The organism is Sporosarcina sp. Y1004 (assembly GCF_057669665.1).
Genome location: NZ_JBYHFQ010000010.1, coordinates 1 through 105,433 on the forward strand (window position 1 = coordinate 1; position 105,433 = coordinate 105,433).

The following is a 105,433-nucleotide window of genomic DNA, read 5'->3' on the forward strand; positions in this document are numbered from 1 at the left end:
ACTCACCCGTCCGCCGCTAAAGTTAGAGAGCAAGCTCTCTAACTTCCGCTCGACTTGCATGTATTAGGCATGCCGCCAGCGTTCGTCCTGAGCCAGGATCAAACTCTCCATAAGAACTACTTCTATAAAGAAGTAGTTTTCCATAAAGAAATCGAATAGCTCATTTCTTGCTGACTTAAGGAGGAATTAATTCCTCCTCTGAATCCGAAGATTCTTGTGTGTGTTTCTTTTCGTTCGACCGAAATCGACTTACTTCGAAACGTTTTGCTCAAGTGCGTTCACACTCTCGCGATATCTCATTGATGTTTTGCTGTTCAGTTTTCAAGGTTCATTTGGTTCGGAATCATTTACGATCCTCTTTTATAAGTTCGTTACTGTTCTTACAGCAACTTTCTTAGTATAGCATTCGCTATTTAGGAAGTCAACAACTATTTCATTTTAACTTTCAAGCGATATTCACAAATTTGTTTCTAATAAGTAATATGGAGCGGGTGAAGGGAATCGAACCCTCATCATCAGCTTGGAAGGCTGAGGTTTTACCACTAAACTACACCCGCGTATATAATATTGGCGCATCCGACATAAGCTGGATGATAACCATTTCCCTTTTGATAAAACGAACTATTCATGAGGTAGAGAACTTTTAACTACGAAAGTGATTTGGTGCGGTAAAGAGGACTTGAACCTCCACGGGGTTAACCCCCACTAGGCCCTCAACCTAGCGCGTCTGCCATTCCGCCACTACCGCGTTGTTTTAGCGACAAACCTTATTATATAGCATACAATTCATTTGTCAACATTTTTTTAAAATGGTGAGCCATGCAGGATTCGAACCTGCGACCCTCTGATTAAAAGTCAGATGCTCTACCAACTGAGCTAATGGCTCTTTATTATATAGAAGAGATATTCTTCTTGCGCTTCACGCAGGTAAAACATTGGCTGGGGTAGCTGGATTCGAACCAACGAGTAACGGAGTCAAAGTCCGTTGCCTTACCGCTTGGCTATACCCCAATGATACCTAATTCAGCAATATAGTTTCACACTGTACAAAACTTATTCATTTCGTCACTTCGTATTCAACCTTATGGATGATTCTTTTCGATACTTCGAATCGAAGTTCTTATGGATAACTCTTTTCAATACTTCGTATTGAATCTTATGGTTGATTCTTTTCGATACTTCGTATCGAAAAAATCTTGGTGACCCCTACGGGATTCGAACCCGTGATACCGCCGTGAAAGGGCGGTGTCTTAACCGCTTGACCAAGGGGCCATGTTGAATGCTTATATCTTCATGGAGGAAGAATCGTTCTCCATAATGTCTCGGTGTCTTTCCCAACCGACTTTTCCTATTATAAAGAGAGTCATCCATTTCGTCAACACTTATTTATAGATTTGTTTTATGAAATATCAAAAACACGATCAGACCGCAGTTTGCGATGACTGATCGTGTTCTTTTTATACTAAACAGGTTGTATTTCTTCAATTCGCCCTGCACATTTTCCGCATCTGTATTTGGTAACATCCATTCTCCTTTTACGGTTGTAGAGTAACTTACAAGATACACACTTATAGACACGGAGCGAAACTACCTTACGATTCCGTTCAGTAAGTGGTCGGCAAAACCTCGGGGATGATGTGCTTTTCAGCAAATTCCTGAAGTCCACATCACGGTGCCGATAACCTCTTCCTTCTATATGAAGGTGGTAGTGACAAAGCTCATGTTTAATTACACCCACCAGTTCATCTATTCCGTGCTTAACTAGAACTAATGGGTTAATTTCTATGGAATGGTCTGAAAGCATATAACGACCACCTGTTGTTCTTAGCCTTTTGTTAAACCGGGCACTATGAATAAACGGCTTGCCGAACGCTTCATCCGAGACTTTCTCTATATATCTCTGCAGTTCTTCATCCGTCATAGTTACCACCTCCAGTTCCACTATCATTTAGTTGACGGTGGCAACATCGTCAATGAAATACGTCCTTTCCCTTTATCGACGCCTTCTACCCAGACAGTGACGATGTCACCAGAGGCCACAACGTCAAGAGGATGTTTTACAAAGCCTTTTTTTAATTTGGATATATGAACAAGACCGTCTTCCTTAACACCTATATCAACAAAAGCACCAAAATCAACTACATTACGGACTGTTCCTTGCATTTCAAGACCTTCGTAAAGATCCTTCATATCGAGGACATCTGCTTTTAAAAGCGGTTGCGGATAATCATCACGTGGATCCCGATTCGGTCTTTGAAGTGTTTCAATAATGTCTTTGAGCGTCACTTCTCCAACATTCAACTTAATCGCTAGGGCTTTACTATCGAGAGCCGACAGCGCATCAGAGGTTTCTTGCTTTCCTAGCAACTTCTTACTTGCTCCTGATTCTTCTAATATTTGTTCGGCTAACTGGTAACTCTCAGGGTGAATACCAGTCGAATCAAACGGATCCTTTGCATCAGGCACTCGCAGGAAACCAATCGCCTGTTCATAAGTCTTCGCGCCAAGGCGTGGTACTTTCTTTAATTGATTGCGTTTCGTAAAGAGACCATTTTCTTCACGTGACTTCACAATATTTTCTGCAACCGTTTTGGATAATCCCGCGACATATTGAAGCAGCGACGAGGAAGCAGTGTTGACATCGACCCCTACCCGGTTCACTGCCGTTTCGACGACAAATGATAATGATTCGGATAGGCGTTTTTTTGCAACGTCATGCTGGTATTGCCCGACACCAACAGAACCCGGATCAATTTTCACTAGTTCCGATAACGGATCCTGTAAGCGTCTCGCTATAGATACCGCACTCCGTTGTTCAACTTGAAGTTCAGGGAATTCGTCCCGTGCTTGAGGTGAAGCTGAATATACACTTGCGCCTGCTTCATTTACAATTACATACGAAACACCCGCTTGTGCCTCTTTTATACAATCTACTATGAACAGTTCAGACTCACGTGAGGCTGTTCCATTTCCGATTGCAATAATAGTAATCGGATACTTTTTTAATAAATCCAAAATCGTCCGTTTCGATTTTTCTTTTTCCATTTGTGGCTGATGTGGATAAATTACTGATATTTCAAGCAATTTACCTGATTCATCGACAACCGCAAGTTTACATCCTGTACGGAAAGCCGGGTCAAGGCCCAGTACAACTTTCCCTTTCAACGGGGGTTGCAAAAGTAGACTTTTTAGGTTTTCTGAAAATACATGAATTGCCTGTTCTTCAGCCTTTTCTGTCAGTGCTGCCCTGATTTCTCGTTCAATTGAAGGCGCTATCAAACGCTTAAACGCATCCTCTGTCGCTTCTTTTACGTATGGTGCAGATGGCGAATGCGGTTTGCGAATTAGCTCACGTTCAAGTCCCCCGGAAATTCTATCGACTGGGAAAGAAATCCCAACGCGTAGCACATCCTCTTTTTCACCGCGGTTTAAAGCCAAAACGCGATGAGGTACAATTTTCTTCAAAGGTTCTTCATATTCATAGTAATTTTCAAAAACATTTCGCTTGTCCTCTGCACCTTTACGTATCGCCGAGACAATCATCCCATCTGACCATGCTAATTTCCGTATGTTTTCGCGTATTCCGGCGTCGTCAGCAAATTGTTCAGCCATAATATCTCGAGCACCAGCAAGCGCATCTTCAACGCTATTGATACCGCTTTCTTCATTGACAAAAGGATTGGCTAGCTGTTCTGGTGATTCTCCTGAAAACTCCATTAGACTTTTCGCTAATGGCTCAAGGCCGCTCTCAATTGCAATCATCGCACGAGTACGTCTTTTTATTTTGTAAGGTCTGTAAAGATCTTCAATTCGCTGTAAGACAGTTGCACCTTCAATCGATTTTCTTAATTCCTCGTCCAACTTACCTTGTTCATCGATCAGGCGAATAACTTCTTCTTTTCGTTGTTCAAGCCCTTTAACATAATTGTAAGCATCCTCAACCGCTTTAATCTGTACTTCATCCAGCGAACCGGTTTCTTCTTTCCGGTACCTTGCAATGAAGGGGACAGTGTTTCCTTGGTCAAGTAATGCGATAACCTTTTCAGTTTGATGTATACTGACGGCCGCTTTACCAGCTGTAGCCTCAACAATATGCCTCATCAATAAATTCACCCTTTCTTTACTTTCTTAATTTTACCAGAACTGCATCATGAGTGCCTAATTAAAGAAAAGCACGCACAAAAAAACCTACTTCCGTTTTATAGAAGTAGGCTGCCCGCTATAAATGTGGCGTCGTCGCCGTGTTCAATCGATTGGAGCACGTTTTGGTATAATTCATAAGGTCCAGAACTTTCCTTTAATGTTGCTTTCGGACTTCTCAGTATGACACCGTCCGAATGGAGAAAGAATAAATCACCTTTGGAATAGTCATATTGTTGTGTCTTTAACTTTTGTGGTCTACCCGATAAATAACCCATTACAGGCAAAGGATAAATCATCTTATCACAATCATGCAGCATATAAAAACGTACATTTCCTACACAGCTATACTGAATCGTTTTTTGTTTATAATCCACTTTGACAATAGCTACAGCTGCTCCACGTTTTTGCACCATGTGCTCATTGCAACGGCTAAGTAATTCATCAATTGACTCGTGATGATACTCTTTCAATACTTTAGGTATGATTTGAGATGATTGACGCGCAATTGGTCCATTACCAAGTCCATCAGCAATTGCACAGATGAAATAACCTTCCTCTTCATGGATGAAATACGTGTCCCCACATTCTCGATTCCCAAACTTCGCCTCTTGGTAAACATATGCTTCGACATGATCCGTTAAGATTGAATCCACTACGATACACCGCCAGCCGCCAATATTGCTTCCTGCAACTTTTTAATCGCTTTTCGTTGTAATCTTGAAACATGCATTTGAGAGATTCCGAGTAGCTCTCCCGCTTCTTTTTGGCTTAGTTGGTCAATATATGTATACTGAATAATTTGCTTTTCACGTTCAGACAACACATTTAGAGCATTAGCAACAACCATGCGTTGATCTGTTTTCTCAAAACCATCATCATTTTCCCCGATAATATCAAATAGAGTAACCGTGCCACCTTCAGAATCTGCTTCTAGGGTATGGTCCATAGAGAGAGCTTGATAACTTCTTCCCATTTCCATTGCTTCAAGAACCAGTTCTTCATGCACATCTAGGTAATCCGCAATTTCACTGACCAGGGGCGAACGTTGCATTTCTATTGTTAACGTCTCAACTGCTGCTTTAATTTTCGGTCCGAGTTCTTTTATACGTCTCGGGACATGTATTGCCCATGTTTTATCACGTAAGAAACGTTTAATCTCACCGATAATTGTCGGCACTGCGAATGCTTCGAAACTTCTGCCAAATTCAGGATTATAGCGGCGTATCGCTCCGAGAAGACCTAGCATACCTACTTGTGCTATATCTTCATGAAAAGGCTTGCCATTCGAATACTTTCGGGCTAACGATTGAACGAGCCGTTCATAGTGTACTACTAACTTCGTCTGTGCTTCATCGTCATTCGTCTCCTGGTATTGTTTTATCCATTGAAGGACTTCCACCTTCGTTCCAGTTTCACGAGGAGAAGGTTCTTCCACAATAGGTTCGACGGTGGACTTTTCCTTCCCTTCAGACTCATGAGGTGATTGTTCGTTCGACATCCTCATCGCCCCGCTCTCCACCTAGGTATTTGGTCATAAAGACCGTTACACCCTCTTCATGATGTACTTTCACATCATCCATAAGTGTTTCCATAAGGTAAAGGCCCAATCCTCCTTCCCGAAGAAACTGTACCTCCTCCTGTTCATTGTATGGTCCTACTCTTTTTTTCGTATCTTCGAAATTAAAACTTTTGCCATGATCCGCTACCATAATTTCTAATTTATCCGCAAAAAGGGCACAGCCAACCACCACTTCGCCTTCATCGTCTTCATTATATGCATGTTGGACAGCATTTGTAATCGCTTCACTCGACGCTATTTTTAAGTCTTCGATTTCATCATATGTAAAACCAAGTCGACTAGCGAGACCTGAAATCGCGAGACGTGCTACACCAACATATTGAGCTTTTGCGGGAACTCGAATTTCAATGTAATCATACGGTCGCATCTACGTCCCCACTTTCTTCCATTTCAATATCCATAACTTCTCCCAAGCCAGTTATATCAAAAAGTTTTTTCAATCGTGTGTTAACGCCAACAATTTTCACGTGTCCTCCATTGGCCTTGACAGCTTTATAAAAACCAACAAAAACACCCAATCCTGTACTATCCATATAATTAACTTCAGACAAATCCAATTCCGCTTGCATATCAGTTATTTTTTCAACAGTTGCAAGACGTTCTCTTAACATTGGTGCTGTGAAGGCGTCAATCTCCCCCACAATTTTGAAACGCTGAACACTATTCTCTTCTAACAACTCAACTTGCAAATCCATATTTCCACCCCAAATTTCTCTGTTTTTATGATAACGCATACTATAAATTAGGGTACCCTTTATTGCAAAACTTAAACCTTTTCAATCTCTTTCTTAAAAATGACGAGAGTAAAATCATCACGTAAATGAAAGTCTTGAAGATAGGCCAGTTTTTGGTATACCGTATCGGCTATTTTTTGCGCGGATTCATCTTTCACTTCCAGCATAATATTTTTAATCACTTCATCATCAATGAAACCTGTTTCGGTTCGGACCTCAGTCACACCATCCGTCATCATCGCGATAAAGTCGCCCTCTTCCAAGATAACGGAATGCTCTTCATAAACAACATTCGGATGAACACCAAGCAGTAGTCCTTTTGCGTTTAGCTCTGTAAATGTACCAGTGGATGCTCTATACATAATGGCGGGTTCGTGTCCCGCAGATCCGTATGAGAAACTTGAATCTCTCGCATCGTACTTTCCATAAAACATGGAAATAAACATCGAATCATCGACACTTTTTTCAACGATTCTATTTACGATATCAAGTACATGGCGCGGACTTGTGTTTTCGTTTTGCAAACTGTCCATTCCGAATTTAATCATTGACATACAAAGTGCTGCCGGAATTCCTTTACCTATAACATCAGCCACAGCTACGCTTGCTTCAAAACTAGTATCATTGAGAAAATAAATATAATCGCCACTCATTTGTTTTGCGGATTCTGTTACAAGCCCGATATCAAGTTCTTTGAAGTCTGGTTTTCTGGTTTTCAGCAACGTATCTTGCACTCTAACCGCTAGGTTCATTTCCATTTGGAGTTCTTCCTGCTTTCGAATAAGGCTCTGATGTTCTTGTAGAGCAAGCCCATAGTGAATCATCATTTCTATCAGAAAGTCAAACGAATGCTTTATCTCATCCGACATAGTAGGAAGGACTTCTGTCAGTGCCGTTTTATGAATACTAATCACTTCTTCAGGCGAAATTTCTTTCTCGATGAATTGCCTGCTAAACTGCTGTCCTATATAAAGTTCCTCTTCATTTTGTCCATCTAAGTATTTCTGCAATATTTGTTTGTACTGCTTTGAAACTTCCTTAGGCATCCATCATCATCTCCTCAGCGAAGCCATTTTGTGGCGGTGATTATCGTACCCACTCCCAGCTCCGTTTCCACTTTGAATTCATCCATGAGCCTTTTCACACCTGGCATTCCTGCACCAAGTCCTCCAGAAGTTGAAAAACCATCTTCCATCACTTTACGCATATCCGGAATCCCCGGACCGTCATCAGATGCAATAATTGTAATCCCGTAAATGTCATTCTCAGAAAGTCTTTTAATTTCAATTTTCCCTTTTCCAGCATATAAATAGATATTACGCGCCAATTCGCTTATAGCCGTTGTAATTCTCGCCTGATCGACCGTTCCAAAACCAGACTTCTTCGCTTCATTCCGGCCCAGCTGTCGGGCGGCAACAATGTCCCACTCCGTGTATATGTCTACAGAAGACCAGTACTCCATGGTTAGGCCTCCAATTCTTTACGAAGTTTATCCAATCCATTTTCGAGATCGAGTGCCGTCATAACGTTTTCCAGACGGATGCCTAGTTCTATAAGCGTAATCGCTACTGCCGGTTGGATTCCTGTAATCACAACTTTAGCCCCCATCAACCCTGACATGCTGATGACATCACCCAAGACTTTTGCAATAAAAGAATCTATAAAGTCAATAGGTGTCAAATCGATAACAACACCTCTAGCCGTCGTTTCATGCATTTTTTTCAAAAGGTCTTCTTGGAACTGAAGTGCAGTATGATCGTCAAGCTCCCACTGAACAGAGACAATTAAAGTATCACCCAGTTTTAAAATTGGTATTCGCATATTCATGAATTATCAACCTCCACGATCGTTCGGTTTGTAAGTCCAAGAGCCTTCTGCATCCCACGTTGTAATGTACTAGTCGTCGTAAAGTCATTGAGATTTATGCCAAGTGTAACGATGGTTTGAGCGATTTCCGGACGAATTCCTACTAGCATACATTTCGCTCCGACAAGTCGCACTGCATCAGCTGCTTGAATGATGTGATGGGCTACCATCGTATCTACAACGGGGACGCCAGTAATATCCAGAAGAACGACTTCAGCTCGTTGTTTCACTACACCTTCAAGTAGATTTTCCATGATTAGTTTGGCACGTTCTGTATCGATTGTTCCAACAAGCGGCATGACAGAAATTTTGTTGAAAACCGGTATCAAGGATGCAGATAGTTCCTGCAATGCGATTTTTTGCAAACTGACTGTCCGTTCCCATTCTGCCGAATAGGCTTCAATGATACTTTCACGGAGAGGCATAATCCAGTTATCGAAGATAGTTATATAAGCTCTGAGATTACTAGCATCAATAATCCTTTTTTCTTCCAATAGTTTAAATACGACCTGTGAGAAATTATCAATTGCTTTATTAACAAATTTGATGGACCATCCAAACCGAACGACCTTTTCTGTAAATTCGTTCAACTTTTCTGAATGAATAACATTCGCTTCATAAATATTCGATGTCATTAATGCAGCAAATTCACCACTCGTCTTCTCTACAAGCTTGGTAGGCATGAAATGGAAGAACTTCTCTCCCTTTTCATCCTTCATAAGTTCTTTCCATCTTTCAATTATCTCTATGATATTTTGATCAATGCTTTTTACCATTTTAATATTCATAAGTGTTTCGATAAGCCTCCTTTTGAATTGAAAACCATTGTATCCTCATTGTATCGAAAAAGAGGACGCAATACACTTTTTTTGTCGACAGACATGCTGTTAATATGAATTAATCGAAAAAGACACCACGGAAATATCTCCATGATGTCCCTTATATGTATGCTCAGAATTTGATTAGACCGAAACTTACTTCTAGCGCTTCATCGACCTGTTCCATCAAAAATTCATCTAGATGTGTAATCTTATCGGTAAGCCTCGACTTGTCGATCGTGCGGACTTGTTCGAGCAGAATAACCGAATCCCGCTCGAAACCATATCGCACCGCATCGATTTCAACATGTGTAGGCAATTTCGCTTTTTGAATTTGCGCAGTGATTGCCGCAATAATGACTGTCGGGCTAAACCGGTTACCTATGTCATTCTGTATGACAAGAACCGGTCTCGTACCTCCCTGTTCAGAACCGACGACAGGCGACAGATCTGCAAAAAAGACGTCTCCACGTTTTATTGCCAACTTTTCATCCTCCGCTTACGAGACGTTCCACCGTATGCTGGGCTTCAAATTCCACATGCAAGCATTCCGTGGCGATTTTAAGGTTGATTTGCGACATTTCGAGATAACCGTTCATCATCTCTTCTCTGATTGTATCCGATTCATAGTCGGTTACATATCGCTTTGTCGAAATATAAACTGAATCTCCACGGTCCAGCTCTTGATGGACGACCGTATGTTCATTTTCGTTCAGCATCCGTTTCGGAATTTTAACAATAACTTCTTTTATGTTTTTATTTGCACACAACTTCAGCACCTCCGACAAAACCGTTCCTAATCTCAATACTAGTCCATCTTACCATTGAATACCGACAATGAGAAGACATAGAAGGAACTTTATTGACAGGATTCTGCAAAAGTGCTAGTTTATTTTGTCGAAAGTACGGATATTATACATACTGCCCATCTTTTCCTGTATATATTCTCGGTACTCGTTTGGCGATGGTTACTGCAATTTCGTACGGAATCGTTCCAAGTCGTTCCGCCCACTCTTCCATCGTAATTTCTTCTTCCCCTTGACGACCAATCAGCACTACTTTTTCCCCAATTGGTAATTCTCGTGAAAGTTTTACCATGCATTGGTCCATACAGATCGTTCCAACAATCGGCATTCGCTCACCATCAATAAGAACTTCCTGTCCACGTAGTCCACGCTTTAAACCGTCTGCATAGCCGATAGGAATTGTGCCAATCCATTCGTTTTTAGAAGTTTCATATGTCCCGCCGTAACTGATTCGATTGCCAGCCTCCAACAACTTTACATAGGCAAGTTCACTTTCAAGTTGGAATGCTTTTTTGAGTTGAAACGGCAATTTCCCTCCTACGTATTCTGAAGGTGCAATTCCGTATAGTCCGATTCCGAAACGGACTGCGTCAAGAGCATATTCAGGATAGAGAAGGGTTGCCGCGCTGTTTGATGCGTGAATGAGCCGAGGTTTTTTCGGCAATGTATTAACAAGCTGCATGAATGTCGCAAACTGCTCTTGTGTGTGGTCTGGATCTTGTTCATCTGCACAAGCAAAATGAGTAAAGATGCCATCCATAAGCACAAATTCAGATTTATCGACGATATCAACAAGGGATTGGAGCTCACCTGCATCTCTCAATCCTATTCTTCCCATTCCGCTATCAACTTTTACATGAATTTTCAACGGTTCCACAAATGTTGCACTACCCCCTATTGCCGCTTGTAACCATTCAGCACTAGATACTGTAATTACAATTCCTAGCTTAGCTGCTTTTTCAGCAAACGCAAGCGGAGACGGCCCCATGACGAGGATGTCCCCGCTAATACCCGCCACTCGGAGTCGTACCGCCTCGTCCGGTGTTGCAACCGAAACCATTTGTGCACCTGCTTCAAAAGCCGCTTTTGCAACTTCCACTTCCCCGTGGCCGTATCCGTCCGCTTTCACAACCGCAATTATTGCAGTCTTGCTTCCCAAAAAGTTCTTTAAATTTCTGACGTTATCCCGAATAGCTTCAAGATTGACGAGCGCTTGCGTCGGACGATAGTGAATAGAGTTTTCCAAGGCAATCCCTCTTTTATATTGTAATACCCTCTATTATCGATCCTCTGCACATTCTACGTCAACTAAAGTTATTTTTCACTATCCGCCATCATCGATCCGGCTACTTCAATCATTTCTTCTGGCGTTAATGTTTCGGATGCGATAAAGAATGAAACTCCTTCACTTTCCCAACGAATCGATTTGTCTGCTAAAGCTGCAACTGTGAATCCAAGATCTACAGGATCACCTTCAATAGATACTGGCATTTTCGTGTCTGGTCGAACTGCTGGCTCTTGAATAATGATGAATTCTTTATCTCCACCATAGGTCATGAATGAACGTATACCACTTTCTGTTTCCACACTTTTTTCATCGACAAGATTGCCTTCCGCCCAAGTGACTGATGGATAGTACGTGGCGAGTCCTGTCTTTTCATCTTCTGTAGGCTCAGTCTCTTTACCAGTATTCGTGTCATCCATATCTACTGCATAATCTGCAGCTTTCCGTTCTACACCAAGAGTAATCTTTTTAAATGAAATGCGTATTTTCTCTACCTTATTTTCATCCAGTACGGAAACATACGTTGGTAGTAATGTCTTTTTGTCAATATGAATTTGTTGAGTCGGCAAAACCTTCTTATGATTGTTTCTTGTGGCAGTTTCAAAGACATACGTTTTGTCTTTTTCCGTCATCGTTGCATTTTTATCCGCTTTAATATCATCTGACAGAGCGCCAATCAAGTATGCCTGGCTATTTTGCGCTGGCCAATCACTTTGAAACTTATACGTCTTACCAAGCGATGGCGTAACAACATAAACGCCTTCTTTATTGCGCACAATCATCTGAGAGTCCTTGCTTCCAGCCTGTGTTACGTTAACACGATAAAAGGCAGGTTTTGTATGCCAGACAGCAACATCGTATAAACGCGGTTCTGCTCCAGTCTTAATCTCCATCGTTGCTTGCAAATCATACCCTTTCGTATCATTCCACTTCCCACTGAGCTTCTTCATGACATCCTCTTTTGACGGCGCCCCACATGCCGCGAGGATTACCATGACCGCAACTAACAAAAAAACAAATATCCGGCTACGCATACAGTTCATCCTTTCTCATTTCAATCGGGTAGGTCATCTTATGAGGAAGGACGAACAATTATGCAAGAAGGATTACTTGAGCTGCAGCAACAGTTCGTGTGTGAGTGATGGATATTAAGCCATTTACTGCGATTCCTTTAAAAAATAAATTCGGTTTCCCACTTTGTTCAGGCAATATACTAATGTCCGTGAAATTGCACTGCGTACCAATTCCTGTCCCCTTCGCTTTAGCAAATGCTTCTTTTCCTGCAAATCGTCCCGCTAAGAATTCCGTCCTGCGGTGGCTTGTGTGTTTTTCGTAAATGACTAACTCTTCCTTCGTTAAAATGCGCATACGGAACTTCGATGATCTATTATCTAACACGGAAATTCTTTCCAACTCAACAATATCAAGCCCAATTCCTTCAATCAATCGAACTCCTCCTTTCCAACCTGACAAGAAAATATGTATAATGAAATTATAGACTGAGGTGAATAGATGTTTAGCCGTACAGAAAGCTTTTCGCAATATATCCGCCTATATCCGGTGGTGACGTTTTTCCTTGCTGTCAATATCCTAATTTACGTAGTGACAATTCTACCATTCATCGGGGATCCTGTTTTTGAAGCGGGCGTGGGCGTCAACTACCTTATCTCCGACGGGGAATGGTGGAGACTTGTTACTCCGATGTTCCTTCACGGTGGTATTATGCACTTGCTGTTCAATATGTTCTCTCTCTTCATCTTCGGACCCGAACTTGAGAAGATCGCAGGCAAAGCACGTTTCTTAACAATTTATCTGCTCTCGGGCATGTTCGCAAACATAGCAACATTTTTCCTGCAGCCCCCCGAATATGCAAGCGTAGGAGCCAGTGGAGCGATTTTCGGGATTCTAGGAGCGTTTGGTGCACTTGTTTATTACACAAAGCGCATCCTTCCACAATTAAGACAGATCATCCTGCCGATTATCGTAGTCAGTATAGTAATGACTTTCATCCAATCCAACATTAACACAACTGCACATATAGCAGGCTTAGCAGTCGGTTTTTTAATTGGCCTTAGTTACTTCCACCCAAAACGTATTGGTAGTTGGAATAAGAGAAAGAGAACAAGATAAGAGAGCAGATTACTTCTGCTCTCTTTTCTCATACCATAACAGGATTTTCTCCGCTTCAGACTCATCCATATGATGCACTTGTGCACTAAAAATACTCATACCAGATTTTACGTTTGCAACTAAAGTTGCCACTCCCTTGCGCTTATGAAAGTAGTTTTGTTTCATTTCCATTGATTGAATTCTTTTTCTCACCAAGTAAGCGGTTTGTAAACTGAAGTTCCTAAATCGCATTGTTAGCTGATTATCCGTTATTTCAAAAGCAGCTGAACGGTGCTGCCATAATCCAAAGAGAATAATAACTGGAACGATGAGAAGTGATAGTAGGCCATACGGATAGAAAAAGTATATAACTGTCCCAATCGTAGGAATCATCCAAATGAAATCAATCCGATAGAAAAACCGTTTTCCACGCGCTGGCAATTTCTTCTTCGGCTCTTCTAGTACAAGGTCCGGGAAGATTTCTTTTAAAGGCCCATAGATATCCGTTTTTTTCACAAGAGGAAACAAATTGATTTTTGCCCCTTCTGCTCCTCCTCCACCCGCACTATCTATAGCAACCGATGCATAACCAAATATTTGGCGAAACGGATTTTCAATGATACGTACACTTTGAACTCTTTTTAGTGGCACAGTCATACGTTTCTTCTCAAGAAGGCCCCTCGTAATTATTATGTCCTCCGATTCAAGCGTTACGGCAAAACCGAAATACGCCAGGAATGTCATAGCGACAGATATCCCCCAAACTAAAACAAAACCTAGTAGCACTGCTATCCCAACAATGAGCAGACCGAATTTGATGAAGCCTGAAATCTCTTCAAACATCCAGTCATAAGGAATCATTTCTCCAAACTGCGATAAAAACACGCCTACACCTGAAAATATGATTCCTATCCCGCCAGATGTTGTCGCGAGAATAAGCAGATCTTTTGGTTTCATCACAAAAACTGATTTTGACTGTGATTGTTCCACCGCTTCTACATCCACCAAATCCCCTTCACCTAAGGATGAGATTGTTTTCCTACCTGCTTTCGCTTTTGCAATTTCAGCTTCAATGCGATTTGCCGCTTCCTTTGTAACAGCAGTAAGTTCAACTTCCGCCGTTTTAGGAGAAGAGCTGCCCGCCGTTTCCACTTTCACTTTAACTAGCTTGAAAGGTCGATGCAGAATGCCTTCGTTGTAATCAAGGCTTTGAATACGATCGAAAGGTATGTATCGTTTCTTTTTTACAAATAGACCATATTCAATACGAAGCTCATTGTCTTCAAACCAATATTCGAAACGCTTCCACTTAATAATGCCCGCGACGAAAAATGAGATCATAAGTACACCAAAGATAATGAAAGATAAATAATCTAGATACCACTTTCCCGAACCAACATTATTCAATCCATTTGCGAAAACAATGATAATAATAGGTAGAATTGCTTCTTTCGCTGTTTTTAACACTTCTATAATAGCTGTTATCCAATGCAATTTATAACGTGTTTCAGACATCGTCTTCCGCCACCCTCGCAAGCACGGATATTCTGCTACGTAGCTCATCCGCTTCTTCCATGACAAGAGCTGGAATGGTGTGATTTGTAGCAGCTGTTGAAATCGTAATTTCCGCTAAGTTATATTTCCGAAGGATTGGACCTTGCGCTGTGTCTACATGTTGCACGCGGACCATTGGAATCAATGTCCGTTTAACGATGAAGATACCACGTTGCAACTCGATTTCCGATTCCCGCACTTCATAACGCCAACGCATCCATCGCACTTTCGGAAATAAGTAGATAAATAAATAAGCAAATAGAACAATCACAATGGCTGCAATTGCATAAATCCACCATGGCCCTTCAAATATGTAAGCCAATACCCCTGCGCCAATACCCAATAGCAATAGAATTCCCGTTTGCATAATGCCATATAATCTCCATACCTTCAATCCTTTTTCCGAAATTCGGTTCACTGGTTGTGCCCTCACATCAAACACCTCTTTCCTTCTACTTATTCTATACGATTGGAAACCTTAAATGTTTCATTTCATTGAGTAATTCAATAATTGAGCAATAAAAAAACCGAGTATGCGCTAATTGCGCTACCCGGTTTTTGTAACAGTTACGTATTAACGATCTGATTTCGTGTTGCGTGAACGACTGCTGTCTCTTCTAGCTCCGTCACGACTTCCACTAGGTGCGTTACCGCCACTTCCACCGCTACGACGAGCTCCGCCGCCACCGTATCCACGACCGCCACCACTAGTTGAACGACCACCGCTCCGATTTCCTTTGTAGCCGCCGCCACCGCCACGAGAATTCCCGCGTGAAGGTAATGGACGCTCTTCAGAAATTGATACAGGTGTATCATTCGGTTCGCGTGTTAATGAACGAAGTGCTGCTGCAACTAGATCTTTAGCTTCGAATTTCTCAAGTAAATCAGCCGCAAGATGCGTATAATCACTCAATTCGTTTTTAGTAACAATTTCAGTAAGTTGTTCCACAGCCACACGTTGCTGACCAAGAATTGCTTCGTCAGAAGATGGTGGATTCAATGGAGTCATTTGTTTTTTAGTTGTTTCTTCTACAATTCGAAGGTAACCCATTTCACGTGGTGTTACAAATGTAATTGCCACTCCACTTTTACCTGCGCGTCCTGTACGACCGATACGGTGAACATAGCTTTCAGGATCTTGTGGAATATCGAAGTTATAAACGTGTGTTACGCCTGAAATATCAAGTCCACGCGCCGCAACGTCAGTTGCAACTAGAATATCAACTTTACCTTCTTTGAATTGCTTAAGGACTGACATCCGTTTTGCTTGAGTCAAGTCGCCATGAATTCCTTCAGCAATGTATCCACGGATACTAAGTGCTTGTGATAGTTCGTCAACGCGACGTTTTGTACGACCAAAGATGATTGCAAGTTCAGGTTGTTGAACGTTAAGCAAACGAGATAGAATATCGAATTTTTCACGTTCCTGTGATTTCACGAAGAACTGTTCGATATTTTCAACTGTCATTTCTTTAGACTTGATTTTAACCATTTCCGGGTTTTTCATGAACGTTTCTGCAATTTTGCGGATTGGTCCAGGCATAGTAGCCGAGAATAAAAGTGTTTGACGCTCAGATGGCACGCTAGCAAGAATCGTGTTGATATCTTCGATGAAGCCCATGTTCAACATTTCGTCCGCTTCGTCAAGTACAAGTGTTTGTACACCGTCAAGTTTCAAAGTTTTACGTTTAATATGGTCAAGAATACGTCCTGGCGTACCAACAATGATTTGTGGATTATTACGCAATGCGCGGATTTGACGTCCGATTTCTTGTCCACCGTAAACGGAAAGAATTCGTACACGTTTGTCAGCACCAATTCTTGCGATCTCTTCAGAAACCTGAATAGCTAATTCGCGAGTTGGAGCAATTACAAGTGCTTGTACTGCTGAGTTTTTAGTATCTACTTTTTCAATGATCGGAATACCGAATGCAGCTGTTTTACCAGTACCAGTTTGTGCTTGACCGATAACGTCGCGGCCTTCCATACCAAAACGGACAGTACCTTCTTGGATTGGAGTCGCTTCTTCAAACCCCATTTTAGATAGTGCGCGTTGTGTTGATTCACTGATGTTTAATTCTGAAAAATTAGTCAAACTTATCAATCTCCTTTGTTTTTTCATTTGACAATTGGTTACATTTGCAAATGAAGGCACGGCAAATTCGAGCCTGTTAAAAGGGAACGTTTCCGATATTTTGCATTCTCTAATGTATAAGTAGAGGTTATGGTTGAAAAGGAAAGCCCGGTCTTTGCCGAGCGGTTCGATCAACGGACAAATCATCCGATTTATATGAGCAAACCGTTAAATTCAAAAAAAAGTACTCTTCACTTACTGAAGAGTGCTACGTAAATGTATCCAATGTTCATCACATTGTACCACGGGTAAGCGTCATTCGCAATCAAAGTGCTTAATATAGTAATAATCAGTTTCCTCCGAGCCCCTAGGCGCTGAAGCCAGACACGAAAAGCGTAAGCGGCCGTTTTAAGGAACACAGCCTAAGTTCCCCACTTTCTGTGGCAATAAAGAGGGATGAAATTCAATACCTCCCCGCTGGAAGACTTGAAGTGAATGCCACTTCTTGCCATTCATTCCCAAACCGAAGCGCACCAAGTATCTGGCCGCCAAAACTAGCCATCATCACGCATAAACCGAAGCACTTCATTGAACCAATTGTCACAGTCATCGCTGTAACAGATATGATGCTTCCCGAGAGGTGATTTTATGTATTCCTTTTTTTTGGAGCCCAGTTTTTTTAGCAAATGCTCGGCAGTTCCAGCGGGAACAATCCCGTCTCTGCCACCTTGAACGATACAAACAGGTATTTTTATCAAATGGTAATAGGGCTTAACAATTTTCACCACTCGCAAAAATTCGAATGTCGCCCGCAGTGGCGTATGTGCCAATTTATAATCATAAATATGATAAAACGTATTCGGCGGAAATCTTTTTGTAATCGGTTTCGCTAACATGATTCCCAAATCTTTTATTAAGATACGCGGACTTATATACTTTGCAGCCGCACTTAACAAGACAAGTTTGTCAATTTTATAGCGAAGTGCCAAATACATGGCGATAAGTCCACCCATAGAAAAGCCGACCACAATCACACGGTCGACTTCTTTTTGCAGCTTTTTAAATGCTATTTCTGCTTCCATCAACCAGGAATCAGCAGATGAATTTCTGAGATTCAGCATAATTCCGTGGCCTGGAAGTGTCGGCACAGACATTTCCCAGTCCGTTTTCCTTTTTAGAAAACGTACAAACGGCCGAACTTCAAAAGGACCGCCTGTGAATCCATGAATGAATAACACACCTGTCTTTAATTTCTGATTCATTTGCTATTCAGCCCTTTAAGAATATGCTCTAGAGCCATTCCTCTTGAACCTTTTAATAACACGATTGAATTTTCACCTGTCTGTTTCTCGAGTATATCTACGAGTGGAACATAATCCTTTTCTGACCATACTAGAAGTGTTTCGCTATCTCGTTTTTTCAAGACGTCGTACAACCACTCCATCCGTGGACCATAGAGCAGGATACCCTCTAAATCCATAGCCATCATTTCATCGGCAAGATTCTCATGATATTCCCTTTCATTGTCACCAAGTTCCAACATGTCGGCTAGTACAACCCACTTTTCTTTCCGTAATCCTGTTTCTTTCATGAATGCCAAGGCCGCGCGCATAGAAGACGGCGCTGCATTATAAGCATCATTGATGAACAGTGCACCACTTTCCATCAGCACTGGTTGCATACGCATATCTGTCAAAGTCGCTTGAATTAAAGCAGCACGGATATCATTGACACTGATAGCCATTGCATCGGCGATTAGAATTGCTGCAAGTGCATTTTTCACTTGATGGGCGCCATAAACAGGAATAGTGAATTCCCCTTCGAGTAAGCCCGTTACTGTGAAACGGCTTCCCGTATCTCCTGATTCAATGTTTTCAAGCGCCAACGCTGCGTTCTTGCCATAACCAAATGATACGCTCTCTACAACAGTCTGTAGTTCAACTAGTTCTCTCAGAAGCGGTTCATCTCCATCGTAAAAGAACTTTCCACCTTCTTGTAAGCCGTCAATAATTTCAAATTTCGCTTTGGCGATTCCTGCACGCGAACCAAGATCCTGCATATGCGCTTCCCCGATATTCGTAATTACAGCAAAGTGTGGTTTTGCAAGTTTCGATAAAAAGGATATTTCCCCAAACCCGCTCATGCCCATTTCAAGAACCGCGATTTCCGTATCTACTTCAAGCGATAATATCGTCAGTGGTAATCCAAGTTCATTATTATAGTTACCTTCTGTTTTTCGAACGTTGAAATAAGGCGCTAGAACACTTGCAATTAAGTCCTTTGTTGACGTTTTCCCGTTTGAGCCTGTAATACCAATAACTTTACATTGAAGCATCCCACGGTAGATACGTGCCATTTCCTGGAGTGCTCTCTCTGGATCATCGACAAAAATTAGTGCTATGTCTTCTGGTGGATTCGGCTCGTCTTTCATCCATAACGCCGCTACTGCACCTTGTTTAATTGCCTGTTGTACATAGTTGTGGCCATTCACATGTTCTCCGCGGAAAGGGATAAATAGATCTCCCTTGCTAGCAGTCCGTGAATCGATGGACACACCACTCACTACCTTGTCGCCCATATTTTGTCCTGACTCTTGTATCCATTCAGCGATTTCGGTTAACATCCGTTTCACTTCTAATCACACTCAATCCATCGTATATTGTAATTTTTGTTTTTCAGTGTGCCTTTCAAGCGCAAGTTCAATAAGCTTATCGATTAATTCCGGATATGTGACACCTGTTTTCTGCCACAAAAGCGGGAACATACTCGTCGGCGTGAAACCTGGCATCGTATTGACTTCATTGATCAATACTTCGTTGTCTGCCGTGACAAAGAAGTCAGCGCGTACAAGCCCCGAACAGTCGAGCACTTTAAATGCACGAATCGCCATGTCTTCCATTGTCTTTATTACGTCCTCGGTTACTTCTGCAGGTATGGCAAGTGTTGTATTACCATCTGTATATTTCGCTTCATAATCGTAAAATGCAGCGACAGGTTTGATTTCTCCGGATACCGAACATTGCGGTTCATCGTTACCCATGACACTCATTTCAATTTCACGTGCTGTTGCAGCTTGTTCAACGATAACTTTACGATCAAATTTCAAAGCAAGGTCCACCGCTGTTATTAAACTCTCCCGATCCGTTGCCATGCTGATACCGACACTAGAACCCAGATTTGCAGGTTTTACAAACATTGGCCAGCCGAGCTCCGCTTCCATTCTATCTACTAGTTGTTGTTGTTCTTTCACCCATCCAGTACGGATAAAATGCACATAAGCCACTTGCTTCAATCCCGCTTGTGCGAATAATTGTTTCATAACAACTTTATCCATTCCTGCGGACGATGCAAGGACACCGTTACCTACGTAAGGAACGTTCATCACTTCAAAAAGCCCTTGAACCGTTCCATCTTCACCGTTCGTTCCATGAAGAAGTGGGAAGATGACATCTGGCGCACCCGTTCCACCGTTAAGGAAGTCATGGATACTATCCGGTTTACTGCCGTCATCCCCTTTTAGCCGTAGCTCTTCAATCGACCCTACAGGACTTTCCAGTGATTCACCTTTTCTCCATTCGCCGTCGTACGTAATATAAATCGGTACCACTTCGTACTTTCCAAAATCAACTGCCTGCGTCACTGCACGGGCAGTTGACAAAGACACCTCGTGTTCAGCCGACTTCCCTCCATAAACCAAACCTAACTTCTTCTTCATGGTTTCCCCTCGCATTCTAGTAGTTTTCGTTATTTTAGTTTACCACGAACGGCTCCCTGTCATAATTAATATATGTAAGTTATTCAGCTAAACGACTTAAGTCCTGCAACACCTATGATGATAAAGGACAAAAATAGGAACTTTAATGCGCTTCGCTTTTCCCGAAAGAAAACCATGCCCATCAATACACTCCCCGCCGCACCAATACCTGCCCAAACTGCGTACCCTGTTCCAACCGGCAATTCTTTCAAGGCAACTGATAATAAAAAGAAACTGACGGCAGCTGATAAAACTGTAAGGATACTATACTTCTTATTGCGAAATCCTTCCGATAATTTCATCGTAATCACGAACGCAACTTCGAAGAGTCCCGCTATAATGAGGATGAACCAAGACATTATTGCGTCTCCTCCTGACCATCTGCCAATTTGAGACCAACGATACCAACAAGCAGAAGCACTAGAAAAAATAATTTTCCGACGCCTGCTCCTTCATTAAATACAATAATCCCTACGATTGCTGTTCCGATTGCCCCTATTCCTGTGAAAATAGCATATGCAGTTCCAATCGGAATTGTTTCCAACGCTTTTGCAAAGAGAAAAAAGCTAACTACTATGAAGATTAGTGTAACTACCGAAGGCAAAAGGACGGTGAACCCACGTGCCTCTTTTAAACCAATCGCCCAAACAACTTCGGTCATACCCGCAATCAGTAAATAAATCCACGCCATATTTATGATCCCTTTCTATGCGAAGGGCTGAATAACCCTTAAATTTCCCACAAGTCTAACATGCATGCCTTAACTGGGGCAACTTCGCGGACACAAATGCGTCCAATATGAGGATATGCATCTGTACTCATATTACGTTATACTAAAGGTGCTATTATTTTATAGAAGTTTAGGTGAATAGATTTAACATTATTAAACAGTCCAATAAACTCTTTTTAATGAGGATTGAATGACTATCATACTAACCTGCCTCTATTTTCGTTTTATTTTTCTTCAAGAATGCAACTCCATTTTAGTGAAACCAAGGTGACTATAGATGAAAATGAACAACAAACCCGCAGATCGTTTTGACTGGACTCTCGCATTTATCCTTTTGCTATTTTTCCTCGTCAGCCTATTCGCGATAGCTTCAGCACAAACAACAGGCCAATATAAGGACATGAACTCTATGCCCATTAGCTTCGTAGCTTCACAAATTCAATGGTACGTTATCGGTTGTATCATTATTGCAATCACTATGTTTTTGGAACCAGACCAATATAAAAAAGCTGCCTGGATTATTTATGGGGGCGGTGTATTTTTATTAGCTATGCTCTTTATCCTTCCTGATGGCATGAAATTGGTCGAACCAAGGAATGGAGCCAAAAGTTGGTTCCACATTCCTGGAGTCGGGAGTATTCAGCCCGCTGAGTTCATGAAAACATTCTTCATCATTGGGATGGCACACATGATTACAAAACATCATGAAAAATTTATGAACAAGACTTTAAAAACTGATTTTTATTTACTAGGTAAAATAATTGCCGTATTAATCTTACCTTTGCTTTTCATCATGATGCAGACTGATCTTGGAACAGGACTTGTCTTTATCGCAATAACAGCAGTGTTCGTCATCGTTTCCGGCATTTCATGGCGAATTATTTTACCTGTTTTTGCAGGGACTGCAACAATAGGTGCAACATTGCTTTGGATGGCTCTTTACGCTCAGGACTTCCTTCAAAACAAACTAGGTTTTTCCTCTTACCAGTTTGAACGAATTTATTCTTGGATCGATCCCTATTCGTATTCATCTAATGAAGGACGGCATTTAATTACGTCACTCAATGCAATTGGCTCAGGTGAAATTTTTGGGAAAGGCTATAAAGGTCGTGAAGTATATGTCGCGGAAAGCCATACCGATTTCATCTTTACAACGATTAGTGAAGATTGGGGATTTGTTGGTGCGAGTCTCGTCATTTGTCTGTATTTCTTCTTGATTTATCATTTGACTAAAATTACGCTTGAATTAAAAGATCCCTTCAGTACCTATATATGTGCAGGTATCATTGCGATGATTACTTTCCACGTCTTTGAAAATATTGGAATGACGATACAACTTCTTCCGATTACAGGCATTCCACTTCCCTTTATCAGTTACGGTGGTAGTTCACTTATGGGTAATATGCTCGCAATTGGATTGGTATTCAGTATGAAGTTCCACCACAGGACGTATATGTTTAGTTCAGACGACGATGAATAAGAAAAACTCCACTGAAATTCCGGTGGAGTTTTTCTTATAAAACGGATACTATCATTTCCATTATTGCGACTGAACTTGCGGGCCTTGTGCAGGTGGCGCGAGGGCCTTCAGCATTTCCAGACGAGATTTCGTCATCGTTGCCGAAACACCCAACTTCGCCAAGTTGGAGATAATTGATTTCAAATCAACTTCTTTAGCCATCTTTTCCACCCCGACCTTTCTATTAGTAATAGACGAAAACGCATGAAGAAAGTTTCTTTTCATCGTTACAAGTTGTTCTATTTCGCTCATACTACAATCATACCACCATTGTCCACTTTTTAATCTTTCATTTCTGTTACAGTGTGGATTTTTTGTAAATAATTCATACAGAAAATAAAAAGGGGTTTTTATTGACATACCCCCTAAGGGTACATTATGCTTAAATTAACAATAAGGGGGCGATAAAATGACAATAGACGTAATTCTGGATGAATTCTCAGAAGAGTCCGCGATACAATCTTGCAGGAAAAGCCACCATCCTGAAAGTGTGAAAACAAATATGGTTCATCGACTGAATCGGATCGAGGGACAAATTAGAGGCATTAAAGGCATGATTGAAAAAGATGTGTACTGCGATGACATCATTACACAACTATCCGCAACCCAGTCTGCTCTTAATAGCGTGGCTAAAGTACTGCTCGATGGTCATCTAAAAGGCTGTGTTAAAGACCGGCTCACTGAAGGCGACGATGAAGTTCTTGATGAATTGTTAGTTACAATGATGAAATTAATAAAAAAATGAGGAGGCATTAATTATGACGACAACAACATTAAACGTTACAGGAATGACTTGCGGCCATTGCGTAAAAGCGGTAGAAGATAGCGTTAGCAAACTTTCCGGTGTAGAAAAAGTGAAAGTGAATCTCGAATCAGGCAGTGTCGAAATTGCTTTCCAAGACGACATGGTCAATGTAAAAGAAATTACCAACACGATAGAGGACCAAGGTTACGACGTCGAGCAATAAGAAAACAAACTGCGGCCTACCGCAGTTCTTTTATAACTGAATTATACCCCCCGAGGGTAAGTGAGGAGGTTTTATTCTAATGACTGAAAAGAAAACCGACATCGCAATTACAGGGATGACCTGTGTCGCCTGCTCCAACCGGGTAGAAAAAGGATTGCAACGGCTGGATGGTGTAACCTATGCCACCGTTAACTTCGCGACAGAAAAAGCAGCCGTGTCTTTCGATGACGATATAGTCGACATGCATTCCATTCAAGAAAAAATTAGTTCACTCGGTTATGACGTCGTTAAAGAAGAGGTCGATTTCCAAATTTCCGGAATGACGTGTGCCGCTTGTTCCACTCGAATTGAAAAAGGATTGGCGCGCATGGATGGTGTTTTCTCAGCAAACGTCAATCTCGCACTTGAAACTGGGAAAGTAAAATACGACCCATCCTATTTAAATTCTGAAGACATTATTAACAAAATAAAGAACATGGGTTACAGTGCAGAACGAAAAGGCGACATTCCGGAAGGTCAAGAAGATCACCGTCATGTGGAAATTCGTGAGAAGACACGATTATTTTACATCGCGGCTGCACTCTCCTTCCCCCTTCTATGGACAATGTTCTCTCACTTTACCTTTACGTCTTGGATGTATGTACCCGCATTTTTAATGAACCCTTATGTACAATGGGCGCTTGCGACACCAGTACAGTTTTGGATTGGCTGGACCTTTTACAGGGGTGCATACTTCTCACTGCGCAATAAAAGTGCCAATATGGATGTGCTTGTTGCACTTGGAACGTCCGCAGCATACTTCTATTCAGTCTATCTGGTTCTGAGCGGTTTCCCACATGGCCTTTATTTTGAAACAAGTGCTGTGTTAATAACATTAATTCTTCTCGGAAAAGTATTCGAAGCTCGCGCGAAGGGGCATTCGTCTGATGCGATTAAGAAATTAATGGGCTTACAACCGACGATGGCAATTGTGGAACGTGAAGGTGTAACTGAAGAAATACCCATTTCCGCAGTCAATGTAGGTGATATTCTTGTCATCCGTCCAGGTGCTTCAATCCCGGTCGATGCAGTAGTCATTTCCGGTTTGTCAGCCGTGGATGAATCAATGCTTACGGGTGAAAGTTTACCTGTCGATAAAATAGAGGGCGACACAACCTATGCTGCCACCGTAAATGCGAATGGCGTTTTGCGTGTTCGCGCGAAAAGTATTGGCAAAGATACGGTCCTTTCAAACATCATTCGTGTTGTAGAGGAAGCACAAGGTTCTAAAGCGCCTATTCAGCGGCTAGCCGATCAGATTTCAGGTGTGTTCGTACCTGTTGTCGTCGGAATTGCCGTCTTAACGTTTCTCGTCTGGTATTTCGCAGTCGCTCCAGGTAACTTTGCACAAGCTCTTGTCAGCATGATTGCTGTTCTCGTTATTGCTTGTCCATGTGCACTTGGACTCGCAACACCGACGTCGATTATGGCTGGCTCGGGTCGCGCCGCGGAACAAGGGGTTTTATTCAAAACGGCAGAAGCAATGGAAAACACGAAAACGATTGTCACCATCGTTTTGGATAAAACCGGTACAATTACAAAAGGTGCTCCTGAAGTGACTGATTTCATTGTTGCAGATGAAATGGATCGAAATCGTCTCATTGCAATTGCAGCAGCAGCAGAAAGTGATTCCGAACACCCAGTTGCAAAAGCTATTACAGTTTTCGGATTGAATTTAGGTAGTTCGTTGCCAGCAGTAGAACACTTCGAGGCAATTCCGGGACACGGGATTAAGAGCGTTATAGGCGGTTCTACAGTTTTCATGGGAACACGGAAATTGCTCGCTGACAATGAAATCTCTCTGGACACTACTATTTCAGATGCAGAAAAACTTGAAAACGATGGCAAAACCGTCATGTATATGGCAGTCTCTGGTGCCCACGTGGCGACACTTGCAGTTGCAGACACGTTGAAAGAAACCTCGAAGGAAGCAGTCGCAGAACTTCATGCGCTCGGACTCGACGTCATTATGCTGACAGGAGACCAAGAACGCACTGCACAAGCCATCGCGAAGATAGCAGGTATCAATCACGTCGTTGCCGGTGTTCTTCCTGAACGCAAGGCGCAGGTCATCGCCGAATTACAGGCAAAAGGAAAGCGAGTCGCAATGGTCGGGGATGGCATTAACGATGCACCTGCACTGGCTGTCGCAGATATTGGAATGGCAATGGGAACTGGAACGGCAGTTGCGATGGAAGCCGCGGACGTTACGCTGATGCACGGCGATTTATTGCGCGTCGCTGATACAATCAGAATGAGCCGGTTAACCGTACGCAACATTAAACAGAACTTATTTTGGGCCCTCGCCTATAACTCAGTCGGGATTCCCATTGCAGCGGCTGGGCTTCTGGCTCCATGGGTTGCAGGCGCTGCAATGGCATTTAGCTCGGTTTCAGTTGTGCTGAATGCACTCCGTTTACAGCGAGTTAAATTAAGGGATTAAATTATTTGTTGGACGCCGTGGATTTTTCTCAACGGTGTCCTTTTTGTATTTGCATCGTTGGACAGTTCTATATGTTCATTGGACACCTTGATACTATTGTTGGAAACTCACCATTTGAAATCATCTTCAATCAACATGTTTTGTATTACAACAACTGAAATAGACTTATCCATTGTACGTTTAGGGCATGACGGGTAAAATGAAAGTAGTGATTTGAGAGAAAGTAGGTTTAATCATGAAAAAAGCGATCCTTCTTCTTATGTCCGTGCAATTCTTTGTTTATCTCGGGTTTGGAATTATTATCCCGATTCTCCCCGAAGTCATCTTGCAGCAAGGTTATTCCGAAGTGCATGTTGGCGGACTTCTGACCATTTACGCACTCGCCTCATTTTTCACTGCACCACTATGGGGAGTTTTCTCAGATCGTACAGGTAGAAAAAAACTAATTTTGATAGGCCTTATGGGCTTTAGTCTTAGCTTCTTCTTGTTCGCGCTATTCCTAGAGAACTTGCCGTTGCTATATGCTTCGCGTGTTGTCGGTGGAATATTCTCTGGGGCACTTTACACTGCCGTAACAGGGTTCGTAGCAGATATGACAGATGAAGAGAACCGCAACAAATACATGGGTCTACTTGGCATGTCAATTGGTCTCGGTTTTATATTCGGTCCTGCAATTGGCGGTGTACTTGGTAATGTCAGCCTTCAATTACCGTTTCTAGCCTCCGGTTTATTAACAGTACTTCTTATGGTTTATGCGGGAGTTATTTTAAAAGAGCCTGAACGGCGTGGTGTGGCCAATAAACGCGCAATCCTCCCAAAAGGAGCAGCAACACTTTGGCAATACCGAATCCGCTATTTGTTCCTGTTCTCCTTCATGATAACGTTCCTTCTAGCGGGACTCGAGTCAACGTTCCAATTGTTCCAAATCTCGAAAATTGAAATCACACCGCTACAGCTTGGTTACTTGTTTATGGCTAGTGGATTTGTCGATGCGGCAATTCAAGGTGGGGTCGTCCGCCGGGTGAAAAACGGCACAGAAACGAAATGGATTATCGGGGCGCAGATTGTCACTGCACTTGGACTATTCCTAATCCCATTCTCATCGAGTCTCTTCTGGGCAGGTTTTGCACTCAGCGTTTTCACTGCTGGGAACGCACTTGCACGGACAGTACTCGTTTCATTAACAACAAAAGAATCAGGTGGTAAATATGGAACCGCCGCCGGAATGACGTATTCCATGGATAATATGGGACGCATTATCGGTCCGCTCTTATTCACATGGATTTTCACACAAGAAGCCGGCAATATGTATTACATCTCTGCAGTTCTTGCTCTCCTTTCTATTGCGTTAATCTTTGCTTATAGAAAGTCTGCTAAATCGTTGCGGAACTTGGATACGGCGACTGAATAATTAGCAAAAATAATAAAGGCAACCTCTCTAAATTAATGAGAGGTTGCCTTTATTATTACCGCAGAAGACGTTAACATTTTCTGCGGTATTTTTTATTTTATGGTACAACAATTTACACTTCAACAGTTTGCTTTTTAAGTGGCGCATTGTACAAATCTTTATCCAGTTCACCTGTAACCCGCGCAGTTGTAACCCCAGCCATCATGGAACCGTTGACGTTCAATGCTGTACGGCCCATATCGATTAGCGGCTCTACCGAAATCAAGAGTCCTGCTAGTACGACTGGCAAGTTAAGTGCCGATAAAACTAGAATGGCTGCAAATGTCGCTCCCCCACCCACACCGGCAACTCCAAATGAACTGATTGCCACGATCGCGATCAATGTAATAAGGAATGTCGGCTCAAGTGGATTTTGTCCAACAGACGGTGCAATCATAACCGCAAGCATCGCCGGATAGATTCCTGCACATCCATTTTGGCCGATTGACAAACCAAACGACCCTGCAAAGTTAGCAATTCCATCAGGCACACCAAGACGTTTGGTCTGCGTATCGATATTAAGTGGAAGTGCTCCTGCACTCGACCGTGAGGAGAATGCAAAAATCAATGCTTCCGCTACTTTTTTCAAGTATGTGATTGGATTCAAACCACATAACGCAATAATAATTAAGTGAATACCAAACATGACAATAATTGCAACATAGGACGCGAGTACAAATTTACCTAGACTAAAGATGGCAGCAAAGTCAGACATTGCGACAGTGCGCGCAATAATCGCTAAAATCCCATAAGGCGTCAACCGCAATACTATTTTTACTACGCCCATGATTAAAGAATAAATAGCATCGATTCCTTTTTTAACGGTAGCCGCATTTTTCTCGTCTCTTCTCGTTAGCGTCAAATATGCAAATCCGAGAAATGCAGCAAAAATGACAACCCCAATTGTTGATGTTGGTCGTGCACCCGTCATATCAAGGAACGGATTCGCCGGAAATAAGTCGATTATCTGATCTGGCAATGCGCGATCTGCAACATCAACGGAACGTTCTTCAATCTCAACGCCGCGAGCAACTTCAGCATCCCCTTGCACAATTTCAGATGCATCAAGTCCAAATAGAACTGTCGCAGCAATCCCGATGACTGCGGCAATCGCCGTTGTACCAACGAGAAGCCCTAATATTAATCCGGCCATTTTCCCGAAGTTTTTACCGATTGTTATCTTCGTGAATGCCCCGAGTATTGATATGAAAACAAGTGGCATAACAATCATCTGGAGCAACTTGACGTAACCTGTTCCTATCAAGTTGAACCACGGCATTGACTCTTGCAGTATGGACGATTCTGTCCCGTAAGCAAAATTTAAAATAAGTCCGTATACAATCCCGAGCCCGAGTGCAGTAAAAACACGTTTTGAAAACGAAACCTTTTTGCGATGCATACTATATAGTATACCGACTAGCAGTAGCAAGCCGACGATATTCAAAATCAGCAATAATATATCCACATTTTTTCCTCCTATTATTAATAATGGCGTAAAGTACAAATTACACTCTATACTTTTAATACCAACCAGTCAAGTAGGTTTTATTGTTGCAATTGTCACTATTATCTTCATTTTCCTTAGTTATCCGTTATACTAATAAAATAGGCATCATTTCTGAAGGAGGTAGCTAATGAGTCAACTTATCAGCATTTCAGTGATAGCAGTTTTTATCTTGAATATATTTCTTGCGATTGCTCTTATTTTTCTAGAAAGAAGAGATCCTACCTCAACTTGGGCATGGCTCCTTGTCATATTTTTCATACCATTCTTTGGTTTCTTCATCTACCTTTTACTCGGCAGGCGGCTCAGGGAAAAACATCTTTTTCGCTGGGAAGGTCGGAGTAAGATCGGAATCGATCAATTAATTGATTATCAAATTGAAGCAATCGAAGAAAACACCCTCGAATTTAGACTTGACGACACTGCACATTACCAAGATATGATTTACCTTCACCTAAGAAATAACCACGCTGTGTTGACCCAAGACAATGACGTTCAAGTCTTTAACGATGGGGCAGCTAAATTTGACGCACTTATTCATGACCTTGAACAAGCCAAAGATCACATCCATTTTCAATACTACATTTTTAAACTCGATACCCTTGGAACTAGGATATTAAACGTTTTGATTCGGAAGGCAAAACAAGGAGTTAGAGTGCGGGTGTTATTTGATGATATCGGTTCAAGGGGACTTCGCAAAAGGCATTTGCAAGAACTGATAGATAACGGTGGGGATGTTGAAGCATTCTTCCCAGCTACGATGCCACTCATCAACCCTCGGATGAATTTCAGGAATCATCGCAAAATAGTTGTTATTGACGGACGCATCGGATATGTCGGCGGATTCAATGTCGGTGACGAATACTTGGGTCACAACAAGAAGTTCGGCTATTGGCGTGATACACATCTTAGAATTGAGGGTAGCGCGGTCCATCCTCTTCAGACAAGATTTATATTGGACTGGAACCAAGCATCTGAAAAAAATGATATTGAATATGCGGAACACTTTTTCCCGGCAATCCCAAGAAAAGGTTCAGTCGGTATGCAAATCGTTTCTAGCGGGCCTGATTCCGAGTGGGAACAAATTAAAGACGGTTATCTAAAAATGATATTCATTGCGAAAAAATATATCTATATCCAAACACCTTATTTCATTCCCGATATCAGCTTTTTGGATGCTCTACGCATCGCTTGTCTTTCAGGAATCGATGTACGAATAATGATTCCAAATAAGCCTGATCACATGTTTGTTTACTGGGCCACCTACTCGAATGTTGGAAAGCTATTAAAAGCAGGTGCTCGTGTTTATATTTACGAGAACGGTTTCCTGCATGCAAAACAGATTGTCGTAGACGATGAACTTTCGACTGTCGGAACTGCCAATATCGATGTACGCAGCTTTAAATTGAACTTTGAAGTCAATGCATTCATTTATGATCGACAAAAGTCACATGAATTAGCCGAGCTGTTTGAACAGGATATGCAATTATCAACTGAATTGACATATGACATGTATTTGGAACGTTCACGTATGATTAAGGTAAAAGAATCTGTCTCTCGTTTATTATCGCCAATACTATAAATTAGAATGAAAGGGACGTACCGATAATTCGGTACGTCCCTTTTTGAAGAATGCAGAGTAAGTTTACTTTACTGTATACCAAGATATTCTTCCAATGTGATTTTCCTATTGTAGATGTCAGTTGCAATTTCTGTTCCAACATAGCGGTAGTGCCACGATTCATGCATATAACCCGTGACAAGTTCTTTTCCTTCAGGGTATCGCATAATGAAACCGAATCGATGCGCATTTTTTGCCACCCATTTACCCGCACCTGTTTCTCCAAATGATGATGATGCAAAATGCTGTTCAAAATTCACTTCACCAATGTCGAATGCGAGTCCTGTTTGGTGTTCGGAATAACCTGGGCGCGCACTGTATGTATCGGCTGCACTCTTACCGTCACGCGCAACATATCGCTCGTAAAGGACAGTCTGATAATCATACGAACGATACGTGCTGAAAGCCGTCAAAATGTACTGTGATAGTTTTGCTTCTGCCGCCATCTTTTCAAAGGCTGTGCGCGCTTCTTTACTCTCACCCTCCGCATAATCTTTCGGCAACGGATACTTTTTGTTGGCTATCAAAATGTTTTTAACGTATTTCGGTTCTTTTGGAAGTACCTGCCCTGCAATATATCCACCCTTGTCAATCAAGAGTGCCGGTTTTTCTGTAGTGCCAGCATCTGTATTGTCGTTTCCAGAGGATATGGATGGTGGAGTAGTTGGCTTCACTGGTTTTTGATTCGTTTTTCCCTCTGCATCCGGATCAGCTACGTCAGGCACTTCTGACTTATCGTCGCCATTCTCCACGGGATCGTTCAGTTCATTCGGTTCCGTTTCAGGAGCTACAGTTTCATTCAACGTCGAACTCGGAAGGCCAATGACTTCCTTGACTTTTTGTACACTTTTCTCTACATCCCAGTTATTCAACCCAACCCAAGTCACCATGCCAGTCACAAGGATTCCAGAAATAAGTAGCGTGAACGTCAAAGCTTTACCACGTTTCCTATTTTTTTTATTATATTTATTGTTTTTCCGTCCCATTGTCGAGCCTACCTTCTCAATATATATCTATATTCTATCATCATTTTTCTTTGCAGTCAGCGTAAACTATCATTTCATTCTACTAAGTTAACAACTCGTGGCAGCACATGAAATGGTCGTCTATTCAGCATCCTCCATTTTCATCGTACTGATGACTAAGAAGAAATATGCCTTTTGGATGTAGCCCTAATAAAAAGACGCACACCGGAAATTTCAGTTCCCAGTGTACGTCTTTTTCAAGCAACTATAATAACAACGAGTCCCACAATAAATGCTGTTCCAAAAAAGAGTGACATCCATAACATCCATTTCGACTCACGCGTCATACCCTGGTCACGAAATGATAATGAACGAGCTCCATTCGTCAATGAAAATAGTGCGAGCATCGATAGGACAGCAAAGTATAAATTCAGTTTGATAATGTAATAGATAGAGGCTATTGCAGCCGCCCCAATTCCGATTCCAAACAACCATTTTGCTTGCATGTATATACCTCCAAAAAAAAGACCGAAGATTTCTCTTCAGCCTACTCTCATTTATCTTCTTTTTTATCTAGCTCTATTTCTTTAACTTCTTCTTTTTCTTTTTCTTCAATAATAACTTCTTCAGCACCTTCTACTACGACCTCAGGATGCTTATAGTAGAACTTGCGCCCCAAATACGTTTGGAAGATAAGGAGAAGTCCGCCAACAGCCCAGTAAAGGGGTAATGCCGCCATCGCTTGAAACGAAATGAACATAATCATGATTGGTGACAAGTAAATGAAAGCCTTCATCTGTTTCTGCTGCGTTTCAGGCATGGTCCAAAGTGAGACACGTGCTTGAACGAAGTAAACTGCACCTGCAAGTACCATCATAATCATATCGGGTTCCCCAAGGTTAAACCAAAGGAACGTGTGTGATTGTACTTCAGGGGAATTCAAGATAGCAAAGTAGAGGCCCATGATGACAGGCATCTGAATAATCAACGGAAGACAACCCATGTTAAGCGGGTTGACGCCATGCTTCGAATATAGCCCCATCATTTCTTGCTGAAGCTTCATTTGCTCATCTTTTAGTTCTTTTTCTTTCGCTTCTTTCAAACGTTTCTGAATGTCTTCCATCTCAGGACGAAGTGCATCCATTTTTATCTTCATGTTCTGTTGCGCCTTATAGTTTTTCAACATAAGTGGCATAAGGATGACTCTTATTAATACTGTAATCAGGATAATCGCTAGACCGTAACTCCCATTGAAGAAGTCACTGAAGAAACTAAGTGACCAATCCATTGGCTTAACAAAAAGATTATAAAATGTACCTTCTTTGTTCTCGATGGCCGCACATCCGCTTAGAAATATGGCAGTAGTCAGTAACATCGTTAGTAACCCAATCTTCTTCTTCAATAAACTCACCTTCACTATTTCAAACTACTGAAATTATACCCTAATAGCACAATCAATTACAATGTTTGACCTTTAAAGAATCAGTTTCTTGTATAGGTAGACTGTAATGAAAATACTCCCCCGCCAAACTACTTCGGAACCGTCTGGGCGTTTGGCCCGTATATTTTTTAAACATACGGGTAAAATAACTTTGATTGCAAAAGTGGAATTTGTCGGATATACAAGAAATTTTCTCTTCAGAAAAACGAAGATTGTATTGAGATTCTTCGACCTTACGAATAGCTATGTACTCCACTAGAGTAATACCAGTATGTTCTCTAAATATGCGAGATAAATGGCTCGTACTAATGCTGTACTTTTTCGAAAATTCCTCAACAGTCATAGACTTTTCCACGTTTTCATTTATATACTTGATGACATTATTCACTGTACTATGCATCAGTACTGGCTGTTTTCTCTTCGAAAATACATGTATATAATACTCAATCAATTCATATGCCAGTTCAACAGTATTTTTTTCATTTAATTTACCAGCTATCAACATGAAACACTCTAAATTGAAATCTATCGCCTTACTAGCAGAGTGAGATGTACACTCTAACTTTCTTGCCACCATCGAGGATAGTGTGATTAGGTAATATTTCACAGCATCAAATTTGTTGGTCTTAGTACGGGCTGTAACACAATTCAGAACTACTTTCACTACTTGCTGTGCTTCTTTTTTTTCAGAACGGATTAGATGGTTTAATAACTTTTCTTCTAAGCGGAAAAAGTTTTCTACTTCTCTGTTTGTATTCCTTTTTCCCTTTTTATCAATTTGCATTTCATACTTTGTTTGGTGTTGACTTTCCGTTGCCGTATTCATTTTTTCACCTCGTTGTTCAATTGTTAGTTGTATCTGATATATTCGAAAAAAAGCACTCCCTTATTGGGAAGTGCCTTTGGTACCATCCGTCAATACTATTTATTGGATTGTTCCGTTATTGGTTGATCTGATTCTTTTTTGTGATATAGTCCGTCTGTTTCAGCCGTCATCTTCACGTCGTCTTCAACTTCTTGGTTATAATAATGGACACTTGTTTGAGCACCTTCACTGACCATTTTATTATCTTGAAGATCGTACGGATCCGAATGACCAACTTTTGTGTCGGAAGAGCGGTTTAACTTTTGTGATTCAATAAAGGAATCAACTTTTGTCTTCATATTTCCGAAAGCAACTTGTGCCTTATCTCTGTTTTCCTTTTTACTGAAGTAAGCATATGCACCAGCTGCAATCGTTGCAAGTAGTAAATTGTTATTTTTTTTACGAGCCATTCAAATCATTCCTCCCAAATATAATAAAGATGCGTTATGTAGTGAGTATACCCTCATCTTCCCATTTAGAAACTATCATTCATCACCAATATATAAAATCATATCTATATGTGGAATTCCTCCATCGTCATAAGGCTTAGAAACGGCTTCAAATCCATGTTTTCCGTAAAAGCTTGCAAGATGGGACTGTGCTTGTAGACGGATTTTTTCTGGACTCCATTCGTCTGTAATGTAATTAAGGCACTTTTCCATGAGCTCATGCGCAAGCCCTGACCCTCTTTTGTCTTGTCTGACTATTACGCGTCCAACTGAGGGTTCTGGATACTTCACATTCGACGGAAGAAGCCGCGCATATGCAGCGATTCCTCCTTCATCTAAGCAAAATACATGAATTGCTTTGTAATCGTGACCATCTACTTCATGATACGCACAGTCCTGTTCAACAATGAATACATCAACTCTCAACTTCAACATTTCGTATACTTCACGACCGCTTAATTTCTCAAACTCTCTGTAAATCCATTCCATATAAATCTCACTCCCATATATTTCAATTTGATTACATCGGTAGTTATTGACTCTGTTATTTGGTATAATGACAAAAAGAAATGCAGAGGTGACAGTGCGATGATCCGACTGATGACAGCTAAGGATAGTATGCACGTTCAACAAATTGTACTCCACACTTGGAGCGAAATGTACAATGGGACCATTCCCAAAGATGTTCAAAAATCATTTATCCATCGCTCTTATTCGGATGCGATGATAATGAAGCGTATGGAGAAAACATATGTAGTGGTAGCAGAACACAAAGGTGTTCCAATCGGCTTCGCAAACTTCACGAAAAAAGATGAAGATGGTGATTCCGAATTGACCGATATGTACATTTTACCTTCTCATCAACACAATGGATATGGAAAACGGCTATTCGATTACATGTTATCGTTACTTTCTGACGCGCAACAGCTGTTCGTCTATATAGATGGGCGCAACGCTATCGGACGCGCCTTTTGTGAAAAACAAGGCTTCCAACTAATTGATGTCTTCGAAGAGCATTTTGAAGGGTATCCTGTTGAAACTGCGCAGTATGTCTATTGTATTCGCCAGCCTGTACTTGTTTAGTAAAAAAACGCTTTCCTCCAAACGGAGGAAAGCGTTTTTTTCATTATAAAGGTCTCATCTTTCCGTTATACTGATCATCTACAAAATGGGGTTCTTGAGTTAATGGCGGTTTCTTTATGAAACATAGAATTCCGGCAATATAGAGAAGTATTGAAGTAATGTTTAAAAATCCTCCCAACACCCCGGCAATGATAAATAGTATTCCAGCCAGTTTTGGATTTTTGTTATTCCAAATATTTACGACCCCGATAACTATCAAAACGAGACTTATAATCAAGGCAATAATGATTAACCACATAAAACCACCCAAGAAATTAAAGGCTGTAAGGAAAATCTCAATGTCTGCAGGATTAAGCGTAGGATCAAATAATAATATCTCCGTTCGGAATTCATCCTGGAACGTAGGATCTGACTTGATAAAATTCAAGAATGCCAGTATCGCAAAGCTTAGAATAACTCCTAACACTGTTAGAACTGCACTAATAATCGATAATACTTTTTCTACTGTGCGTTTCACGAAATACACCCTCCTTTATAGCTATGTATATGTCTATACGTTTTACATGGGAATAAGTTTCATCTCCCACGCATTATCTGTTTAATATGTTTGACTCTTGTCTTAAAGGGTAATAAATAGGTATTCACCATTTATACTTTTTGACGAGAGGGGACGTTACAAATGGAGAAAAAACTAATTTTCAGTCAAGCCGACATGATGTATACGATCGCCGGTGCTTCAGTTTTAACGAGTATTTTGTACTTCATTACATTACTGTGAGGGATACGAATGAACCAAATTTCATTAGGTAAAATATAAAAGGCAATCCGTAGTTACTATAACTAAATGGATTGCCTTTTATATGTTCACATCATACTTTGAGGTCGTCGTAGTCTTTATAACGTTCAAACGCAGTTACAACGTATGAACAAACAGGCTCCATTTTCAGTTCTTGTTCACGGGCGTAATCAGCTGCGCGATCGAGTATTTTTTTTGCAACCCCTTGGCCACGTAAATCTGGGGAAACGAAAGTGTGGTCCATTACCATGACGTCACCAAGAATAGTCCACGTAATTTCGGCTAGTATCTTTCCATCTTCTTCATGACGGAACGCGAATGCGTCCCCACCTAATTCCACAAATTCGAATTCCATTTAAATTGCTCCTTTTCCATAAATTTAAATCACTGAAATTTCACCACAATTCGGAACATGTTTACTTAAACCACGATTGAACAGATTCGATCAGATTCGCGAAAAACTCTTTCACTTTATCCCAGAATCCTGGATCGATGTCACCTATTGTATCTTTAATCTTAGTTGACATATCGGAAAGTTGCTCAGAAATCTTATTAAAGTCGATATCTAGACTTCTTATCCTATCCATTAAGTCAATTAGCAATTGACGGTCAGCTTCGCTTAACTCGATATTGTATTTCTTCAGCTGTTCAGCCACAATCTTTTCGACTTCTTCCTTAGTCGCAGGATTTTTCTCTGCAATTTGTTTCTTAATATCCGTTAGAAGTTCGGCAACTTTATCACTCTCGACTCCAGTTTCTTTTGCAAATTTCGTCGCAAGATTCAATTCATCGTTAGCAACATCCGTCCGCTCCGTATCGAGCTTCTCGCCAGTTACTTCATAAGCTTTGTATATACCAACAAGCGCTGAGTGACCCGTCACTTTTTTGGGTGATGCCACTTCAACAATTGCATCTTCAATACCCGCTGTTAGCATTGCTGTAGCGTATATTTCTGATGTTACTTGTGTAATGTTATCTTCAGTAACAATACTGATGACGAGTCCTTTGCCTTCTTCTTGCCTCGTAATTTTAGCTGAAGAATACATTCTTGCCTGACTATTTCCATCTTTAATATATTTCACAAGGTCACTGCCGTCAACGGTGATTTCTTCAACTTCCGCTTCTTTTGCAACGCCTAAACTTTCTTTAACACTTTCTTTTTCTGCATCGGATAAGTTCGCACCATATACGACAATTGGTACACCCAGTTTCTCATTAATAATCGGGTCTTCCGCACTTACAGTTGCCGGTCCCAGAATTCCGATAGCTAATACGGCTGCAATCATTGTTGTTAGTAGACGTTTCAATGAACATTCCCCCTTCTTTACATGAATAAATACGATTCGGGGTCAAAAAAGTTCCCTTGCTTCAGTGTTATTTCAATAATGTCTTTCCTTCACCTTGTTCAATTCTGCCCTCTTTCATGAGTTTACCGAGCGCACGCTTGAATGATGCTTTGCTCATATTGAACACTTCTTTAATCTCATCTGGTGTCGACTTATCAGTAAACGACATGCGCCCATTGGCTTTGTCTAAGTAACGAAGAATTGTTTCAGCGTCGTCGCCTAAACGCTCCTCTTTACGTGGGAGCATTGACCCATTCAATGTTCCATCTTCACGGACACCAATTATACGTACTTTCATTTCCTGGCCGAGACGGGGTTCGCGTTCCTGTTCCGTATTGTGAATGAAGATACGGTAATTTTCCGAAACACTAAGCATGAATGATCCTACTGGCAACAGACGGTACGCTCTAGCTTTTATATCCATATTGAACACGGATGAAGGTGCTTCGACAATTTGTTCCAATACGCGTTCTTCCGTTGCAAGTCGTCCAAAAATCGTGCCGCCCAAATCCATACGAAGTGTCATATACAGCGCATCATCCGTTTTTGGCCAAAGCGCCCGCACTTTTGGCATGTCATTTTTATTAACTAGCACTTCGATAGAGGAGCCGATGTCCACGTAGACCCCTTCATGTTCATCTACTCTGATTACACGTGCCCACCCAAAAGTGTCAGCTGTCATGTGTGGAATTTGCATGGTCGCTGAAAGTTCTCCACGCCTGTTTGTATAAAGAAAGACGTTAACTTTATCACCTGCTTGAATGTCCTCATCCGCATCGGATGTGTTCATCATAATATGATCGCCATCTCCATCCAATACCCACCTCGAACCATCCTGCTCCAATACTACCAATTCTGCTTTATAACCCGATTTAAGTTCTTCCATTACTTATCAACCTCTTTCTCAAAATCCATTACTCGTAACTTTCTAACAAACTCATCATCTTGTCCCATCGCTTCAACAAGATTTGTTATTCGATCCATCGCATTCCAGCTAAGGTGATGTTCAATTCCTTCTACGTCCCCATAAATGTTTACTTCGTCAACCCCGATAATGCGAAGAAACTGTTCCAAAAGATCATGACGCCGTACAAGTCTTTTTCCGAATTCAGATCCTTTGTCCGTTAACTCAAGACCTTTGTAACGTTCATAGACAATATACCCTTCTTTATCTAGACGCTGTGCCATTTTTGTTACGGAAGAAGGAAGAACTGCCAATGATTCTGCAACGTCAGACACACGCGCAACGCCTTTCGCTTCAATATGCAAATAAATCTGTTCTAGATAGTCTTCCATACCCGGTGTTGCCAACTGTAACGCCTCCGTTATGTATGCCCGTACTCAATCCGAATTACTCCTGTCTCCTAAACTCTGCGTTTAACTTATCGATAGAGGGGGTAAATATTAGAATACATACAGTAAAGGGGTGAGGCACTTGGGTCGAATTTTATGGTTAATCATTGTAGCACTATTCGTATTTTGGTTATTAGGTCTAGTTTTTAAAATTGGTGGAGGACTAATTCATATTCTTCTTGTAATTGCGGTTGTTGTATTTATCTTCAACCTCATTACTGGAAAACGGAGCGTGTAACGAAAGGGATGTCGACTCAAGTCGGCATCCCTTTCTAATGCACTCTTTCAAACTTTGGTAGCGAGACGGCTACTTTCGCTTTTCTTGTCTAGCTGCAGGCGCCAGACGCTCGGGTCATAAGCCTGGAAGCCTGAGCGGTAAAGGGCGCCGCTAATCCTTCCCGACTTATGCCGGTCGCGTCTAAACGGCGCCTTTCGCTTTTCATTGTCTAGCTACAGTAGCCAGCCCCTCGAGTCGCTTCAGTCTTACTGTTAAAGGCAAAGAACGCCTTTATCAGTAAGACCTCCAGCGCTTTTCGGGGCTAAACGGCTACTTACGCTTTTCATTAGTCTATTTTCGCATAGATGCATGTATTTCGTAAAACATTACCATCCGGTGATAAGGAATCTTGGTTTAATATCCCTTCAAGCGTAAACCCAGCACGTTCAGCGACGCTCCGACTTTTCATGTTTTCTTCGTCACAGCGTATTTCTATTCTGCGGGCCCCCAGTTGTTCGAATGCAAATTGCTCAATAGATTTCACAGCTTCGGTCATATAGCCTCTACCCTCAAATTCCGTAGCCAACCAGTAACCGATTTCAAACTTTGGAATCGACCAATCAATTCGATGAAGCCCTGAGGAACCAACGAATTTGCCAGTCTCTTTTTCGTATATATGAAAGCGCAGGTCAACACGCGTGATGAAATTTGCAATTGCTTTTCGTAAGCTCTCCTCTGTCATATGCAGCTCAGGTTCCGGTTGCGCCCACGGCATCCACTTGCGAAGCGCCGGTAAGGAATCTCGTATTGCGTTCCAGGCATCCATTGCATCATCAAGTTTTGGAGCACGAATAACTAACCGGTCCGATTCGAATGAATCCGAAAAGCTTGGTATAAACGGAGTCCTTGCAGGCTTCCTTGACTTCTCACCATCTTCCCAAATGACAGGAGTCGTCGTCCCCGCCATAAAGTCTTCACGTGTTATACCATAGGTCACTGCATCGTAATAGGAATTCTCTTTTGGTGAAAACCAAGCTTTCCGAAGATGCGCTTCTTTAACAAAACCTGCCCGTTCAAACGTTTTTCGCATCGCTAAGTTATCCTGCCTTGTGTGACCTTCGAGACGTATTTTATTGCCAAATAAATTAAATACATATTCTGCTACAAGCCTTAGTGCTTTGGGTCCGTAGCCGTGCCCTCTCGACATATCCGCTATTCGTAAATCGAATAACGGAATGGTATCTTGTAAATCGTATATCTTCACAATGCCCACTTTTTCCTCGTTTTCATTTTCTACCCAGAATGTTTTCACTTCATCCGACCCATATCCGCCTTCTTCAATTGTTTTTTCAATCAGATGACGACCGGGATCAGAGTTGCCGTGGAAAGGCCACGTATTTGTAGTGATAAAATGAATTAACTGTTCCTGCTCTTCCATAGTCCATTCTTTTAAATGCATTCAATTTCGCCTCCGTTTAGAACCTGCTTACTTATTAACACGCAACAAACGAAGCGAGTTCAGTACAACGAGTAATGTCGCACCCATATCCGCGAAGATGGCAATCCATAATGTTAGCCAACCGGGAATGATAAGGAGCAGCGCAATAATTTTTAAGCCTAATGCAAACATAATGTTTTCTTTGATGATTCGCAATGTTTTCCGGCTAAGTTTTATTGTATAGGGCAGTTTTTCTAAATCGTCTGCCATCAGTGCAATATCAGCTGTTTCAAGAGCGGCGTCCGTTCCTGCCCCGCCCATGGCAATCCCGACAGATGCTGCCGCTAAAGCAGGGGCGTCATTGATTCCGTCACCAACCATGGCGACACGGCCATATTGTTTGCTCAATTGTTTAATTGCTGTCAGTTTGTCTTCAGGCATCAGACCGGCACGCACATCCGTAACGCCCAATTCAGCAGCAATTGCTTCTGCCGTCACCTGATGATCTCCTGTCAACATAACTGAATGACGGATTCCAATACTCTTCAATTGTTGAAGAACCTCTCGGCTTTCCGCGCGAATCGGATCCGTTACTGCCAGCAATCCACCGAACACCGATCCTGATACAATAGCCATCACTGACTTCCCTTGCTGTTGAAGAGATGCTGCTTGGTGTAAGACTGACTCCGGCAACGATGACAGCTCCTGCGCCCAACTGATACTACCGATATAAGTCCTCACGCCACCAACTTCAGCATAGGCTCCTTTTCCGGTTACCGATTGAAAATTTGAAACCTGGACTTTCTGCGCACCGAATGCATGAGCATAATCAACGACAGCTTTCGCAAGCGGATGCTGCGACAACGACTCGACGGCTGCGATTGCATTTAGTAATTGCACTCGACTTCCTTCATCACTAGGAATGAAATCTGTTACTTCCGGATAGCCTTTTGTTAACGTGCCCGTTTTATCGAAAGCGACAACATTAAGCCTTCCCGTCTCTTCAAGGTGGATACCGCCTTTAATAAGTACGCCTTGACGCGCAGCGTTTCCAATCGCGGTCACGATCGCTACCGGCGTGGAAACTACAAGCGCACACGGACAACCGACGACAAGTACTGCGAGTCCTTGATAAATCCAAGCGCTCCAATCCCCACCAAGTAAAGGAGGAATGATAGCCACTAAAATGGCAATCACGATAATAGCAGGTGTGTAATAGTTGGCAAATTTATCGACAAACTTTTGCGAAGGCGCTTTTTCTGCCTGCGCTTCCTCTACAAGGTGGATAATTTTTGCAATTGTTGTATCCCCAACAAGCTTCGTGACCGTTACTTCGAGCGCTCCTTCTTCATTGAGCGTTCCTGCAAATACATTATCACCGCGCTTTTTAAGAACAGGAATAGATTCACCTGTAATTGCCGCTTGATTCACTGTAGATGCCCCCGTCAGGATCGCACCGTCCATGGCAATCTTCTGTCCAGGTTTCACGATGAGGATATCTCCGACGCGGATGTCTTCTGTCAAAAGCTCTACGAATTCTACTCCGCGTTTTACCAAAGCAGAGGGCGGTGCAATATCCATTAACTTTCGGATTGACTGCCGAGCTTTGTTCATTGAATAAGCTTCCAAGGCTTCACTGACTGCGAACAAAAAGACAACAACCGCGCCTTCACGCCATTCCCCAATGATTGCAGCCCCGATAATCGCAATGGTCATTAGTGTTTTCATATCAAATTCAAAACGAACAAGGTTTAGCAATCCTGTTTTGAATATCCCCGCTCCGCCAACTACGATTGCAATGGCAAAAAATAGTATTGCCGTCGGATGCGTTTCTGAGTAGAGGAATGAGATAGCCATCCCTACTATTAAAAAGACAAGCGAAAAAAGTGTAACAAGATTTTCCTTGCGTTTAAAGAAAGGTATCTTCGCTTCAATTTCCTTACGCTGTAACGAAACCACTTTAATACCATCAAAAGCACCCGCTGCTTCAAGGTCTTCTATGCTTGCAGTACCACTGAATGCTAATTTAGAAGCACCAAAATTCACTTGCGCGTCTTGTACAGCGGGTAACTTTTTGACGTTATTTTCGAACTTCATCGCACAACTGGCACAAGTCAGATTCTCAAGTCGATATTCTTTCTTTTCAACCGTTGTCAAATTCAACACCTTCAATCGCATGCTCATGTGCAATCTTCACAAGTTTGTAGACGTGATCATCTGCAAGTGAATAGTAGACCATTTTCCCTTTTTTCCTGGACTTAGCAAGTGCTTGAACGCGCAAATACCGTAAATGATGGGATGCAGTAGCGACTGAAGAACCAATGACTGCCGCAACATCGCAGACACACATTTCTTCTTCTATCGTCAAGGAATAAGCGATTTTCAATCTTGTTTCATCTGCCAACGCTTTGAATATTCCTACTGCAGCTCCTAAATCCGGGAGCGCTTTCTGTACACCTTCAACGACTTCTTCATGAACTGATACCACTTCACACACTTCTTTTATCATCCTATATACACCTCATTCAAATGTTTGTTTGATTGTAATTAGTATATGCAAAATTCCGAGAAGTTGCAAGGTTAATCAAACGGTGGTTTGAATGATTATTTGTTCATCGATGTATCAATATACTTGCACGTACGAAAATCAGACTTTCTGATAAAACGTGGCACGACTAAACCGCAAATATTGTCTTAGGGATGATACTATAATTCAAAAGTTGAAGTGATTTGAATTTGAATAGGATACTTAAAAAAACATCCTATATTTGTTCTTGTGGTGACCGTTCTCGTCGTTGTAATCACAGGTAATTTATCTATTTACCGATAGAAGACGCTCGCTTCAATCACGAAAAGAGTGTAGCCCAGTGATAAGTGGAGTCTCCTTTCGGTAGACAAATAAAAGGATAGTCCCGACTCTAGTGGCCGGTCCCATCCTCATCTGTTTTATCCTTATGTAAAATATCATACAATTCATCCTCAGTAGAAATCGCTGCAAGTTTTACATTCGAACGGTAAGCTGCACGGACAATCACATGTCCTGCAACCGGTGCAGTCAGAAAAACAAATACAATTCCTAGCAATAGACGGACACTTACGAAGTGTTGACTAAACAAAAAGTAAATGAAAGCGCCCGACAAAGTCAGCAAAACTGAGAGCGTCGAGCTTTTCGTAGCTGCGTGGGATCTCGTATAAACGTCAGGTAACCGAAGCAGTCCGAACACGCTGATTACGCTCGCAATTCCGCCTAGCAAGATTAGAAATGCACCTAGAAATTCACCGATCGCGTTTACGTTCAACAATAACACCCCTCTCAATGAATTTCGAGAAGGCGATTGTTCCGATGAACGATAGAATTCCCATTATGAGGATGACTTCTAAAAACGACTTTGTGTTCATCATTACTGAAATGACAGCTATCGTCGCAATTAAATTGACACCTATGACATCAAGACCTATAACCCGGTCCGGCATAGATGGTCCGAGAATAATCCGTATGACAGCAATGGCTATTGTTATCGAAAATAATATGAGCGAAGTTGTTAGCATTACTTGAATCATTAGCGGGTCACCTCCATGATCGCTCTTTCAAAGTTATGCAACTGCATTAAGAGTCCATCACGTGATTGTTCGACGTCCATCGCGTGGATGTAAAGTACATTTCCCTCAGGGGATACTTCCATGACGACAGAACCCGGGGTCAATGTCAAAAGCAATGATAGCAACGTTACTTCCGAATCACTATTCAATACAGTTTCATATTTGAAAATACCTGGTTTAATTTTCAGCGTTGGGCTAAGAATTTGTTTCAATACGACGACACTGGATTTGGTCAACTCCGAAATGAAGATGAAGAGCAACTTAATGGTTGCGTATAAGCGGCGCAAGTAAAATCGGGTACCGAAAAATCGGTGCATGAAAAATATGATTCCAATCCCTACTAGGAAGCCAGCAAAGAAAGTCGTAAACTTCAACTCGTCTTCATCCATTAGGAGCATCCAGAGCAAAGCTATAAATAAATTCAACAATAATTGGGCTGGCATAAACGGTCACCTCTTCTTTACGGTTAATGGATAGGAGTGTTCTCGATTATCCGTTGCCTTTCAAAACTGCGTCGATATAAATTTCAGGATTCATCAGCGTGCGTGCCGCATCAGAAACGTATGGTGCAAGTCCCTCTGCTCCAACTCCCAATGCAATAGTCAAAATACCGAACAGCACGAGTGGAATCAGCATCCCTTTTTTAAGCGGGACATCGTCATCTTCATTAATGATTGTTTCACCCCAGAAACAGTTCAAGAATATGCGCAGTAATGAGTAAAGCACGAATATACTTGATAGGAAGGCAATGGCCAGCAAGATGAATGAACCTGCTTCAATCGCTCCCTGTCCAATGTACACTTTGCCGATGAATCCGCTAAGTGGTGGAATTCCGGCAAGCGACAGCATCGTGATGAAAAATAGCCAGCCCAGCAACGGATAATTTCGGATCAAGCCGCTCATTTTTTCAATCCTGCCTGTTCCTGTCAAGTAAACCATCGTTCCTGCAATCAGGAACAACAGTGCTTTGATAATCATGTCGTGAATCAGATAATAGATAGACCCTTGGATTGCCACTTCTGTCGAAACAGCTAGTCCAACAAGTATAAATCCGACTGCAATGACGACATTGTAGGAAACAATCTGTCGAATATCATTGTAGGCGATTGCACCGAAACATCCGCCAATCATCGTTACCGCGGCCATGATGCCAATCATCGAATGTGTTACACCCGGCTCGTGATAAAAGATGAGTGTAAACACGCGGAACATAGCATAGATACCCACTTTCGTAAGTAACGCACCGAACAAGGCCGCAACTGCTGTCGGCGGTGCACTGTATGATCCTGGTAGCCAAAAATAAAGAAGTAGTCCAGATTTCAAACTGAAGACTATTAAAAATATAATACTAATCACTGTCAATAGTGGCCCTTGTCCGACTTCTGCAATACGAACGGATAGATGCGCCATATTGAGCGTTCCTACTGTGCCGTATAAATACGCGATGCCGACTAGGAAAAACCAAGATGACAGCACATTTATGGAGACATACTTTATCGATTCGACAAGTTGTACCTTCCTACCCCCAAGTGTAATAAGAACGTAGGAAGCTAATAACATCACTTCGAAACAGACGAATAAGTTAAATAAATCACCCGTCAAGAACGAGCCGTTTACACCAGCAATGAGAAAAAACACGAATGGATAAAAGAACATATTTTCATGTGCCCTTCCGATTGAAGAAAACGCATAAATTAGAATGATTCCTGTAACAATCGCGGTCGTCAATACGAGTAGCATGGAAAATGAATCCGCAACGAACGAAATCCCGTAAGGCGGCAACCAGCCACCGAAATCAATCCGTAAAATCCCATCCGCCTGAATCAGATTCAATATGTATATACTCACGGCGATGGTCACTATAATGGAAACTAGACTGAATCCCCGTTGAGTTTTTATATTGCGTCTAAGAAATATTAGTAAAATCCCCGTCAATAAAGGGATAATCATCGGCATTACAACAATATTATTCATCTTCGAACCCTCTCAATGCAGTCAGACTGTCCGATTCAGTCTCGTTGTATGTTCGGTAAGCTAGTACCAGTAAAAACGAAGTCACCGCAAAGCTGATTACTATTGCTGTGAGAATTAGCGCCTGCGGGAGAGCATCCGTATAGCTTTCTGCATTTTCACCTAATAGTGGGACAGCACCTTTTTTCAGTCCACCCATCGTCATTAGGAGCAAATGTACAGCATGTGACAAAATAGCAGTACCTAGAATAACCCGAACCAGACTTTTGGATAGCAACAAATAGACAGCAACCGTTACCAGCACTCCAACGAGTATCGTTATTAACGTTTCCATCAGCTACACATCCTCACTAATACTTAATATAATTGTTACGACGACGCCGACAACAGTCAGCGCCACCCCAGCCTCGAAAAGAACCATAGTCGACAGCTCTGTTTCCCCGAACACTGGTAAATTGACATGGCTAGCCGTAATTGTTAGGAACTCAGCGCCGAAGATAACCGGTCCGAGTCCCGTTCCCACAGCGAGCAAGACACCGAATGCTGCAATTTTCTTGAAATCGAATGGAATTCCCTTATGAACTGTTTCGATATCGAATACCAAATAGAGCAGGACGAAAGCAGAAGAAAGGACAAGACCGCCTATGAAACCCCCTCCGGGATTATTGTGGCCAGATAGGAACAATTCAACACCAAACGTCAAAATGATGAAGACAACGATTTTCGTCACAGTTTGTAAAATGACATCATTAGTTTTCAACGTCCTTGTCCCCCTTCCCCGCCTTTAGTTTAATTAATGTAAACACTCCGATTCCCGCGATGAAAAGAACGACAACTTCCAACATTGTATCGAATGCCCGGAAGTCACCCAAGATTGTATTTACAATATTCTTTCCACCCGTGAGCTCATAAGCATTTTCAAAATAGCTGGAAATTGAATCGAACATTTTATTTCCCTGGACGATTAATGCCAGAACCGTTACAACCGTTCCAACTGATACCGCTATAATGCCTCTTGTAATCTTTGATGAACGGGTTGCTTTCTCTTTGCTCCATTCCGGTAAGAAATAATAACATAAAAGAAATAACGCCGTAGTCACGGTTTCTACGATAATTTGTGTTAAAGCTAAATCTGGCGCTCGGAATACAACGAAGAGAATCGCAATTGAATAACCGAGAACACCATTTAAAAGAATTGCAGTTATACGCGATTTTGCAAAGATAATCGCTATACTCGCACCCATCATTACGAAAACGATGATGAATTCATTAATTGTAATAGGCGCGTCATTAGAGAAATCAATGGAAAACCCGCCTGTCCATAATAATCCTCCACCAACCGTCACAATGAAGAATATAAATATATAGGCAAGATAATCCCTAAGGTAGCCTGTCATATAAGTCCGTGTCAGGAATGCCGACCCATTTTCCAACTGCGATAATAGACCGTTATATGCAGTATCGAGATTCCAACGCATCGGGACAATCGTATAAATCCCTCGCCAATATCGGAGGAATGTATAAAGTAACGTGCCCAGTATGACGACACCGAATGTCATCAGTAATGGCATATTAAATCCGTGCCAAGCGGATATATGCGGAACAAGCCCTTTTGCCCCTTCAAATGGTGGATAGATTGAAGCCATCGCGGGACTCAATAAATAACGTCCCACGACATTCGGGAAGAAAAAGATTCCTAGGACAAGTAATGCAAGAATTGAGGGTGCAATAAGCATGCCCACTGGAGCTTCTTGTGCCTTCCGGTCAAGACGATCCGGCTGATGTTTCCCAAGAAACGTCTGGAAAACGATAATCATGCTATAAACAAATGTCAACACACTCGCAAGCCAAGCGACGACCGGTATGAGCGTTCCCCATATTGGCCCCATTGCAAAAATATCGAGGTTGCGAATAATTAATACAGATTCAAAAAACATTTCTTTACTAAGGAAGCCATTAAACGGTGGTAATCCAGCCATCGAAAAACTTCCGATAACCCCAATTGTAAATGTCACAGGCATAAGTGACATTAGTCCACCAAGTCTCCGGATATCCCGCGTACCGACCTGGTGATCAATAATACCAACGACCATGAATAATGCGCCTTTGAACGTAGAATGGTTAATTAGATGAAACAAAGCTGCAAATCCAGCTTGCGTGTAAATAACCGAGTCCGCACTGTAGCCTTCGTTCAGTGCCGCAGAACCAAGTCCGAAGAGGCTCATAATCAGACCGAGCTGACTGATAGTAGAGTAAGCCAACAAGGCTTTAAGATCTGTTTGCCGAACAGCGTTAACTGAACCCCATAACAAAGTAAATATCCCTACACCAGTCACTGTATAAAACCACACCGATTCCCCACCAAATACAGGCGTAAAGCGTGCCACTAGGTAAATTCCCGCCTTTACCATTGTTGCAGAGTGTAAATAGGCACTAACAGGTGTCGGCGCTTCCATAGCATCTGGTAACCAGATATGGAAAGGGAATTGTGCTGATTTTGTAAAGGCACCGAGTAGAACGAGCAACATTGCCGGTATGAAAAGAGTTTCATCTGTATACTGGCCAATGGTCCCAATTATTTCACGCACACTAAATGATCCCGTCATTGCATGAAGCATAATAAAACCGGCAAGCATCCCCACTCCGCCTGAAACTGTAATCAGCAACGATTTTTGCGCGCCTGATCTGGACTTTTTCCTGTGATACCAAAACGCGATTAATAAGAATGACGAAATACTTGTCAATTCCCAAAAAACATAAAGTACCATCAGATTATCTGACAGGACCACACCGAGCATTGCACCCATGAACATTAAAAGATAAACATAAAATCGCCCTAACGTTTCACGTTCGGATAAATAATATATGGAATAGAGAATGACTAAACTTCCTACCCCAGTTATAAGTAGAGCAAAAATCATACTTAGTCCGTCAAGATACGTCGTAAAATTAATTCCTGCAGAATCAATCCATTTAATTGTATGTATATACGTTTTCCCTCCCGCAACAGAAGGAATATAACTAGCAAGAAAAATAAATAATGTTAGTGGAACAACCATGACAAACCATCCGATATTTCGGCTCGGGACCCGCTTATAAATGTACGGGATAAAGAGAGCAGCCAAAAACGGAGTGAAAATGGCTAACGTAATTGATAACAAATGCAAACCTCCAGTTCTAAACAGATTAATCCCGTTGATTTTATTCACCTAGAAAGTATACGGAACCAGTAGCTCTGAGTGTGTAGGGAATGTAAATTTTCATAATAGTTAAGTGTGCACTTGACCTGCGTCGTATCTGACGGGATAATAGGGAGCTATAGCTAACAAGCAGAAGGGGAAACTCTATAAGTTTATACAAGAAATTATACACTATAACAGTATGGTTAGCACTTTGAAGGCATTCGATTTACTTATTTCTTGTCAAGTGAAGCAGTTTCATATATAATTGCTTGGTTTTCAATTAATGTTAAACTTCATATACAGATATATAATTAGACAAATAATAATTAAGAGGTGACTACCGTCATGGGCAAAGTAAAAGGTCGTATGGACGAGAGTATTCTCGTTTGTGTCTACTACGGTCCAAATGGTGAACGTCTCATTAGACGTGGACATAAAATCGCGACAATCATGGATTGTCCTATGTATATTTTAACTGTAGACCCATTGCCTTACGATGAATTTGATGCGGAAAAGTCTGAGTATGTCGATCGTTGGAAAGAGCTTGCCGAGGAACTGGATGTAGAAGAATTCATCGTCAAGGATAATGAAAAACGACCTTCTGCAAAAGTGATAAAAGAAGTAGCTCATAAAAACAACATTACTCAAATAATTATCGGACAAACGGCTCAAAGCAGATGGGAAGAGATTACAAAAGGGTCGTTCATGAACGTACTCCTGCGTGAAATCACTTTTGTTGACTTCCATGTCGTCTCTGTCGATCGTGCCATCCGTGACGAAATCGATGGAATGTTTGAAAAAGGAATTCGTGCCTATTTAGTAGAAGATGGGGACGGTTTCCGTATCAATTTCAAATTATCAAAAGAAGTCCGTTTTGAAGGTATTTTCTTTAAAGAAATCGGAACTGATTTCAACAACGGGATTTTTAAATTTATGAGTAACAATAAAATGTGTCAAGTACACATTACAGATGACCAAGTGACTGATCCCTCTTTGTTCTCTTGTAAAACTACTTAAATAAGTAACAAAAAGTGGATGCCCATTTATGGGCATCCACTTTTTGTTACTCCTCTATTTCTTCGCCTACGATTTTCACTTCAAGCTCAAGGTCTATGTCAAACTTCTTTTTAACCTCCGCTTTAACCATTTCAATTGTCTGAATGTAATCAGAAGCTGTCGCATTGTTTTTATTGATGATAAAACCGGCGTGCTTCAATGATACTTCTGCACCTCCATGCCCTTTCCCCTGCATACCGCAGTCTTGTATGAGTTTTCCTGCAAAATAGCCCGGAGGTCGTTTAAACACACTTCCAGCTGAAGGATACTCAAGAGGTTGCTTGGACTCGCGTTGGAAAGTCAAGTCAGCTACTTTCGCATCAATGACATCCTGACTTCCTTGTACAAGCTGGAATTCAGCAGACAGAACAAAGTAACCATTTTTCGAAATAATACTTTGACGATAACCGAGTTCGAGATCATCTTTTGTGAGGATTAGCCGTTCGCCCTTTGGCGTCAGCACCGTCGCCTGAACAATAATATCTTTTATTTCCCCTCCGTATGCACCGGCATTCATCGCCATCGCACCTCCGATAGAGCCCGGAATTCCGCATGCAAATTCGATGCCCGACAGTCTAGCTGCTGCTGCACGTTTTGAAACATCAATAATCAGTGCACCCGCTTCTGCATGTATGAGCGAACCTTCAATTCTTATTTCACTAAGCTCTGACAAATGAAGGACAATCCCCCTTACACCGCCATCCCTAACGACCATATTTGACCCATTTCCCAGTAATAACAACGAAATCTTATTTTCATATGCGTAGCGTACTGTGGCTTCTGTTTCATCTATAGTTCCAGGGATGACGAGAAGGTCTGCAGCTCCTCCAAGTTTTGTCATCGTGTATTTGCCAAGTGGTTCGTCAATTAGTAATGTGCCTTGTGTAATTTTTTTCTGAAGTTCTTTAAACCATTGATGTTTTGACATCAACATTCAATCCTTTCAATATCAATTACGCCTCGGCGTTATTGCGTCCAGATTTTGAATCGAGCTTGAGGCCTACAGGGGGGAAGGATTGAACTCCATCCTTCCGCTGCCGCAGGACGCGGCAATCTTAGGTTGCCTTCATTGACTCCTATCAAAATCTGTGACATCCGCCAAAGGCTTTATCAGGGAGGAATTAACTTCATTCCTCCTTGTTCAGCGGGCGTTTGGACACCCGCTGAACAGGTATACAAAACCACAGTCATCACCCACCTATGGAGGTGAGAATCTTCTGTAGCTGACGATTCGCTTTCAGTACAAAAACATTTGTTGAATAAAGATAAAGCTTTTCATCTTTAATAGTATGCTTGGAAACTTTTCTTTTGACAAGGAATTCTAATTGATTTGAAATCGACCTCCTCAATTCCATCCAAATAAATACCTTGACTTCAAGATACTTTTGGAATATAGTAGAAACATATTCAAATATGAAAGGGAGTTATTCACAATGACAAAATGGACTGTAGACGCTTCACATACAAGCGTAGGTTTTTCAGTAAAGCACATGATGGTTTCTAAAGTAAAAGGACGTTTTACAGGGGTAGAAGGTACACTCGAAGGTAGCCCTGAAGACTTGACAGGCGCTAACCTCAATTTCACAATTGATGCAAATACAATTCACACAAACAGTGAAGACCGTGATAATCACCTTCGTTCTGCCGATTTCTTTGATGCAGAGCAATTCCCAAGCATCACATTCGTTTCAACAGCTATCACTAAAAAAGGCGGCAACGAATATGACGTTACTGGCGATATGACAATAAAAGACGTGACGAAAGAAATTACGTTCGAAGCTGAATACGAAGGTACTGCTAAAAATCCTTGGGGTGTAGATGTCGCTGCTTTTGAAGTTGAAGGCAAAGTCTCAAGAAAAGAATTCGGTCTTACATGGAACCAAGCACTTGAAGCAGGTGGCGTTCTGGTTGGCGATGATATTAAGATTACAATCGACTTACAACTTAACCCTGCTCAATAATAATAGCAATTGGCACCCAGTGCCTATCGTTTAAGCAAATAAATGGACCAAGTGATCATTATGATCTCTTGGTCCATTTTAATTTGGTTTTGGTTAAACTTATTCTTCGTCAGCTTGGCGGAGAGCTTCAGCAAATGATTCAGCAGGTTGAGCACCTGAAATTGCGTATTTACGGTTAATCACGAAAAACGGAACACCCTTCACGCCAAGTTGTCCAGCTTCCCCTATATCCATTTTTACGTCTTCTGCAAATTCATCAGAATCGAGAACTTCTTTCACACGGTCGCGGGAAAGTCCTGCCTCTTCGGCAATACGGAGCAACACGTCATCTGTTCCAATCTTTTCCCCATCGATGAAGTAAGCCTTCAGTAAGTTTTCCGTTACCACCTTGCTGAGGCCCTCCTGTTCCGCAAGTTTCGCGAGACGATGTGCATTAAATGTATTCGCAGGCGTCATTTTATCAAAGTCGTAATCTAGTCCTACAGTTTTTGCCTGTAGCTCCACATTATCCGTCATGTTTTTTGCCTCTTGAGCACTCATACCATACTTTTTCGCTAGATCCACCCGTACAGATTCATTGGACTCAGGGGCTGAATTCGGATCAAGTTCGTATGCTTTGAAAATAATTTCAGCTTTTTCCGAAAGTCCGGTTTGTTCCAGTGCCTCTTCTAATCTGCGTTTACCAATATAACAAAACGGGCAAACGTAGTCTGACCAAATCTCGATTTTCAAATTATATTTACCACCTTTCATATCCCTATTTTAAATTCAATCCAAGAAGGGAACAATGAATATGCTTACTACTATTTCGAACATTCTTGACGGAGGTTATAATTTTGACCAATTCATTATGGCTAAGTACTGCACACCCCCGAGAAGCCTCCCCTGAAATCGATAGTGATATCACTTGTGACGTCTGCATCATTGGCGGTGGTCTAAGCGGAATTACCAACGCTTACTTTCTAGCAAAGGAAGGGAAAGATGTAATTCTGCTTGAAAAAGATACGATTCTGGCAGGCGCTACAGGTAACTCTACAGGGAAACTCACTGTCCAACATGGCCTCGTCTATGCAAAGCTACTGAAACAATTCGGGCGCGACAATGCAAAATTGTATTTTGAAGCGAATCAAGAAGCTGTTCAATTCGGGAAAGACTTTGCCAATAAAAGTGAACTTAAGATAGCGGACTCTATTCTTTACTCCCAATCCAAACTTGGCACTGATATGCTTCGTTATGAAATGAAAGCCTATGAGGAACTAGGTATCCCGAGCGAATTCGGAAAAAACTCAGAATTGCCGATACAGATGGATGCAACACTCACTTTAAAAAATGAAAGCCAGATTCATCCTGTTCGTTTCGGGCAGCATCTAGCAAAACTCGCAGTTGAAGCGGGCGCACGTATTTACGAAAATTCGGATGTTGTATTGATGGACTTAAAAAAACGGCTACTTTCCACGAAATCTGGACACGAAGTTAAATTCACCGAACTCATTATATGTACGCACTACCCAATAGAAGCACTGCGTGGACTTCAAATCATGAAGTTATCTGTCGACCGTTCTTATATCGTCTCAGCAGAAGGTAATATGGCTCTACGTGGCCAATATATTTCAGTCGACGAACCGAAACGGTCAATCCGAACTGCGCAAATTGACGGAAAAACGTTTTTCCTACTATCAGGCGAAAGCCATCAGGCAGGCATGGAAAGCGATACGCAAGTATATTACAATCGACTTTATACCGAAGTAAGAGATTTATATAGGCTATACACAATCACTCATGGTTGGTCCGCACAAGATCCACAGACACCGGATTTGATACCGTACGCGGGAATAATTTCTGCAAGCCTGCCTTATGTCTATTTGAGTACGGGTTATCGAAAATGGGGATTATCGAATTCAATGGCGAGTGCTCGGATAATTAGTGACCTTATTGTCGGAAGAACTAATCCCGCATCCGAACTATATTCGCCAGATCGAACGGGGTTTGGGACATTTTTACTACAAGCCTTAAAAAATACCGGCATCGTTTTAAAGGAATTTGCGGGTGGTCACCTGACTCGTACCGACACCCCTATTTGCACGCATATGGGTTGTAGGACGAGGTGGAATGCCGGAGATGAAACATATGATTGTCCATGTCACGGTTCACGCTTCCGAAAGGACGGCTCAGTTCTAGAAGGCCCAGCGACAAAACCGCTGAATTTGTAATAAAGCGTTACCTCTTTTTAAGGTATACTGTCTAAAAAGGGGTGTTTCTATGACTTTGCGTGAAATTCGACGGATTCGAAGGTCTGAAGAAGATCGTTATCCGTTCAATCCAGACATCATCCAAAATTTTGAATCCCTGACATTGAAAGCCCCTATTACGATAATCGCTGGAGATAATGGAAGCGGTAAAACGACGTTATTGGAAGGTATTGCAGCAGCTGCCGGTAGCACACTCATTAGCGGAGAGCATATGGAAATGGATCATTCACTATCCCCCGCATTCGAATTGGCAGATGAATTCAAGTTAATTTGGTCAGTGAAAACAGGCAACGGCTTCTTTTTCAGGGCTTCTGATTTCGTTACGTATATACGCAGCATCGCCAACATCCGTGAAGAAGCACGTCAAAAAATAGAAGAGATTAAAAGGCGTAATCCGAATAGCCTGGAAGTACTCCCCTACGCTAGAACGTATAACGAACTACGGAATTTATACGGCGAAGGATTGGAAAAACGTTCGCACGGGGAAAGCTTTCTCGACTTGTTTCAAGCACAGTTTCAACCAAACGGCTTTTATATCCTCGATGAGCCTGAGGCACCTTTATCACCGAATCGACAACTAACATTGCTGGCAATTCTCCACGACATGGTTGCCGAAGGTGCACGATTCCTCATTTCCACCCACTCACCCATGCTTATGGCATATCCTGGTGCGGATTTGTATGAGATTCAAGACGGCGAACTGGTGAATGTTTCGTTCAATGAAATCAGGCATGTTAGTATGACGAAAGACTTTTTGAATGATCCGGAGAGATATTTGCGGCATTTGTTTAAGTGATCAATAAATTGTTACAAAACAAAAAAAAGGTTGCAATCCACTTTGTTCGCGGATCACAACCTTTTCCTATTTATTTCATTTTAACGCTTCAGTCAATACTGGGACAATTTGCATCTTCCGGGAAACGACACCCTTTAAAGTTGCTGTATTGTTTACAAGTGTCACATTGAAAGCTGCACTTGCGCGAACTGCTTCTTTGCCAAGCACCAGGACAATCGAGTCATTATTCAATATGTCGGTAACGACAAACAAAAATAGATCAAGTCCTTTTTCAGCAATGACACGATACAGAAGGTCTTCTAGATCCGCTTGGCGGTTCATGACATCATTTACGTCGATTGCATTTACTTGTGCAATTTCAACTTTCACATCATTGATTGCGAATTCTTTAGCATCCAGTTTCACAAGATCTTCAAGCGTTTTATTGCTCAAATCAGCACCAGCTTTCAACATAGCCAGTCCATACTCTTGTGCATCCACGCCCGTGATGGCTATCATTTCTTCGACAGCTGCACGATCTTCATCAGTATACGTTGGTGACTTGAACAATAGTGAGTCTGAGATAAGTGCGGAAAGCATAAGCCCTGCGATGTTCTTCGGAATTTCAATACCGTTTTCTTTAAATAGTTTGTTTAGAATCGTCGCCGTGCAACCAACTGGCTCTGCACGATAATATAGAGGTTCATTAGTCTCAAAATTGGCGATACGGTGATGATCCACCACTTCAATGATTTGCACTTCATCGATATCATCCACGCTTTGTTGTTTCTCATTATGGTCGACAAGAATGACTTTCGCTACTTCAGGCGCTGCTTTTTCAATAAAGCGCGGCGCTTCAAAACCAAAATATTCAAGTGCATAAGCTGTCTCGTTCGTAATATCACCAAGTCTCACTGCTTCAGCATTCATCCCTAATTGCTGTTTTAGATATGTATAACTGATAGCAGCAGAGATTGAATCGGTATCCGGATTTTTATGTCCAAAAACAAAAACTTTTTCCATGTTAAATAGCCTCCTGCTCATTTTATATTCTATTTCATTTTATCATAAAGGACGGTCAAATAAAATCGCTGCTAATTCATCTTTATTAACGATGAAATCAGCGACCGTATAATTATCCAAAACTGTCAAATAGGCATTCAATGCTTCATGTAATGCACCTTTCAGCCGACAGACCGGTGATAGTATACAACTATTCGATTGGAGATTGAAACACTCTACGAGGTGGAAATCATCTTCAGTCTTTCGAACAAGTTCTCCGACATTGATATTTTCAGGCTCTTCTTTCATTCTTATCCCGCCGCCTCGACCGCGAATCGTCTCGATCAATCCCATTTTTCCAAGCTCGTGTACAACTTTCGTCAAATGATTTTTCGAAATGCCGTAAGTATCTGAAATATCCTGAACTCTCGATAGTTCCCCGTGTTCTTTCGCACCCAAGTAAATTAATACACGTAAAGAAAAATCTGTATACATCGTTAGACGCATAATTTCACCACTCTTTCCGATACTATTATAGCGTTTGTGGCAAGAAGGTGATAGAAATGCTACTAATTTATTAACTCTTCCTAAAGATGCATTATATATCTATCTTTAATACTTATCATCGTTTATGCTTGTACTAACAACTTTGAAAGGTCGTGTCCCGAATGCTATCACAAGAAACCATTACGATTATCAAATCAACAGTACCTGTCTTAGAAATACACGGGAAAACAATTACAACAGTATTTTACAAAAACATGTTTGAGGCTCACCCTGAACTTCTCAACGTTTTTAATCATGCCAACCAATCACAAGGGCGCCAACAAAGTGCTCTTGCAGGTCTTGTTTACGCAGCAGCTGCTAACATCGATAACCTCGAGGCTGTATTGCCAGCTGTCGTTCAAGTTGCTCACAAGCACAAATCACTTAACATTACGCCAGAACAATACCCCATTGTTGGATATTATCTATTAGGCGCCATTAAAGAAGTATTGGGCGATGCAGCTACTCCCGAAATTATTGGTGCTTGGGGAGAAGCTTACGAAGTTATCGCAGGCGTATTCATCGGAATCGAAAAAAAGATGTATGCAGAAGCAGAACAAATGAACGGCGGATGGAAAACGTTCAAAGACTTCGTCATTGCAGACAAAGTAGTTGAGAGTGATGTCATTACATCCTTCTATTTAAAACCCGTTGACGGAATAGAACTTCCTTCTTACAAACCTGGGCAATACATTACTTTACGCGTTACAATCCCTGGTGAAGAGTACATTCTGAACCGCCAGTATAGTTTGTCACAAGCTCCAACAGGCGATTTTTATCGTATTTCTGTTAAACGTGAAGATGAAAACACGCCTAACGGCAAGATGTCTGTTAACCTTCACCAGGAAATGAACGTCGGAGATACAGTTGAAGTTAGTGTTCCTGCGGGTGTCTTTCACCTCGACACGGAGAGTTCGACTCCCGTCACACTGATTAGCGGTGGTGTGGGTATCACTCCAATGATGAGTATGTTTGACGCAATCGCAAAAAACACACCTGACCGTCCCGCTGCGTTCTTGCATTCTGCACGTACGCGCCAACACCAGGCGTTTGATGCAAAACTACGAACGTTGAATGAATCGATGCCTTCGTCAACTTATGCTGTGCTGTATTCTGATGAAGGTGATGGCTTTATCAACCGTGACTTCCTTGCAGCCCATGTCATAGAAGGAAGCGACATCTACGTCTGCGGACCGACAGTGTTCATGAAGTCTGTCATTAAAGATTTATACGCAATGGGAATTTCAGAAGAAAAAGTCAACTTTGAATTCTTTGGACCAGCCCAAGAGCTTGACCTGGTAAGCGTATAATTTCTTAAAAATGATAAAAATAATGAGCTAAGCACAAAATCTCCACCTAAGAAGTTAGCTAGGAAATATATTCTATGAATTACTAAACAAACAACAAAAGCCGCCATCCAACTTGGGTAGCGGCTTTTGTTATGGAAGAATTTAGTTGAAAACCAGGAACCCCCTTCACTGGATACATACTCTAGTGAAAGGGGTTCCCTGAATCTATTCTTCTTGATGAATCACCTTTGAGCTTTAGGCGGGAGCTTGAACGAACTGTAAATTAAGACTGCTATAAGCAATAGTCCAAGATAACCGATTAGTGGATAGAAATATGCCACAAGCTTCGTAAAGCCAACGAAACTCAACACAAATCCGATTACAAGCGTTACTAAAACAAAGTAATTGAATTTCTTCGTATTGATTTGTATGAAACGTGCTCCGAATGAAAAGAACATACTCACAGCTGTATTGAAAATCATTCCGTACAGAACGAATGCCATCAAAATACCTAATATAGGTGATACCTCGTTGATAATTGCCAGCATTGGCAACTCAGCATCTCCGGCCAGTTCAATTTTCGCGAAAATAGCTAAGTGGCTTAATAGGATAAGGATCCCTAGAGCTAGTCCGCCGAGCAATCCACCCCACGCAGCTACTTTCTCATTCTTCTCTGCTCCACCCATGACGAGGGTCATAGAGGCACCAACAGCAATGTTAAACGATACATAGTTTATGGCGGAAATGAACCAGTTCGGCAAAGTCGTTTTCACTGCAAGTGCAGTTGAATTAAGATCTGCGAATGAACTATCCATTGTCACCAAACTGTAGATGGACACAAGAACAACTGCCAGAACCAAGAATGGGGTAATACTGCCAATAATGCCCACGACTTTATCGACATTAAGCATAACCGTCAACATGACAAGAACAATCATCAGGAGACTACCGACAAATGGTGGTAAGCCGAATTGCTGATTTAAGTTCGATCCTGCTCCAGCTATCATAACGACACCAACACCAAACAATGTAAAAATAATTATATAGTCAATAAGAATCCCTAAGTATCGACCACTAATTTTGTAAATTACTTCTTTATGTGAAGTAGTCTGCATACGGCTTCCAAGGCGAGTTAGGATCATTCCGAGATATGCAAATAATGCTGTCGAAACAACTGCCCCCGCGATGCCAAGAAGTCCGAAACTTGTAAAATATTGTAGAATTTCCTGGCCAGAAGCAAATCCTGCACCAACGATAATTCCGATGAAAGCGCTTCCCATTTTAATTACGTTTTTCATGATGTCCCCCCCATTATTTCATCACACATAAAGTTAGCAATTACACTAAATAGTCTGAATTTCAACCGTGTGTGTTGTAGTACTGTTCTAACTTATCACTCTTGTGAAACATTTTCAACAACAAAAAAGGCCAATAGATGGCCTTGAAGAAAATTTTGTTTTTTATATGGATTATTATTTCTCTAGAAGTTTCAGAGATTCTCGATTAAACGCAGGAATATCGTCAGGCGTTCGGCTTGTAACGAGCTGATTTTGACAAACAACTACTTCTTTATCAGCATATTTCGCACCAGCATTTTCCATGTCGATTTTTATCGATTTATAGCCGGTTGCATCTCTTCCCTCTAATGCCTTAGCAGTAATCAATAATTGAGGCCCATGACAAATTGCAAATACAGGTTTTTTATCATCCATAAATGTTTTTGCAAACTTTACAAATCGATCATCTGCACGTAGCTGATCCGGCGAAAAACCTCCAGGAATGAATAATGCATCAAAGTCTCCTGGTTTCACGTTTTCAATACCGGAATCCGTCGTCACTTTTACATTTCCTTTCTTTCCTGTCACTACCTTGCCTGCCTCTTTTTCAATTGTAACCACTTCATGACCGGCATCTTTAAATGCTCTTGCCGGTTCCGTGTACTCCGAGTCTTCAAACAGATCCGTGATTAAAGTTGCTATTTTAGCCAATTTAAATGCACTCCCTTTTTTGTGTCTACTCTAATACAATACCTCTCATTGCGAATAGTAAACTTAGGATCGGAACTTTGAAACGTAGGGATTATCTTTTTCGAAAAAACGCCATGGATAGTGGACCGCTTCCCCGGAGTTTCCAATACCGACTCGCGGACCTGCCATAATTTCTCTCGGAACAACGCCTTCAGCAATGAATAACGGCTTATCTGTCCAATGATGACCATAGTATTGCATGGTCACACCAAGTGCTTTCGATAACTTACCAGGTCCATTCGTCCAATCAGTCATTTTCAAAATCCCCCCTCGATTTTCCTGTATCATTTCTAATCCAGTCACAGGTTCCGCCCCCCGGATTAAAATAGCATGAGGTGTTCCAATCGGCCCCCCCACAACATTCATCAATGTATGTGTATGCATTTGATACGTATAGACTAACCCAGCAGTTCCAAACATCACTTCAGTCCGTTTCGTTCGCCTATTTTCAAAACTATGTGCCGCCTGATCCTCAGATCCGTGATATGCCTCCGTTTCCACAATACGGACAACAATTGTTCCCTCGGGTTGCTCGTGAACGATATATTGCCCTAGCAGATTTCGTGCAAGTTCAAGTACGGGTGCCTCAAAAAAAGATTTGTCTATAGGTTTATACATAGTAATCGTCCTCCACATCAGTATTACTATTCCCCGGAATCACAATATTAAAATGGTTGAAATGAATTTGGAAAAACTGCAAACTTAAATATGCGGGTTTTCAATAACACACAGAGAAATATTCTGTATAAATGGAGTAAACCGTTCCCAGTCCAGCGGGAACGGTTTACTCTTATTTCTTAATTAATCCTTTTTCAATCAGGAAATCCTTTGCAACGTCCTCCGGTTTTTCCTTATCCAAATCAACGCGGGCATTCATTTTCAACATATCTTCTTCTGTAATCTTACCTGCAAGGCTATTCAATACTTTTTCAAGATCTGGGAGTTTCTTCAATGTTTCTTGACGTACAACTGGCGCTGCATCGTATTTCGGGAAAAATCCGAGATCATCTTCTGTCGTTGCAAGTTCGAACATTTGAATACGACTATCCGTTGTGAAAGCCGGTATAACATCAACATCTCCATTTTTCACCGCTTCATACATTACATTGGGATCTAGGCTTTTTGTATCTTTGAATGTGAATGGATATGAATTTACCATGTCATCGTAGCCGTCACCTTTTCGTTCGTAAAAAGCATGCGGTGCACCGAAAATCATTTCTTCATCCGTCGAAATTGCAACAAGATCAGAATACGTTTTCGCTTGGTATTCTTTATCTTTCGTGAATGCAAGTGTATAACCGTTCTCGAAACCGAGCGGCTCAAGCCATGTTACTTTGAATTCATCTTCATAGCCCTTCTTAACTCGTTCAAATACACTTTCAGAACTCTCCCCTGCTTCAGACTCCTCTTTTAAAACGTCTTTCAAACCAGTACCCGTATATTCAACGTATAAATCAATATCGCCTTTTTCAAGAGCGGGCGTCATAATTGCAACTTCACCCAACCCATCTTTGTACGTAACTTTATAATCTGTTTCAGATTCAATATATTGACCTAATATATGCGGCAATATAAATTGCTCCGTCCACGGTTTTCCGCTAATTACGATTTCATCTTTACCACCACATGCGCCTAGCAGCAGCGTTAATGTCAATAAAATAATTCCAATACCTTTTTTCATCTTTCTTCCCCCTTTAATGTTGTACCCCTTTTGGTGTTACCTTCTTCTCTACCCACTTCAGGATGAAATCAAAAGCAATGGCGAGTAATGCGACCGGCAGCGCTCCAGCAAGGACGAGTGCGTTGTTATAGGACTGTAATCCTCGGTAAATGACATCACCCAGCCCTCCAGCCCCTACGAACGTTGCGAGCGTCGCAATACCGACAGTCAGCACAGTTGCTGTCCGTATACCTGCCATGATGACTGGCAACGCAATCGGAAACTCAATTTTCTTCAAGATTTGATTTGGGGTCATCCCCATTCCACGCCCCGCCTCTATAATTGCTTCATCCACACTCGTGAGACCTGTATATGTATTTCGAACAATCGGCAATAATGCATAAATAATAAGTGCAATAAGAGCAGTTTTTGAACCAATTCCAATTAATGGGACAAGAAAACCAAACAACGCAAGACTGGGTATGGTCTGTAAAATAGCCGCTACACCGATAATCGGTTCTGCGAAATGGCGGTGACGGGCAATAAGTATTCCAGCTGGCAAAGCAATGAGTATTCCAACAGCTAGCGCAACAAAAGAGAGGTAAATATGTTGGAGGAAAGCTTCTGTAATCATATCTGAACGACTTGTCACCGTTTCAATAAAATTCTTCATTCTTTCACCCACCTTCCATTCTCCATCGACGCCTGTAACAAAGAATGGTGACCAATATATCCAATCACTGCATCATCTTCCGTAACTGCTAGTCGGTTCGATGGATGCGCATCCAATACTGCAATGGCCTCATTGACCGTCAACGCAGAAGGTACTTTCCTAACTTCACCAGCCCATGTCTCATCGTAGAACTTAATGAACTCTTTAATAGGTCGTTGACCAAAATTGCGTTGCCTGTCAATACGTCCCTGTCCAATGAATTCACGAACAAACTTAGTTGCTTGGTTTTCTATTAAATCGGCAGGCGAAGACATTTGCTCAATTTCCCCGTCCCGCATGACAATAATTTGATCTGCGATATCGAGCGCTTCATCCATATCATGTGTTACAAATACAATTGTCTTCTTAATTTTCAGCTGTAGCTTTTTCAATTCCTTTTGCAGCTGTTCACGACTAATTGGATCGAGTGCAGAGAACGGCTCGTCCATCAATATAATATTGGGATTGCTCGCAAGTGCTCGACTTACGCCGACTCGCTGTTGTTGTCCCCCCGATAATTCAAAAGGATAGCGTTTTTTGAATACCGCCGGATCGAGATCCACCATGTCAAGTAGTTCATTTACACGAACAGCAATTTTCTTTTTATCCCATTTGAGTAATTCAGGAACAAGAGCAATATTTTCTTCAATCGTCATATGAGGAATGAGGCCGATTCGTTGGATGACATAGCCAATTGAACGTCGTAGCTCCACCTCATCCCGTTCGATAATTGGCAGCTCATCAATATAGACGGCTCCTTCAGTTGGCACTTCCAACCGATTGATCATCCGCATAAGCGTCGTTTTTCCGCAACCGGAAGGCCCTATAATAGCCGTCAACTTATTTGTTGGGATTGTCACAGATACATTCTTCAACGCTTTTGTTCCATCTTCAAAACGTTTTGTTACATTATCAAAGCGAATCATTGAACTCCTCCTTTTGTAGTTCGTTGCGGCGAGGTCTTCAACAGTACGACACCCGCTTTCACTTTCTGATGAATCGTTCCACTAGTTCATTCCCTTCAAAATATGACCAATCTTCAACCAATCTGCATCTAGTGAAGGTCTATGTGAAGGCCTGTAAAAGATTGATGCGGGATGAAATGTCGGTACAATCTTGTACAACTTTTTTGTCTTGTTGAAGGTCGTGTCATCCAGTTCGTTTAAATACTGAATGGGTCGCTCCAACAGCTGTCCGTGGAGTTCGGTCACCTTCATGCCTTTTCCAAGTAACCTCTGCAACCCGACGTTACCAAGCGTGACAATGAGCTTCGGTTCAATGTTTGCCAGTTCATAATCCAGAATGGGAGCATGTGCCAGAATTTCTTTTATCGTCGGAGGTCGATTATATTTCCGTTCTGTCGTTGTTCCATCACGGTTATTTTTTGTTCCCCATCTATATGGCCTGCTTCGGACCGCACTTGTAATATAAACGTCTTCACGCGTTAATCCAATTGTCGCAAGTGACTTCATCAATTCCTTCCCTGCACGGCCTATAAAGGGAATACCATCGACCAATTCAAATTCTCCAGGCGCTTCACCGATTAGCATCAGTTCGGGATTTCTGGGACCTTCTCCGTAAATAAACCCCTCTACAGGAAAACCTTCTATCCGTTTTCTACCGAGACTCGCAATTGATTCAGGAATACGAAACATCTAAACACCTCCAACTTGTGTTTTCATTCTACCAAAATAAGCCTTTCCTTCAAAAGGAAAGACTCCGTACGTTATCGCTATTGGCGTGTCGTGTTGTTTAGTATTCAAATTAGCCCCGATGCTTTAATGACAGTAGAATCGATCTATTCATACAACCCCGTCAAAATACCATTCACCTTACATTGTTCACGAACCTATAGTGCCCATCCACTTTATCCGTACCCTCTTACTTACAGATATAGAAGGAAGTTTTAATAGTATGAACTAAAAAAGACCTACCTAACATAAGGCAGGTCCAACTTCATTCCAATTCCATTTGTTTCGTCTCTGTCCCTAAAAACACAACAGCTATTACACCAATAATTATGGCACCGCAGAAGATACCAAATACCGTTTCGAAACCGTAGCCTGCTGCAAGTAGTGAACCTACGAGCAACGGCCCAAAAATACCGCCGATACGTCCTACCGCAGCCGCCATTCCAGAACCCGTTGCACGGATTGCAGTGGGATATTGTTCTGGAGAATATGCATACAATGCTCCCCATGCCCCTAAATTAAAGAAAGATAGCAATGCGCCCGAAATAAGTAACAGCGGAAGCGTCTCTGCATTGCCGAAAAACAACGCACTTGCCGCAGTTCCAATAAGATATGTAGCGAGAACAAATTTCCGGCCTGCTCTTTCAATTAACCAAGCTGCTGTGAAGTAGCCCGGCAACTGTGCAAGCGTCATAATGAGAACGTATTTGAAGCTGTGAATCAAATCAAAGCCTTTCATTACCATGACACTCGGTAACCAAAGAAACATACCATAATACGAGAATACGACCGTGAACCAGACAATCCACAACATAAGCGTCCTTCGTGCATACTTCTTCGACCAAATTATCCTAATTTTTTCGCCAGCTGACTGTTTCGGTTTTCCATCTGCCACGAACTTTGGAGAATCTGGCAATTTCCTTCTAAGGTAAATGGCATAAAAAGCTGGAAGTGCTGTAATTATCAAAGCGACTCTCCAACCATAGTCTGGAATGATAAAATAGGCGATTAATGCTGCTATCAACCATCCTGCCGCCCAGAAGCTTTCTAGGAGCACGACAACTCGCCCTCGCTCGTGCGCCGCAACACTCTCAGATACTAGCGTTGATGCGACAGGTAATTCTCCGCCAAGACCTGCTCCAACAAAAAAGCGCAGAATGAGAAATGCAGTAAGCGTCATTGTCAGAGCTGATAAACCGCTTGCAACTGAGAATAGAACTAACGTCATCATAAAGACGTTTTTTCGTCCAATCCGATCTGCAAGCAGGCCAAAACCAAATGCACCGAAAGCCATCCCAATGGAGTTGACACTTCCTATCCAACCCATTTCAGTTGGTGTCAGATGCCACTCCAATGCAAGTGCTGCTATAACAAAGGAGAGAATTCCGACGTCCATCGCGTCGAACATCCAGCCCGTTCCAGCAAGTACTAATAATTTATTTCTTGAAATCCCCTGTTTGTTCTTTTTCACAATCCCCTGCACCTCGTTGTCCGGTTTATTTAAGTGTCTTTACACCTGTCATTATACCCCGTACAACAAAGTGACACAATGTTTTTTAAATCACTAGAACAAGACTTACTGCCATTACTGCCATTCCTGCCATAAAGCCATAAACCGATAAATGCGCTTCGCCATATTCTCTCGCTGCCGGTAGCAGTTCATCGATAGAGATGAATACCATAATCCCTGCAACCGCGGCAAAAATGACGCCAAACATTACACCGTTTAAATAAGGCATTAAAATTAGAAATGCTACTATAGCACCAAGAGGTTCAGCTAATCCCGACAAAAAGGATAATTTGAATGCTTGTTTCCGATTACCCGTCGCGAAATAAATGGGGATAGCAACCGCAATACCTTCGGGAATGTTGTGAATTGCAACCGCGATGGCAATCGCAATACCGAGCGTTGGATCCTGCAATGCAGATGTGAACGTCGCAATACCTTCAGGAAAGTTATGAATTGCAATGGCTAGTGCCGTGAACATACCCATTTTCTTCAGTTTGGCATATTCATCATTCGTTGGACCCGCATTAACATCCTCAACACTCTTCACTTCATGCGGATTTCCAATTGCAGGAATGAGACGATCAATTAAGGCGATAAGTAGCATTCCCCCGAAAAAACCGGCGATAGTTGCCCAATAGCCATTGGTTAGTCCAAGATCTAATACAAGTGCGTCTTTAGCTTTTACAAATATCTCAACAAGTGAAACGTAAATCATTACACCTGCAGAAAAACCAAGTGCTATTGAGAGAAATTTCGTATTTGTTCTTTTCGTAAAAAATGCAAGTAAACTTCCAATCCCAGTTGCTAGCCCTGCAAATAGTGTTAGGGCGAATGCAAATACTACAGTTCCGTCCATTTGCACATCTTCTTTCTATTTCTAAGTTAAAACTAGTGTATGCTATAAGTTTCCCTTACGCAACATTTTAACGAATCTTATTAAATATATATTTCGAGATATAGTATTCCGTTGAATTTTCGCGGAGCTAGTGGACGCTTCTTGACGTAGGAGAGGTCACTGAAAAAGCCAAATGCGGGAGGAATGAATCAGAGATTCTGCTAATACCGCTGCGCCGCTTTGTGGATGCCTCCCGCGATAAGCCAGAAAGAAAACCACTTTCAGTCTTATCGCTTCGGCTACCACGAAGTCGCGCCTTCGCTGAATGGTCACTATGTAGGGAAGCACGTTTCGTTATCTGGGAAAAGACCTGTAGCCTGTAGTGAGTCATTCTTCAACGAAATTAGTATCAAATAGTAATCACATTATAATTTCAGTCTATACATCTCAAAATCACTTTCAATAATGGACACCCTAGCGCAGGCGCGGCAAAGGGGTAGCCGAAGCCGTGAGACTGGATGTGAAGCGCTAATCCAGGCTCACGGCCAGAGGCATCCCCAGAGCGCCAAGCGATCTAAAATGTGCACTCTGAATTTATTCTCTCTCAATAATAGAACACTTCTAGACAAAAAAGAGCCAGCACACTTTTTAGTGTGCTGGCCCTCTTACTATTATTTATTACAATACTTCTTCGACTTCTTTAACCATTTCTTTCACAGACTGAAGTCCGCCTCCAGATAGGTACCAATAGTTCGGATCTAGATAAATGATTTTACCGTCTTGATAAGCATTTGTTTTCTTAACAAGGTCGTTTTCAATCGAATCTTTTGCACTTGAATCTCCGCCAACCGCAGCGTCACGGTCTATAACAAAGAGAATGTCCGGGTTAGTTTCAAGGATATATTCGAATGTGATACTTTGACCATGTGTCGAAACTTCAAGTTTTTCATCAGCTGCTTTAAAGCCAAATACGTCATGAATAATACCAAAACGTGAACTCGGTCCATAAGCACTTACTTTTCCTTCATTTCCAAGAACGATCAATGATTTAGCATCACTCTTGCTTGCTTCTTCATTAATTGCTGCAATTCTATCATCAATGTCCGCAAGTTCTGCTTTCATTTCATCTTCCTTATCAAAGAGCTTTGCAACCGTTTCCATGTTGGTTTTGAATGACTCCATATAGTTTGCTGTATCTACACCTACAAAGACTGTTGGAGCAATTTCACTCAATTCCTCATACATAGCAGATTGACGATCTGAGATGAAAATCACATCTGGCTGCATTGCATGGATTGCTTCAAAATCAGGCTCTTTAAGACCTCCAACGTTCGTGTACTTTGAATCCTCGTATTGAGACAAGTATGAAGGAACGTTCATTTGTGGGACACCTGCAACTTCAACGCCAAGCTCGTCAAGCGTGTCTAGCATACCAAAATCGAATACGACAATTTTTTTAGGGTTTTTTTCCACTGTAGTTTCGCCTAGGTCGTGCGTAATTACCATTTGTTCTGCTGTTTCGGTTTCTTCAACATTTGGTTCTGTTTTGTCTCCAGTTGCTTTATCGTCCGCAGCATCATCATTCGTTCCACAAGCTGCAAGTAAAGCAATTAATGCGAACATCATCATTGTCATTAGTAGTTTCTTCATCAAAAACCATCCTTTTAGTTTTATTGTTAGTTTAATTTTTCCGACTCAGATTGATGCCTAAATTCCGGGCGCATTTCGTTCTTCCTATTAAGAATCGAAGTACACACATATTCGGCAATTAGCCATTTGTTTAATCGGAATATCCATATCGTAAATATCTTTTAACGAATCGGAAGTGATAATTTCATCGGTCGGACCATCTTTGACAACGCGTCCCTCTTTTAACGCAACAATGCGGTCAGAGTAAACGGATGCAAAGTTAATGTCGTGCAGCACGATGACGACTGTTTTACCAAGATCGTCTACAAGTCTTCTCAATATCTTCATAATCTGAACGGAATGCTTCATATCTAGACTATTGAGCGGTTCGTCAAGCAAGATATAATCCGTATCCTGGGCGATAACCATCGCAATGAATGCACGCTGACGTTGGCCACCTGATAATTCGTCCAGATAATCGTGTTGCATGCTCATTAAATCCATATAATCCATTGCTTGCTCGACAAGCCGTAAGTCTTCTGCAGTTAGTTTGCCCCTGGAATGTGGGAAACGACCGAACGATACTAGTTCACGGATTGTCAAACGAACGTTCATGAAATTAGATTGCTTTAATATGGAAACTCTTTTTGAAAACTCATTTGAATTCATCTGTTTAACATTATCTTTATCAACGAGTACTTCACCCGTATCTGCATCGAGAAGACGGCTAACCATTGAAAGGAGCGTTGATTTACCCGCACCATTTGGACCGATGAAAGATGTGATCTTTCCGCGATGAATATTCACATTCACCTTTTCAACGACCGCTTTTTTACCATAAAACTTTGACAGTTCACGGACCTGGATCATGTAGATCGACTCTCCTTTAATAGTAAGTAGATGAAGTAAACGCCACCGATGAAGTTAATAATCACACTGAGTGTCGTAGAGAAAGTGAAGACTCTTTCGACAACCCATTGTCCACCTACAAGGGCGATGATACTCATAATAGAAGCACCAGCGATTAAAACGGTGTGCTTATATGATTTAAAAAACTGATAAGACAAATTCGCGACAATCAGACCGAAGAATGTAATCGGTCCGACAAGTGCAGTAGAAACCGCGATTAGTACAGCGGACAATACAAGCATCGTTTTGACGACTTTGTCATAAGATACGCCTAAGTTAATGGCGGTATCCCTTCCAAGCGAGAGCACGTCGAGTTCGTTAATATACCTCCAGCCAATTAGTAAGCTGATAGCAACAATCCCAAGTGCCCACCAAACGAGGTCTCCGCTGACGTTATTGAAACTTGCAAACATCATATCCTGTACGAGCATGAATTCATTCGGATCAATGAGCACTTGCAGAAACGTCGAAATGCTTCCAAAAAATGTTCCGACAATGATTCCGACAAGCAACAGAAAGTAAATTGGCTGTTTGCCTCCTCGGAATAAAAAGCGGTAGAGGAGAAGCGCGAATACAACCATTGCAGAAACAGATAATATGAAATTCACATGTGTATTGACAATGGCCATATGCCCTGAACCAAGGAAGAAAATAATGGCGGTCTGTAACAATAAGTATAGTGAGTCCAGCCCCATAATGCTCGGTGTCAAAATGCGGTTATGTGTGATTGTCTGAAAAATGACAGTTGAATACGCTACGGCGACGCCCGTAATGGCCATCGCCATTACTTTGATGCCACGGCGTGGTAATGCATAGTCAAAACTTCCGTTTAATCCTTGAAAAAGATACAAAGCACAGGAGATAACAGCCAGTACGCCAAGAATGATGAGTTTCGTCGAGTTACGCATAGGCCTTCCTCCTAAACAATAAGTATAGGAAGATTCCGCTGCCGATAACGCCGACCATCAAACTAATTGAAATCTCATAAGGATAGATAAGCACTCTGCCTAAAATATCACAGAGGAGCAAGAATATTGCACCGAGCAGTGCCGTGTGTGGCAATGTCTTCTGTAAATGGTCACCTTTATAGATTGATACAATATTCGGAATGATTAATCCTAGAAATGGAATCATTCCGACTGTTAAAACGACCGTAGTCGTAATCAGTGCAACTAAAATGAGGCCGATATTGACAATCTTCCTATAAGCAAGCCCGAGGTTTTTCGAGAAATCCTCACCCATTCCTGCAACCGTAAATCGGTTTGCATACAGATAAGTAATGATTAGCACGGGTATGCTTATGTATAGAAGTTCATAACGTCCTTTCATAATCATCGAAAAATCACCTTGTAACCATGCCGACATATTTTGAATAACGTTTGCTTTATAAGCAAAAAACGTCGTAATCGATGACAAAATATTACCGAACATAAGCCCGACGAGTGGAATGAAAATCGCATCCTTGAATTTAATACGATCAAGGATTTGCATAAACAGTAGCGTGCCGGCAAGCGCGAATACAAATGCGACAATCATCTTTTCAATCGTGGATGCGTTTGTGAATAACAGCATAGAGACAAGAATCCCAAGCCGCGTTGCATCCAAAGTTCCCGCTGTCGTCGGAGAAACAAATTTGTTCCGGCTCAGCTGTTGCATAATGAGTCCCGCGATACTCATACCTGCTCCTGCAAGGAGAATGGCAACTAGTCGCGGCAAACGGCTGATCAAGAAAATTTCTGTTGCTTCCGAATCAAAATCTAGCAGAGCCATTGGCGTGATACGACTCACCCCTACGAATAACGATAGGAATGAAAGAATGATAAGTGCGATGAATAAGTAACGTATCTTCATAGGAAGCCTCGATATCAATTATTTGCAGCTAATTGAGAATTCATTAATGAAAACCATTATCAATTGGCTACAAATTCAATTATAACATGTCAGAAATAAGTGTCAACGATTAACTGAAAATCATTATCAATTAGAATTGAAGTACTAAATCATAGAACGCTTCGAGTCCTAGATTTCAATCCATTTTCTACATTTCTAGTAATAAAAAGAGGGCGCCAGATTGAATATCTGGCGCCCTCTATCTATCTCACTGACCCATTGTTTCATTGATGTCGACTGCGTTATCAATTACCTCTTGTGGAACTTTAATGTTTTCAATTTCATTAATTTTACTGATGTCTGCTTTTGCTTTTTGGTCGATATGCATTTCTTCGCCTTCAATTTTCATTACCATATCCATATTCACATTGAATGCGTTTGTGTAGAAGGTTTTTTTATCGATAAATATTTCATATTCTAGTACTTTCACGTCTATATTTTCCAACACTTCCGCTTGTTGTTCGTCCATCTCCAAACCAGCAGGTATATTTTCAGATGCTACTTTCTTAAACAACTCATTGAATTTATCTCCTGATGCAGAAAGTTTAAGTATATATTCGTCATCCGTCTGCTCAAATTTAAATTCATCTACAAACTCTTTGAACATATTCATATCAAGTGTTGGGTCTGCCCCACCAGCCATTTGACCAACCATTTCCTCGTACATATCATCCGGAAACTTGATCCACCCCTCTGCTTCAGGGTTACTCATGAAGAAACCATCGTCTGCCATGTACATATCCATGTCCATCTTACCTTGCTCGCCCATATCCACGTTCATATTCAGATACATAGTTAGAGGCTCAATGATCATATCCATGTCCATTTTAATTTTGCTGTCCATTTCCAACTCTTGACTTGGCATCTTTACGAGCTGATCAATTTCCATTTTTGCATGCATACTCTTTTGTTCATCCGTAACTTCCATTGCTTTTTCATATACTTCTTGTACTGTCATTTCACTTTTGTTTTGAAGTTCTCCTTTCTTTCCTGTCTCTTGATCGGTTTTCGGTTCCGCTGTTGTACTACATGCTCCAAGACCGAGGATTAGAACACCAGTCGCTATACCCTTTATCCACTTTTTCATATCCTTCGCTTCCTTCCATTTCCAGATTTCTTTTACATATACTCATACGACCCGATTCGCAAAGAGTTTCATGATTCGGTGAAATTGAATCATAGTACTCATGCTTCACCATAAATAAATAGAACTACATGCCTTTTATTTCGGTTTCTGAAATTAAAAATCGTTTTTTGTCTTCATCTCCGCTATACTTGCAATTATCAGACAAAAGGGGATTGCATAAAATGATTAAACAATTCTTTTCATACTATAAACCGCACAGGCGGCTTTTCGTTATCGACTTTTCAAGCGCTATTTTTGTAGCGCTGCTTGACCTTGCCTTCCCGGTAGCGGTCAAATGGTTCATTGATGATTTGCTGCCTAAAGGTAATTGGGGGCAGATCATAACAATCAGCATTATTCTACTGCTCATTTATTTACTAAGTACATTCCTACAATATATCGTTAGTTATCTAGGTCACAAACTTGGCATTAATATTGAAACGGATATGCGCCAACAATTGTTCAACCATGTACAGAAACAATCATTCCGTTTCTTCGATAATACCAAAACGGGTCACATTATGAGCCGCATCACCAATGACCTGTTTGACATTGGTGAACTCGCCCACCATGGCCCTGAAGATATTTTCATCGCCATCATGACGCTTATTGGTGCTTTCGCAATTATGTATAGCATTAATCCGGAACTTGCCATAATCGCAATAATTATGGTGCCTTTCCTAATCATTGTCGTGACATTCTGTAATATTAAAATGAATGCTGCATGGAAAAATATGTATGGCAAAATCGCAGATGTCAATGCACGTGTTGAAGATTCCGTATCAGGTTCACGCGTTGTCAAATCATTCACGAACGAGGATTTTGAGATTGCTCGTTTCAGAATAGACAATGGCAATTTTAGAACAGCTAAGTTAGTCGCTTATAAAGTGATGGCATGGACCCATTCCAGTATGTTCATGATGACCCGACTCATGACACTCATCGTACTAGTTGTCGGAGCATGGTTCACATTCAATAACAAATTGTCATACGGCGAGCTCGTAAGTTTTGTCCTTTTCGTTAATGTTCTTATCAAACCTGTCGACAAAATCAGTGCTCTCCTGGAACTGTATCCGAAAGGAATGGCGGGATTCCGTAGGTTCCGCGAATTAATCGACCAGGAACCTGAAATTAGAGATCGTCCAGGAGCGGTAGCTGTCACGCATTTAAATGGTGATATCCTCTTTGATGATGTACATTTCAATTATGACGACAATAAAGCGGTACTCCATGGGATTGACTTGAATATCCGCGCAGGTCAAACAGTCGCTTTCGTCGGTCCGTCCGGTGCTGGAAAAACAACGATTTGTTCACTTATTCCACGTTTCTACGATGTCACAGAAGGCTCAATTGCTATCGACGGCATTGATATCCGCAATATGACGCAGCATTCCTTGCGCTCGCAGATTGGCATCGTACAGCAGGACGTCTTTTTGTTCACCGGTACCATTAAAGAGAATATCAGCTACGGTAAATTGGATGCGACAGTTGAAGAAGTAATTGAAGCAGCAAAAAAAGCGCATTTAGAAGACTTCATTGCTGCGCTTCCCCATGGTTACGAAACACAGATTGGGGAACGAGGTATGAAACTGTCAGGTGGGCAGAAACAGCGTCTTGCCATCGCTCGCATGTTCTTAAAAAACCCGCCAATTCTTATTTTGGATGAAGCAACATCAGCTCTCGATACAGAGACAGAACGAATTATCCAACAGTCGCTCGCTGAACTTGCTGAAAACCGTACAACACTTGTCATCGCTCATAGACTGGCCACAATTCGTGATGCCGACCGCGTTATCGTTGTCACCGAAAACGGAATCGAGGAGGACGGAAAGTACCATGAACTTGTGAAGAAAGGTGGGATTTTCGCCCGCCTGCATAATAATCAATTTCAAGAGGTTTAATGATTGTAAAAGCGGGCATACTACAATTATCCCACCCCCTTTCTCTTAGATAGAAGGAACAGCACCGCCTGACTTCCCCAAGTCAGGCGGTGCTGTTTTTTTAATGGCTAACTATAAATTGCTCAACTTTTGAACGCTCTGATATATCCATTTCCACTGTCATAAGCGTTCCTTCCTCTTCGTACTCCGTATTTTTCACATTTGCATTGTCATTCAAGTAGGAAACGATATCACCACGGTCAAATGGAATGAGCAACTTACACGTGATGTATTGCTCAAAAATCTTCTTCGTAATCAGTTTGATGAGTTCATCCAACCCCTTTCCTTCTTTAGCAGAAATCCAGGCACTATTGTCACTTACTGCTGGATATGGAATTCCAGCCAGATCGGATTTATTGTAAATATTAAGCGTTGGTACATTTTCTACTCCTACCGCTTGCAAGGTATCATTTGTTACCTCCATCATATAATCGTGTTCCGAATTCGATACATCCACAACATGTAATAGTAAGTCTGCATCACGTGCTTCTTCTAATGTTGAGCGGAAAGCCTTTACAAGGTGATGAGGTAGTTTTGAAACAAAACCAACCGTATCCGTTAAGATGAATTCTTTATTATCCTCTAGTTTCACTTTGCGGATAGATGTATCAAGTGTTGCAAAAAGCATATCCTTTTCAAATACTTGTTTCGCATTGTCAACATCCATTTTCAGTAGTAATTTATTCATAATTGTTGACTTGCCCGCATTCGTATAACCAACAATCGAAACTACAGGGATACCGCTCTTTTTACGCTGTTTCCGCTGTGTTTCTCGCTGATCCTTCACATGATCTAGGTCGCGGCCAAGTTTAGCAATCTGGTCTTCAATTTTCCGGCGATCGAGTTCGAGCTTAGTTTCTCCGGCTCCTTTGTTCTGGACACCACCGCCAGTCCCTCCACCTTGTCTACCTAAGGATGCACGTAGTCCAACAAGTCGGGGAAGCATGTATTGTAGCTGAGCAAGTTCTACTTGCATCCGTGACTCACTCGTTCTTGCACGTCTTACGAAAATATCAAGAATGAGCATAGTTCGGTCAATTACTTTACAATCAAGTTCCCGTTCCAGATTACGAATTTGGGAAGGAGACAGTTCATCGTTAAAGATAACAAGATTGGCATCCAACTCTTCGTAAAAACTTTTAATCTCTTCTATTTTGCCTTTCCCGACATACGTAGACGGGTTTCTTTTTTCCATGTTTTGTGTGACTTCCCCGACAACCTCTACTTCAATTGCACTGGCAAGATTCCTCAGTTCTTCCATACCATATTCAAAGTGATCGTCCTTTTGTTCATGGACCCCTACAATTACTGCGCGTTCTATTAATTCTTCCATGGAATTACCCCTTCCGAACAACTTTTAAGTATATTCAGTTTAACATATTCGGTGAAGCACTGGTCTCCGAACGAAATGCAGTATCAAACCGTCAATGTTATTTAGTTTGCCCAATGGCAACACCCGTCAACCTTTCCTTACTGAAAAAATGCAATTGAAAAGCCTGCAGTAATAACTGCAGACTTTCAAATTACTTGCCTTCGTTTAGTATTTTAACTGTTTCTGCAAACTCCTTGTCAATCTCTGCATTCGGTTTGTATGTGATATTACTTACCACAACCGCGACTATTAGACAGAGGAAGAAACCAGGAATGATTTCATAAAGCGTGTCCGATAAAGAATCAATGTTCCCCCAAACCATAACTGTTACGGCACCGACAATCATTCCCCATAGCGCTCCTTTAGTTGTAAGTTTGCGCCAGAATAGAGATAGAAGAATAACTGGTCCGAATGAAGCTCCAAATCCAGCCCACGCAAACGATACGATACTTAAAATGGATTCATTGTTAGGCCATGCAAGTACCATCGCAATTACGGAAACGATAAGAACAGCCATTCTACCTAAAAACACATAATGCTTATCCGTTGCGTCTTTCTTCATAAACGTTTTGTATAAATCCTCAACAAGTGCTGAAGAAGAAACAATCAGTTGTGAAGAAATTGTACTCATTATAGCTGCGAGGACAGCTGCCAGCATTATTCCCGCGATGAACGGATGGAAGATAATTTGCCCAAGGACAATAAATACAGTTTCGTTATCTACCAATGTAGCATCCGTATTTTGTTGGAAATATGCAATCCCTATTAGTGCTGTTGCTACTGCACCAAACAAGCTCAAGAACATCCATCCAATTCCGATTCGACGTGCTTTTTTCGCTTCTTTGTGCGAATTTAGAGCCATAAAACGGACGATAATATGTGGCTGACCGAAATAACCGAGCCCCCAAGCAACCGCTGACACTATACCGAGGAATGATGCACCCGATACGAAGTTAAGCAATTGAGGATCAACAGTACGGATACTTGCAGCCGTTTCTGTAAAGCCTCCTGTTATGAATATGCCAACAATCGGTACAAGAAGGAGGGCAAGGAACATAATGATACCTTGAACAACATCCGTGTAACTGACCGCCAAAAATCCTCCGAATAATGTATAGAAGATAACGACACCAGAAACAATTAACAAACCTAAATGATAATCTAACCCAAATGAACTTAAGAAGAACTTCCCACCTGCAACCATTCCGGAAGATACATAGAATGTGAAGAAGACAAGAATGATTACACCGGAAGCAATCCGCAAGAGTCTTGATTTATCTTTCAGACGACTTTCCAAGAAACTCGGAATTGTAATAGAGTCACTTGAAACTTGTGTATACACGCGAAGACGCGGTGCAACGAACACCCAGTTCAAGTAAGCTCCAATTGTCAATCCTATGGCAATCCAAGCTTCAACCAGTCCATTAAGATAGATTGCTCCAGGTAGCCCCATCAGCAACCAACCCGACATGTCAGCCGCTCCAGCACTCAGCGCAGTAACAGCTGGACCAAGTGCTCGTCCACCAAGCATGTAGTCTGTCAGATTTGAAGTGCGTTTGAATGCATACCATCCGATGAAAACCATGGCTGCCATGTATATAATAATTGCAATTAACTGAAAACCATTATCTGACATAGCGAATTCCTCCATTTCAAAATAGATAATCTTCATTATATCATCTAAATATTGAATGGAAATCAGTATTATTGATACTTTCCAATAACTCTTGAAGTAAATATTGGCAAGGAACGATATGATTAGTTTATTCCTGCTACATTTCCCAGGAAATATTGTTATTTCGACAAGATAGATTGCAATTGACATACGAACATTTGCTGATGGCGACAAAAGATACGGCGTTCGAACACAAAAAATAGGTGGCTAACTCATTGTGGCAAGCGTTGTGAAAAACGATAATATTGTCGAAACAGATGCAAATGTTGTTCCTTTCACACTATCCCCTCTGCTCAAGCTGAACTTTTGGCTAATTAGAATGGTTTGTAATACGCGTATCCCACAATATCGTATGGAATACGCTTACGATTATGTGGACGATTTCTCAAAAGACATTTCACGCAATTTGAACTTCTGTATTTTACCGGATGCAGTCATCGGATACTCTTCCGTAAACTCAATATACTTCGGAATTTTGTGATGAGAAATGTTTCCTTTGCAGAAAGTGCGTACTGCCTCTTCATCGATTTTCACTCCTGGCTTCAGAATAATCCACGCCATCAGTTCCTCGCCATACTTTGCATCCGGTACGCCTACGACTTGTACGTCAGCGATGTCAGGATGTGTATATAGGAACTCCTCTACTTCTTTTGGATAGATATTTTCACCACCACGAATAACCATGTCTTTGATGCGCCCTGTAATATCAATATATCCTTCCGTGTCCATTACAGCGATGTCTCCAGTATGGAGCCATCCTTCTGCATCAATGACTTCTTTTGTCGCCTCTGGGTTATTATAATACCCTTTCATGACATTATATCCGCGCGTGCAAAGTTCCCCGGGTTCCCCAACAGGCATCTCATCACCCGTGATGGAATCAATGATTTTGACTTCTACACTTGGATGCGGCATACCGACTGTCGAAACCCTTTTACTGATTGGATCATCTGTCTTTGTCTGAGTTATGACAGGAGATGCTTCCGTCAGGCCGTAACAAATCGTAATCTCACTCGCACCCATATCTTCAATAACCCGTTTCATAACTTCAATTGGACATACGGAGCCTGCCATTATTCCGGTACGAAGCGTAGATGTATCATACTTTTTAAAATCAGGATGATTTAGCTCAGCAATGAACATCGTAGGTACCCCATGAAGTGCTGTACATCTTTCTTCCTGCACCGCCTGAAGTACGCGTAGAGGATCAAATTGTTCAAGCAAAATCATCGCGGAACCGTGCGTGACAGCTGCAAGCGTACCCAGTACACAACCGAAGCAATGAAAAAATGGTACTGGAATACAGACCCGATCCTGCTCAGTCAGTTTCATATTATCACCGATTAATTTACCATTATTGACGACATTTCTATGCGTCAGCATAACTCCCTTCGGTTGGCCGGTCGTGCCGGATGTATATTGAATATTGATGACATCATCAGGATTTAGCGAATGGAACTGCTTATCCAGCTGTTCATCAGATACACCTTCCGCATACGATAAAAATTCAGACCATTTATACATACCCGCTTCTTCTCGCTCCGTCATCAAAATGATTCGTTTAAAATGAGGAAGTTTTTCGCTTGCTATAGAACCTTTTTCACCTATTAACAGCTCCGGACAAACTCTCTTGAGGATGTCTATGTAACTCGTCCCCTTAAAGCTTTCATCCAGAATAAGTGTAGTTGCATCAGATTGTTTTAATAAATACTCCAACTCTGAAGCTTGGTAATTCGTATTCACCGTGACAAGAACTGCCCCCATTTTACCTGTTGCAAACTGGCTGAGCAGCCACTCCCGTTTATTATCCGACCAGATGGCAACGTTTTCCCCTTTTCCGATGCCCATGCCCATGAACGCTTTCGCAAGTATATCTGTTTCCTCGTCAAATTCTGTATATGTTTTACGAATCCCATGTTCCGGATAGACATACGCTTCCTGCGCAGGATAAAGCCGTGCCTGCTCTCTTACAATTTCCCCCACTGTTTTGTGTAACAACGTCATATCCATTCCCCTTTTCTCATTGATTCATATACTTATATATTATCACAACATTCTAAAGGTTGGAAAATTAATGTGAAACTGTTTTCGGATTAATCATCCAAAAATGAAGAATACCGTTCTACCCTTTGTAGGCAGAACGGTATTCTTCATTTCATTCAACCGGATAAACACGTCCTCGGTCATCCTTGTAAACTATATGATGCCTTGTGAGTTTCGTCGGAGAATCCAGTCCCGCAGCTGCGGAGATTCGGAAAAGTCCCTCTCGCATTGTCAAAATATAATTTGTAACACGGAACTTTTTCTCCTCAACGACGAGACCTTGTTGTAGCTTCTTATCCGTTGTCGCTACACCCGTTGGACAATCATTCGTATGGCAACGGTGCGCCATAATGCAACCGACGGAAATCATAAAACCTCGTGCAATTTGAACTAAGTCTGCCCCCATTGCCAACACAATTGCTGCCCGGTCCGGTGTCGTTATTTTACCCGAGGCAATGATTTTTACTTGGTCACGCACTTCAAATTTCCTAAGCGCATCGTCTAGAAGAATAATCGAAGAACGTAACGGCAACCCAACGCTGTCTGCAAGATCTTGGTAGGTAGCTCCAGAGCCACCTTCTCCACCATCCAGCGATATAAAATCAGGACCCTTACCAGTTTCATGCATGAACGCTGCTAATTCTTCCGCGTCTTCTTTACCACCAATGACGATTTTAATACCAACCGGTTTACCGGAATGCTGGCGAATTTGATCAATGAATTCAAATAGTGTTGGATAATCATCAAACTGGTGAAAACGATTCGGACTGTTAATGGAAACATAAGGAACAACATTGCGGATTGCAGCAATTTCTTCCGTTACCTTGGATCCTTCTACATGCCCTCCACGCATCTTTGCACCTTGTGCAAGCTTAATCTCAAATGCTTTCACTTGAGGAATATCCGCTTTTTCACGGACCCTTTCAAAACTGAATTCTCCTTCTTCCGTCCTGAAACCGAAAAGACCAGAACCGATTTGAGCAATGATATCAGCACCTCCCGCCAGATGATGCGAGGAAAGACCTCCCTCACCGGTATTCATCCATGCGCCTTTAGCCAGGCCAATCCCTTTTGACAAAGCAGTGATGGCCTTTTCTCCGAGTGCTCCGTAACTCATTCCTGATTGACCAAGCATACTGCGTACATGGAACGGCTGCTCACAGTTCGGTCCGATTACGATCGCGTCCTCTTCCGGCAACAGCCATGGCAATGTCGGGATTTCTTCACGATGCTCTTTCCGGGAAAACAAATGATCTTCATCCATAACATAACGCATCGTATCTACAAGGTCCTCATTATCCACGCGCATTTCCTCATTCTGCATTGTAAACATTGCGTTTCGTATATAATAACCAGTTTCCTCAAAATCCCGCTTCGATCCAAAGCCGATAACACTGTTCAAATATTTCCCCGGCAGCACCATGCGCAAATATTCCTCACGGTTAAATGGTTCGCCATCGTTATCGTCGTCAAAAAGATATTGTCTAAGTTCAGGCCCCGTTTTTTCGAGCACATAACGCATCCGCCCTAAAATCGGAAAATTCCGAAGAATAGCATGTTGTTTTTGTCTTTTGTCATAAAAGAAAAGAAAGATGGCAATCGTGATTGGTATGATAACTAGAAATAGGACTAATAAAGTCGTCGTCAACGAAATACTCTCCATCCAATTCATTTCTACACCCCTTTTCAAGCTTTAAAGGTAGTTTACCACTATCTAAGTCTGTTAATCTTAATTCATTAAACACATTTTGGAGGGATTCAATGGTTATTAAATTATTAACAGCACACTCATCCGTAAGAAAGTATAAAGACATCCCCTTAACAAAAGAAGAAGTGCATGAGCTCATTCATGCCGGTCAACACGCTGCCACCTCACATTTTGTACAAGCTTATTCCGTTATTTATGTCACGGACGTTGAAAAACGGCAGAAACTTGCTGAACTCGCAAAAAATCCGCAGCAGATTTTATCCGCGGGAGCTGTCCTTGTTTTTTGTGCAGACTATTGTAGATTGAAAAAGGCGGCACAATTAGTCGGGAAGGATATTGACTTTTCCTCAGCTGAAAATGTACTTGTCAGTTCAATCGATGTGGCTTTGTTCGCACAAAATGTTGCAATTGCGGCTGAATCGAAAGGATATGGCATCTGCTATATCGGTGGCGTGCGTAATGCACCCGAAGAAATCAGTAACTTGCTGGCACTTCCAGTAGGTGTTGCACCAATGTTCGCTATGACAATCGGAGTTCCCGATGAAGCAAATGAAGTAAAACCCCGCTTGCCCGTAGATGCAATCATTCATGAAAACGGATATGATGCTGAAAAATACAACGAAATCATTCCGGAATACGATGAAATAATGAACGAGTATTATTTAAATCGCGGCTCAAATCGCAAAGACGCAGCCTGGTCCGACTCTATGGCTGACTTCCTTGGAGCGCCTCGCCGAACTTATATGAAAGACTTTTTAAAGAAACAGGGATTCGAGTTTAACTAGGAGTGATGAATTTGCAATTCGAGGAATTACTGGACGAACTGGCACGTCGCATGACAGATGGCGCTTTCATTGGTGCTACAATCAGCCAGCCACGCACGAAGACGGATGATTTGAAGCGAGTGAAAGTGAAGCCTGTTGAAATAAAAGGCCAACTGCATATTCAATTCGAGTATCAGTATGAACGCGTGTTAAATCATGAAAACATTACACCTGATGGATTACTTCCTTATTTACAACAGCTACTTGAGCGTTTTAGACAAGTGCATGCTGAGTTTTCCAACGAAAAAATCCATGTCCAGTTGACTAAGAAATTTAAAGTTATGTGGAAATCAGAGAAAACGACATCCGAAAAAGTGATTGACTTAACACATAACCGTAAGAAAAATTATTTGCTCGATGAAAATACTGCCTATCCATTTCTAGTCCGACTGGGAGTCCAGACACCCGATGGTAAAGTGAAAAAGCAGAAGCACGACAAATTCAGGCAGATTAACCGATTCGTTGAGTTCATTGATGATTCACTTGCTCACTTGCCAAAAGACCGTACTATCCGCATCCTCGATTTTGGTTCAGGTAAATCCTATTTGACGTTTGCTCTCTATCATTATTTGCGCATTGAAAAGGGACTGGATATTAAAGTAACTGGTCTTGACTTAAAAAAAGAAGTGATTGAGGAATGCAGTTTGATTGCCAAAAATCTTGGTTACGAGAATCTTGAATTTCTTGTAGGTGATATCAATGACTACAATGAAGAAACGTCCGTCGACATGGTGGTTACACTTCATGCATGCGACGTTGCAACAGATATGGCGCTCGCACGCGCGGTGAAATGGGGCGCGAAAGTCATCTTGAGCGTCCCTTGCTGCCAGCATGAACTATTCTCGCAGGTCAATTCCCCCGCGCTCGACGTCATGCTTCAGCACGGACTTATCAAAGAACGGTTCTCTGCGCTTGCTACCGATTCGATTCGTGCGGAGCTCTTATCACTCGTTGGTTACGAAGCACAGCTTCTTGAGTTTATCGACATGGAGCATACACCAAAGAATATCTTAATACGTGCATACCAGACCGGACGTAAGGCTACTGCTGATGAAGTAACTCGGTACACTGCGTTCAAGACTCTGTTGCATGCAGATCCATTTTTAGAGAAGGAACTAGGAGATTTATTGAATATATGACTAAAAACCGTCCACGTTCGCTCCAAGCGAGTGTGGATGGTTTTTTCAATTCGGAGGATTACGTGGTATCATTTAGAATAATTAGTTATGTGATTGAAAAGGAGATGATACATATGCCGATATACAACAAGCTCGTGCGCGATAGGATTCCTGAAATTATCGAAATGTCTGGTAAAACGTGCACTACACGCCTATTGACTGAAGACGAGTACATAATCGAAATCAATAAAAAAATGTATGAGGAAATTGATGAATACGATGCTACTGAAACGACAGATGACGCCATTGAAGAACTCGCTGATTTATTGGAACTTATCCATGCAGCGTTAGGCCATTACGGTGCATCATTTGAAGATTTGGAAAGGGTCAGAGTCGAAAAAGCTGAGAAACGCGGTGGTTTTGACGAGCAAATTTTCCTGGTAGATGTTGAAGATGGCGGAATGTGAGGTTTCCAAAAAGATATCGCTCTATTCCGTTGCCACTCACTTCTTTTCTTCCAACGCTACATCTAAAAATACATACCCATCCCGTTCGTGCTTTCCAGAAAATACAACAGGTACTCTTTCACTGAATATCGGACCATTTACGGTAACAGTATGAAATTCGCCCGATTCTCCACACGAATCGATGTCTATCGCTTCCAGTTCGTCCATCAGTTCCACAGTAAATTTACGGCCAATGAAATGTGCCGGCATCATTTTTGTATTGACAACAACAATATATGCTTCGAATCCTGCCTCTATGAACTCTTCCAATATGTCACGTCGCGGCTCCATCCAAAGGGGATGTACCGCTTCCATGCCGACTTTTTCACATGTCTGTCGTACCCATGTCAAATGATCTTCGAGATCGATATCACCGAATACGCCGTGATTAATACCCGCTTCAACACACTCCTTCATCGCATCCAAGAATTGCCCTTCATAACTTGTCCAATTTGCACCACGAATCATTAATGGCACGCCAAGTCTTTCCGCCTGGGCTTCCACAACTTCAAAAGACAATGCATGTGATTTTGACCGTTCTTCATCCTCTTCAAACATCGTCCACAACCGGTTCGGAATGCCGCCCGCTTTCATTGCACGGTAATAAGCCATGGCAGAATCTTTCCCGCCGCTCCATGATGCTACAAATGATACACCTTTCATCTTGTCCACTCCCCTATCTGTAAAATCAGTACTGTAGCAGCTTCAAAACTGCCCTTTTAAGACCGCGTTCCACTGTACTTTTCGATTCCGAAATCTTCATTTTAAAATTTCCAGAAAGATTAATAAGTAAATGTTAGGAATGCAAACCTTACTTCTACAACCATAACAATTTCCCCGTTTTCATCAAAAAAAGTTCCATCAGCCAGGACGCGGACTGATGGAACCTCCTTTTGTCTATCCAATTTATCTGCCGATCATTTTCGACGGAACGACATACTCGTCAAACTGTTCTTCTGTCAGCAAGCCTGATTTAAGTGCCGCCTCTTTCAACGTTGTACCTTCAGCATGTGCAGTTTTCGCGATTTTTGCTGCATTTTCGTAACCGATATAAGGATTAAGTGCCGTTACGAGCATGAGTGAGTTTTGAACTTTACGATCAATCTCTTCACGATTCGGTTCAATACCAATTGCACAATTATCGTTGAAACTGATCATCGCATCACTCAACAACGTCACCGATTGAAGGAAGTTGAAGATGATAACCGGTTTGAAGACGTTCAGTTCAAAGTTTCCTTGGCTCGCCGCAAAGCCAATTGTTGTATCATTCCCCATGACTTGTGCAACAACCATCGTCAATGCTTCACTTTGCGTCGGATTCACTTTTCCTGGCATGATAGAACTGCCGGGTTCATTTTCGGGAATTGTTATTTCTCCGATGCCTGAACGCGGTCCACTCGCCAACCAACGTACGTCATTGGCAATTTTCATCAAGTCCGCCGCAAGCGCTTTGATGGCACCATGAACGTAAACAATTTCGTCATAGCTCGTGAGTGAATGGAATTTGTTTATCGCAGACGTAAACTCAATGCCCACCGCTGTGCTAATTTCAGCAGCAACACGGTCGCCGAATCCAGCAGGTGCGTTGAGTCCTGTTCCAACAGCTGTTCCGCCAATCGCAAGTTCTTTCATCGACTCGACGCTGCCAGTAATCATTTGTTCCGTTTTCTCGAGCATACGGTGCCAGCCGCTAATCTCTTGGCCTAGCGTTAAAGGCGTCGCGTCTTGTAAATGCGTACGACCAATTTTAATGATATCCATGAATTCTTCTGATTTCTTGCCAAGTGTTTCTTTTAATACCTTAATTGCCGGAACAAGTTGCTGTTGTACAGCTATGACGCCTGCAACATGCAACGCTGTCGGGAATGTGTCATTCGAACTTTGTGACTTGTTCACATCGTCGTTCGGATGAAGGCTTTCTTCCTCGCCCCACTCCTCAAGAAGTTGATTGCCACGATGTGCCAGTACTTCGTTCATGTTCATGTTTGACTGCGTACCGCTACCTGTTTGCCAAACGACAAGTGGAAAATGGTCGTCCAACTTTCCGGATATCACTTCATCCGCCGCTGCAGAAATCGCCTTCATTTTTGCTTCTGATAGAGCACCATGTGCATGGCTCGCGATGGCTGCTGACTTTTTCAAGTGAGCAAATGCATGTATAACACCAATCGGCATTTTTTCTCCGCCAATTTTAAAGTTTTGTTTACTACGTTGTGTTTGTGCACCCCATAACTTGTCCGATGGTACTTCAATTTCACCGAACGTGTCATGCTCAATACGATAATCCATTATCCATCCCTCTTTCAATTGTAAGTATTCCCATTATCGCATGATTGGCACTATTATTTCATGTACCTCGTCTTGGAAGAACGCTTTTTAAATGAAATACCTGTTTTCCAGCAACGCATTCTAGCAATTACAGTTCCTGTCTCAACGCATTAATAACATCAATTTTTGTTGCTTTACGTGCCGGACGCCATCCTGAAATCATGGCAACAGCAATACTGATTGTGGAAGCAATGACTACAAGCTGCCATGGAATAATGGAGAACGTGACGGTCATTCCACCAAAGTCCTCTTCGCCAAGTGCTGCTGTGACGATAATTGGTAAGATATAATTCGATACAATACTCACTCCATACGAAATGACGACAGCAAGCACCGTTCCCAATATGCCAATCCATGCGCTTTCCATCAAGAACAATCGTTGGATTAATTTCGGATCTGCCCCGATTGCCTTCATAACACCAATTTCCCGCGTCCGCTCTGTCACGGCCATTGTCATCGTGTTGAAAATACCGATGGATGCAATCAAAATCGCGATTGTCCCGACGAATACGAGCCCCGCTTTCAACGCCAGGAAAAAGACGTCAAGCTGATCGAGTTCCTCCGATATGGAATAGACGCTGTATCCATCCTCTTTCAATGCAGTAGAAAGTGCTTTGACGTTTTCTATTTTATCCGCATAGATGTTTACTTCACCATAAAATAAGGAATCTACCTCGGCATCCTCATCCACAGGTCTCTCTACATGCGAATAATAGATTTTTTCTAACTCTGGAATGATCGTAGCATCCACATATATTTTTTGATCCTGAACCCAATCTTTTGCAGGATTTTTTCCGATACCTACTATTGTAAGTGGTATTTGCTCTTCAATTATTCCCCCTTTATTATCACCAATTTGATAAATGAACTGTTCACCAATCAATTTACCGTCGTAGGTTTTATTTTCGCCCTCTCCATTTTCAACTGGTTGTTTCAATAAGGCTTCTGCAAAATCGCTTCCCACGACGACTTCGTTCGATTTTTCAGGTAAACGTCCTTTCTGAAGTTCGAAATTTGCTTTCTTCTCTTCTGTAAAGTCCGTTATCGTAAGCGAATTATTCCCTGTGAATTCACCTATTGACGTCTGCTCTTCTGCACCTAAACTTTGGCGGAATACAACTGCATTTACATGCTCCCTTTTCTTTAACTCAGCAACTTTCTCTTCATTCATCTCACTTGAGTACACCTCAATTTGCGTCACAAGTCGGTTCGACAGAATTTCTTTGCGTATTGTATCGTGTAATCCGAACCCAACTGACGCAAGCACAATCAGAAATGCTGTACCCATTGTTGCTGCAAGCACGGTCATAAAGACACGCATTCTGTTTTTCTTTATATGTCGCCGCACGAAACTGATTTGGTCTTTAAATTGCATGCTGTTCACTACCTTCCGTTAATACCCCGTCGTGCATTCTGTACACACGGTTCGCCGTTTGAGCCACTTCATCGTCGTGTGTGATGATGACGAATGTGATGCCCCGTGTTTTATTGAGCGACTGGATTAGCAAAAGGACATCCTGCTCTGTTTCCGAATCAAGACTACCTGTCGGTTCATCGGCAAAAATAATTGGCGGATCGGTGATAAGCGCACGCGCGATACCGACCCGTTGCTGCTGCCCCCCGGATAATTCATTCGGATAATGATCTTGCACCTCAGCCAAACCAACGATTTGCATGAGGTCTTGCACTTTCTGCTGCCGCTCGCTTTTGCTGATACCTTTCAATGTCAGCGGTAGTTCAATGTTTTCAAACGCTGTTAAGCCAGGCATGAGCTGGAAGTTTTGAAAAACGAATCCGAAATGATCCAGTCTGAATTTTGCACTTTCCGCTTCGCTAAATGAAGACGTCTGTACGCCCTGCACGTGAATTTCTCCACTTTCAGGCGTCAGGAATCCTGCCATTATGTGAAGAAGCGTTGATTTGCCCGAACCACTTTTTCCGACAATCGATACGATTTCACCATCTGCTATGTCAAATTTCAGTCCTTTAAGCACAGGCACCTGCCTCTCCTTACCTTTCTTGCCAATTTTGAATGAATGGTTTAAATTTCTTACACTAATCATGCAATCTCCTCCAAATTTCTTTACTCCCTTCATTATAAGGAGAGATTCTTAAGGCTTTGTAAGGATGGATATGAAGAATTTCTTAAGATGTTCTTAGAATTTGGTTGGTTGGAGCACTTATATGATTGGTAAGTAGCCTTATATGGTCGATCGACCTCATCTACATGCGGAGATAGCCCCTGCTCCATAAAAAAAGAGTCCAAATCGCATAATTGCGCTTGGACCCTCTCCTATGAATTTATTCAGTTTTATCGGCTGCTACTTGTTTTTCTGTAATCTGTTGTTGTATCGGTGGCTTCGTATTTGCTGCTTTCACTTCATTTGTCAATTGGTCAATACTTGGGCGAATAGTGCCTTTGCCCGAATAATTCTCGAGCATTTCCTTAACGTCGATGCCTGATGAAGCTTTCAATGACTCCTGCAATGTCGCCATGAGGTTCGTGGCGTAAGACGTAACCTTGTTTGCTCCGCCACCTTCACCACTACCCGTGTCAACGACTGTGATTTTATCGATATTCGCAAGCGGGCTTGCAATTTGTTTCGCGTATTCCGGTAGCATGTTAACGATCATATCAAGCATGGCAGCTTGACCGTATTGTTCAAATGCTTCAGCAATTTTACGTTTCGCTTCTGCTTCCGCAAGACCTTTCAAACGGATAATATCTGCTTCTGATTCACCTTGTGCACGTTGGGCATCCGCTTTTGCTTGCCCATCGAGGCGGACTTTTTCTGCATCGGCAGACGCTCGCGCTTCAATGCGATACTTCTCGGCATCGGCTTCAGTAATTTGTTTAGACTTTTCAGCTTCTGCATTTTGTTCGATTGCGTAGCGGTCTGCATCAGCTTTTTTCTTTACTTCGGAATCGTATTGCTTTTCACGACGCAGAATCTCTTTCTCTTCAAGTTCAATTTGCTTTTGACGTTCAATGATTTGAACTTGCATTTCTTGTTCCATAACTTCCTGTTTAGAAACGGCCGTTTGAAGTTCGTATGCTTGGTCGGCACGTGCTTTCGCAACGTCCTGTTCGCGTCGGTAATCCGCAACTTTCAATTGATTCTCTTTTTCGGCTTCCGCAATTTCAGTCGCACGCTCGATTTCCGCTTTTTGCGCTTCTTTGGATGCTTCTGCATTTTTAATACGCGTTTCTTTTTCTGCTTCAACCATTGCGATATCTGCATCACGTTTCACTTGTGCGATACGCGGTTTTCCGAGAGAATCGAGGTAGCCGTTCTTATCACGTACATCTTTTATTGTGAATGAAACGATGATGAGTCCCATTTTCGCAAGGTCCTGTGACGCAACACGCTGTACTTCTTGTGAGAACTTATCACGATTTTTGTAAATTTCCTCTACTGTCATGGAACCTAGAATCGAACGCAGATGACCTTCGAGCACTTCTTTCGCTTCGTTTTCACGGTCTGCTTTCGATTTTCCTAAAAATTGCTCCGCGGCTGTTGCAATTTCTGCTATTGAGCCGCCGATTTTAATAATGGCTGTTCCGTCCGCCATAACTGGAACACCTTGTTCTGTGTATACTTCCGGCGTTGTCACTTCAAGTTTACTAGATAAAAGACTAAGCGGTGCTGCTTGCTGGAATACCGGTAACAGGAACGTTCCGCCCCCGCGTATAATTTTAATACGATTGCCTGAATCGTCTGTATGTACATTTTTAGTTCCTAGGTAACTTCCTGTCACGATAAGTGCTTCGTCTGGCCCCACTGTACGATACTTTGTAACGTAAACGAGAATAACTGCCAGTAATACAAATGCGACTACTCCAAGTGCTATCCAAATTTCCATCTGTTTTTCCCCCTTTTTTTATTTGAAGCGGAACGGTTCATACTCCTTGACGATGAATGTCCCATCTCTCACTTCGATGATTAAAACTTCTTTCTCGTATTCAATTGCTGTGTTCTCGTACCCCGCCGCTCTCTTTGATATTACGCCATTTACCGATTCGATGACAATCTCGCCGAATCCGTCAACCGGAATAGGTACAATTACTTTCCCAACCCGTCCCATCAACGACTCATCCGTGTAAGAAAGGGATACTTCCGCTGACCTTAATGGAAGAAGAATGAATAAGTACAATAAAAAATCGAGTAACAAAGCAGTAACAAGTGCAATTACTAAAATGATTCCACTGCCCCAAGATGTAACAAGTTCCAAAATATAACCACTAGCCGCTACAAACGTAATGAATGCAAGTATAACTGCTGGATCCAATACTGGACTTACTTCACCAATCCCTTCAGCCATATCACTAAATAGGATATATAACAATGTCGCAAGACCCGCGATAATTAGTGTAATTAAATATACTTGCACAATTGGCATTCCAAACAGTTCCATTTCAGCACCTCCGCCTTCACCTTTTTTGCCTCACCTATGTATACGTCCAACAACCCCATAAGTTTCAATTTACTGAAAATTGATTAATTTATTTCGAATCTATTAGCTTACATTTTCATACAATGTGAATTGACTCTGTTCCACTTTTTATTTAAACGCCGCAACAAGATTGTTAATTTCATCACATACATCTTACGTTAGCTTTAATATAAATAGGGTACTTAATTGAGTATATTAAGTCACCTCCCACTTATGAGGAATTCAACCATTTCTAGTACCACTTTTCCTTTTCTAATGGTTTTGAAAATTTTATAGGTGTCTCAATTTGTTTTTGCTATGATATGCTTTATTAAGATTTTGTAAAGAGCATACAAAAAATTTAATTCCGGAAACGGACGGAGGCACACAATGTTTAGTCAACGTAAACCTGATCCATTTTTAACAGCACTACTAATGATTGCTGAAAATGTACAAGAAGCAGCTCATTACGCCAACGACTTTAAGGTAGGTACAGCCGTTGACTTGAAAGAAGTAAGCATTAAGCTTAAAAATTATGAAACTGCGGGTGACTCGCTTATCCATAATCTCATTGCAAAGCTTAATAAATCATTTATTACACCAATTGAAAGGGAAGACATTATGCAGTTGTCTATTAAAATGGACGATGTTCTTGATGGCATCGAACATTTCGTAGCCCATCTAGAAATGTTTTCACTTACTGAAATTGATGAGTATATGCAGAAATTCATGGAGTACATCGTGAAAAGTACAGATGAAATAGTGAAAGCAATGAAGCTACTCGCAAAGAAAAAGCTTGAGGCCATGCACGATCACGCTATCCTCATTAAAGAATACGAGCGGGTTTGTGATGAAGTTTTCCGTACATCCATCAAACAACTTTTCATTAACGAAAAAGATCCCATTCGAATTATTCAATTCAAAGATATTTATGAACAACTTGAAGATATCGCGGATTATTGCCAGGATGTCGCCAACACAATCGATACAATCATTATGCGCAACGCATAAGAGGGAGCCGATAAATGAATACTATTCTTCTCCTTACCATTTTAGTTGTCATTTTCGCACTCGCTTTTGATTTCATCAACGGCTTTCACGATACGGCAAACTCAATCGCAACATCCGTTTCGACACGTGCCCTAAAGCCACGAACTGCTATTATGATGGCAGCTATCATGAACTTCATTGGAGCGCTCGCATTTACAGGCGTTGCGAAAACAATTTCCAAAGACATCGTTGATCCTTTCGCTCTCGAAAATGGTCCACTCGTTATCTTGGCGGCACTGACGTCAGCAATTATTTGGAATCTCGTTACATGGTATTTCGGAATCCCGTCCAGTTCATCCCATGCCTTAATCGGGTCAATTGCTGGTGCAGCAATTTCAGCGGCAGGTTTCGGTATTTTAAACTACGGTGGTTTCTTAAAAATATTACAAGCGCTTCTTATTTCACCATTCATCGCACTTGCGGTCGGCTTCCTTGTAATGTCACTATTCAAACTAACATTGAAAAACAGGAATTTATTTGGAACAAATAAACGAATCCGTTATATACAAATTGCTACAGCAGCACTTCAATCCTTTACACACGGAACGAATGACGCACAAAAAGCCATGGGGATTATTACAATGGCGCTTATCGCTGCAGAAATGCAATCGTCGGAAGACATTCAGCTATGGGTTCGAATTGCTGCCGCAACTGCGATGGGTCTAGGAACATCAATTGGCGGTTATAAAATCATAAAAACAGTCGGCGGCAAAATAATGAAAATTCGTCCAGTGAACGGAATAGCTGCAGATTTATCATCTGCTGCAATTATTTTCGGCGCTACACTCATCCACTTACCCGTCAGTACAACACACGTAATTTCATCTGCAATCATGGGTGTAGGCTCGGCCCAGCGTGTGAAAGGTGTCAATTGGGGTATGGCTCAAAGGATCGTTGTCACATGGGTTATTACATTGCCGATTTCAGCTTTAATCGCAGCAATTATCTATCGAATTTTCAAGTTGTTTTTTTAACTCAAACATTTCCCTTGCATTATCCAGATGGGCCTGTTATGATAAAGAAGAATTATTTTTGTTCGGCATGATGGTCTCGAAATAAATCTTGACCGCTTCAAGACTTGAGCAAGGATAGTAACACAATGTATGCACAAAGCATACGAGGAGGATACACACATGGAACAAGGTAAAGTGAAATGGTTTAACGCAGAAAAAGGATTTGGCTTCATCGAACGCGAAGATGGCGACGACGTATTCGTACATTTCTCGGCTATTCAAGGAGAAGGCTTCAAGTCTCTTGAAGAAGGTCAAGATGTTACGTTTGAAATCGAGCAAGGCCAACGCGGTCTTCAAGCTACAAACGTAAACAAAAACTAATTTGAATTAACCATTCAAAAGCCAAGCCCCTCGGGGTTTGGCTTTTTTCTTTGTCTAAAATTATATTATTGACCCTGATATCCATATCGCTCCATTTAAAGACATTACCAAGATTATCCGTTATTATAGAAGAATAGATTTAGCCTATAGATAGAAAGGGTTGGTTTAATGCTTACACTAGCGCGCTTTGTAACAAGTGCACATAAATATATTATCTATGCGTGGATTGCGATTTTCCTCGTCATGGCATTTTTCGCAATTAAGTTGCCAGGACTCCTTGAAGGAGATGGCTTCCGTATGGACGGCGAGCATGCTGATGTTATGGATATTGTGTCGGAGGATTTTGGGTTGCCCGCCGAAACGATGTTTCTCGTTTTCAACGACGTCCAAAATGACAAAATAAAGTCAACTCTCGATAAAATAGATAAACTTAACGTCACGTCAGAAATCGCTTCCCCTTTGGAGAATTATAATCAATACAAAGATGGCGTTTCGTACGCACTTCTACATTTTGATAATGAAGCAGAAGATATGTCCGCCATCGTTACGGACATCCGCGACGCAGTAGGTAATGAAAAAGGGATTACACTAACTGGTGCTTCAGCAATTTCCAAAGACATCAACACAGCAAGCCAACGTGACCTCATGACAGCAGAAGCAATTGGGTTACCAATTGCAATCATTATCCTCCTATTCGCATTCGGGACTGTCGTGGCTTCATTCGTACCGTTACTAATCGGTATCGTGACGGTCATCTCCTCATTTGGAGTATTAACAATTCTCGGTAGTAAAATGGATTTATCCATTTTTGTTCTGAATATCATACCAATGCTTGGTCTTGCACTCAGTATTGATTTCGCTTTGCTGTTCATCAGTAGATATCGTGAAGAGCGCAAGAAGAGCGACATACATGAAGCAATTGTCACAACGATCCAAACGGCCGGCAGATCGGTTATCTTCTCCGCATTTTGTGTATTCATCGGGCTTGGTGCAATGCTGCTTATTCGTGTCGATCTTTTCCAAAACATCGCAATAGGCGGAATGATTGTCGTCGCAATGGCTGTTTTCGCCTCCGTAACATTGCTACCTTCCGTACTCATCGTTCTCGGTGACCGGATTAACAAATGGCAGCTGTTGAAAGAAAAGCCTGCTGAAGCGTACGGCTGGCGCAAATTTGCCAATGCAGTTATTAAACGTCCCGTTACAATCACAATTATTGCATTTGTTTTACTCGGAATTGCAATACTTCCAGTAAAGAATATGGATTTAACTATTCCGCAAATCGAATCATTACCGGAGTCGTATGATACACGCCAAGCCTTTGAGCTGATGGACGAAACGTTCGGTCTTGGTGACCAGTCTTCTGTTTATGTAATTGCAGAGCGTACTGGCGGCTGGGAAGATACAGAAGGACTTAAGTCAATGAAGGCACTTGAAACCGAACTTTCAAATGACTCTTTGGTGGATGAAGTAAATACACTTTTCACCGCCAGTGACATCGATTCCGTAGAACAATGGGAGCTAGCGATGACAGTTCCGGATCTGGCTGGGGGGCTTTCCCCTTTAGTTGACACATTCGTTAAAGATACGCAACTCATGATTCCAGTAACCCTTCTTGCCAATGGCAGTTCCAAAGCAGCTCAGGAATGGGCGCGTGATTGGTCAAACAAGGAAACCGATTGGAATTTATCAATCGGAGGAAACCCTAAGTTCAATCAGGAAATCTTCGATGAAATCGCGGATAAAATTTTGTATGTTTTATTAGTGATCATTGTATCAACTTTCTTCATCCTGATGATTGCCTTCAAATCCATTTTAATACCCATTAAAGCGATTCTTATGAACATCGTCGGATTGTCCGCAACGTTCGGTATTCTCGTTTATATTTTCCAGTATGGACATTTTGGACTGGAAGCAGGCACGATTGCGCTTATTATTCCTGTCATCGTCTTCAGCCTCGTCTTCGGACTGAGCATGGACTATGAAGTGTTCCTAATTTCACGGATGCAAGAAGAATATGCGAAGACGTTGGATAACGACCATGCAACGGTTGAAGGACTTGCGACAACTAGTAAAATTATTACCTCAGCCGCACTGATAATGATTGTTTTGACGGGGGCATTCGCCTTTACGGATGTTTTACCTGTGAAACAAATTGGCGTCGGTATCGCTATTGCAGTCGCTATTGACGCTACAATTATCCGTCTACTTCTTGTTCCTAGCCTGATGAAACTGTTTGGCAAATGGAACTGGTGGCTCCCTTTCAGAAAAGGTCCTCATAAACCTGAAAACTAGACAGCAAAAAGCGCATCAGGATCATAATTCCTGATGCGCTTTTCCAATTATACTTTTCCAGATTCAGTTAATAACTCAACGATATTCACAATCGGCGCCATCCCATTTTCAATGTTGTTCATAGTTATTGTCATTGTGATATAAATTAACGCAATGCCAATTATGATGAATAGCACAAGGCCGATGACGAGGGTTTTGCCTTTCATCGAGCATCATCCTCGTCTTCGACTCTTGTGAATTCCTCTTCAATCAAATAAACGTCTGCTTCGTTATAATCACCGAAACTTTCTTCCAGATTCAAGCCGTGATATAAATTCCAGAAACCTTGCTCTTCCATAAGGATTAGCTCTTCGCCCTCATCGTTGACAAACTTTTGTACAATAGCTTGCGGTTCAGGCGCACCTTCGGATAATGCTTTAATCGAATCTGCAATTATTTTGCGCAGTTCCGCTTCTGATGCTTCACGTATATTGACGAGACCGCGTTCATCCGCATCATAACCTGGAATTCCAGCTACGTAGACAAAACCGTTGCCGTTCGGATGAAGATGTTGAACAACGACTGTTTTTTCGTACAAGCTTTCCTCATAATGATAGTTGACCCGTTTCATTGACACGTCTTTGCGTGTTAGTTCGGGAATTGTTTCGATAATCTGTTGTTTCTCTTCAAATGTCAGCATATTTGTTCACTCTTTTCCACTCTGATTTCGTTTAGTATACCATTATTCTTCTTTCACGGATAACCCAAGCACACGTGCAAAACCGATTGCCTGATCTTTTGAGACAATACAGCCGGCAATTTTCGGCAATGTAACTTCAATACGGTCATATGTACTGTCTGACAAATCAACACCATTCAAATCTGTTTCAGTGAAATTGATATTATCCAACTTGCATACCTTAAATTGTACATTGTTAAATGAACTTTCATAAATATCGCCATCCGTTAAATTACATTCCACAAACTCGACTTCCTTCATGCCAGAGAAACTGAAGTTAATGTAGCGGCCATCGCATTCCTTAAATAACGTATGACCCACTTTGGCATTCGCAAAATCTGCACCCGTCAATTTCGAATTGACCACTTCACATCTGTGAAACACGGCACTTTGAAAATTGATATTGGAAAAATCACATGTGTCAAATACAACGTCAACGAATTCCGCACCTGATAGGTCGCTTCCTGCAAACGATACATCTTTGAAGACAACGTCATCGAAAGTCAATCGCTCCCCTTCCGCACCAGTCATGAAGCCGCCATCAATTCGAACTTTTTCAACATATCCTTCATTGTCCAGAATCTCTTCCACCCGCATCGCCTTGTGGGTTACTGACATTTTCGGTTTCTGTCGTTTACTTGCTTTCTCTTTAGTCAACATAGATCCCCCTTTAGCGAGTCTTCCATTCTGTAAATAAAATAATTAAAATGATGACCGCGATCGCAAGTATATAAAACCAGCTTGGAACACTGCTAATTCCACCAAACATGTTTTTCGTCCCTTTCTTTACTTAGCCCTTTTCACGCCTGTAATGACTGTGAAATCGATTGTAATGCTCTTTATATCCATTTTAAGTGCTTCTTCGACTTTAGCATCACTGGCCCCCCATGTAAGTGGTGTCATGCGAATGAGTGGCGCCAATAAGCCAGACTCTAGCGGAAATAAATAGGTAATCCGCTCAGTAGTGACCGAATCGAAATGTTCCGTGAAGCGAGCGACTGCATCTGTTTCTTCTTTGCGTTCTTCATTCTCATAAAAAACAGATCGCAACTCTTGTAAATAACCACTTTCGGGTACCGCCTTTATAAATAGTCCATCAGGCGTCAACAGACGCGTAAACTCCGCGTAATTCGCTGGCGATAAAATATTTAAAATAACGTCGAATCGCTTATCGTTAAAAGGACAATTTGCAAGATCCGCTACACTCCAGACAGCTCCCGGATACTCTTTGGCTGCAGCCGCGATTCCCTCTTTTGCAAGATCAATGCCCACGCCAGTTGTATGGTTTGGCAATTGCGATAGTATCGTCGATAAGTGCGTACCTTCACCGCATCCTGCATCGAGAATGTTAGGTCGATTCCGTCCCTCGATATGTGTAATTACTGTATTTATCATAAAATCAAGAACTGGTTTAAAAAAACCGCTGCTCATTACCGTTTTTCTTGCTTCAAATAGCGATTTGTCGTACTTTGTCATATGGGCTTGTGGAGCCAGATTGACATAGCCGTTTTTTGACAGGTCAAATGAATGGCTATCTGTGCAGACAAGCCGCGCATTGTCCGCCATACTCATACCAGATGAGCAGATGGGGCATCTGAACAACTGAGAATTGGCTTCCATTACTTGTGCATTTATCATTTTTCTCGATATAGTCATACGTTTAAAACTCCGATCATCAGTTGTACTAACACTAACAGTATACCGCTATTTTGCGGGGACTGGAAATGGAGTGAATTTTACCTATCGCTACCAAATCGTTCATTATTCAAATAGGTTATCGCTGTATTCAACCCACTGTTGGGGGTTACAATAGCAGATAGGAGGCGATTCCATGAAACGATTATTCCTTTTCATTCTTTTCTTGAGTGCACTATACTTCACAAAACCTTACTGGGAAGAACCAGTCTCACAACATGTTGATATCTCTTTTCTGGATCCTGTTGACGAAAAGATTGGAACCCTTTTAACGAAAGAATCACTGGATACTGCAGTTCAGCATATTAGCGAAACGATAAATAAAGCTGTCAGTCTTGTAACTTCTAAAACTGCCCAAGTAGAAGAAACTGCTGTTGCAGTTAAAAAACCTATCCTGGCTAAACCGGAGAAAACACGCCTATCCATCCATAATATTGAACTCGGGAGCACAGAGAAGATCGTTGCGGATGAACTCGGTCAGCCAAAAAGTCAATCCACGAATGAATACGGCACCGAATGGTTTACTTATCACGACAACTATCAAAATTTCGTTATGGTTTCATTTGATGAAAAGCATAAAGTGAATGCCATTTATACGAATGATGATTTAATTTCATCAGTCGCCGGCATTAAATACGGTTCCCTTAAATCCACAGTTCGCGAAACACTTGGTGAACCTATCAAAGAAATTCGTAAAGGCTTATCTATTTATGTTCTCCAGGAAAGCGATGGTTTTGATGTCTTTAAATCAGGTGATATCTACACATATGTTTTTTATGACCTGCATCAGAATTCAAAAGTAACTGCCATCCAGCTAATCGCTGATTCATTGGAAGATAAAAAAAGCGCAATCTATGCCAGAGGTGATTCAGATTTGCGTGACGGTTTTGAGCAACAACTATTTGATTTGACAAATGCAGCGCGCGTCCGTCATGGCCTGAGCATTCTAGAATGGGAGCCTAGCGTAGCTATAACAGCACGCAAACATAGTGCCGATATGGCAGTTAATAATTATTTCAGTCACGATAACAAACAAGGCAAGTCCCCGTTTGACAGGATGGAAGACGACGGCGTCAAATTCCGTGGAGCAGGTGAAAATCTTGCTTACGGTCAATCCAGCAGCATCTTTGCACATGAAGGTCTCATGAATTCTGCCGGTCATCGTGAAAACATTCTGCTCGACACATACAGCCATCTTGGTACGGGTGTTTCGTTCAATGATAAACTGCAACCTTATTACACAGAAAACTTCTTGCTTAAATAAACACCTATTAGAATTTGTGAGTCAAATTTAGGGAATTGGATAGACTAGTAACAACTAGGAGGGAAAATCCAATGAAAGCCGTTACTTACCAAGGTCCAAAAGACATTAAAGTGAAAAAAGTAGACGACCCTAATATCGAAAAACCCGATGATATTATTGTCAAAGTGACTTCCACAGCAATTTGCGGTTCAGACCTGCACATCTATTTGGGCGCTATGCCAACGCATAAGGATTATGTGATCGGTCATGAACCAATGGGCATCGTTGAGGAGGTCGGCCCAAATGTGACTAAAGTAAAAAAAGGAGACCGAGTCGTTATTCCGTTCAACTTGGCATGTGGTCAATGTTTTTATTGTGATCATGAAATGGAAAGCCAGTGTGACAATTCGAACGCCAATCCACATGTAGACACGGGCGGATATCTCGGATTTACAGAACGTTACGGTAACTACCCCGGGGGACAGGCCGAGTATTTACGTGTTCCGTACGGCAACTTCACCCCTTTCGTCATTCCAAAAACGTGTGAACTGCCCGACGAAGCACTTCTTTTCATGTCGGATGTCTTGCCAACCGCTTATTGGAGTGTAGAAAATGCGGGGGTTAAAAAAGGAGATACTGTCGCCGTCCTTGGGTGCGGTCCAGTCGGCCTCATGGTCCAGAAATTTGCATGGATGAAAGGCGCCAAACGTGTGATAGCAATTGACCACGTGCCGTACCGCCTGAACCACGCGGTTAAAATGAATAAGGTCGAGGCGTTAAATTTCGAGGACTTTGATTCCATTGGCGGTCATATTAAAGAGATCACTCGCGGCGGAGTCGATATTGTCATAGACTGCGTAGGAATGGATGGTAAAAAGAATATGTTCGAAAAAGCCGGGCAGAAACTGAAGCTTCAAGGTGGCACATTAAGTGCGGTCAATATAGCACAGAGCGCTGTCCGTAAATTCGGGACCATCCAACTGACAGGCGTTTACGGTTCTCTTTATAACATGTTTCCCCTAGGCAAACTCTTTGAGCGCAACATAACGCTTAAAATGGGACAAGCCCCCGTCATTCATTACATGCCAATGCTGTTTGATAAAATCACAAAAGGTGAATTCGATCCAACAGAAATTATTTCCCATGTGGTTCCGCTTAAAGAGGCCCCCATCGCTTATCAACATTTCCACGACCACGAAGATGAGTGCATAAAAGTCATTTTGAAACCTTAATATTAAAAACGCTAGCGAGAAAGGCATGAAAACTGGTATTTTCACTGGTCTATTTCCGGCCCGCTTTCGGCGAATTAATCACGAAAGTTTTACCGGGGGGCAAGTGTGGCTAGAAGTGACTTCGTCACTTCTAGCCACACTCTTTTCAGTTTTACTGTTGTGATTATTAGCCTGTCGCGTTCCTACAATATCCAAGTAAAAAATGCAGTTGCTCTGAGAGTAAAGAATAGATGCCATTCTATAGGGATTATAAGTGCTAGAAAATGAAACTTCGGGCACTTAAGCACATTGTACATTGTGCTCTCTACGTACTTTTAGCAAGGACTATGTGAATCTATATAGAAAGTGACACTTCCCTAAAATGAAATAAGAGGAACTATAGTAGAAGGCTTGAGCGGCTAAAATTATATCTTAAGCCGCTTCTCTCCAGGTCAGAAGCAAGCTATTCTTTCGTCCCAAAAAGCTTCGGAACTTCTTGTAATTGTGTCTTTGGAGAGCGACGGATGGACAACCACCATAAGATTACCGAAAAGATTAGTAGGGATGCGACGAAGTCGCATCCCTACTAATCAAAACGTCTCGATAATGGTATAGAAGTTGTTCCATTCAAAGCGCTCCAAAGACAACACTAAACGTATTCCTCAATGTTTGACCATGTTTTTTTTGGTTATTTTTTAATCAACAGGCGTGAGAAGTTACATGATTGTTTTGTGGTATCGCCTTGAATTAAACGCCCCTCACACTTCACCTTATTTCTTCCCAATCGCAGCACAAGCAATTCGGTCACCTGAATTACCCGCTGGATCCGTTTTATAGTCATCTGCTTTTTCATGGATGACAAGCGCACTGCCATCGCTATCTAGAAGGGTATTATCTAAATCAGGCTTTAATGTTACAAAGGCTGATGTCACTTCGGCGACCGCTTTACCTTGCGCATCAACTTCAAGGTTTGGTAAATCACCTAGATGAAACCCTTTTGGATTATCAAATCCGTGTTCTTTATCTTCTGGATTAAAGTGAGCTCCAGCCGATTTAAAATCAGGCGTAGTACATACCGCTGTTTCATGTATATGGATACCATGCATTCCGGGAGACAGCCCCTCTGCCTGAATATTGATCGTCACACCGCCATCCCCTTCAACAAAGGTGGCTTCACCAATTTCTTTACCTTGTGTATTCACAATCGGTGCTTTCACCGATTGGACGATCTCTCCACTGACCTGCAATTTTGAACCACCTCCCCCACACCCACCAACAACTACTAAAGCACACAGCATTAAAGATATTCCTAATTTTCGTTTCAATACGATTCCTCCCTATTATCTCTTCTTTAGGAGGATGGCTTCCAGGTGAAATTCTATACATAGCAAAACGCTGCTAACTCCAATCAATGGAATCAACAGCGCTCATCAAACTTAAATTAGTTCTTTCGCCAATAAACGATACACATTTAAACGCTTCTCTTGCGAGTGGGGAATGCTACAAATCATCGCTTCATCAAATCCGTAAGTTTTTTGCTCTTCCTGCAATCGCAGTGCTATTTCTTTTGCGGTTCCCACTAAATGAATACTGCGATTCTCTTTAATCGTCATGCGGTCCATTTCAGTTAACGGATAATTTTGAGCTGCTTCAGGCGTTAATGCCTGCCCCAAGTGCCCCCTCCTCAGCAATAAGCGTGAAATGTCCTGAGGGACTGCTTCGAACTCCGCTTCTTCTTTCGTTTCAGCTACCGTTACCATATAGGATACATTGATTTCTGGTTTCTCCAGGAATACCGATGGCTCAAAGTTGTTTTTATAAGCATCCAAAATTTCTTTCGTCATGCCGCCATTGAAAAATTGTGCAAATGAATACCCTACGCCCATTCGTCCTGCCTGAACGGCACTATTGCCACTCGAACCAAGTAACCAAGCTTCCGGTAAAACAACGTGAGAGGGCGTTGCAATTGTTTTATTGTATAAGTTATTTTCAGGCACTTCATCGTTGATTAATTGCAGTGCTGTCTCAAACTTTTCATACATATCGTTGACCATCGGCTGGCGCCCTTCGGATAACGCATAAATAGAATGGTTATCGCCTCCAGCCGCACGACCGACACCAAAGTCAATCCGTCCGGGTGAAAGAGCACTTAGTGTTTTATATACTTCAGCGAGTTTCAACGGTGAGTAATGCATCATCATCACACCGCCTGTACCGATACGAATTTTTTTCGTTTTAGCGGCCAAATGAGCTGCTGTTACCTCAGGTGCTGAGCTTGCAAATGCTTTTGTGCCGTGGTGTTCTGCCATCCACATGCGGTGATAGCCTAATTCATCTGCCAAGATTGCCAGCTCTTCTGCATTTTTCAAGGCACCAGGTGCAGTATTACCACTCGTTATTGGAGCTTGATCGAGTATGCTTAATCTCATATCTTTATCGTCCCTTCTCCATCTCTTTTTCTTTGTTGACGAATCTTTTCAGGTGTAACGTCCTCTCCAAGTGGATCGATTACAGTAATGCCCGAAACGGTATTGAGAACTTGACCACGAATTTCTCGTAAATAGTCTTGTTGCAATACTGTTTGTTCAACCATTTCAGCGTTTGTCAAACCTTCTTCGCGTTGTTTTTTAGCTAGCTCATTAATGCGATCTAAACCTTTAATCATTTTATCTTCCTCTTTTCCTTGCTCTTACAAGACCATTTTTTCACGAATCAATTCTTGTAGTGAATCCACGTTCTGTTGAAAGCGCTCTGTCTGAATTCCCTCTGACAGGGATGCGATTGTTTCACGCTTCAGTACAGATTTCCAAACCGATTCAGCCTCTTCCATTAAATCCGTTAACAAACAGCATCTATCTTCTTTTTCCAAATCAAGCATGTCGTCAAGGATACCACTCGCAGAATACAAGGATTGCTGCCCTTCAATAGCTAGATAAATATCGTATACTCGAATCTCTTCAGGCTTTTTCTTTAATTTGAAGCCGCCTTTTACACCCGGCACGGAGGTAATCAAGTCTGCACTGACCAGTTTTCTCAACATTTTTTGAAAATACGTTGGTGAGGTACCCAGTTGCTGACTAATCGCTTCTCCTGGTAGGACTGCCCTATCCGGCAGCATATTTAAAATCAGAATCGCATAAACAGATTGCTCAACGCCAGTTTTCATTTGCATAAAGTTCGCCTCTTTTATCAATCTAATGTGGATATCTATTATCCTCTTTATCAAACTTTATCTTACAGTACTCATAAAGTACACTTATTTGATTTCATAAAAAACCGCTGACAGCCCATTTCCATGGAGTTGTCAGCGATTTTCATTTACGCGAGTATGAGTTTTTCTAGATCCATCGGTGTGATATAAATACCATCCTTGTAGACACGCATATTGCCGCCTGAAATTTCGTCGATCAGCATGATGTTGCCTGTTTCACTGTCGCGTCCGAATTCAAGTTTAATGTCGTACAGATCCAGACCTTTCACTGCAAGCTCAGCTTTGACTACGTCTGAAATTTCTTTCGTCAATGCCTCAAGTATAATATATTCCTCCGCTGTCAATAATCCAAGTTGCGCGAGTGCATCTTTGTTAATCGGCGGATCGTTGCGATCATCATCTTTGAGCGTTACTTCAACGAATGCGTCCAAAGGCTGTCCTTCTTCGCAATACGCGCCGTATCTGCGTAAGAAACTTCCGACTGCACGGTATCTACAAATGACTTCAAGACCTTGTCCGAAAACTTTGGCGGATCTAACCGTCAGAGTTACTTCATCGATATCAGCATCGACGTAATGTGTCGGAATGCCTTTCTCAGCCATTTTCTCAAAAAAGAATTTCGTCATGCGCAGCCCGGATTGACCCGCACCTTCAATCGTCAACCCAACTGTGTTAGCGCCCGGATCAAAAACTCCGTCTTCTCCAGTAACATCATCTTTAAATTTCAGCAGGACATTGCTGCCATCCAATTCGTATACATCTTTGGTTTTCCCTTTATAAATAAGTTTCATGTCCACGTTTCCTTCCATAAGAAAATGTAGTTCCATCATTAGTATAAGTCACTTTTACAATAAGAAACAATAATTTTTTTATTATCGTGAGATAGGTCAGGGTTTCATACCACCAAACGCCTCGTGCCATAGACATGGATGCACTTTTGCTGGCCTGATCGTGAATACTGTTCGACGGTTTCTGGTAACTGATCGACTGCCTGCAAAGTTTCCTCCCCATACTGCCCACTTTTTTAAATTCCCACTCGTCTATATATCCCTATTTGTTGTATACTTATTCTAGTAAATCTATGCACATTCGAAAGTGAGTGGAACTTTATGGGTCGTAAATGGAATAATATTAAAGAAAAGAAAGCGTCAAGAGATGCAGATACAAGCCGTATTTACGCGAAGTTCGGGCGTGAAATCTATGTAGTGGCTAAGCAAGGCGAGCCTGACCCTGAATTGAATCAAGCGCTTAAGTTTGTAGTAGAACGCGCAAAAACATATAGTGTCCCAAAAGCGATTATCGACCGCGCGATTGAAAAAGCTAAAGGCGGTTCAGAAGAAAACTTTGACGAGCTTCGTTATGAAGGGTTCGGACCAAATGGCTCGATGGTTATTGTCGACACACTGACAAACAACGTCAATCGCACCGCATCGGAAGTGCGTGCTGCTTTCGGTAAAAATGGCGGCAATATGGGCGTTAGCGGATCCGTTGCCTATATGTTCGAAGCGACAGCCGTTATCGGACTTGAAGGTAAATCGGCGGACGACATTCTCGAACTGTTAATGGATGCCGATGTCGAAGTGCGTGACATTTTGGAAGAAGAAGAATCCGTCATTATTTATGCGGCTCCCGACCAATTCCATGCTGTTCAGGAAGCTCTTAAAAGTACCGGTATTACAGAATTTACCGTTGCAGAGATAACAATGCTTGCACAAAATGACTTGACTCTTTCACCAGAAGCACAAGTACAATTCGAAAAAATGATTGATACATTGGATGATTTGGAAGATGTTCAACAAGTACATCACAACGTCCACCTAGACGACTAATTTAATTATTCGCTCTTTCATTCCTTCAAGTGTCATGCTATGCTACTCTTAGATTGACAATTTCATAACATATTCGACCATTAGGGGAATCCTTTTAAAGGACTGAGAAACGAGTTCCACTCCGCTACCCTTATCACCTGAACGGGTTTGTACCTGCGTAGGGAAGTGGCGTGTCTTCTTTTCAGTGCATTCAAATGCCAATGACAGACCACTTTCCATACCAGGAAAGTGGTCTTTTTGTATTCAGAAAAGCGTAAGGCGCCGGAGAATGAATAAGTAATCCTGCTAATACCGCTTCGGCGCTTTGTGGATGCCTCCCGCGATAAGCCA

109 protein-coding genes, 5 tRNA genes, 1 rRNA gene and 1 riboswitch are annotated in these 105,433 nt (G+C 41.8%); of the genes, 25 read left to right on the plus strand and 90 right to left on the minus strand.

Going from position 1 to position 105,433, the window contains the following annotated elements; all coding sequences use genetic code 11:
- The 21 genes from AC25Y6_RS08935 to acpS all read right to left on the minus strand — a co-directional run.
- Positions 1-114: ribosomal RNA gene (locus tag AC25Y6_RS08935) — 16S ribosomal RNA — on the minus strand; the annotation flags it as partial.
- Positions 115-483: 369 nt separating this feature from the next.
- Positions 484-557: transfer RNA gene (locus AC25Y6_RS08940), tRNA-Gly, on the minus strand.
- 104 nt (positions 558-661) lie between these two features.
- Positions 662-748: transfer RNA gene (locus AC25Y6_RS08945), tRNA-Leu, on the minus strand.
- A gap of 62 nt (positions 749-810) precedes the next feature.
- Positions 811-886, minus strand: a tRNA-Lys gene (locus tag AC25Y6_RS08950).
- Positions 887-936: 50 nt separating this feature from the next.
- Positions 937-1,011, minus strand: a tRNA-Gln gene (locus AC25Y6_RS08955).
- Between the two features lie 186 nt (positions 1,012-1,197).
- Positions 1,198-1,272: transfer RNA gene (locus AC25Y6_RS08960), tRNA-Glu, on the minus strand.
- Between the two features lie 190 nt (positions 1,273-1,462).
- Positions 1,463-1,921: a SprT family protein gene (locus AC25Y6_RS08965; protein WP_482101416.1), complete on the minus strand. Its 459-nt coding sequence runs from the start codon at positions 1,919-1,921 to the stop codon at positions 1,463-1,465.
- A gap of 23 nt (positions 1,922-1,944) precedes the next feature.
- On the minus strand, positions 1,945-4,101 hold the full coding sequence (locus AC25Y6_RS08970) for a Tex family protein (protein ID WP_482101417.1): 2,157 nt from the start codon (positions 4,099-4,101) through the stop codon (positions 1,945-1,947).
- Between the two features lie 98 nt (positions 4,102-4,199).
- Positions 4,200-4,796 (minus strand): PP2C family serine/threonine-protein phosphatase, encoded by a 597-nt coding sequence (locus tag AC25Y6_RS08975; protein WP_488142746.1) that lies wholly within the window; start codon positions 4,794-4,796, stop codon positions 4,200-4,202.
- Positions 4,796-5,641 (minus strand): RNA polymerase sigma factor SigB, encoded by an 846-nt coding sequence (gene sigB / locus AC25Y6_RS08980; RefSeq protein WP_488142747.1) that lies wholly within the window; start codon positions 5,639-5,641, stop codon positions 4,796-4,798. The genes AC25Y6_RS08975 and sigB overlap by 1 nt, the downstream gene beginning before the upstream one ends.
- The gene (rsbW, locus tag AC25Y6_RS08985; protein ID WP_488142748.1) at positions 5,616-6,089 is read right to left on the minus strand and encodes an anti-sigma B factor RsbW; all 474 of its coding nucleotides are present in this window, start codon (positions 6,087-6,089) and stop codon (positions 5,616-5,618) included. Before rsbW ends, sigB begins: the two co-directional genes overlap by 26 nt.
- Positions 6,076-6,417, minus strand: a complete 342-nt coding sequence (locus tag AC25Y6_RS08990) for an anti-sigma factor antagonist (RefSeq protein ID WP_482101421.1) — start codon at positions 6,415-6,417, stop codon at positions 6,076-6,078. The genes rsbW and AC25Y6_RS08990 overlap by 14 nt, the downstream gene beginning before the upstream one ends.
- 71 nt (positions 6,418-6,488) lie before the next feature.
- Positions 6,489-7,502 (minus strand): PP2C family protein-serine/threonine phosphatase, encoded by a 1,014-nt coding sequence (locus tag AC25Y6_RS08995; RefSeq protein ID WP_488142749.1) that lies wholly within the window; start codon positions 7,500-7,502, stop codon positions 6,489-6,491.
- 14 nt (positions 7,503-7,516) lie between these two features.
- Complete coding sequence (locus tag AC25Y6_RS09000; protein ID WP_488139842.1) at positions 7,517-7,918, minus strand: anti-sigma regulatory factor; 402 nt, start codon at positions 7,916-7,918, stop codon at positions 7,517-7,519.
- A 2-nt stretch (positions 7,919-7,920) separates the two neighbouring features.
- Positions 7,921-8,283: an STAS domain-containing protein gene (locus AC25Y6_RS09005; protein WP_488139843.1), complete on the minus strand. Its 363-nt coding sequence runs from the start codon at positions 8,281-8,283 to the stop codon at positions 7,921-7,923.
- Entirely contained in the window at positions 8,280-9,110 is an 831-nt protein-coding gene (locus AC25Y6_RS09010) for an STAS domain-containing protein (RefSeq protein ID WP_488142750.1), read from the minus strand. Before AC25Y6_RS09010 ends, AC25Y6_RS09005 begins: the two co-directional genes overlap by 4 nt.
- Positions 9,111-9,273: 163 nt before the next feature.
- Positions 9,274-9,624, minus strand: coding sequence for a type II toxin-antitoxin system PemK/MazF family toxin (locus AC25Y6_RS09015; RefSeq protein ID WP_067205315.1), 351 nt, complete (start codon positions 9,622-9,624; stop codon positions 9,274-9,276).
- A gap of 4 nt (positions 9,625-9,628) precedes the next feature.
- Positions 9,629-9,919, minus strand: a complete 291-nt coding sequence (locus AC25Y6_RS09020) for a transcriptional regulator (RefSeq protein ID WP_488142810.1) — start codon at positions 9,917-9,919, stop codon at positions 9,629-9,631.
- A gap of 133 nt (positions 9,920-10,052) precedes the next feature.
- Complete coding sequence (alr, locus tag AC25Y6_RS09025; RefSeq protein ID WP_488142751.1) at positions 10,053-11,192, minus strand: alanine racemase; 1,140 nt, start codon at positions 11,190-11,192, stop codon at positions 10,053-10,055.
- A gap of 68 nt (positions 11,193-11,260) precedes the next feature.
- Positions 11,261-12,265: a LolA family protein gene (locus AC25Y6_RS09030; protein ID WP_488142752.1), complete on the minus strand. Its 1,005-nt coding sequence runs from the start codon at positions 12,263-12,265 to the stop codon at positions 11,261-11,263.
- Between the two features lie 58 nt (positions 12,266-12,323).
- Positions 12,324-12,677 (minus strand): holo-ACP synthase, encoded by a 354-nt coding sequence (acpS, locus tag AC25Y6_RS09035; RefSeq protein WP_488142753.1) that lies wholly within the window; start codon positions 12,675-12,677, stop codon positions 12,324-12,326.
- 66 nt (positions 12,678-12,743) lie between these two features.
- Between acpS and AC25Y6_RS09040 the strand changes: the two genes are divergently transcribed.
- Entirely contained in the window at positions 12,744-13,361 is a 618-nt protein-coding gene (locus tag AC25Y6_RS09040; RefSeq protein WP_482106465.1) for a rhomboid family intramembrane serine protease, read from the plus strand.
- 9 nt (positions 13,362-13,370) lie between these two features.
- Here the strand turns inward: AC25Y6_RS09040 and AC25Y6_RS09045 are convergent, their stop codons facing one another.
- The 8 genes from AC25Y6_RS09045 to AC25Y6_RS09080 all read right to left on the minus strand — a co-directional run bounded on the left by AC25Y6_RS09045 (position 13,371) and on the right by AC25Y6_RS09080 (position 21,413).
- Positions 13,371-14,855, minus strand: coding sequence for a PH domain-containing protein (locus AC25Y6_RS09045; protein ID WP_488142754.1), 1,485 nt, complete (start codon positions 14,853-14,855; stop codon positions 13,371-13,373).
- Positions 14,848-15,327, minus strand: a complete 480-nt coding sequence (locus AC25Y6_RS09050; protein WP_482101431.1) for a PH domain-containing protein — start codon at positions 15,325-15,327, stop codon at positions 14,848-14,850. Before AC25Y6_RS09050 ends, AC25Y6_RS09045 begins: the two co-directional genes overlap by 8 nt.
- Before the next feature lie 141 nt (positions 15,328-15,468).
- Complete coding sequence (cshA, locus tag AC25Y6_RS09055; protein WP_488142755.1) at positions 15,469-16,989, minus strand: degradosome RNA helicase CshA; 1,521 nt, start codon at positions 16,987-16,989, stop codon at positions 15,469-15,471.
- 533 nt (positions 16,990-17,522) lie between these two features.
- Positions 17,523-18,230, minus strand: a complete 708-nt coding sequence (locus AC25Y6_RS09060) for an alpha/beta hydrolase (RefSeq protein ID WP_488139851.1) — start codon at positions 18,228-18,230, stop codon at positions 17,523-17,525.
- Positions 18,227-19,600 carry a UDP-N-acetylmuramoyl-tripeptide--D-alanyl-D-alanine ligase gene (locus AC25Y6_RS09065; RefSeq protein ID WP_488142756.1) on the minus strand — a complete coding sequence of 458 codons (1,374 nt, stop codon included), beginning with the start codon at positions 19,598-19,600 and terminating at the stop codon, positions 18,227-18,229. The genes AC25Y6_RS09060 and AC25Y6_RS09065 overlap by 4 nt, the downstream gene beginning before the upstream one ends.
- A gap of 12 nt (positions 19,601-19,612) precedes the next feature.
- The gene (locus tag AC25Y6_RS09070) at positions 19,613-20,683 is read right to left on the minus strand and encodes a D-alanine--D-alanine ligase (RefSeq protein ID WP_482101435.1); all 1,071 of its coding nucleotides are present in this window, start codon (positions 20,681-20,683) and stop codon (positions 19,613-19,615) included.
- A gap of 83 nt (positions 20,684-20,766) precedes the next feature.
- Positions 20,767-21,081, minus strand: coding sequence for a DMT family transporter (locus AC25Y6_RS09075; RefSeq protein WP_482101436.1), 315 nt, complete (start codon positions 21,079-21,081; stop codon positions 20,767-20,769).
- A complete protein-coding gene (locus AC25Y6_RS09080; protein ID WP_488142757.1) occupies positions 21,081-21,413 on the minus strand; it encodes a DMT family transporter in 333 nt (110 codons plus the stop codon). The genes AC25Y6_RS09075 and AC25Y6_RS09080 overlap by 1 nt, the downstream gene beginning before the upstream one ends.
- Before the next feature lie 322 nt (positions 21,414-21,735).
- Here AC25Y6_RS09080 and AC25Y6_RS09085 point away from each other — a divergent pair, with 322 nt between their 5' ends.
- Positions 21,736-22,932, plus strand: a complete 1,197-nt coding sequence (locus tag AC25Y6_RS09085; protein ID WP_482101762.1) for an FtsW/RodA/SpoVE family cell cycle protein — start codon at positions 21,736-21,738, stop codon at positions 22,930-22,932.
- Positions 22,933-22,992: 60 nt separating this feature from the next.
- Here AC25Y6_RS09085 and AC25Y6_RS09090 read toward each other — a convergent pair whose 3' ends face one another.
- Entirely contained in the window at positions 22,993-23,133 is a 141-nt protein-coding gene (locus AC25Y6_RS09090) for an Lmo0850 family protein (RefSeq protein WP_482101763.1), read from the minus strand.
- Positions 23,134-23,380: 247 nt separating this feature from the next.
- On the opposite strand from AC25Y6_RS09090, the gene AC25Y6_RS09095 reads away from it, so the two are divergent.
- The 4 genes from AC25Y6_RS09095 to AC25Y6_RS09110 all read left to right on the plus strand — a co-directional run bounded on the left by AC25Y6_RS09095 (position 23,381) and on the right by AC25Y6_RS09110 (position 27,832).
- On the plus strand, positions 23,381-23,716 hold the full coding sequence (locus AC25Y6_RS09095; protein ID WP_482101438.1) for a metal-sensitive transcriptional regulator: 336 nt from the start codon (positions 23,381-23,383) through the stop codon (positions 23,714-23,716).
- A 13-nt stretch (positions 23,717-23,729) separates the two neighbouring features.
- Positions 23,730-23,939, plus strand: coding sequence for a copper chaperone CopZ (copZ, locus tag AC25Y6_RS09100; RefSeq protein ID WP_482101439.1), 210 nt, complete (start codon positions 23,730-23,732; stop codon positions 23,937-23,939).
- 79 nt (positions 23,940-24,018) lie between these two features.
- Positions 24,019-26,421 carry a heavy metal translocating P-type ATPase gene (locus tag AC25Y6_RS09105; protein WP_488142758.1) on the plus strand — a complete coding sequence of 801 codons (2,403 nt, stop codon included), beginning with the start codon at positions 24,019-24,021 and terminating at the stop codon, positions 26,419-26,421.
- A 235-nt stretch (positions 26,422-26,656) separates the two neighbouring features.
- On the plus strand, positions 26,657-27,832 hold the full coding sequence (locus AC25Y6_RS09110) for an MFS transporter (RefSeq protein WP_488142759.1): 1,176 nt from the start codon (positions 26,657-26,659) through the stop codon (positions 27,830-27,832).
- 112 nt (positions 27,833-27,944) lie between these two features.
- Here AC25Y6_RS09110 and AC25Y6_RS09115 read toward each other — a convergent pair whose 3' ends face one another.
- On the minus strand, positions 27,945-29,270 hold the full coding sequence (locus tag AC25Y6_RS09115; RefSeq protein WP_482101764.1) for an L-cystine transporter: 1,326 nt from the start codon (positions 29,268-29,270) through the stop codon (positions 27,945-27,947).
- A 235-nt stretch (positions 29,271-29,505) separates the two neighbouring features.
- Here AC25Y6_RS09115 and cls point away from each other — a divergent pair, with 235 nt between their 5' ends.
- Positions 29,506-30,957 (plus strand): cardiolipin synthase, encoded by a 1,452-nt coding sequence (gene cls, locus AC25Y6_RS09120; RefSeq protein WP_488142760.1) that lies wholly within the window; start codon positions 29,506-29,508, stop codon positions 30,955-30,957.
- Positions 30,958-31,025: 68 nt separating this feature from the next.
- Here cls and AC25Y6_RS09125 read toward each other — a convergent pair whose 3' ends face one another.
- From AC25Y6_RS09125 to AC25Y6_RS09150, 6 genes are all read right to left on the minus strand, one after another.
- Positions 31,026-31,982: a M15 family metallopeptidase gene (locus tag AC25Y6_RS09125; RefSeq protein WP_488142761.1), complete on the minus strand. Its 957-nt coding sequence runs from the start codon at positions 31,980-31,982 to the stop codon at positions 31,026-31,028.
- A 236-nt stretch (positions 31,983-32,218) separates the two neighbouring features.
- Positions 32,219-32,467, minus strand: a complete 249-nt coding sequence (locus AC25Y6_RS09130) for a hypothetical protein (protein WP_482101444.1) — start codon at positions 32,465-32,467, stop codon at positions 32,219-32,221.
- A gap of 47 nt (positions 32,468-32,514) precedes the next feature.
- On the minus strand, positions 32,515-33,336 hold the full coding sequence (gene yidC / locus AC25Y6_RS09135; protein ID WP_488142811.1) for a membrane protein insertase YidC: 822 nt from the start codon (positions 33,334-33,336) through the stop codon (positions 32,515-32,517).
- Between the two features lie 79 nt (positions 33,337-33,415).
- Positions 33,416-34,228 carry a helix-turn-helix domain-containing protein gene (locus AC25Y6_RS09140; RefSeq protein ID WP_488142762.1) on the minus strand — a complete coding sequence of 271 codons (813 nt, stop codon included), beginning with the start codon at positions 34,226-34,228 and terminating at the stop codon, positions 33,416-33,418.
- A 95-nt stretch (positions 34,229-34,323) separates the two neighbouring features.
- Positions 34,324-34,677 carry a hypothetical protein gene (locus AC25Y6_RS09145; RefSeq protein ID WP_482106111.1) on the minus strand — a complete coding sequence of 118 codons (354 nt, stop codon included), beginning with the start codon at positions 34,675-34,677 and terminating at the stop codon, positions 34,324-34,326.
- Between the two features lie 75 nt (positions 34,678-34,752).
- Positions 34,753-35,205: a GNAT family N-acetyltransferase gene (locus AC25Y6_RS09150; protein ID WP_482106110.1), complete on the minus strand. Its 453-nt coding sequence runs from the start codon at positions 35,203-35,205 to the stop codon at positions 34,753-34,755.
- A 99-nt stretch (positions 35,206-35,304) separates the two neighbouring features.
- Between AC25Y6_RS09150 and AC25Y6_RS09155 the strand changes: the two genes are divergently transcribed.
- Entirely contained in the window at positions 35,305-35,799 is a 495-nt protein-coding gene (locus AC25Y6_RS09155; RefSeq protein ID WP_482106109.1) for an N-acetyltransferase family protein, read from the plus strand.
- Positions 35,800-35,842: 43 nt separating this feature from the next.
- Here the strand turns inward: AC25Y6_RS09155 and AC25Y6_RS09160 are convergent, their stop codons facing one another.
- The 5 genes from AC25Y6_RS09160 to mntR all read right to left on the minus strand — a co-directional run bounded on the left by AC25Y6_RS09160 (position 35,843) and on the right by mntR (position 39,252).
- Positions 35,843-36,316 carry a DUF4064 domain-containing protein gene (locus tag AC25Y6_RS09160; RefSeq protein ID WP_482106108.1) on the minus strand — a complete coding sequence of 158 codons (474 nt, stop codon included), beginning with the start codon at positions 36,314-36,316 and terminating at the stop codon, positions 35,843-35,845.
- 352 nt (positions 36,317-36,668) lie between these two features.
- The gene (locus AC25Y6_RS09165; RefSeq protein ID WP_482101451.1) at positions 36,669-36,950 is read right to left on the minus strand and encodes a GNAT family N-acetyltransferase; all 282 of its coding nucleotides are present in this window, start codon (positions 36,948-36,950) and stop codon (positions 36,669-36,671) included.
- Positions 36,951-37,011: 61 nt separating this feature from the next.
- Positions 37,012-37,881, minus strand: coding sequence for a DUF1002 domain-containing protein (locus AC25Y6_RS09170; protein WP_488142812.1), 870 nt, complete (start codon positions 37,879-37,881; stop codon positions 37,012-37,014).
- Between the two features lie 88 nt (positions 37,882-37,969).
- The gene (locus tag AC25Y6_RS09175; RefSeq protein ID WP_488142763.1) at positions 37,970-38,827 is read right to left on the minus strand and encodes a CvfB family protein; all 858 of its coding nucleotides are present in this window, start codon (positions 38,825-38,827) and stop codon (positions 37,970-37,972) included.
- Positions 38,827-39,252 carry a transcriptional regulator MntR gene (gene mntR / locus AC25Y6_RS09180; protein ID WP_482101454.1) on the minus strand — a complete coding sequence of 142 codons (426 nt, stop codon included), beginning with the start codon at positions 39,250-39,252 and terminating at the stop codon, positions 38,827-38,829. The genes AC25Y6_RS09175 and mntR overlap by 1 nt, the downstream gene beginning before the upstream one ends.
- Positions 39,253-39,385: 133 nt before the next feature.
- Here mntR and AC25Y6_RS09185 point away from each other — a divergent pair, with 133 nt between their 5' ends.
- Positions 39,386-39,532, plus strand: coding sequence for a lmo0937 family membrane protein (locus tag AC25Y6_RS09185; protein WP_482101765.1), 147 nt, complete (start codon positions 39,386-39,388; stop codon positions 39,530-39,532).
- 325 nt (positions 39,533-39,857) lie between these two features.
- Here AC25Y6_RS09185 and AC25Y6_RS09190 read toward each other — a convergent pair whose 3' ends face one another.
- From AC25Y6_RS09190 to AC25Y6_RS09235, 10 genes are all read right to left on the minus strand, one after another.
- Complete coding sequence (locus AC25Y6_RS09190) at positions 39,858-40,970, minus strand: GNAT family N-acetyltransferase (protein WP_488142764.1); 1,113 nt, start codon at positions 40,968-40,970, stop codon at positions 39,858-39,860.
- Positions 40,971-40,997: 27 nt separating this feature from the next.
- Positions 40,998-43,106 carry a heavy metal translocating P-type ATPase gene (locus AC25Y6_RS09195; RefSeq protein ID WP_488142765.1) on the minus strand — a complete coding sequence of 703 codons (2,109 nt, stop codon included), beginning with the start codon at positions 43,104-43,106 and terminating at the stop codon, positions 40,998-41,000.
- Entirely contained in the window at positions 43,093-43,458 is a 366-nt protein-coding gene (locus AC25Y6_RS09200; RefSeq protein ID WP_488142766.1) for an ArsR/SmtB family transcription factor, read from the minus strand. Before AC25Y6_RS09200 ends, AC25Y6_RS09195 begins: the two co-directional genes overlap by 14 nt.
- Positions 43,459-43,867: 409 nt before the next feature.
- Positions 43,868-44,248 carry a Na+/H+ antiporter subunit G gene (locus AC25Y6_RS09205; RefSeq protein WP_488142813.1) on the minus strand — a complete coding sequence of 127 codons (381 nt, stop codon included), beginning with the start codon at positions 44,246-44,248 and terminating at the stop codon, positions 43,868-43,870.
- The gene (locus AC25Y6_RS09210; RefSeq protein WP_482101459.1) at positions 44,226-44,510 is read right to left on the minus strand and encodes a Na(+)/H(+) antiporter subunit F1; all 285 of its coding nucleotides are present in this window, start codon (positions 44,508-44,510) and stop codon (positions 44,226-44,228) included. Before AC25Y6_RS09210 ends, AC25Y6_RS09205 begins: the two co-directional genes overlap by 23 nt.
- A complete protein-coding gene (locus tag AC25Y6_RS09215; RefSeq protein WP_482101460.1) occupies positions 44,510-44,992 on the minus strand; it encodes a Na+/H+ antiporter subunit E in 483 nt (160 codons plus the stop codon). Before AC25Y6_RS09215 ends, AC25Y6_RS09210 begins: the two co-directional genes overlap by 1 nt.
- 46 nt (positions 44,993-45,038) lie before the next feature.
- Positions 45,039-46,523 (minus strand): Na+/H+ antiporter subunit D, encoded by a 1,485-nt coding sequence (locus tag AC25Y6_RS09220; protein ID WP_488142767.1) that lies wholly within the window; start codon positions 46,521-46,523, stop codon positions 45,039-45,041.
- Positions 46,516-46,854: a Na(+)/H(+) antiporter subunit C gene (locus tag AC25Y6_RS09225; protein WP_488142768.1), complete on the minus strand. Its 339-nt coding sequence runs from the start codon at positions 46,852-46,854 to the stop codon at positions 46,516-46,518. The genes AC25Y6_RS09220 and AC25Y6_RS09225 overlap by 8 nt, the downstream gene beginning before the upstream one ends.
- 3 nt (positions 46,855-46,857) lie before the next feature.
- Entirely contained in the window at positions 46,858-47,280 is a 423-nt protein-coding gene (locus AC25Y6_RS09230; RefSeq protein ID WP_482106101.1) for a Na(+)/H(+) antiporter subunit B, read from the minus strand.
- Complete coding sequence (locus AC25Y6_RS09235; RefSeq protein ID WP_488142769.1) at positions 47,270-49,681, minus strand: Na+/H+ antiporter subunit A; 2,412 nt, start codon at positions 49,679-49,681, stop codon at positions 47,270-47,272. Before AC25Y6_RS09235 ends, AC25Y6_RS09230 begins: the two co-directional genes overlap by 11 nt.
- Positions 49,682-50,047: 366 nt before the next feature.
- Between AC25Y6_RS09235 and AC25Y6_RS09240 the strand changes: the two genes are divergently transcribed.
- Positions 50,048-50,719, plus strand: a complete 672-nt coding sequence (locus AC25Y6_RS09240; protein WP_482101465.1) for a histidine kinase — start codon at positions 50,048-50,050, stop codon at positions 50,717-50,719.
- Between the two features lie 46 nt (positions 50,720-50,765).
- Here AC25Y6_RS09240 and murB read toward each other — a convergent pair whose 3' ends face one another.
- Positions 50,766-51,686 carry a UDP-N-acetylmuramate dehydrogenase gene (gene murB / locus AC25Y6_RS09245; RefSeq protein WP_488142770.1) on the minus strand — a complete coding sequence of 307 codons (921 nt, stop codon included), beginning with the start codon at positions 51,684-51,686 and terminating at the stop codon, positions 50,766-50,768.
- A 505-nt stretch (positions 51,687-52,191) separates the two neighbouring features.
- Here murB and AC25Y6_RS09250 point away from each other — a divergent pair.
- Positions 52,192-52,719, plus strand: coding sequence for a YceI family protein (locus AC25Y6_RS09250; protein WP_488142771.1), 528 nt, complete (start codon positions 52,192-52,194; stop codon positions 52,717-52,719).
- Positions 52,720-52,818: 99 nt separating this feature from the next.
- Here AC25Y6_RS09250 and AC25Y6_RS09255 read toward each other — a convergent pair whose 3' ends face one another.
- Positions 52,819-53,451, minus strand: a complete 633-nt coding sequence (locus AC25Y6_RS09255; RefSeq protein WP_488142772.1) for a DsbA family oxidoreductase — start codon at positions 53,449-53,451, stop codon at positions 52,819-52,821.
- Between the two features lie 104 nt (positions 53,452-53,555).
- Between AC25Y6_RS09255 and AC25Y6_RS09260 the strand changes: the two genes are divergently transcribed.
- Both AC25Y6_RS09260 and AC25Y6_RS09265 read left to right on the plus strand, forming a co-directional pair.
- Entirely contained in the window at positions 53,556-54,929 is a 1,374-nt protein-coding gene (locus tag AC25Y6_RS09260) for an FAD-dependent oxidoreductase (RefSeq protein ID WP_488142773.1), read from the plus strand.
- A 49-nt stretch (positions 54,930-54,978) separates the two neighbouring features.
- Positions 54,979-55,764: an AAA family ATPase gene (locus AC25Y6_RS09265; protein ID WP_488142774.1), complete on the plus strand. Its 786-nt coding sequence runs from the start codon at positions 54,979-54,981 to the stop codon at positions 55,762-55,764.
- A gap of 75 nt (positions 55,765-55,839) precedes the next feature.
- Here AC25Y6_RS09265 and AC25Y6_RS09270 read toward each other — a convergent pair whose 3' ends face one another.
- Positions 55,840-56,766 carry a manganese-dependent inorganic pyrophosphatase gene (locus tag AC25Y6_RS09270; protein WP_488142775.1) on the minus strand — a complete coding sequence of 309 codons (927 nt, stop codon included), beginning with the start codon at positions 56,764-56,766 and terminating at the stop codon, positions 55,840-55,842.
- Positions 56,767-56,808: 42 nt separating this feature from the next.
- Positions 56,809-57,252: an Rrf2 family transcriptional regulator gene (locus AC25Y6_RS09275; protein WP_488142776.1), complete on the minus strand. Its 444-nt coding sequence runs from the start codon at positions 57,250-57,252 to the stop codon at positions 56,809-56,811.
- A 161-nt stretch (positions 57,253-57,413) separates the two neighbouring features.
- Here AC25Y6_RS09275 and hmpA point away from each other — a divergent pair, with 161 nt between their 5' ends.
- Positions 57,414-58,601: an NO-inducible flavohemoprotein gene (gene hmpA / locus AC25Y6_RS09280; RefSeq protein WP_488142777.1), complete on the plus strand. Its 1,188-nt coding sequence runs from the start codon at positions 57,414-57,416 to the stop codon at positions 58,599-58,601.
- A 221-nt stretch (positions 58,602-58,822) separates the two neighbouring features.
- On the opposite strand, the gene AC25Y6_RS09285 is transcribed toward hmpA, so the two are convergent.
- The 14 genes from AC25Y6_RS09285 to AC25Y6_RS09350 form a co-directional block, all read right to left on the minus strand.
- On the minus strand, positions 58,823-59,878 hold the full coding sequence (locus tag AC25Y6_RS09285) for a YkvI family membrane protein (protein WP_488142778.1): 1,056 nt from the start codon (positions 59,876-59,878) through the stop codon (positions 58,823-58,825).
- Positions 59,879-60,052: 174 nt separating this feature from the next.
- Positions 60,053-60,568, minus strand: coding sequence for a type 1 glutamine amidotransferase domain-containing protein (locus AC25Y6_RS09290; protein WP_488142779.1), 516 nt, complete (start codon positions 60,566-60,568; stop codon positions 60,053-60,055).
- 63 nt (positions 60,569-60,631) lie between these two features.
- Positions 60,632-61,225, minus strand: coding sequence for a DNA-3-methyladenine glycosylase (locus AC25Y6_RS09295; protein WP_488142780.1), 594 nt, complete (start codon positions 61,223-61,225; stop codon positions 60,632-60,634).
- A 172-nt stretch (positions 61,226-61,397) separates the two neighbouring features.
- The gene (locus tag AC25Y6_RS09300) at positions 61,398-62,288 is read right to left on the minus strand and encodes a glycine betaine ABC transporter substrate-binding protein (RefSeq protein ID WP_488142781.1); all 891 of its coding nucleotides are present in this window, start codon (positions 62,286-62,288) and stop codon (positions 61,398-61,400) included.
- Positions 62,289-62,301: 13 nt separating this feature from the next.
- Positions 62,302-62,940 carry an ABC transporter permease gene (locus tag AC25Y6_RS09305; RefSeq protein WP_488142782.1) on the minus strand — a complete coding sequence of 213 codons (639 nt, stop codon included), beginning with the start codon at positions 62,938-62,940 and terminating at the stop codon, positions 62,302-62,304.
- Positions 62,937-63,905 (minus strand): ABC transporter ATP-binding protein, encoded by a 969-nt coding sequence (locus tag AC25Y6_RS09310; protein WP_488142783.1) that lies wholly within the window; start codon positions 63,903-63,905, stop codon positions 62,937-62,939. The genes AC25Y6_RS09305 and AC25Y6_RS09310 overlap by 4 nt, the downstream gene beginning before the upstream one ends.
- An 81-nt stretch (positions 63,906-63,986) precedes the next feature.
- Positions 63,987-64,634 (minus strand): uracil-DNA glycosylase, encoded by a 648-nt coding sequence (locus AC25Y6_RS09315; protein ID WP_482101480.1) that lies wholly within the window; start codon positions 64,632-64,634, stop codon positions 63,987-63,989.
- A 301-nt stretch (positions 64,635-64,935) separates the two neighbouring features.
- The gene (locus AC25Y6_RS09320) at positions 64,936-66,078 is read right to left on the minus strand and encodes an MFS transporter (protein WP_488142814.1); all 1,143 of its coding nucleotides are present in this window, start codon (positions 66,076-66,078) and stop codon (positions 64,936-64,938) included.
- Positions 66,079-66,226: 148 nt separating this feature from the next.
- A complete protein-coding gene (gene zupT / locus AC25Y6_RS09325; RefSeq protein WP_482106087.1) occupies positions 66,227-67,036 on the minus strand; it encodes a zinc transporter ZupT in 810 nt (269 codons plus the stop codon).
- 657 nt (positions 67,037-67,693) lie between these two features.
- A complete protein-coding gene (locus AC25Y6_RS09330; RefSeq protein WP_488142784.1) occupies positions 67,694-68,665 on the minus strand; it encodes a siderophore ABC transporter substrate-binding protein in 972 nt (323 codons plus the stop codon).
- Positions 68,666-68,752: 87 nt separating this feature from the next.
- Positions 68,753-69,514 (minus strand): iron ABC transporter ATP-binding protein, encoded by a 762-nt coding sequence (locus AC25Y6_RS09335; protein ID WP_482101483.1) that lies wholly within the window; start codon positions 69,512-69,514, stop codon positions 68,753-68,755.
- The gene (locus tag AC25Y6_RS09340; RefSeq protein ID WP_482106085.1) at positions 69,511-70,461 is read right to left on the minus strand and encodes an iron chelate uptake ABC transporter family permease subunit; all 951 of its coding nucleotides are present in this window, start codon (positions 70,459-70,461) and stop codon (positions 69,511-69,513) included. Before AC25Y6_RS09340 ends, AC25Y6_RS09335 begins: the two co-directional genes overlap by 4 nt.
- Positions 70,454-71,404 (minus strand): ABC transporter permease, encoded by a 951-nt coding sequence (locus AC25Y6_RS09345; RefSeq protein WP_482101485.1) that lies wholly within the window; start codon positions 71,402-71,404, stop codon positions 70,454-70,456. The genes AC25Y6_RS09340 and AC25Y6_RS09345 overlap by 8 nt, the downstream gene beginning before the upstream one ends.
- A 247-nt stretch (positions 71,405-71,651) precedes the next feature.
- Positions 71,652-72,530: a DUF6612 family protein gene (locus AC25Y6_RS09350; protein WP_488142785.1), complete on the minus strand. Its 879-nt coding sequence runs from the start codon at positions 72,528-72,530 to the stop codon at positions 71,652-71,654.
- Between the two features lie 221 nt (positions 72,531-72,751).
- Between AC25Y6_RS09350 and AC25Y6_RS09355 the strand changes: the two genes are divergently transcribed.
- Entirely contained in the window at positions 72,752-74,470 is a 1,719-nt protein-coding gene (locus AC25Y6_RS09355; protein ID WP_488142786.1) for an ABC transporter ATP-binding protein, read from the plus strand.
- A gap of 100 nt (positions 74,471-74,570) precedes the next feature.
- Here the strand turns inward: AC25Y6_RS09355 and hflX are convergent, their stop codons facing one another.
- The 4 genes from hflX to AC25Y6_RS09375 form a co-directional block, all read right to left on the minus strand.
- Entirely contained in the window at positions 74,571-75,842 is a 1,272-nt protein-coding gene (gene hflX, locus AC25Y6_RS09360) for a GTPase HflX (RefSeq protein WP_488142787.1), read from the minus strand.
- A 190-nt stretch (positions 75,843-76,032) separates the two neighbouring features.
- The gene (gene putP / locus AC25Y6_RS09365; RefSeq protein ID WP_488142788.1) at positions 76,033-77,517 is read right to left on the minus strand and encodes a sodium/proline symporter PutP; all 1,485 of its coding nucleotides are present in this window, start codon (positions 77,515-77,517) and stop codon (positions 76,033-76,035) included.
- A 408-nt stretch (positions 77,518-77,925) separates the two neighbouring features.
- Entirely contained in the window at positions 77,926-79,560 is a 1,635-nt protein-coding gene (locus tag AC25Y6_RS09370) for an AMP-binding protein (RefSeq protein WP_488142789.1), read from the minus strand.
- 151 nt (positions 79,561-79,711) lie between these two features.
- Positions 79,712-81,271: an FMN-binding glutamate synthase family protein gene (locus AC25Y6_RS09375; RefSeq protein ID WP_488142790.1), complete on the minus strand. Its 1,560-nt coding sequence runs from the start codon at positions 81,269-81,271 to the stop codon at positions 79,712-79,714.
- Between the two features lie 89 nt (positions 81,272-81,360).
- Here AC25Y6_RS09375 and nfsA point away from each other — a divergent pair, with 89 nt between their 5' ends.
- The 3 genes from nfsA (at position 81,361) to AC25Y6_RS09390 (ending at position 83,716) form a co-directional block, all read left to right on the plus strand.
- Positions 81,361-82,092: an oxygen-insensitive NADPH nitroreductase gene (gene nfsA, locus AC25Y6_RS09380; protein ID WP_482101492.1), complete on the plus strand. Its 732-nt coding sequence runs from the start codon at positions 81,361-81,363 to the stop codon at positions 82,090-82,092.
- 11 nt (positions 82,093-82,103) lie between these two features.
- Positions 82,104-83,270, plus strand: a complete 1,167-nt coding sequence (locus AC25Y6_RS09385) for a class I SAM-dependent methyltransferase (RefSeq protein WP_488142815.1) — start codon at positions 82,104-82,106, stop codon at positions 83,268-83,270.
- A 113-nt stretch (positions 83,271-83,383) separates the two neighbouring features.
- The gene (locus tag AC25Y6_RS09390) at positions 83,384-83,716 is read left to right on the plus strand and encodes a nucleoside triphosphate pyrophosphohydrolase (protein WP_482101767.1); all 333 of its coding nucleotides are present in this window, start codon (positions 83,384-83,386) and stop codon (positions 83,714-83,716) included.
- A 36-nt stretch (positions 83,717-83,752) separates the two neighbouring features.
- Here AC25Y6_RS09390 and AC25Y6_RS09395 read toward each other — a convergent pair whose 3' ends face one another.
- The 7 genes from AC25Y6_RS09395 to AC25Y6_RS09425 all read right to left on the minus strand — a co-directional run bounded on the left by AC25Y6_RS09395 (position 83,753) and on the right by AC25Y6_RS09425 (position 90,499).
- Positions 83,753-84,418 carry a Dph6-related ATP pyrophosphatase gene (locus tag AC25Y6_RS09395; RefSeq protein WP_488142791.1) on the minus strand — a complete coding sequence of 222 codons (666 nt, stop codon included), beginning with the start codon at positions 84,416-84,418 and terminating at the stop codon, positions 83,753-83,755.
- A gap of 119 nt (positions 84,419-84,537) precedes the next feature.
- Entirely contained in the window at positions 84,538-84,660 is a 123-nt protein-coding gene (locus tag AC25Y6_RS09400) for a hypothetical protein (protein WP_488142792.1), read from the minus strand.
- A gap of 1 nt (position 84,661) precedes the next feature.
- The gene (gene fumC / locus AC25Y6_RS09405) at positions 84,662-86,044 is read right to left on the minus strand and encodes a class II fumarate hydratase (protein WP_488142793.1); all 1,383 of its coding nucleotides are present in this window, start codon (positions 86,042-86,044) and stop codon (positions 84,662-84,664) included.
- A 127-nt stretch (positions 86,045-86,171) separates the two neighbouring features.
- Entirely contained in the window at positions 86,172-87,458 is a 1,287-nt protein-coding gene (locus AC25Y6_RS09410; protein WP_488142794.1) for an ABC transporter permease, read from the minus strand.
- Complete coding sequence (locus tag AC25Y6_RS09415; protein ID WP_488142795.1) at positions 87,448-88,146, minus strand: ABC transporter ATP-binding protein; 699 nt, start codon at positions 88,144-88,146, stop codon at positions 87,448-87,450. Before AC25Y6_RS09415 ends, AC25Y6_RS09410 begins: the two co-directional genes overlap by 11 nt.
- A gap of 238 nt (positions 88,147-88,384) precedes the next feature.
- A complete protein-coding gene (gene floT, locus AC25Y6_RS09420; RefSeq protein WP_488142796.1) occupies positions 88,385-89,947 on the minus strand; it encodes a flotillin lipid rafts scaffold protein FloT in 1,563 nt (520 codons plus the stop codon).
- Positions 89,948-89,965: 18 nt separating this feature from the next.
- Positions 89,966-90,499, minus strand: coding sequence for an NfeD family membrane protein (locus AC25Y6_RS09425; RefSeq protein WP_488142797.1), 534 nt, complete (start codon positions 90,497-90,499; stop codon positions 89,966-89,968).
- 408 nt (positions 90,500-90,907) lie between these two features.
- On the opposite strand from AC25Y6_RS09425, the gene AC25Y6_RS09430 reads away from it, so the two are divergent.
- The 4 genes from AC25Y6_RS09430 to AC25Y6_RS09445 all read left to right on the plus strand — a co-directional run bounded on the left by AC25Y6_RS09430 (position 90,908) and on the right by AC25Y6_RS09445 (position 95,196).
- Positions 90,908-91,528: a DUF47 domain-containing protein gene (locus AC25Y6_RS09430; RefSeq protein WP_488142798.1), complete on the plus strand. Its 621-nt coding sequence runs from the start codon at positions 90,908-90,910 to the stop codon at positions 91,526-91,528.
- Between the two features lie 14 nt (positions 91,529-91,542).
- Entirely contained in the window at positions 91,543-92,541 is a 999-nt protein-coding gene (locus tag AC25Y6_RS09435) for an anion permease (RefSeq protein WP_488142799.1), read from the plus strand.
- Between the two features lie 159 nt (positions 92,542-92,700).
- Positions 92,701-92,901: a cold-shock protein gene (locus AC25Y6_RS09440; RefSeq protein ID WP_067205063.1), complete on the plus strand. Its 201-nt coding sequence runs from the start codon at positions 92,701-92,703 to the stop codon at positions 92,899-92,901.
- A gap of 168 nt (positions 92,902-93,069) precedes the next feature.
- Entirely contained in the window at positions 93,070-95,196 is a 2,127-nt protein-coding gene (locus tag AC25Y6_RS09445; protein ID WP_488142800.1) for an MMPL family transporter, read from the plus strand.
- Between the two features lie 47 nt (positions 95,197-95,243).
- Here the strand turns inward: AC25Y6_RS09445 and AC25Y6_RS09450 are convergent, their stop codons facing one another.
- The 4 genes from AC25Y6_RS09450 to AC25Y6_RS09465 all read right to left on the minus strand — a co-directional run bounded on the left by AC25Y6_RS09450 (position 95,244) and on the right by AC25Y6_RS09465 (position 97,570).
- Positions 95,244-95,402 carry a hypothetical protein gene (locus tag AC25Y6_RS09450; RefSeq protein WP_482101503.1) on the minus strand — a complete coding sequence of 53 codons (159 nt, stop codon included), beginning with the start codon at positions 95,400-95,402 and terminating at the stop codon, positions 95,244-95,246.
- On the minus strand, positions 95,399-95,875 hold the full coding sequence (locus AC25Y6_RS09455) for a hypothetical protein (protein ID WP_482101504.1): 477 nt from the start codon (positions 95,873-95,875) through the stop codon (positions 95,399-95,401). Before AC25Y6_RS09455 ends, AC25Y6_RS09450 begins: the two co-directional genes overlap by 4 nt.
- A 42-nt stretch (positions 95,876-95,917) precedes the next feature.
- Entirely contained in the window at positions 95,918-96,571 is a 654-nt protein-coding gene (locus AC25Y6_RS09460; RefSeq protein ID WP_488142801.1) for a pentapeptide repeat-containing protein, read from the minus strand.
- Between the two features lie 129 nt (positions 96,572-96,700).
- Entirely contained in the window at positions 96,701-97,570 is an 870-nt protein-coding gene (locus tag AC25Y6_RS09465) for a putative RNA methyltransferase (RefSeq protein WP_488142802.1), read from the minus strand.
- A gap of 175 nt (positions 97,571-97,745) precedes the next feature.
- Here AC25Y6_RS09465 and AC25Y6_RS09470 point away from each other — a divergent pair, with 175 nt between their 5' ends.
- Positions 97,746-98,873, plus strand: a complete 1,128-nt coding sequence (locus AC25Y6_RS09470) for a CAP domain-containing protein (RefSeq protein WP_488142803.1) — start codon at positions 97,746-97,748, stop codon at positions 98,871-98,873.
- A gap of 71 nt (positions 98,874-98,944) precedes the next feature.
- Positions 98,945-100,084 carry a zinc-dependent alcohol dehydrogenase gene (locus AC25Y6_RS09475; RefSeq protein ID WP_488142804.1) on the plus strand — a complete coding sequence of 380 codons (1,140 nt, stop codon included), beginning with the start codon at positions 98,945-98,947 and terminating at the stop codon, positions 100,082-100,084.
- A 749-nt stretch (positions 100,085-100,833) separates the two neighbouring features.
- On the opposite strand, the gene AC25Y6_RS09480 is transcribed toward AC25Y6_RS09475, so the two are convergent.
- The 5 genes from AC25Y6_RS09480 to AC25Y6_RS09500 form a co-directional block, all read right to left on the minus strand.
- Positions 100,834-101,388 (minus strand): superoxide dismutase family protein, encoded by a 555-nt coding sequence (locus AC25Y6_RS09480; RefSeq protein ID WP_482104668.1) that lies wholly within the window; start codon positions 101,386-101,388, stop codon positions 100,834-100,836.
- Positions 101,389-101,499: 111 nt separating this feature from the next.
- Positions 101,500-102,492, minus strand: coding sequence for an LLM class flavin-dependent oxidoreductase (locus AC25Y6_RS09485; RefSeq protein ID WP_488142805.1), 993 nt, complete (start codon positions 102,490-102,492; stop codon positions 101,500-101,502).
- Positions 102,489-102,728: a DUF896 domain-containing protein gene (locus AC25Y6_RS09490; RefSeq protein ID WP_488142806.1), complete on the minus strand. Its 240-nt coding sequence runs from the start codon at positions 102,726-102,728 to the stop codon at positions 102,489-102,491. Before AC25Y6_RS09490 ends, AC25Y6_RS09485 begins: the two co-directional genes overlap by 4 nt.
- A 24-nt stretch (positions 102,729-102,752) precedes the next feature.
- On the minus strand, positions 102,753-103,235 hold the full coding sequence (locus AC25Y6_RS09495) for an RrF2 family transcriptional regulator (protein WP_488142807.1): 483 nt from the start codon (positions 103,233-103,235) through the stop codon (positions 102,753-102,755).
- Positions 103,236-103,381: 146 nt separating this feature from the next.
- A complete protein-coding gene (locus tag AC25Y6_RS09500; protein ID WP_488142808.1) occupies positions 103,382-104,065 on the minus strand; it encodes a phosphoribosylaminoimidazolesuccinocarboxamide synthase in 684 nt (227 codons plus the stop codon).
- Positions 104,066-104,383: 318 nt separating this feature from the next.
- On the opposite strand from AC25Y6_RS09500, the gene AC25Y6_RS09505 reads away from it, so the two are divergent.
- Positions 104,384-105,103 carry a YebC/PmpR family DNA-binding transcriptional regulator gene (locus AC25Y6_RS09505; RefSeq protein WP_488142809.1) on the plus strand — a complete coding sequence of 240 codons (720 nt, stop codon included), beginning with the start codon at positions 104,384-104,386 and terminating at the stop codon, positions 105,101-105,103.
- Positions 105,104-105,175: 72 nt separating this feature from the next.
- Positions 105,176-105,284: riboswitch (TPP riboswitch) on the plus strand.
- The last annotated feature ends 149 nt before the right edge of the window (positions 105,285-105,433 follow it).

Coding starts and splice junctions, on each gene's coding strand:
- AC25Y6_RS09270 (WP_488142775.1), bottom strand. CDS start 56,766: ATGGAAAAAGTTTTTGTTTTTGGACATAAAAATCCGGATACCGATTCA.
- AC25Y6_RS09110 (WP_488142759.1), top strand. CDS start 26,657: ATGAAAAAAGCGATCCTTCTTCTTATGTCCGTGCAATTCTTTGTTTAT.
- AC25Y6_RS09220 (WP_488142767.1), bottom strand. CDS start 46,523: ATGAATAATATTGTTGTAATGCCGATGATTATCCCTTTATTGACGGGG.
- AC25Y6_RS09440 (WP_067205063.1), top strand. CDS start 92,701: ATGGAACAAGGTAAAGTGAAATGGTTTAACGCAGAAAAAGGATTTGGC.
- AC25Y6_RS09295 (WP_488142780.1), bottom strand. CDS start 61,225: ATGTATAAACCTATAGACAAATCTTTTTTTGAGGCACCCGTACTTGAA.
- AC25Y6_RS09140 (WP_488142762.1), bottom strand. CDS start 34,228: ATGAATACGGCAACGGAAAGTCAACACCAAACAAAGTATGAAATGCAA.
- AC25Y6_RS09435 (WP_488142799.1), top strand. CDS start 91,543: ATGAATACTATTCTTCTCCTTACCATTTTAGTTGTCATTTTCGCACTC.
- AC25Y6_RS09265 (WP_488142774.1), top strand. CDS start 54,979: ATGACTTTGCGTGAAATTCGACGGATTCGAAGGTCTGAAGAAGATCGT.
- copZ (WP_482101439.1), top strand. CDS start 23,730: ATGACGACAACAACATTAAACGTTACAGGAATGACTTGCGGCCATTGC.
- AC25Y6_RS09070 (WP_482101435.1), bottom strand. CDS start 20,683: ATGAAGAAGAAGTTAGGTTTGGTTTATGGAGGGAAGTCGGCTGAACAC.
- AC25Y6_RS09345 (WP_482101485.1), bottom strand. CDS start 71,404: ATGAAGATACGTTACTTATTCATCGCACTTATCATTCTTTCATTCCTA.
- AC25Y6_RS09000 (WP_488139842.1), bottom strand. CDS start 7,918: ATGGAGTACTGGTCTTCTGTAGACATATACACGGAGTGGGACATTGTT.
- AC25Y6_RS09005 (WP_488139843.1), bottom strand. CDS start 8,283: ATGAATATGCGAATACCAATTTTAAAACTGGGTGATACTTTAATTGTC.
- AC25Y6_RS09500 (WP_488142808.1), bottom strand. CDS start 104,065: ATGAAACTTATTTATAAAGGGAAAACCAAAGATGTATACGAATTGGAT.
- AC25Y6_RS09410 (WP_488142794.1), bottom strand. CDS start 87,458: ATGCAATTTAAAGACCAAATCAGTTTCGTGCGGCGACATATAAAGAAA.
- AC25Y6_RS09450 (WP_482101503.1), bottom strand. CDS start 95,402: ATGAAAGGCAAAACCCTCGTCATCGGCCTTGTGCTATTCATCATAATT.
- AC25Y6_RS09165 (WP_482101451.1), bottom strand. CDS start 36,950: ATGGAATTCGAATTTGTGGAATTAGGTGGGGACGCATTCGCGTTCCGT.
- AC25Y6_RS09275 (WP_488142776.1), bottom strand. CDS start 57,252: ATGCGTCTAACGATGTATACAGATTTTTCTTTACGTGTATTAATTTAC.
- AC25Y6_RS09355 (WP_488142786.1), top strand. CDS start 72,752: ATGATTAAACAATTCTTTTCATACTATAAACCGCACAGGCGGCTTTTC.
- AC25Y6_RS09095 (WP_482101438.1), top strand. CDS start 23,381: ATGACAATAGACGTAATTCTGGATGAATTCTCAGAAGAGTCCGCGATA.
- AC25Y6_RS09445 (WP_488142800.1), top strand. CDS start 93,070: ATGCTTACACTAGCGCGCTTTGTAACAAGTGCACATAAATATATTATC.
- floT (WP_488142796.1), bottom strand. CDS start 89,947: ATGGAAATTTGGATAGCACTTGGAGTAGTCGCATTTGTATTACTGGCA.
- AC25Y6_RS09315 (WP_482101480.1), bottom strand. CDS start 64,634: ATGTTTCGTATTCCTGAATCAATTGCGAGTCTCGGTAGAAAACGGATA.
- AC25Y6_RS09030 (WP_488142752.1), bottom strand. CDS start 12,265: ATGCGTAGCCGGATATTTGTTTTTTTGTTAGTTGCGGTCATGGTAATC.
- yidC (WP_488142811.1), bottom strand. CDS start 33,336: ATGTTACTGACTACTGCCATATTTCTAAGCGGATGTGCGGCCATCGAG.
- fumC (WP_488142793.1), bottom strand. CDS start 86,044: ATGGATTATCGTATTGAGCATGACACGTTCGGTGAAATTGAAGTACCA.
- putP (WP_488142788.1), bottom strand. CDS start 77,517: ATGTCAGATAATGGTTTTCAGTTAATTGCAATTATTATATACATGGCA.
- AC25Y6_RS09485 (WP_488142805.1), bottom strand. CDS start 102,492: ATGAGATTAAGCATACTCGATCAAGCTCCAATAACGAGTGGTAATACT.
- cls (WP_488142760.1), top strand. CDS start 29,506: ATGAGTCAACTTATCAGCATTTCAGTGATAGCAGTTTTTATCTTGAAT.
- AC25Y6_RS09505 (WP_488142809.1), top strand. CDS start 104,384: ATGGGTCGTAAATGGAATAATATTAAAGAAAAGAAAGCGTCAAGAGAT.
- AC25Y6_RS09475 (WP_488142804.1), top strand. CDS start 98,945: ATGAAAGCCGTTACTTACCAAGGTCCAAAAGACATTAAAGTGAAAAAA.
- AC25Y6_RS09430 (WP_488142798.1), top strand. CDS start 90,908: ATGTTTAGTCAACGTAAACCTGATCCATTTTTAACAGCACTACTAATG.
- sigB (WP_488142747.1), bottom strand. CDS start 5,641: ATGTCGAACGAACAATCACCTCATGAGTCTGAAGGGAAGGAAAAGTCC.
- rsbW (WP_488142748.1), bottom strand. CDS start 6,089: ATGCGACCGTATGATTACATTGAAATTCGAGTTCCCGCAAAAGCTCAA.
- AC25Y6_RS09190 (WP_488142764.1), bottom strand. CDS start 40,970: ATGCATTTAAAAGAATGGACTATGGAAGAGCAGGAACAGTTAATTCAT.
- AC25Y6_RS09130 (WP_482101444.1), bottom strand. CDS start 32,467: ATGCAAGCAAAATGGTTGTTTGGAATCGGAATTGGGGCGGCTGCAATA.
- AC25Y6_RS09285 (WP_488142778.1), bottom strand. CDS start 59,878: ATGAAAAACGTAATTAAAATGGGAAGCGCTTTCATCGGAATTATCGTT.
- AC25Y6_RS09425 (WP_488142797.1), bottom strand. CDS start 90,499: ATGGAACTGTTTGGAATGCCAATTGTGCAAGTATATTTAATTACACTA.
- AC25Y6_RS08995 (WP_488142749.1), bottom strand. CDS start 7,502: ATGCCTAAGGAAGTTTCAAAGCAGTACAAACAAATATTGCAGAAATAC.
- AC25Y6_RS09390 (WP_482101767.1), top strand. CDS start 83,384: ATGCCGATATACAACAAGCTCGTGCGCGATAGGATTCCTGAAATTATC.
- hflX (WP_488142787.1), bottom strand. CDS start 75,842: ATGGAAGAATTAATAGAACGCGCAGTAATTGTAGGGGTCCATGAACAA.
- AC25Y6_RS09370 (WP_488142789.1), bottom strand. CDS start 79,560: ATGACGTTGTTACACAAAACAGTGGGGGAAATTGTAAGAGAGCAGGCA.
- AC25Y6_RS09455 (WP_482101504.1), bottom strand. CDS start 95,875: ATGCTGACATTTGAAGAGAAACAACAGATTATCGAAACAATTCCCGAA.
- AC25Y6_RS09115 (WP_482101764.1), bottom strand. CDS start 29,270: ATGCATCGCAAAAAGGTTTCGTTTTCAAAACGTGTTTTTACTGCACTC.
- murB (WP_488142770.1), bottom strand. CDS start 51,686: ATGTCAAAACATCAATGGTTTAAAGAACTTCAGAAAAAAATTACACAA.
- AC25Y6_RS09040 (WP_482106465.1), top strand. CDS start 12,744: ATGTTTAGCCGTACAGAAAGCTTTTCGCAATATATCCGCCTATATCCG.
- AC25Y6_RS08990 (WP_482101421.1), bottom strand. CDS start 6,417: ATGGATTTGCAAGTTGAGTTGTTAGAAGAGAATAGTGTTCAGCGTTTC.
- AC25Y6_RS09225 (WP_488142768.1), bottom strand. CDS start 46,854: ATGGAAACGTTAATAACGATACTCGTTGGAGTGCTGGTAACGGTTGCT.
- AC25Y6_RS09150 (WP_482106110.1), bottom strand. CDS start 35,205: ATGGAATGGATTTACAGAGAGTTTGAGAAATTAAGCGGTCGTGAAGTA.
- AC25Y6_RS09250 (WP_488142771.1), top strand. CDS start 52,192: ATGACAAAATGGACTGTAGACGCTTCACATACAAGCGTAGGTTTTTCA.
- AC25Y6_RS09305 (WP_488142782.1), bottom strand. CDS start 62,940: ATGAAGAATTTTATTGAAACGGTGACAAGTCGTTCAGATATGATTACA.
- AC25Y6_RS09490 (WP_488142806.1), bottom strand. CDS start 102,728: ATGATTAAAGGTTTAGATCGCATTAATGAGCTAGCTAAAAAACAACGC.
- nfsA (WP_482101492.1), top strand. CDS start 81,361: ATGGTTATTAAATTATTAACAGCACACTCATCCGTAAGAAAGTATAAA.
- AC25Y6_RS09395 (WP_488142791.1), bottom strand. CDS start 84,418: ATGAAAGGTGTATCATTTGTAGCATCATGGAGCGGCGGGAAAGATTCT.
- AC25Y6_RS08970 (WP_482101417.1), bottom strand. CDS start 4,101: ATGAGGCATATTGTTGAGGCTACAGCTGGTAAAGCGGCCGTCAGTATA.
- AC25Y6_RS09075 (WP_482101436.1), bottom strand. CDS start 21,081: ATGTCTTGGTTCATCCTCATTATAGCGGGACTCTTCGAAGTTGCGTTC.
- AC25Y6_RS09080 (WP_488142757.1), bottom strand. CDS start 21,413: ATGGCGTGGATTTATTTACTGATTGCGGGTATGACCGAAGTTGTTTGG.
- AC25Y6_RS09465 (WP_488142802.1), bottom strand. CDS start 97,570: ATGACTATATCGAGAAAAATGATAAATGCACAAGTAATGGAAGCCAAT.
- AC25Y6_RS09340 (WP_482106085.1), bottom strand. CDS start 70,461: ATGCGTAACTCGACGAAACTCATCATTCTTGGCGTACTGGCTGTTATC.
- AC25Y6_RS09300 (WP_488142781.1), bottom strand. CDS start 62,288: ATGAAAAAAGGTATTGGAATTATTTTATTGACATTAACGCTGCTGCTA.
- zupT (WP_482106087.1), bottom strand. CDS start 67,036: ATGGACGGAACTGTAGTATTTGCATTCGCCCTAACACTATTTGCAGGG.
- AC25Y6_RS09175 (WP_488142763.1), bottom strand. CDS start 38,827: ATGGAAGAACTTAAATCGGGTTATAAAGCAGAATTGGTAGTATTGGAG.
- AC25Y6_RS09085 (WP_482101762.1), top strand. CDS start 21,736: ATGAACAACAAACCCGCAGATCGTTTTGACTGGACTCTCGCATTTATC.
- AC25Y6_RS09090 (WP_482101763.1), bottom strand. CDS start 23,133: ATGGCTAAAGAAGTTGATTTGAAATCAATTATCTCCAACTTGGCGAAG.
- AC25Y6_RS09215 (WP_482101460.1), bottom strand. CDS start 44,992: ATGCCAGCCCAATTATTGTTGAATTTATTTATAGCTTTGCTCTGGATG.
- AC25Y6_RS08965 (WP_482101416.1), bottom strand. CDS start 1,921: ATGACGGATGAAGAACTGCAGAGATATATAGAGAAAGTCTCGGATGAA.
- hmpA (WP_488142777.1), top strand. CDS start 57,414: ATGCTATCACAAGAAACCATTACGATTATCAAATCAACAGTACCTGTC.
- AC25Y6_RS09240 (WP_482101465.1), top strand. CDS start 50,048: ATGGGCAAAGTAAAAGGTCGTATGGACGAGAGTATTCTCGTTTGTGTC.
- AC25Y6_RS09335 (WP_482101483.1), bottom strand. CDS start 69,514: ATGATCCAGGTCCGTGAACTGTCAAAGTTTTATGGTAAAAAAGCGGTC.
- AC25Y6_RS09105 (WP_488142758.1), top strand. CDS start 24,019: ATGACTGAAAAGAAAACCGACATCGCAATTACAGGGATGACCTGTGTC.
- AC25Y6_RS09145 (WP_482106111.1), bottom strand. CDS start 34,677: ATGGCTCGTAAAAAAAATAACAATTTACTACTTGCAACGATTGCAGCT.
- AC25Y6_RS09495 (WP_488142807.1), bottom strand. CDS start 103,235: ATGCAAATGAAAACTGGCGTTGAGCAATCTGTTTATGCGATTCTGATT.
- AC25Y6_RS09330 (WP_488142784.1), bottom strand. CDS start 68,665: ATGAAGAAACTACTAATGACAATGATGATGTTCGCATTAATTGCTTTA.
- AC25Y6_RS09320 (WP_488142814.1), bottom strand. CDS start 66,078: ATGTTCGACGCGATGGACGTCGGAATTCTCTCCTTTGTTATAGCAGCA.
- AC25Y6_RS09350 (WP_488142785.1), bottom strand. CDS start 72,530: ATGAAAAAGTGGATAAAGGGTATAGCGACTGGTGTTCTAATCCTCGGT.
- AC25Y6_RS09200 (WP_488142766.1), bottom strand. CDS start 43,458: ATGATAAAAGAAGTGTGTGAAGTGGTATCAGTTCATGAAGAAGTCGTT.
- AC25Y6_RS09170 (WP_488142812.1), bottom strand. CDS start 37,881: ATGATTGCAGCCGTATTAGCTATCGGAATTCTGGGACCGGCAACTGTA.
- AC25Y6_RS09045 (WP_488142754.1), bottom strand. CDS start 14,855: ATGTCTGAAACACGTTATAAATTGCATTGGATAACAGCTATTATAGAA.
- AC25Y6_RS09375 (WP_488142790.1), bottom strand. CDS start 81,271: ATGAATTGGATGGAGAGTATTTCGTTGACGACGACTTTATTAGTCCTA.
- AC25Y6_RS09310 (WP_488142783.1), bottom strand. CDS start 63,905: ATGATTCGCTTTGATAATGTAACAAAACGTTTTGAAGATGGAACAAAA.
- AC25Y6_RS09415 (WP_488142795.1), bottom strand. CDS start 88,146: ATGATTAGTGTAAGAAATTTAAACCATTCATTCAAAATTGGCAAGAAA.
- AC25Y6_RS09470 (WP_488142803.1), top strand. CDS start 97,746: ATGAAACGATTATTCCTTTTCATTCTTTTCTTGAGTGCACTATACTTC.
- AC25Y6_RS09060 (WP_488139851.1), bottom strand. CDS start 18,230: ATGAATCAGAAATTAAAGACAGGTGTGTTATTCATTCATGGATTCACA.
- AC25Y6_RS09210 (WP_482101459.1), bottom strand. CDS start 44,510: ATGATTCAAGTAATGCTAACAACTTCGCTCATATTATTTTCGATAACA.
- AC25Y6_RS09125 (WP_488142761.1), bottom strand. CDS start 31,982: ATGGGACGGAAAAACAATAAATATAATAAAAAAAATAGGAAACGTGGT.
- AC25Y6_RS09155 (WP_482106109.1), top strand. CDS start 35,305: ATGATCCGACTGATGACAGCTAAGGATAGTATGCACGTTCAACAAATT.
- AC25Y6_RS09010 (WP_488142750.1), bottom strand. CDS start 9,110: ATGAATATTAAAATGGTAAAAAGCATTGATCAAAATATCATAGAGATA.